The organism is Embleya sp. NBC_00888 (assembly GCF_045207655.1).
Lineage (GTDB): Bacteria > Actinomycetota > Actinomycetes > Streptomycetales > Streptomycetaceae > Embleya.
In genome coordinates this window covers 4,835,964-4,951,306 of sequence record NZ_CP108785.1, presented here as the reverse complement: position 1 = coordinate 4,951,306, position 115,343 = coordinate 4,835,964, and the positions used below count along the sequence as shown (strand labels likewise).

The window sequence follows — 115,343 nt, the reverse complement described above, 5'->3', positions numbered from 1 at the left end:
GCAGGGCGGCGAGCCACACTCTGGCGTTCATCACACTTAGTACCCCGTAAGAGTTGCGTTTCCTTTGCTCCGTGGGCCGTATGGGTAATGCCTCTGCGAGGGCGGATCTCGCCCAGTTGTCGGGCTTGCATGGGCAGTCGTCGCGCGAGTCGCGGTGGTTTGGTCCCTGCTCGTCGGGCAATCGAAGTAGCCGTACATGGGGAGGACCTGGCATGAGCATGTTTCAGACCGGCGTACTGGACCTGGACTCCAAGAGCCCGCTGGCGGAGATCGGCGGTGACACGTCGACCTTCACGCGTGTCACCTTCCCGACACCCTTCCCCGCGGGCACGACGGTCATCGTGATCCCCGCAGTGCAGACCTTCAACGGACCGCAGACGCCCGGCCTCAGGATCGCCAACGTGACCAAGGACGGCTTCCTGATCCGCCTCAACGAGGTATACGCCACCGCCACCGCCAAGTCCGACGGCTTGCACACGACGGAGACCGTCGGCTGGATCGCCACCACCGTCTGACGGACGTCCACACCAGGCCACGATGACGAACACAGGGCGGACACCGAGACGGACGGCCGTGGCCGGCGACATTCGCCGGGCACGGCCGGTAGCGGTGTTTGAAGGGGTACGAGGCGTTGGGCCCGAAGGCCCCGGAGGGCTTTTTCGACGGCGCGGCTTCCGCTTTCGCGTTCCGACCTCGGGCAAGACCCGTATGTCCGAGGTACAGCGGAGCCAAGGCCGGTAGCCCGGACCCGCGACCTCCAGCGACGTCAATCTGTGGCACACCAACTACGACGGCAACACCCGGACACCCGACGCCTACTTCCCCGCCCACATGAGCCTGGACGGCCCGGGCATGGCCGTGTTCGAGAACAAGCTGTACTGCATCCACCGCAGCCACGGCGGCGGCGACGACAACCTGTTCTGGACCCGCTTCGACGGCGGCACCTGGACCCCCGACGCCGTGTTCCCCAGCCACCGCAGCGGCGCCGGACCCGCCGCCGTCGCCTACCGCGACAGGAACGGCACCAAGGACCAACTCCTGGTCATCCACCGCGGCTACGGCAACCGCGCCGCCGGCACCGCCGGCATCGATGCCGAAGCCCGCATCGCCGCCGACGAAATCACCGCCGCCACACCGGACATCCCGTAGTCGGTGTACCACACACTCGCCGCAGCCGACGAAGCCGCACCCGACGCGCCACCGTCACCCGTCCGAAGTTCGGAGGACACCGGAGAGAACGCTCCCCGGAGGCCGGGCAATGGGAAAGGTAGGGCCCACGATGACCGATTCCGTGAATGACGGCGCGCCGGCGCCGACAACCCTGTCGATCGCCGTGAAGAACCTCTCGGACATCGGCCTGGAACCGCAGTTGCGGTCCTGGATCAGCCCGGAGCCCAACGAGCCCGTAACGGCCGAACAGCTCACCCGGGCCATCGGGCAGGACCAACTCGCCCGAGCCGCCGCATCCCTCGACCGCGAGCCCGACGACCTCGCCGCGGAACTCGCCGCCGCCCTCCCCGGCCTCGTCGACACGGCCTCCCCCGACGGCCGCCTCGAATTGACCCACACCCGGGACGAAGCCGGCGCCATCCGACCCCGCCATACTTCGGACTCCGTCGGCGCCTACGTCGAAGCGGACCCCCGGCCGGTCTTCAACGGGTCGAACACCATCGCGCTGACCTACACCTTCAACGGTGTGACGCTGACCGGAACCGGTCAGGAGGTCGTGGGCGACACGGAGTCCAACGCCGGAATGCGGGCCGACCTGGTAATCACCGCCACCAAACCGACCGCGACCCAAACCGGGCTCTACACGGCCACCCCGGTGGTGATCTTCGACGCCATCCCTCGGTAGACGGAAACCGGAACCACACACCACGGCCTTCTCGGTGCCGGCCGGGCACGACATCCTCCCGGCCGGCTCCCGGTCGATGGCTCCCGGGGCGCGCGGTGGCCTCGTCCCGCCGGGCGCTCGCCGAAGACGACCAAGCCGCAGCCTCGGCGCCCGAACCCGTCGAACACGCCCACGCCGACTACGCAGACCGAACCACGGGCGACTCCCCCGAGGAACCCGACCTGCGCCGACGCCCGATCACGCCACGCCCCGGGAACGGTCGTGCGCCCACCACTTGGTCCCGTTCTCAGTCGACCGGGTACCAGATGCCCACGATGAAGCCGATGTCCCGGGGCACCGGACCGTCCGCGGTGACGACGGTGAAGTGCACGTGGAACTCGAACCGTGCCTGGTAGCCCGTGCCCTCGGGGACACCGATGCTGTGAAGGGCCCCGATCGACACCTGAATGCCCGGGATATCCGGGTACACCTGGACGATCGGGGCCACGGCCGGGTCGAAGATCGGCACCATGAACCCGATCGAGTACCGGCCCACCTCGTCCAGCGGGGCGACCCAGCCGGGCGGCATCTGCGCGTCCGTCGGCCCGTTCGTCGTGAACACCGCCTGGCCGGGCTGTCCCATCCGAACCCTCACACGCGCGCGGAAAGCTGCCATGCCCCACCCCTTGCCTCGTGGAGAAGATCTCCAGCCGTCACGCTAGGGCCTGTATGAAAGTGGATCTTGCTCTGGGATGATCTTGGGGTGAGTCGGGGAGATCTGACGGAACGTCAATGGGCGTTGCTGGAACCGTTGTTGCCGATACCGCGAAGGCCGGGTCGGCCCACGCCGTGGACACGGCGGCACCTGATCGACGGGATCCGGTGGCGAGTTCGGACCGGGGCGCCGTGGCGGGACGTGCCCGAGCGGTACGGCCCCTGGTCGAGTGTGTACAGCCTGTTCCGACGGTGGCAGCGGGACGGCACGTGGAAACACGTCCTCGAACGGCTCCAGGCCCGCGCGGACGCCGACGGATTGATCACCTGGGAGGTCGACGTGGACTCCGCGATCTGCCGCGCGCACCAGCACGCCGCCGGTGCCCGTAAAAGGGGGATCTGCAACGGGAACCGCCCGGCGGCTTCGTCGTCGAGCCGCGCGATCACGCCCTCGGGCGCTCGCGCGGCGGGCTGACGACGAAGATCCACCTGGCGTGCGAGCAGGGACAGAAGCCGCTGTCGATCGTGGTCACCGCCGGGCAACGCGGCGACTCACCGCAGTTCGCGGCGGTCCTCGCGGCGATCCGGGTGCCCCGGACCGGGCCCGGCCGGCCGCGCACCCGACCCGACCGGGTACGCGGTGACAAGGCCTACAGCTCCCGGGCCAACCGCGCGCTGCTGCGACGCCGCAGGATCGCGTGCACCATCCCGGAGAAGGACGACCAGGTCCGCAACCGCCTCAAGCGAGGACGAAGGGGCGGTCGACCACCGGCCTTCGACCCGGAGGACTACAAGGCCCGCCACGCGGTCGAATGCGGCATCAATCGCCTCAAGAGGAACCGGGCTGTCGGTGAGGTCGACTCAGGGCGCCCTGCTGGTGTTTCCACCAGAGGGTTTCCCCGAGCCGCCTCCCGAACCCGGCGTGCCCGTCTCCGGGCACCGGGCTCTCCACAAATCCCGTTTCGGGGTGTTCAGTTCCTCATGCCGTAGTGGACCACGGGGCCGGAATGAGTGTTCCCCGGTATCGGTATCTGGTCGTGCTTACCTTTGCCGGGTTAAACAGTTCCGCTTCCTCCGTGGCAGGCCACCAGCCACCGCCGTAATAGCGTCGGCGGAGCTGCTTCCAAGTGATCCCGGGATGCTTGCGTCGGATCCATCGTGTCACCCTCATCCACGTATAGTGACTGAGGTAACAGAAAGCGACGTTCGACACTCCGGGGCGGAAGTACGCGCACCATCCTCGCAACACCGAATTCAGCCGGTGGAGTAAGGACTCCAGCGACAAGCCGACGTTCTGCCGTCCGGTCAATTCTTTCACCTTGCCCGTCGCGGAACGCACTGATCTCCGTGCGGGATAGGTGTAGATGTACTGCCGGTCAGTGCCCAGCTTACGGTGACGCTGGATGCGCCATCCGAGAAAATCCAGGCCCTCGTCAATGTGCGTGATCCTTGTCTTTTCCACCGACAGGCGAAGGCCCATTGGCTTCAACGCCTCCGCGACCTCATCGCGTAATTCCTCGGCATGCTCACGGCGCCCGAAGACGAGCATGAGGAAGTCATCCGCATACCGGACCAGCCGGTAGTTGGACAATCCCCGACGCCGTCTCCTGCGCCGATCCTCGGAGGTGCTGTCAGGTCCTCCGGGGGCCTGGGCGATGTGCTCGTCCAGGACCGAGAGCGCGATGTTGGCCAGCAGCGGCGACAGGACTCCTCCCACGCAGTAGGTAACTTCGACTTCGATGCCGTTCTGACGTTCCGTCGGCTGGAACAGTCCCGCCGGAAGGGGGACGGCTGACATGTTCGGCGCTACGTTCGTAGTACGGCTGCTCGCCGGGGTGCCGGACGTGCCCGTTCCGCTCAGCGACGCCGGGTGGGGTGTGGGCGGGTGCGGTGATGACCGAGCGCAGGGCCGAGGCCGAGTATCTCTTCGATCGTCTCGGCGCGGCCGAGTTGGCCGGCGCCTACCTGTGCCTGGTTCCCGAACGGCGGGGACGGATCCCGGCGCCCAGCGGTGCGGAAGGTGACAGTCATGACCAGTGCGGCACTGTATGCCCGGGTCTCCTCGGCGAAGCAGAAGGAACAGGAGACGATCGGCTCCCAGCTCGCCGGGCTGCGCGCGCACGCCGAACGGCTCGGGCTCGACGTGCCCGAGGAATGGGTCTTCGCCGACGACGGCTTCTCGGGGGCGACGCTGGTACGACCCCAGTTGGAGAGGCTGCGCGACCTGATCGCGCAGGTGCCGGTTGACGTGGTGCTGTGCCACTCGGCGGACCGTCTGGCCCGCAAGTACGCCCACCAGGCCCTGCTGATCGAGGAGTTGGCCCGGGTCGGCACCGAGGTTCGCTTCGTCAAGGCCCCCAGCACCCACAACCCCGAGGACGTGCTGCTGGTGCAGTTCCAAGGCATGATCGCGGAATACGAGCGGGCCCAGATCGCCGAGCGCACCCGCCGCGGCAAGGCCCACCGCGCCCGCACCGGCACCGTCAACGTGCTCTCCGGCGCCCCCTACGGCTACCGCTACATCCGCCGCGGCGAACACGCCGACGCCCTCTACGAGATCGTCGAGCACGAGGCCGCCACGGTCGCCGAGGTCTTCCGCCGCTACGCGTACGAAGGCAGCACGCTGGCCGACCTGACCCGCCGGCTCACCGAGGACACCACCACACTCACCCGCACCGGCAAACAGCGCTGGGACCGCTCGACGGTCTGGGCCATGCTCCGCAACCCGGCCTACGCGGGGCGCGCGGCCTTCGCCAAGACCATGCGCGTCGAGGCCACCGCGGTCCTCAACCGCGCCGCCCGCCTGCAGGGCCGCACCACCCCCAACAGCCCCACCGTGGTGCGCGAGCGTCCCCGCGAGGAGTGGATCGAGATCCCGGTCCCGCCGCTGGTCACCGAGGAGGTCTTCGCCCTGGCCCAACGGCGCCTGGCCGACAACGCCCGGTTCGCCCCTCGCAACAGCAAGACCCCCTATCTGCTGCAGAGCCTGGTGTCCTGCGCAACCTGCGGCTATGCCTACTACCGCACCTCGACGCGCACCACCAACAAGCGGATCAGCTACTACCGATGCCTGGGTTCGGACGCCTGGCGCTATGAGCACGGCAAGGTCTGCACCAACACCCCCGTGCGCGCCGACCGCCTCGAAGACCTGGTCTGGAACCAGGTGATCGCCCTCGTCTCCACACCCGCACTGATTCAGGCGGAGCTCGACCGGCGCCTGGCCCGGATGCGGGCCGGCGACCCCGGCACCGCCCAGCGAGCCCGCCTGGAACGGGCCCTGGCCAAGACCACCATCGCCATCACCCGGCTGATCGAGGCATACCAGGAACAACTCCTGTCCCTGGCCGAACTCCGCTCCCGCGTCCCTGCCCTGCGCGCCCGGGAAACCGCCCAACGCACCCAACTGGAGGCCCTCGCCGCCCAGTCGGTCGACCGCCAGAGCTTACTCAAGCTCGCCGAGAGCCTCCAGAGCTTCCTCGCCCGCCTGCGCGAGAAGGCCACCACCGCCGACATCCTCGAACGCCGGAAAGTGGTCCGACTCTTGGTCCGCGAGGTCCTCATCGGCCCCGAGAAGGTCACCATCAGACACTCGATCCCAGCCGGCAGCCCCGACCCCACCCCGGGTTACCTATTGCGCGGGAGGAGTCAGGATCCCGCCCTGCGGGGTTCCAGTGCGTGTGTCCGTGAAGGCTCCGTCCCGGGACAAGATCCCAGACTTCAAGAACGCCTTCACCAAAGACAGCACCCGCTTGTCCCCGATTCGATTCCCCACCCGTTCCATGAGAGCCGGGTGCGAGATCTCGTCGAAGCACGCCGTGATGTCGCCCTCCACCACCCACTCATATCCGTGGCTGGCGAGATAGCGAGTCTCGGCGATCGCGTCATGAGCCCGGCGGTTCGGGCGGAACCCATAGGAACACGGGAGGAAATCCGCTTCGAACACCGGCTCCAGCACCAGTTTCAAGGACGCCTGGACCACCCGGTCCGCCACGGTCGGAATCCCAAGACGACGAAGCTTGCCGTTCGCCTTGGGAATCATCCGCTCACGGACGGGAACCGGTCGGAAGCTGCGATCTCTCATCTGAGTGCGCAGCCTGCCGAGAAACATCTCGACTCCCTGCCCGGCCTCGATGGAGCGTGCGGTCTTCCCGTCCACTCCGGCCGTGCGGGCACCCTTGTTTCCCCGGACTCGGTCCCACGCCACCAACAGGAAGGCGGGGTCGGCCAACACCGGTAGGCCGCCGGCGAGGTGCCGTGTCACCACGGTCCTGCTCCGGCGGCCCCCGGTCCGAACCACGCGGGCACCTTTCGGTGCACGTAGCTCTCCAGCGACTACTCCGTGAATTACGCGGTTGGTTGCCCCTCATGGATGGCCTCATGACAGCGGGTGCAGACCACGAGGGTCTTTCTTCGCTTCTTGGCCATGTGTTGCGCCCACGGGTGCTGTGGTCGTCCGGGCTCGGTGAGGTCGGTGAGTTTTCGGACCTGGTGCACTTCCACCTGATCTTTCCGCTCACATAGTTCACACTTGCCGATGCGGAGCCGTGTGATCAGCTCTTTGCGGGCAACGGGCCGGACTACCGGGCGGTCTTGTAGCACCGCCTTCTTCTGCCGCTTCAGCGGGGTTTCGCCGAACCTTCCGACCAGTGGTTTCCTGCCTGCCCGTTGGACGCTGGCCTCGTAGCATGTCCGTGGTCCATCCGGTGTCGAGATCTTGGCCTTGTATTTGCGAGCCATCGCCGACACCGTCGAACGATGCTTGGCGGCAAGTGTCTTGAGCATCGAGGTCTGTGCGACCCATTTGAACCGGCTCAGTCTCCAGACGTCACCGGCCAGCAGGTAGTACTGGACGAGCCCCCTGTATTCCGCCCCGTATGTGCTGACGATCGTGAGGTCGTCACGATTGAACAACTCGGAGCGGCGCTCGGGTTTTCCGTGCTTCAGGTAGGGGACGCACTTGGCCTTGATCACTTGCCGTGGGACACGCAGTGCGACGCTGCCGTTGACAGACGGGCGGGTCGCGCTGTGCTGGACAGTGATCTCGTAGCCGAGGAAAGACGCTGCTCGGGTTCGGGCTTGCGTGACCAGCGTCTTGTCCGGGTTCAGTTCCAACTTGAGGTCGTCTCGAAGGAACTGCGCCAGACGCTGTTTGATCTCTTCGGCTTCGGCCTTCGGTCCGGCGAATCCGAGGAGGGTGTCGTCGGCGTACCGGCAGTAGCGGAGTCGCCTGTAGCCCGGATCCTGAGGATCCCTGCTGGGCGTTCCCCGCAACTGCTCACGCAACTCGCGTGCCGCGGTCGTATGGCCGCGTCTTCGAGCGCGCACCGCCGCCATTCGCACCCTTGCATAGGCAGGATTGAGTGCCCTGCTCGCTCCTCGGGTGTACTGCGGAATCAAAACTGTTTCGACGAACTTGTCCAACCGATCCAAGTAAATATTGGAGAGGATCGGCGAAACGACACCGCCCTGTGGAGCCCCGCTGAGCGTTGCGTTCCATACCCAATCCTCCAGATATCCGGCTTGCAGCATCTGTTTGATCAGCCGGAGGAGCCGGTTGTCGTGGATTCTCTCCGCCAGCGTCGAGAGCATGACCTCGTGGTCAAGGCTCCCGAAACAGTCTGAGATATCACCCTCGATGAACCATGCCGTGCCGGTCCAAAGGTCTGCCACTTCGCTGAGCGCAGTGTGACAACCCCTGCCGGGACGGAAACCGTGTGAGTGGTCGGAAAACCGTGGCTCATAATATGCCTCCAGTAAGAGGCGGATTACTTCACCGACGAGCTTATCCGACCACGGAGGAAGGCCGAGCGGCCTCTGCTTCCCATTCTTTTTCGGGATGTAGATGCGTTTTGCCGGCTTGAACCGGAAGCGCTCGTGACGCAGAGCATCGATGATGCCTTCGATCTTCGCCAGCGACATGCCATCTGCGGTTTCTCCATCGACCCCGGGCGTCATGGCTCCATGGTTGGAGTACAGGCGCCCGTAGGCCATCAAATACATCTGCGGGTTGAACAGTTGACGGAACATTTCATTGCACGGCAGGCCACGCCTACCGCGATCACGGAGGATACCCAGTACTGTTTCGGCGCTCTGCATTTCGCATGCCTCCCAGTCTTCGAATATCCGATCACCTGGCCCCCTTGGCCCTGCGGACGGCCTTCCCGTCCCCCTTGGTAGGGCGTTACTCCTACGACTACTACGGGGCCTCTGTCACCTTAGGACTCGCGTCCCTTAGGCGATCCCACGTTCGTCCCTGTCATACGTAATAGTGCGACTTAGGATCCTCATTCATCTCCTTGAATGCCCTCGTTGGGCATCGCTCCACATCCCGGAGGATGCATCGGCCACCTCGTAATGCCGATGCAGGTTGTGGCGCCGGTATCAGGCGCGATTTCCGGCGGGCGTGTTCTTGCACCATCTGGAGATTGAGGTCTAGGCAATCAAGCTTTATCCATATCGCGCGGGTCCCGCAACGCCTCGTTTCATGCGCCTGAACACGAGCGTTACTTTTCTGGCATGCTATTGTTCCCTGCACCTTTCGGATTCAGGTTAGCCATCGGACCCAGGAACCTTCCTCCGAGTTCCTCCCGGCTAAACCGGGGATATGACAGGGCGCTTTCGTGGCGCAGCGAGGTTGAACAGGTCGTCGAACCTGCGATGAGAATCATCAGCAGCCCAACGGTGCAGCTTGGTCTGGATCTCCAGTACCCGGCGTTCGGCCTTCATCAAGGCCCATTCCAGCTCGTCGGTATTCACCGGCGACAACCTCCTGGCATTCCAGTGTCCTTACTGCTGACTTGCTGGCTCCCTTCCCCATGTGGCCGGCTCTCCCGGCCTCGGAGTACTACGGAACCTCCGTCCTGCCCGACGGCCATGAGCCGGCGATGAGCCTGCCCCCGATCGGACTGGATGCCCGACGCAAGGGCGACCGCGGACAGTTCCCACGTTCACCACGAAATCGATCGACGGGTGAGATGCCCAGCTCTACCCCGGCAGCATCGCCACGCTTACGCCGCAGGCTTTCGGCGTGGCCTCCCCACCGATAAGTCGAGTCGGCTTCGGAGTCGACCACCGACGAGCGCTGGTGGTCGTGCACTGCGTCCGGCCCAGATCCGCCAGGTTCGAGCCGGTGTCGTAATTACGGGGCGTCAAGCACTGATTTCTCGCGTGCACCTTCCCGTCTCGCTAGCCTGACCCGGGCTGTCTGGCAGTGCCAGCCCGTCCCGACGTTGTCGGGGCTGCTTACCGCTCGGCTCAGCATCCCCTGGGCCGAACTGCCCCCAGCTTCAGCCGGATTGCTGCGACAACCCGGCGGTGAAGGTCTCTCACCTCACTCGATTCCATGGCGCCTCGTGGCGCACCAACCCGGTACGACAAGCTCGCAGTCCGATATGAGGCCACCGTCCACATCGCGGCCATCAACGAATGGATGTGACTTTCATACAGGCCCTAGTGGCGACCCTGTGACCAGGGCGGGACTCGGGAAACAATGGCCGGAACCGGCCCCGCCCCATGTCCTGGCCCTTCGGCGAAGCGCACGGACAGGCGGAAGAACCTCATCCCGAAGCTTCCGCATGGACGCGTTCGCACACCCGTACACCAACGCCGGCGTGATTCGGCTGGAACCGTCTCCCGACTTCGTGCCCAAGTCCGTCCGGAACTTGTCGACCTCGCCGAGGGCGGCGGGTCGTACACCGACCCCGGGGCGACGAGACCCAGGCCGTGGCGGACGAGCTCCAGGACCTGGGCGGCACTCCCCGCACCCACGAGGTGACCACAGTGGCGACGGACGCCCGCCGGCTGGCATCGCGCGGCAAGCGGCGGCCCGGCCGGCCCCCTTCGGGTCCGCTTTCGAATTCGGTTCGATCATGCCGGAGCAATAGTGGATCCTGCACCACGACCGGTTCGACCGGGCCGGCGTGACCGCTCACTACGTCTGCGGCCCCGGCCGGCCCCCCGCTGGGCGCCGTCACCGTTGACGGACGCACCGGGCCGCAGGTGGAATTCGAGGGAACCCGGCTGGTCGGCATGCCGGTTCAGGCCGTGGACGCGACGCTGATCCGGCACCTGGAGGAAAGTGGGACGGGCGTGGCCTTCGGATGCGGAGGAGATCCCGGCCCGACCGGCCTCAACATGTACGTACGAGCCACCCGAACCGGAGACACCATGGTCAGCGGGGCCCGGTTCTGCCAAGCGGAGTGGGAGGACCACGGCTGACACCCACCATCCCACGCTCTCGAAGGCCGCGGCGCTTCCCGTCGGCCGCCGTCAGGTGGTCCCGGCACCCCCACCGGGTCGAAGTCGGTGCGGCCGAGCACGTAGCCACGTATCCGACCGAGCACACCGGGGTGTACGCCGACACGCGATCGTCCCCGTCGCGGCATCGCTCCCCGATGGGCTACCCGGGACGGCTGTCGACCCGCTCGGCCGATTCCGTCGTCCGGGTGGCGGCGACGTATCCGCCCACGAGCGCGAGGGCGTTCTGCGCGCGCCGCGAAAGCGAAGCCGGTCTTCTGCGGAACCTCCGGAGGCCGTGGGCATCGACGACTCGGTCCGAGGAGGAGAAATGTCTCTTGGGGCCTGCGACTGATCGGATCATGGTGTGGTGATGAATCCTGAAGCGGAACCGGTCGAGCACGAGGACCGATGGGTCCTGGGTCTTCGAGGCCTGAGCGTTGTCGGGATCCGCATCGACCTTCGGCCGACCCTCGTCCTGGACGCGGGGTGGGAAGTCGTGCCGGCAGCACCGACTCGGCTCTCGACAGGGTCACTCCGCACCGATCCCGGCCTGCCTTTGACACCGGAGTCCCAGGACGTGGCCGCGGCTCTCCCCCTGTTCGGAGCGAAGGTCCTGTCCGCGGTCGCGTTCAAGTCCGGCGCCTTGCGGATGGTGTTCGACAGCGGCACGCATCTGACCTGTCCGTCCCACGCATCGTTCGCAGCGTGGCAGATCACAGGACCGGGAGGATGGCGCTTCGTCTCGTTGCCCGGCGGAGACCTCGCCGTCCGGTCCGGCTCCGGAACGGGTGAGAGTCCGCAGTATCGGATTGCGAAGCACTGAGAACTGAGAATCCGACATCCACAACGCGACGGGACAGTGTTCGGCCGAGTAACAACCCGCGCGCCGACGACCCCGATGACAACAATCGTGCCGATGTGACAACCAGCGTGCCTCGGCACACGCGAACGACACCGCGAGGTACGGGAGACCCGGCATCAGACGTGAGGACAACCGGACAGGAAGCCGAAAGGCGGGGGCCGGCTGTCCACTACCCGGGCGCGGCGGCGAGACCTGGGCGGCAGACCGGATACGGCCGATTCGCGTCGTGCGCCGGCTACGGTCTTCGACGCCGTGATGTCCCGCCAGGGCCGTCGGATCGTGGCGAGGAAGGCTGTCGATGGCCGAGGGACACCACCGTGGTCCGCGGCGTGCACGTCGAGTTGCCGAACACCCTCGCCGTGATCCGCGCCGCCCTGCCCGAGGAACGACGCGCCGCGTTCGACGAGGCGATGGCGCACACACCGTTGGACCCGATCGAACGGCGGGCGCTGCCGGACCGGGCGTTGCCGCTCGAGGCGGACACCTTGGACGAGGAGGTCTCCGCCCGGGTACGCGCGGGTGACTTCACGGGGTTCCACGCCGACGGCAGGCCCGTCGAACTGGGGACGAGAGGTGAGTTATCGGGTGCGGTACCGCAACGCGGTCGAGGACGGCCCGGCCAAGCCGAGCGCTGCCCGGCAGACGGAGGTGCGCTCCGCCGCCACCCGCACCACCGGCCACGACCCCTACGAACACGGATCCTCCTCCGTCCACGGCGACCGCGACCGCCGCGACGTCTCCCTCGCCCGCGTCATCACGCACCACGAAGCCGACCCCGGCGTCCTCGTCGTCATCATCGTCCGCGCCGTTGCCCCCTTCGGCCGAACCCCGGCACTCCACTCCACGCCACGGGCCCGGCATCCGGGCGTGTTCGCCTCGTTCGAGTGAACCGCCCGCGCCGGAATGCGAGTTGCCGGCAGGGTCGGCGGGGCCTCACGAGGTCCACAAACCCCCATTGCAGCGTGTCGTGCCGGCCGTGTCCCGCGACAGGCGACGCGGAACCGCCCCGACGTCGTTGATTCTCCCGGGTGAGGTCAAAGGTGGTGACGCCGTGAAGACTTGCCGCGCGGCGTTCGCGGTGCAAGTCACGGGCGGCGGGCGAACCCACCACGCGGATAGTGGTGGAGACGCGTCGGACGGCCCGGGTGGTCGTGGACAGCACGGTGAGCACTTGACGGCCTCAAGGGCTCGTTCGAGTGTTCCGGGTGACGTTTGCGCCTCGGTTCAGGCGAATTCGGACCACCCGAAACCCCCATCCATACGGGTGGTTGTTTCGAGTGAACGGAGCAACCACACGCGCGTCCACGGCGGAGCGGGAAGTGAAGGTGCGGGGCAGCGGCATCCGAGGGCCCCTCTGCACGGAAGGAAGCAGGACGTGAGCTCGAAAATCGACCCGCACTCGGCGACCATCGAGAAATTCGTCGAGAACGTCAGAAAGCTGTACAACGACGGAACCGGCGACTTCAAGGCCAAGTTCGATGCGGCGATCAAGGGCGTGCAGCCGCGCCCGCAAGGCACGGAGGACAAGGTCTGGAAAGACTGGCAAGGCGCGAGTATCGACACCCTGTGCAACTTCTTCGAGGAGTGGTACGCATGGGGGCTGAAGCAGGGCGTCCACGATGGGCTGGACTACATCGAGAAGTTCAGTTGGATCAATTACGAGAACGACGCCGGAATGGATTTCGTGACCACCGGGGCCGGGCGCGACGTGCTGGCCGACTTCACGAATCTGCAGGGCCTACAGATGGACGACCCGGAGTCGGGGAAATCTCTCGTCGACAGCTGGATCAAGGAACTCGGGCCGAAGAAGATGGCCGACTTCCGGAAAGGAGACTGGTCGACCTTCAACAAGTTCTTCATCAGGGAACTGGCGCCCGGTGCGCGGCCGATCGACGGCAGGCTCGACCCCGGAGTGGTGGTCGCCCCGACCGACTGTGTCATCAACATGATCGTCGACGAGCTGACGGACGCGACGCGGATCCCGGTCAAGACCGTGACCATGAACGTCGATCAACTGCTCAACGGCTCCAGGTACGCGAAACACTTCACCCACGACCGGGAGGGGAAACCGGGCGGCGGTACGGCCGTGTCGTGCATCCTGATGCCCGACACCTACCACCGCTACCACGCCCCGGTCGGCGGCCAGGTGGTGGAGGCCCACGACAACATCGGCGGCGTCTACTACGGAATGCGGGACTTCCCCGGACTGGTCAACAAGGGGAACGTGGGCTACGGCTACGACTACGGCATGTTCGCCGATTTCCGTCGTGGGTACGTCGTCATCAGGACACCGTATGTGGACCACGAGGGAAAGCCGGACGGCGACGGCTACGTCGCCCTGGTACCCGTCGGCCTCAATTCGATCGGTTCCGTGCAATTCCTCGAAAAGTTCAGGAACATCACAAAGAATTCGGCTCCGGTCGAGATCGAAAAGGGCGAGGAGATCGGCTGCTTCCAGTACGGCGGGTCGTTGAACATCCTCCTGTTCGAGAAGGGGCGGTTCCCCGCACTGCAACTGCTCATGGGGCAACGCATCGGGGTCCTGGAGGAACCGAAGCGCGCCAAGCGCCTGTTCGAGAACTTCCGTCGCCCCGAGCCGCGGCGCGTTCCGCCGACGTCCTGACCTCGACCCCGAACGGAAAGTGGACCATGTCTCGCAGCCCCGTGTACGGGATCCCGGCCGGCACCCTCGGCACACAAAGGATCGACTTCTACCCCGACCCCGCGAAACACGAGGAAGGCGAAGTTCCCAAGAAGGTCCGCTCGTACGCCGGATACGCGGACGTCGACGGCCCCGGCTCAGCGAAGAGCCACCTGTTCTACTGGTTCTTCGAAAGCCAGACCTGTGACCCCAACCTCGACGCCACCGATCAGCAGCAACTGATCGACGACACGCCGTTGCTGATCTGGCTCAACGGGGGGCCCGGCGCCTCGTCCCTGGCGGGACTGTTCATCGAGAACGGGCCGCTGCGCATCGGCGACGACGGTGTCGGGACCGTGTCGGTGAGCCCCGACACCTGGAACCAGGAAGCGCATGTCGTCTACTGGGACCAGCCCATCGGCACCGGATACAGCTACTGCGACACCCCGGACACGTACGTCGAGGACGAGGAAACCCTTGCCGGGATGTTCTGGCAGGCCCTCCAGCAGTTCCTCACCACGTACCCGGAGTACGCGAAGTGCCCCCTGTACGTCTGCGGTGAGAGCTACGCGGGCAAGTACGTCCCGGCGATCGCCCTGAAGATCGACGAGAACAATGCCAAGAACGCCGGAAAGCACATCGAACTGAAGGGGATCGCCGTAGGGAACGGCTGGATCAAGCCGGAACTGTCGGTCCGCGTCATGATCGACTACTCCTACGCGTCCGGGTTCATCGGCGTCGGCCAGAAGAACACCCTGTACCGCCACTACGCCACGTTCAAGGACGTCCTCGAGGACGGGGAGAAGACCAAGGACCCCAAGAAGATGAAGCAGGCCACCGACCTCGGCAACGGCCTGATCAACGCGATCCTGGCCTATGGCGGCAACTTCGACGTCTACGACGTACGACGCTGGGACGACCTGTCCATGGGGGCGCTGCGCTCCTACCTCGACAGCGCGGACGTCAAGAAGGCCCTGCACGTCGAGCGGGACTGGCAGTGCGCGGACAACGCGGGCCCGGTGGCCGCGGCGCTGAAAAGCGACAACATGGCGGATGCCTCCCCCTGGTACGCCGAGCTCGTCGAGAAGGGCTACAAGACCCTGCTCTACACCGGGAACTTCGACACCGCCTGCGGGTATCAGAGCACCGAGGAGATCCTGGACGGACTCCTGACGCCGCCCGACGACTGGCGCGGGGCCGAGCGGCTGATCTGGAAACAGGCGCAGGGGAACCCCAAGGGGTTCGTCCGCACCCTCAAGAACGTCACGCAGGTCGCCGTACCCGGCTCCGGTCACGAAGTACCGGCCTACCAGCCGCAGATCTGCCGGGAGATGCTCTACAACTGGCTCTTCGACCGGCCCTTCGTCGGCCAGAACCCCGAGAGCGTGGCCCGGAACATCCTGGACAAGGCCCGGAAGGACGCCGACAACGAGACGTGACGGGCACGCCCGCGCACGGCCGGTCGGGTTCGTGAAGGACGGTCCCGGGCTGCCTTGCGTCGGCGGGGTGCGCGTTCATCGACGGCGATGTGGCGCCCGGTCACGGGATCGGGCGACCGCCGCTGCCGTCGCAGCCGGATGGCCCGGCCGTGGTGCCGGTGCCGCTCGGGCGCTCGCCCGCACGGCACCGGCACCATTCGCGGGCCGTCGACCGCTCCTCGCGGTTCGTGCCTGCCGCGAGGGAGACCTCCTTGACGGTCGCCCGTGTGGTCAGGAGTCGCCCTCGCGAGCCGGGCGGTGGTAGCTGTCCAGGTAGGCCGGGAGGGCGATGTCGGGGGTGCGTGTCACGGGGTGGCCGTATGCCTGGCCGATGGGTAGATCCCCGGCCCAGTGCGGGGGTTCCGGGGTCTCCTGGTAGGACACGCCGTCCTTGCGAATGCTCGCGGACATGCCGACGACCTTGGCGGAGACCTCGTTCAACGACAGGCTCAGCACTCCCACACCTTTCAGGTCGGTGGGTTGTGGCTGCACCGTGTCATCCCAGCGGCCGGGGACGACATGGTTGACCATGGTCGCCAGCTCGTCGAGTTCACTACCGTTCGTCACCGCGATCGCGTTGCCGAACGCCATAACCGAGCGGTAGTAGGCGTGGCTGTGGGCCGCGACGCTCTCGAGGGCCAGGCCGTCGACCAGGGTGACCGTCAGGCACACCGGCACACCGTCCTCCCCGTGCCCGAGGGCCGTCTGGTACAGGCGTGCGTTGGGTGAGCCGTGCAGGTACACCCTCTCCTGGAGGGCGTCGAACCCGTACAGCGTCGGGACGGCGATCGGGTAGGGGTCGCCGTGCCCGGATCCCGGGTTGTAGTCGAACGCGACGTGGCACACGAATCCTTCTCGGAGGATCGAGTGAACCGTCGAGCGTCGGTGCGTGACCATGTCGCCGTGGATACGCCCGGTCATCCGCTCCGTGAGGGCGCCGGAGAGTGGGTAGTTGTCGGGGTAGGGAAAAGTCTGCTCCATCACGCCTCCGATTGATCGCCTTCGGCGATTCCTTCTTGGTCGCACGGTTCGCACTGACCCGGCCTGCGGGCTCCGTGTGTCCCTCGGCGGTGCGCATTCGAACGCACTGCTCTCGATGGCGACCTGTGCGCGTAGGGCAGACGCGCACGCGTCTCGTCAGCCGATGTGCTCGATCGGGTAGGTGGGTTGCGGTTCGGCGGCGTGTGGCGTCGAACGCCGCTCGGTAGGTACGGCCCCCTGGTGAGCCGCTTGCCGAGTGCCGGACGCGAATGGCCGGGGGCGCTGCACGGGTGGATGGGGACGGCTCACATGTTCCACATGGTGGTGGCGGGCTTGGGGGTGGGGTCGTATTGCGTGGGGGGTGTCCAGTCCCCGGTGGTGAAGAAGCGTTCGATGGTGGGCATCCAGGGTTTGTAGTCGATCTGTTTGTCGGCCAGCCAGGCGTCGTTGTAGTACTCGTTCACGTACCGTTCGCCGGAGTCGCACATCACGGTGGCGACCGCCCCGGTCTGGCCGTTCGCGTGCATGCCCAGGAGGATCCGCAGCGCGCCGAACAGGCCCGTTCCGGTCGACGGTCCGGCGACGACGTCCCAGTTCGCGGCGGCGGCGAACCGCATGGTCGCGACGGACGCGCCGTCGTGGACCTGGATCATGCGGTTGACCAACGGGGGCAGGAACGAGGGTTCGACCCGCGGCCGGCCGATGCCCTCGATGTGCGAACCCTTGTCCGTCGCCGCGGGATTCCTGTCCCGCCAGCCGCGGAAGAACGCGGAGTGGTCCGGGTCGGTGACGCACACGCGCAGGGTCCTGCCGGTGTAGCGGGCGTAGCGGGCGACCGAGGTGGCCGTGCCGCCGGTGCCGGCGCCCATGACGAACCAGGCCAGGTCGGGGACCGCCCGGATCAACTCGGGCGCGAGGCCGTGCTCGCCCCGCCAGTCGTAGGCGCGCTCCGCGTAGGTGAACTGATCCATGAAATGGCCGTCGAGTGTGGCCGCGAGCTTCTTCGCCTCCTCGACGATGTCGCCGTCGACCGGATGCACCTGCCCGCCGTATTGCGTGATCAGGGCCAGCTTCTCCGGGGCGGTGCCCCTGGGTACCACCGCGTGGAAATCGATGCCGAGTTGTTCGCAGTACCACGCCTCGGAGATGGCCGTCGAGCCGCTGGAAGCCTCGATCACGGGGCGTCCGGGGGTCAGACATCCGCTTGCGAGGGCGTTGGTGAGCAGCGCCGCGGCGAGGCGGTGCTTGTGGCTGCCGGAGGGTTGCTCGGACTCCCTCTTGAGGTACAGCCGCAGCCCGGCGAGTTTCGGTGGCAGCGGGATCTGCCGCAGCGAGGTCCCCAGCGGCGCGAGTTCGCCTCGGATGCGCTGAACGCACTCGTTCACCCACGCCCGGTCGTCGGGGTAGACGTCCGACACGTCCTCGTCCACGCCGTGTTCGACTTCCGTCCGGGTCGTCGTGGTCATCAGCGGCCTCCGTCGCGTTCGTATGGTCGTCGCCGGCGGATGGCGGGCGACCTTCGACGATGATGGATCGCGCGACTCCCGACACGAGGTAACCCGATGGTTGGGATGTGTGTGGTTCACCTGCGTGGCCCAACGCGGCGCCGCCTGACGGCAGTCGACGGACCCGGCGCGGCTCGAGGCTTCGATGCGCGACGGATGCCGCCCGCCGTCGGTCCGCGCCGCCTTTTGCCCTGCCGCCCCCTGCCCGACTCGAGCGCCGTCATCGATACCGACCGACCGCGCGCAGCCACCCCGGCAGCCAGGGCGCGCCGTGCGTGAGTCGGCACTGGCCGGGCGTGCCGGAGCACGGAAACCGCCCTGGACGGCCCGACGAGCGGCCTGGCGGCGGGCGGACGCGGCGCCGGCGATGGCGGGGAGTGTTCGAGGATCCGGGTCCGGTGTCGGCGTTCCCGGTGGTGCAGGGGCGGTAGCGAGGACCCGGGGTGTGGTGGTCACCGACGACGGGGCGGCGTGTGTCCTCGGGGTCGCACGCGATGCGCACCTGGTTGAGACGACCCCCTTCTTCGGCAGTTGCCCAGGGCGTTTCGGCAAGTTCCGCGGCTGCCGTGTGGTCCGGACGCGCGGTCCGGACGCGCGTGTTGTCCGCACGGCCGGACCGCCCTTCCGTGTCCGGTCCGGTGGTCAGACGGCGGGACTGCGGAGGCCGGTGAGGGTTCCGACCCCGTCGGCGGTCAACGTGTCCGGCAATTCGTCCGGTCCGCCGGCGGCGAATGACGGCGTGACGCCGAACACCGCGGACAGCACGGCTTCCGCACCGGATGCGCCCGCGATGCTGTCGCGGTTCGAGACACCGCGCTCGGCGACCCGAGCGCGCGGCCGCCCATCGGCTCCGGTGACGATTTCCATGGCTTGGCCCCACACCCCGCCCGAGGCGGCGGACGTCAGGTCGCGCAGCAGCGCGATCGCCCGGTCGCGGTAGCCCAGGCGGGCCAGGCCGTACGCGGTGACGCCGGGCCAGGCGCAGAACGCGCCCGCCGCGCCGTGGTCGGGACGGTCGGAAGCGGCGGCGGCCGGGTCGTCGGGGCTCAGGGCCCGCATCCAGCCGCCCACCAGCAGGCGTTCGGTGACGAAGTCCGCCATTTCGCGCCGCATTTCGTCGCTCAGATCGCGGTACAGGGCTGCCGAGGTCAGGCCGAAGTCGAGGCAGTGCCCGATCGTGTCCGTCCCGTCGGGGCGGCGTATCCGCCAGCGGCCCGCACCCGCGTACAGTTCCAACACCGCCGCGGCCAAAACGCCGGCCTCCGCGTCGGCTCGCGCCGCGTCCTCCCGGCGGCCCCGCTGCCGGTACAGGCCCGCCATCGAACGGGTCATCCCGACGTAGGCGCCGTTGAAGCCCGCGACGACTCCGGTGTACGTGGGCACGCACTCCAGCAGGCTCCACGCGTCGTCGCCGAAGTCGGCGAGCACCCCTCCGGTGTCCGCCCTGCGCTTGTCGCGCCAGCCGAAGCCGAGTCGCTCCAGGTGCTCGAAGACCGTGGCCCCACCGGTGGATTCGTCGAGGAAGGCGATGTCACCGGTGGTGCAGACGTAGTGCTCGATGAGCCGGAACAGGGCGTAGTCGTTGGCGCTGTACGCGTTGCCCAGCGGATCGCCGGTGCGGGCTTCGATCCCGAAGGAGTCCCGGTAGGGGCCGGAGAGGACGCGCAGCAGCCACGAGCGCAGTCCGGCGGGCTCCAGGAGGGCGTACATCCGGCTCCACTCGCAATGGTCCCAGAAGTATGTCGTCGTCGGCCCGAGTCGGGGGCCGCCGGTGAGGAACACCGGTTCGCCGGGGCGAATCCGGATGTTGCGCATGTACAGCACCTGCAGGGCGCCGAGGTAATACGTGTCCGCGAGCCCGGCGTCGGTGGTGGTGAGGACCGGAAGGTGCCCGGAGAAGTCCGGGTTTCCCGGGGTGAACATGTTGGCCCAGTGCCGCCGCCAGCCTTCCTCGCCCGCGCGCATCGTCGCGTCGAAGGACTCGGCCGAGGCCCGAGCCTCGGCGGCGACGTAGTGCGCATCTGTTCCGTACGCGCAGGTGATGCCGATGGTCATGCTCTGGCCGGGCTCGATCCGGCGGGTCCAGGTGGCGCGGCCGCCGGGGCCTTCGGTCCGCAGGTCGGCCGGCGCGTCGGTGAAGGCGTAGGCGGCGCGTGCCGCCGACCGGGTGTCCGCGATGGCGACCATGCCGTCTTCCGGTGCGGACGTCCAGCGGCGCGACCGGGTCCAGTGTTCGGTCCGCGTGATCTCCTCGTCGTCGAGGCGGAGCACGACGCGGTCGGCTTCGATGTGCGCGCTGACGCGGTGCCACTCGCCGGCCGGGGCGGCGACGTTCGTGAACACGCGTTCCCCGGCGATACCGAGCCACGGACAACCGTTGTCGACGCCGATCTGCAGCGAGTCCGGGTGGTTGCCGTGGGTCAGGACGGTTCCGGACTGGCTCTTGGTGTCGAGGCGAAGCTCGAAGGCGATCGTCATTCCGGGGGTCAGGGCGAAGGCGTCGAAGGTCGCCTCGTCGTTCGGCGTGAGCCGGATCGCCTCGTCGGCGCGCACGGCCACGCTGCCGTCGGCGCTTTCGACCGTCAGACCGCGAACCGTCGCCGCCACGCCGACACGCGGTTCCGGTTCCTTGTCGTGGCTGACGTGCGCCGGGAGCGCGTCGTCCAGGAGCATCGGGCCGTGGTCTTCGTCGCGCTGGATCCCCGGGATGCGGGGCTTGCCGAGCCGGAGTCGGCGCGACGCCGGGGAGAGCAGGTAGGACTCGCCGCGTCCGCCGGTGGTGGCGCGGATGCGCTCGAGCGCCATGAAGTCGTGGTGGTTGCCGTGGTTCCACGGCACGTCGTACAGCCAGCCGAAGCCGACCTCGGTATGCGCGACCATCGCGAACAGGTCCTGGGACAGTTCGACGGTCCTGGCCTCGGAGCTCTCATTGGTGACCGTGAGGCGCCACAGCAGCAGGTCCCGCGACAGCGCCATCCGGGTGTCGGTGCTCAGCAGCAGGCCGTCGCCGCGGTGTTCGCGCGTCACGCCCCAGGGCTTCCACAGGAACCGTTGGGCAGCCAAGGCCCGCCCGTCCACCCGGAGTTCGCCCGTGTGATATCCGAAGGTGAAGGGGGCGGCGACCAGCCAGGACAGCGAGGACAGGTCGTAGTCGACGTGGCCTTGGCCCAGTTGGTTGCGCAGCGACGGCAGGTGTGCGATCTCGTCGAGGTCGACCCAGTGCCCGGCGAGGTGGTCCAGGTCGGGGACGCCGGCCCGGGAGACGGCGTCCTTGGGGTCGGCGGCGGCGATGGTGGTCACTTGCTGGCTCCCGAGGTGAGTCCGGCGATGAACTGCTTCTGCAGGAAGAGGTATCCGGCGACGGGGATGACCGCGGCCAGGAGCATCACGCCGAACAGTTGTGCGTAGTTGGTGGAGAACTGGCCGAGCGACTGGTACACACCGGTGGTGATGGTCTGTCCGTGCAGCGGGCCGAGAATGAACTGCGGATTCATGAAGTCGTTCCAGATCCACAGCGACAGGAAGATCGCGACGGTAGCGGTGGCCGGGCGCAACAGCGGCATGACGATCCTCCACCAGATCCGCAGCATGCCGGCGCCGTCCACGGTCGCGGCCTCGATGATCTCGCCCGGGATGGACCGCAGGAATCCGGAGTAGACGAAGACCGCGAACGCCAGGTATCCGCCGCCGACGTTGGACAGGACCAGCCCTGCGTACGTGTGGTCCAGGTGCAGCAAGGTCAGGATCCGGATGGTGGGCAGGAGGATCACCGAGGGCGGGATCATCAGGCCGGCGCCGAAAACGGCCAGGACGATCCGTTGGAGGAGTGCCGAGCGGCGGGACAGCCAGAAGCTGGACGCCGCGCCGATCAGGATGATCGGGATCACCGACGCGACCACCGTGACCAGAGAGTTGGCGAGGCCGATCTGGATGATGCGGTCGGGGCGGGACAGCGCGTCCGTCAGGTTCTGGGTCGTCGGCGGTGCCGGCAGGGCGGCGGGATCCGAGACGATCTGGTCCTGCGGTTTGAAGGCGTTGACGACGGTGAGGTAGATGGGGCTGACGAAGGCCAAAGTCACCAGTGCGGCCGCGAGCAGGTGGCCCTTCGTCGCCCACGTGCGGAGCTTCGCTCGCGGTGTGGAGGCGGCGCGGCCGGTGGATGGGCTCGGCGCGAGGCTCCGCGATGCGGCCGGCCGGTGCGAGGTCGATACGGTCACAGGTCCACCTCCCGGCGGCGCAGCAGGCCGGTCACGGACAGCGCGATGACCGCGGAGAGGGCCAGGAACAGCATGGCCACCGCCGAGGCGTAGCCGAAGCGGTTGTCGGTGAAGGCGCACTTGATGATGTAGAGGGCGGTGGACTGTGTGGAGTCCGCGGGGCCGCCCGAGGTGAGCACCGCGATGATGTCGTACAGCTTCAGCATCGTGATCATCGAGATCGTGACGCTGATGGTCGTGCCCGGGGCCATCATCGGGAAGGTGATGTGCCGAAACTGCTGCCGGCGGCCGGCGCCGTCCACCTTCGCGGCCTGGTAGAGCTCGACCGGGATCGACTGCAGCGCCGCCAGGTGCACGACGGTGGTGAAGCCGGTCAGGACCCAGGCGGCGACCAGGCCGACCGAGAACATCGCCAGGTGCGGCGTGCCCAGCCAGGTGATCGGCTTGTCGGTGATCCCCGTGGAGGTCAGGACGTCGTTGAGGATGCCGTCCTGGGCCAGGATGTAGCGCCACACGAAGGCGACGATGACGCCGGACAGCACCTGCGGCAGGAAGGCGACGGCCCGCATCATCCGGTAGCTCAGCGACGTCTTGTTGAGGAGCATCGCGAACCCGATGCCCGCGGCGTTGGCGACGATCGTCACCGCTGCGGTCAGCAGGAGGGTGAAGGTGAGACTGTCCGACAGTGCGCTGTCGTGCATCATCTCGGTGTAGTTGTCGAAGCCCACGAAGTGGGTCTGCGGCTTGAGCGGGTTCTCGTCCGTCAGGCTCTTCCAGGCGCTCATGATCACCGGAACGACGATGAACAGGGCGTACAGGCCGAGCGCGAGAACGGCGATGGTACCGAGGGCCGGGTCGCCGCGGCGTGGGTGGGCTCGGGTGGTCATGGCGGGTCCCTTGTCGAAGTTCTACGGACGTCCCACCCGGCGCCGGTGCGGACGAACCGGCGCCGGTTCAGGGGCTACTTGGCGGCCTTGTCCCAGGCGGCGTCGAGCTTGGCGAGCTGTCCGTGGATGTCGTCGGAGGTGAACAGCGCCTGGCTGGCCGAGTAGAAGGCGTCGTTAAGTCCGGAGGGCATGGCGTCGTCGTTGGTCACCCAGCCGAAGGCCGGGACCTTCGTGTTCTGGTCGGTGACGTAGGTGTAGGAGTCCTTGTAGACTTGGCTGACGTTGACGTTGTAGTCGGCCAGGGTCTTGTTCTTGAGCAGGGGCAACGCGCCGTCGCCCTCGATGAGGGTCTTGAGGTTCGCCGGGTTCGTCGACCAGGCCTGGGCAAAGGCTGTCGCCTTTGCCGGGTCGGCCGTCTTGGCGCTGATCGCCATGGACCCACCCACCGAGAACGGCACGACGAGCGAGCCGTCGTCGGTCGGGGTGAGGAAGGCGCCGAAGTCGTCGGCGTGATCCTTCGGCACCGAGCCGAGGAACCAGCTGCCCATCATGTACATCGCGGTCTTGCCGGAGGTGAAGTTCGTGATCGAGTCCGCGTACTTGACGCCCAGCGCGCCGTCCTCGAAGTAGCCTTCCTTGACCATCGTCCGGTATTTGGCCACAGCGGCCTCGACGTTGGCGTCGGTGAACTTGGTCTTGCCCGCGTAGCGGTCCTGCAGCCAGTGCGGGTTCTTGCCCAGGACGTCCGCGGACAGGATGCCGACCAGCGGCATCGATGCCGAGAACGGGTCGCCGCCGCCCAGCTCGATCGGGGTGATGCCGGCCGCCTTGAGCTTGGCGCACACCGCCATGAACTCCGACCACGTCTTGGGCGGCGCGGTGATTCCCGCCTGCGCGAACAGCTTCTTGTTGTAGAAGACCTCGGGGATGATCTGGGAGTTCGTGGGCGGGACGTAGACCTCGCCCTTGTAGGCGTTGCCCATCGGCATCAGGAAGTTGGCGTTCACCCAGTTCTTGTCGTAGGGCTTGAGCAGCCCGTTCTGCGCGAACGTCGACGGGGTGATCGACTGCAGCAGGTCCGGGAACTGGCCGGAGGCAAGCAGCTGCTTCGCGTACGCGTCCCGGTCCGTGCCCGGGGCGACGATCTTCTTCACCGACGCGCCGGGGGCCTGCTTCTCGGCCTCGGAGATCGAGGTGTCCCAGAACTGCGCGTTCAGGTTCGGGGTCTCGAAGGTCATGTAGGTCAGATCGCCGCCGCCCTTTCCACCATCGTTGGTTGCGGCGGAACATCCGGTGAGCAGGGTCAGGCCCGCAGCAACGCATGCCGCGATCAGACGGGTGGGCCGCATGGAAGTCTCCTGGTGGGGGTGATGTGCCCCGAGGATGGAGCGGATCGGAGGGGATCGACGCCTGCACATCTTCGGGATAACGTTATCGCGAGGATAATCCTGCGTTACGGGAATGTGTCAAGAGTCGATCGGATAACGTTCGGCTGCTACAGCGAGGAGTCACACGGGATGAGCCGACCAGTGGGTGGGAACGGGGGCCGATCCAAGCGGCCGACCATGGTGGACGTCGCCCGCGAGGCCGGCGTGGCGCTGCGCACGGTCTCCCGGGTGGTCAACAACGACCCTACGGTCGGTCCGGAGTATGTGGCCAGGATCGAGGCCGCGATCGCGGCGCTGAACTACCGCCCGGACGAACGGGCCCGGCAACTGCGCACGGGCGTCACCGGCACGATCGGCGCGGCTGTTCGACGAATCGCCGAGGTCAACCCGGCCCTGGCCGCCATCGAGCACGCGGCGCGTACGTCGGGGCAGACCCTCCTGGCGGCCTCCACGGACTTCGACGAGGCCAGGGAACGCGAGATTCTCGTCTCCATGTGCCGGCAGCGTCTCGACGGCATCATCGTCGAGCCGATCGGCGAGAATCACGCCTACCTGGAGCCGGAGCTCGAGGCGGGCATGCCCTTGGTCTCCATGGACCGGCCGATGGCCGGGATCTCGGCGGACTGCGTCATGTCGGACAACGCCGCGGGCATCGGCATGGCCTTCCACCACCTGTACCGGCACGGGCACCGCCGGATCGCCTACATCGGCGACAGCGAGCGTGTCTTCTCCGGCCGCGAGCGCGCCGCGGCCTTCCGGGCCGCGCTGGGTGCCCACGGCCGGCCTGCCGAGGGTCTGGTGCACCCCGGTGAGATCACCCCCGAACGCGTCGCCGCCGCACTGGAGGCCACGCTGCACGGTCCGGAGCCGGCGACCGCGCTGGTCACCGGCAACATGGACACCACGCTGGCGGTGCTGCGGCACCTCGGCCCGCAGGCGGCCTCCCGGCTGGGCATCGTCGGTTTCGACGAGGTGCCGCTCGCCGACCTCATCCGGCCCGCGCTCACCGTGGTCGCCCAGGAGACCTCCACCATCGGCCGCACGGCCGTGGAACTGCTGCGCGCGCGCATCGCCGATCCGGCCCGCCCGGCGCAGAGCGTGATCGTCCCGGTCACCCTGACGACCCGCGGCTCCGGCGAGGTGCCGGCCTGACCCTTCGACCGGTCGGGATTCCGTAACGACGTCTTGACAGACGGCCGAGGCAGCGACCATCGTTCGCGATAACGTTATTTCAGCGCGGCCGTGATCCTCTCGGACGTCGGCGGTCGGCAGCTCACGAGCCGCCGACCGCCGACCGCGTCATCACCGCCCGGATGTGCGCCGACGCACACCGGGACACCCGACCTCCGCGCTGACGGCCCGGCCGACGGGTCCCTCGTGCATGCCCGCCGGTCGATGCCGGTTCCGGTGCCGCAACCTGCGGCAGGCACGAAGCCACAACGTCCATCTGCGCGCAGTCACCTCTTCCGTCAAGCCCGCCCAGACACCTCCTTCCTGATTCCCAGCCGAGGCACGGTATTGCGCTTCGCCTGATCGCGGACCGAGCGGGAGGTCCCGACCTCGACAGCGGCCCTCCCGACTCTCGTGCTCCGCACCCAGCTTCACGCATCTCAAAGGAGAGACGATGACCGACCACATCGCAGGCTCATTGGCTCCGGCCCGAAGAACAGTTCTCGCGGGCGCCCTCGCGGCAGCCGGCAGCGCGGCTCTGACGGCGGGTCCCGCCGCGGCGCTGTCCGGGCCGGTCGACGAGCAGAACGGCGGTACGACAGCACTCCCGACCACGGAGGAGCGCTGGTCGAAGCTTCAGGCGAAGCTGTCCGCAATCACCGGCCAGTGGACGGACCAGACGTACAGCGGCTCGATCTCGACGACGATGCCCAATACGGCGCTCCTGGGCAACGGCGATGTCGGCGTGACCTCCGGTGGCAGCGTCGGGGTGAAGGCGTTCTACATTTCCAAGGGCGACTTCTGGAACGGAAACGGCAGCATCCAGCCGCTCCCGATCGGCGGCATCACGCTGAAGTCGACGGCGGGGAGCGACAACCTCGCACTCGGGGCAACAGCGACCGGTAGCAGTGTCAACGCACCCTTCACACCGGAGCGTGCGGTCAACGGCCAGTGGGCCCCGGGCTACGAAGGCTGGGTCTCCGCCGTCGGCAAGCCCCAGTGGATCACCCTCGACCTGGGCTCCGAGCAGTCCATCGCACGGTACGTCATCCGCAACGACGAAGCCGCCCGCCCCGGCACCCAGGCCTTCAACTCCAAAGACCTCGCCGTGCAGATCAGCCGGGACGGCAACACCTGGACCGACGTCGACACCGTCACCGGCAACACCGCCGCGGTGATCGACCGGAACGTCGCCGCGTTCACCACACGCTACCTGCGGCTGTACATCACCGAACCCACCCAGGGCACCACCGACGACTCGATCCGCAACCCCCGTGCGCGCATAGGCCAGTTGGAGCTGTACGCGCTGCCGAAGACCGCGCCGGATCCGGGCGCACCGAGCCCCGATGCCTTCCACGAGGTGCAGCGGATCCTGGACGCCCACATCACCACGTCCGTCGTGATCGGCGGCGCCACACTGGAGCTGGACACCTGGCTCGCGGCCGAGGACAACATCCTCGTCGTCACCGTGACCTCGAAGGGGACTTCACCGGTGGAGCTGGTGGCCCAGACCTGGGCCCACGCGAACTCCCCCTCGTACCCGGCGGTCGCCGGGGTCGACGGAGACGCCGCCTGGGCGCAGCGGTCAACCGCCTCCGGCACCAACTGGGTGTCGACCGCCGCTTTGGCCACTCGGGTCCTGGGAGCCGACTCCGCGAAGGCGCCGTCGGTGAAGGGCGCAATCGCGAGCACGGTGTTCACCCTGCGGCCCGGCCGGACCGCGACGATCGTGACGACCGTCAGCGGCGGCGGCAAGAACCCCAGTGGGGTGCACGCGGACGTAATCCAGGCAGCGGGCGCGCAGAGTGTACGCACGCTTTCCACACTCGCGAAGAAGCACGCCCAGTGGTGGAAGCGGTACTGGCTGGCGTCCGGCATCGACATCGGCAACCCGGTACTGGAGAAGTACTACTACGCGGCCCAGTACTTCATCGGCTCCGCCGGCCGCCCGGGAAAGATCGCCCCCGGCCTCTACGGCGTCTGGACCACCACGGACCAGCCCGGCTGGCACGGCGACATCCACCTGAACTACAACGCCCAAGCGCCGTTCTACGGCGTCTACTCCAGCAACCGCCCCGAACTCGCCCTGCCCTTCCACGACGTGATCCTCGACTACGTACCGGAGGCGCAACGCCGGGCACAACACGACTTGGCCCGGGTGAAGCCGGACTACGTCGCGCAGCGCTTCCCGAGCGGTGGCATCCCGACGGGGGTGCTCTTCCCGGTGGGCATCGGACCGTTCGGGTCGACGACGGACGACGGTTATTGGCAGCAGGTCGCCAACTGCCTCTTCGCGGCAACCCAGTTCTGTGTGTACTACGAATACACCCGGGACACCACCTTCCTGCGGGACAAGGCGTATCCGTACCTCAAGCTGGTCGCGGCCTTCTTCGCGCACTGGCTGGAGTGGAACGCGAGCGCGGGGCAGTACGTGCTGTGGAGCGGGCCCCACGAGGGTTCGTGGGGGAAGAACTCCACCGCCGACGTCGGCATGCTCAAGCAGACATTGACCACGCTGATCGAGGCGAGCCACGAACTGGGCACCGACAAGGACGCGCGGCGGGACTGGCAGAACATGCTCGACCACCTGCCGGCCCAGCCGACCAGCGTCTACCGGGGCGTCACCGTGTACTCCCTGGTGGAGCCCGGCTCCATGCAGGGCGGGGACACCCGGGACATCCGGCCGGGAGACAACACGGTGAACCTCGAATTCATCCACCCGGCCGAGGTCCTGGGGATCACCTCACCCCCTGCGGAGCGGAAGATCGCCATCGACACGGTCGACGTGATGAACTCGTGGGGCCAGAACAACAGTTTCCCGAAGGTGTTCACCCAGGCCGCCCGCGTGGGTTACCCCGCCGCGTCGCTCATCGCGCACTTCGAGCAGACCATCCAGCAGCAGCTCGCGGCCAACCTGAGGATCAACGACGGGTACCACGGCATCGAGAAATCCGGGGCCACCGAGGCGATCAACAGCATGCTGGTGCAGAGCTTCCAGGGAACCGTGGTGCTCTTCCCGGTGTGGCCGGCCGACCGGGATGCGAGCTTCCACAGGCTGCTCCAGCCCGGAGCCTTCGAGGTGTCGGCCGCGCTGCTGAACAAAACCGTGACCTACGCCGAGATCACCAGCCGAGTCGGGGGCACTCTGCGCCTGAACAACCCCTGGCCGGACACCCGGCGTCCCACCGTGACCGACGACCGCGGGCACCATGTCCCCTTCACCCTGAAGGACGGAATCATCACGGTGAAGACCCGGGCCGGCGGCAGGTACCTCCTCCGCGCGGCACGCCCCACTCCGGCGTCGGGCGGCTGACACGCCCCGCCTGCCTCATCCGGCCGGATACCCGATCAGCGTGCAGTGCGTCGGGGACCGTGCGGCAGACAGGGGGTGGTTCCGTACCGGTTCGACGGAACCACCCCCGCACACTCGTGGCTGTCAGGCGAGCCTGGGCCGAGATCCGCGCAAGATCGCCCGGGCGCGGGATCGTCCTGGATTCGGCTCTGTTCCGTAGTCGATGGTGGCGCTGAGTCTGCGCTGGTGATCACGAGGCATGAATAGCGTCAACTCTCTTGTAGGTGTGGTGTCTTCCGGGTTGTCGACCCTGGTCGTCGAGGATGTGGCGGATGGCGGCGAGATGGTCCGGGTCACTGCTCGGACCCGGGATGTTGCGTGCCCTGCCCGGTGTACGGGGTGCACGAGTTCCGGGTGCCGGTGGTGATCCGGGGCGCGCCACGAACTGTGCGGTGCGCCCGAACCCGCTGATCGGGACACCGAGAAGGTCGTGAAAACCCGGAACGGCACGGTGTCGGCGACATCCCGCACGAGTTCCTCGTGCCCCTGCCGGACGACGGTGTCGATCGGCGTCGGCGCGTAGGCGCGGGTGGCATCCCGCGACCTGGGCAGGCCGTTCCACGCCGGGCCCGAGTCCGTCGCCGCCCTCGGCGCGCGTGGCGCTCGCCGTCCGCGCACGAGCCCGCGTTCTCGCTCGCGAGGCGCCGACACCGGAAGACGTCGTTGTCCCACCCCACCGGATCGACCTTGAGGAACCCGATGACAGACGACGCCAAGTACCCTCCCCCGCAACCGGCCGCACCGAGGCTTGCGGGCCTGGTGGTGGGTGACCCCGCCTGGCTCGCCGCCGAGCAGGCCAGGCTGTTGGGCTTCGCCCGCGGTGCGCGGGTGCCCGACGGTTTCGGCTGGCTCGACGACCGTGGTGCCGTGCGGGACGACGGGTGCGTGCACACGTGGATCACCTGCCGCATGACCCACGTCTTCGCGCTCGCCCGCCTCTGCGGCGACCGCGACGCGGCGGATCTGGTGGATCACGGGCTCGCCGCCCTGTCGGGACCGCTGTACGACCGCGAACACGGCGGCTGGTACACCGGGGTGGACGGCGACGGCCGGCCGCTCTCCGCCGAGAAGTCCGCCTACACGCACGCGTTCGTGGTCCTGGCGGCGGCCGGAGCCACGGCCGCCGGCCGGCCGGGGGCCCGAGACCTGCTGACCCGATCGCTCGACACCATCGAACGGCATTTCTGGAGCGAGGCGGAGGGCCGGCTCGTCGAGAGCTGGGACCTGCCCTGGCAACTGTGCGAGAACTACCGCGGCGCGAACGCCAACATGCACGCCGTCGAGGCGTTCCTGGCCGCGGGAGACGTCACCGGCGAACCCGTCTGGCACGCGCGAGCCCTGCGCATCGCCCGGCACGTGGTCCACGAACACGCCCGAGCCGCCCGATGGCGCCTCGTCGAGCACTTCGACGCCCACTGGACGCCACAATACGAATACAACAGGAACCGGCCCGACGACCCGTTCCGGCCGTTCGGATCCACCATCGGGCACTGGTTCGAATGGGCCCGACTCCTGCTCGGCCTCCACGCCGGCATGCCGACCCCACCCGACTGGCTGCTCCACGACGCCGAGGCGCTCTTCGCCGCAGGCGTCCGCGAGGGCTGGAACGTCGACGGCGAACCGGGATTCGTCTACACCGTGGACCGGGCCGGCGAGCCGGTCGTCAGGGCCCGCATGCACTGGGTCCTCACCGAGGCGATCGCGGCAGCCGCCGTCCTCCACCGCGTCACCGGCAACGCCGACTACCAGTACTGGTACCGCACCTGGTGGACACACGCGGACGAGGTCTTCATCGACCACACCCACGGCAGCTGGCACCACGAACTCACGCCCCGAAACACCCCCGCCGCGAGCGTGTGGCCCGGCAAACCGGATATCTACCACGCACTCCAGGCCACACTCATTCCCCGACTCCCGCCGGCTCCCGCGATCGCCGAGGCACTGCGCCGGAGACTCTCGTGAACACCCGCGGGTCCCGCTCATGTGCAGGCGCCGGGCCCGATCAGCAGGGCAGGCCCACCTCACACGATGTGCACAGCCCAAACAGCAGCAGAGACCCGGGAGTAGGCCGAGCATGATCCTTGTCGTCGGAGAAGCCGTCGTGGACATTGTGAAGTCCGGCCAAGGGGACACCGCCGCCTACCCCGGCGGCAGCCCTGCCAACGTGGCGGTCGGCCTGGGCCGACTGGGCAACCCGGTCTCACTGCTCACCCGGTACGGCCGCGACCCCTACGGAGAAATGCTCGCAGCCCACTTCGCCGACAACTCGGTCACGCTGCTCGGGGACACCACCGCCGGCGGCCTTCCCACCGGCACGGCGATCGCACGGACGGACACCGCGGGTGCCGCCACGTACGAGTTCGCCTTCTCCTGGGACCTGGCGCCGATACCGGAACCGGACGAGCTTCCGGCCGGGATGGCTTGCCTGCACACCGGCTCGATCGCGGTCACCCTGGAACCGGGCGCGACCACCGTACGACGGCTCCTGGCACAGGCCCGCGGGCGCTGCACCGTCTCGTACGACCCCAACTGTCGTCCGACGCTGATGGGAGAGCCCGCACAGGCACGGACGCTGATCGAGCATCGGGCGGCACTCGCCGACGTGGTCAAGGTCAGCGACGACGACCTCGACTGGCTCTACCCCGGGCGGGACATCACCGAGATCGCCCGGGAATGGCTCGAACGCGGACCGGCCCTGGTCGTGGTCACCCGAGGAGCCGCCGGCTCCTACGGCGTCTGCGGGTCGGGCGACGTCCACTGCCCGGCGCCCACCGTCGAGGTCGCCGACACCGTCGGCGCGGGCGACGCCTTCACCGCGGGGCTGCTCGACGCGCTGCGCCGACTCGACCTCCTCGGCGCGGACAACGCATCCCGCCTGCGCCGTCTCGGCCCGGAAACCCTCATGGAACTGCTCAGCGAGGCATCCCTGGTCTCCGCACTCACCTGCGTGCGCCCGGGCGCCGACCCGCCGACCGCACAGGAAGTCGAGCGCCATCGGCACAACATCCGGAACGCCGGCACCGATCGTGCCCGCGTCTCCGGCGCGGCGCAGCCCGCATGGTCGAGCGGGACAAGAACCACCCGTCGGTGGTGATCTGGTCACTCGGCAACGAATCCGGCACCGGCCGCGGCCTGACCGCGATGGCCGATTGGATCCGCTCCCGCGACAACTCGCGACTGCTGCACTACGAAGGCGACTTCGGGTTGGACGCCGCCCGCCACCGCACCGACCTCGTGCCCGGCGACACCGTGTGGGTCAACCTCGACCACGGGCAGCACGGCATCGGCTCACAGTCCTGCGGCCCGGGTCCCCTGCCGCATCAGCAACTGCACGCCCGGCCTGCCGAGTTCTCGTTCGTATTCACCCCGGCCGACTGACCCGGGACGGGTCCGCACGACGGCGGCAGGGCACGGTGGCGGTGCAGACAGCGGAGCAAGCTCACCAACGACACAGCCCGACTCTTCGCCATGAACGTCAGCACACACCGCGCCCCGAACCCCGAACACGGGAACGGGAACGGGCAACTCCATGACAGAACAACCCGCTTGTGTCAAGCACCCGACGTCAGTCGACGGTCACCTCCGCGATAGTCGAAACGACCCCACACGTCCACACCCCGACCAGCACGGAAACACCCACACGACACATCAACCCCACTGACGACCGACCACCGCCACCCGGACACACACTCAGACTTCGCCGCGCAGGCGCTGTGCGGCGCGTTGGCGCCGGTAGTCGCGCATGGCGTCCTTGCGCCAGGCGGCGAAGGTGGGATCGCACAGTTGGTCACGGAACCGGCCGATTCCCATCCATCGCAGCACGGCCCCGGACCGGTTCAGGGGAAAGTAGGTCTCTCCGGGCCCGGTGCCGCCCGCGTCCGGCTCACCGAACGGCTCGGGCGTCCATCCCAGGGCGGTGACCGTGTCCATGGAACGAAGGCTCCCGAATACGCCTGGCATCCGACGGGCCTGCCGTCCCAGGTCCAGGTATTCCACCTGCAACGGCCCGGTGTCGTCGCTCGCGTCCAGGGACGTGGACAGATCCCCGCCCGTCTGCCCGGCGCGTCCCAGCACGATCTTCTCCTGCGTCAACACCTTGCCGGTGCCGCGCAGCCGGAGGTGCGTGCCACGGTGGCTGGCGATCTCGTCCGAGACCACGAACGGCATGCCCGCCCAGGTCAGGACGCCTTCGTCGCCCACGTCGGCGTCAATGGTCCAGGACGACGGAGCTGCGCCTTCGTAGGCGACGGTGCCGGTCGCCTCCACGACGTCGAGCCAGGCTCCGGGTGCGACGTCCACCTCGATGCGGACGTCGTCACCGGACAGCAGCAGCGCCTGGGTGGCGATCAGGCCCACTCTGGCTCCGTCGGCGTCCTGGTCCATGGTCCGAACCGTCAGGTGCCCGGTCACGTGGTGGACGCGGCTGCGGCTCTGCCCGGGCGTGACGCTCAGGCGTGTCGAGCCGGTCACGCGCCCTGCCCGGATTCCGCCGGAGCGTGGTCGTGCGAGTGGGTGGTGCCGTGCGTGTGGCTGTGCGGGTGAACGTCCTCGCCGTCCTGGCCGGCGTGGAAGTGCGGGGCCATCGGGCCGGGGTCGACGGGGGTGTGGTCGCCGGTGCGGTAGTGCGCGAGAGTTGCGCGGACCCAGCCGGTCAGCATCCGGATGGATGCCTCGTCGTGTCGGGACAGCGCGACCACCGGGCCGCCGGCGCGGGCCTCGCGGCCCTCGCGTGCCATGCGCTCGACGTCCACGCGCACGTACTTGCCCAGGTCGGTCTTGTTGATCACGAGCAGGTCGGCGCGGGCGATGCCGGGACCGCCCTTGCGTACGACGTCACCGCCGCCGGCGACGTCCAGGACGAACATCTGGGCGTCCACCAAAGCCGGGGAGAAGGTCGCGGTGAGGTTGTCGCCGCCGGACTCGATGATGACCAGGTCCAGAGGGCCGAAGTCGGCCTCCAGGTCCTCGGCCGCCAGCAGGTTGGCGGTCACGTCGTCGCGGATCGCCGTGTGTGGGCACGCGCCCGTCTCCACCGGGCGGATCCGCTCGGGGTCCAGCACCCCGGCGCTCTTGAGGAAGCGCGCGTCCTCATCGGTGTAGATGTCGTTCGTGATGACACCCAGGCGCAGTTCCCCGGACAGGGCCTGGCACAGCGTCGCGATCAGCGAGCTCTTGCCGGTGCCGACGGGACCGGCTACGCCCAGGCGCATGGCTCGGGTGGGGGCGGTGGAGTTCTCAGGCACTGAAGAGTCTTTCTGTGGTGGTGTCGTGAGTCTCGGCCCAGCGCTCGATGAGAGGGGCGCCGTGGGCAGGGATCTGTTCGGGGGTGCGCAGGTGGGCGACCTGACCGGCCAACTCGTCGATGTCCGGCAGCAGGTCGTTCACCCACGCGGTGATGAGCAGCGGGTCTTGCGGTTCGAGTTTGAGCAGGGCTGCCGTCACGGTCTGGGCGTCGTCGTAGCCGACCAGGCGGGCCAGGTCGGCGGAGTCCATCCCGGCGCGGTGGGCGAGCAGGCCGAGCACGATCGGGCGCGACCAGGTGCGCGCGCGAGCGTCGAGGGGGCCGGGCCAGAGCGTCTGCAGGACGCGCAGGTATCCGCGCCCCAGGCGTCGCCCGTTGGTCCTCAGCGCCCGGCTGGGGGTTCGGGCGGCCCAGGCGGCCTCGACCTCGGCGAGGTCGCCGCCGTCGGCCGCCACCGCACGCGCGACGACTGCGGTTCCAGCCTCCACACGAATGACCGTGCGCAGGCGGGTGCGCAGGTAGGCGGGAACGTCGGCCGATGTCGTGCCGGCCCGCAAGGCGGGCTCCAGGCCGGCGGACTGCGTGTGTCCACCTGACGGGAGCCGGGCGTCGCCCAGCAGGGCGAGCAGGAGTGCAGAGGTGCTCACGGGCCGCCTCAGAAGAGCAGATAGCGCTGGGTGAGCGGCAGGTTCTGCGGTGGGTTCGGCTGGTCGAGGTACCAGAAGCCCGGAAGATTCGGGTGCTCTGTGAGGCTGTGCCCCTGCGCCGGATCGACCCCCGGGATCTTCACCGCGATCTTGAACCGAGTGGGGTCGATGTCGATGTCGAAGCACTTGTCGTTGAAGATCATGTCCTTCTTCATGACGTCCTTGACCGGCTTGGCGCCCTTGAGTTCACGCCGCAGACCGAGGGTGTCCTTCAGGGAGTCCTTGAACACGCCCTTGCCCTTCACCGTGCTGTACGGGTCGGTGCCGGAGGGCGGGTTCAGGGCCTTGTCCGAGACGAACGAATAGGACACCTGGGAGGCGATCGCGTGGGCCATCGCCGGGCGCAGGAAGGTGGGTTGCGGGGTGGACACCGAACCGTTCGGGTCTCCCAGGTTGCCGACCACCATGGCGCCGCCCTTGATGACCACCTCGGGCCGTACGGCGAAGAACCGCGGGTCCCACAGCACGAGGTCGGCCAGCTTCTCCACCTTCACCGAGCCGACGTGCGTGTCGATGCCGTGGGCGATGGCGGGGTTGATCGTGTACTTGGCCACGTAGCGCAGAGCACGGGCGTTGTCGCCCTCCCCCTGTTCGGCCTGGTAGAAGAAGTTCGCGTCGCCGAAGGTCTTGTGACTCCACTCCTTCATGACGTGTGCGACCTGCCAGGTACGGGTCACGACTTCGCCGACGCGGCCCATGGCCTGGGCGTCGGAGGAGGTGATGGACACCGCGCCCATGTCGTGCAGTACGTCCTCGGCGAACATGGTCGTGGAGCGGATACGGGAGTCGGCGAACGCCTGATCGTTCGGGTTGGCCAGGTCCAGGTGGTGGACGGAGGCCAGCATGTCGATGTGCTCGGCCACGGTGTTCACCGTGTACGGCAGCGTGGGATTCGTCGAGGCGGGCAGTACGTTTTCCTGGGCGGCCACCTTCAGGATGTCGGGGGCGTGCCCGCCGCCGGCACCCTCGGCGTGGAAGACGTGGATGCCGCGTCCGGCGATGGCGTCGAGGGTGGTTTCGCTGAAGCCGGCCTCGTTGAGGGAGTCGGCGTGCAGGGCGACCTGCAGGCCCCACCTCTCTCCGGCGTTCAGAGCGGCGTCCAGTGCCGCCGGGGTGGCTCCCCAGTCCTCGTGGATCTTGTAACCGCCGGCACCCGCCAGGGCCTGCTCGTCCAGGCCGTCCTTGCTGACGGTGTTGCCCTTGCACAGCAGCATGACGTTGACCGGCAGGTCGTCGAAGCTGCGGTGCAGGTTCACCAGGTGTTGTGGGCCGGGGGTCACGGTGGTCGCCTTGGATCCCTCGGAGGGGCCCACGCCGCCGCCGACCAGGGTGGTGGTCCCGGTGGCCAGGGCCTCCATGACTTGTGAGGGGGAGATGTAGTGCACATGGGTGTCGATGGCCCCGGCGGTGAGGATCTTGCCCTCGCCGGAGATCACGTCCGTGGAAGGCCCGATCTCCAGCCCGGGGGTGACCCCGGTCATGACGTCGCTGTTGCCGGCCTTGCCGATCGCGACGATCTTGCCTTCCTTGATACCGACGTCGGCACGCACAATGGCGTTCTTGCCGGCGCTCTCGCCCGGGACGAGGTTTGCCAGGTCCTGTGCGGGGGCGACGTCCAGGATGATCACGTTGGTGATCACGGTGTCGGGGGCGCCCTCCGTACTGGTGGTGGTGCCTTGCAGCATGGACTCGCGGATGGTCTTGCCGCCGCCGAAGACCGCCTCGTCGCCGCCGAACGTCAGGTCGTGGGTGACCTCGATCCAGAGGTTGGTGTCGCCCAGGCGGATCTGGTCGCCTACGGTCGGGCCGTAGGACTTGGCATAGTTCCTGCGGGTGATGGTCGTCATTGCTTCCTCCGGCTGGGTGTACGAGGGGCCCGGTCAGTCGAGGTCGACGTCACCGGCGGGCTTGTCCTTGCGCAGGCCCGGAACGCGCCGGTCCCCGCCCATCTCCACGACCTCGATCTTGTCGCTGGGAGCGTTCTCGGGGCTGAACCGCTTCGAATCCCCCGGAGCCACGTCGAGACGGAATCCCCAGGGGGCCCTCCCCGGCGTCTTCGACCGGTCGTGCGCGAACCGGCGGGCCGCGGCGATCTGCTCGGGCCGCGAGAGCTCTGGGTCCGTCAGAGCCTTCTCGGCCTGGGCGGCGGCGTCCTCGTCGGTGAAGAACAGCAGGTCCTCGTTGACGTCGGCCAGATGGATGTGCGAGCCGATCTGGATATCGCGGTCACCGACGTTGAGCACGTAGAGAACGGCCTTGGCGCCCTGGGAGTTGAGCTCGTGGTTCGCGTCCGGATCCCTGACCCACACTCCTCCCACCTCGTACTCGGAAAAGTCGTAGGCCGTGCCCGGATCCAGGGCGGAGGGCTTGGGCAAGGGCTCTTCGAGCCTCAGGCCGGGGCCGGGCGGCGTGGGGACAGGCTGGCTGACCGCGTACGAGGGCGGCTCAGGCTTGGTGGACAGCGGCTGGAAGTAGGGCATGGTTTCGTCCTCAGCTGCTCGGAACGGGCTTCGTGACGGGCTTCGGGTCGCGGATCGGGTTGTGGAGCGTGACCAGCTTGCGGCCGTCGGGGAACGTCGCCTCGACCTGGAGGATGTCGAGCATCTCGGGCACGCCCTCCATCACGTCGGCACGCGTGAGGACGCTCTCTCCCTCGCCCCGGGTGTCGCCCTGGCGGTCCTCCAAGGGAATGCGGGCATCGCTCATCATCTGGTCGACGGTGTAGTTGCCCGCCCGGGCCTCCTCGATGACCCAGCAGCTGATGTAGGCCACGGCCTCGGGATAGTTCAGCTTGATGCCGCGCTCCTTGCGGTAGCCGGCGAGCATCCCGGCCACGCTCAGCAGCAGCTTTTCCTGCTCTGAGGGAATCAGGTGCATCGGTGCTCCTCGATGGTGGTGATGGCGCCCTGACCCCAGGCGGGTCAGGGTGCTCGCAAGGCCCCGGTGCCGAGGCAGGCGCCAAGACGGCTCCCTCGCCCCGGGGCCGGGCAAGTACGTAGGGCTTGTCGGCGGAACTCCTGCGGGCTTGCGGTGCCGTGCGTCCGCCGGACCAGCCGGACGGCGCCCGCACATCTCCTGATCGACGCCCCTCAACAGGCACCCTGCGGTGGCGTGGCGGGCGATGAGGTGACCTCGCCCGGCAGGACAACGCGTGGCCGCACCGCCAGGACTGAGGCCGGGCAGGCCCGCCACAGCCGAGAACCGGAGCGCCGAGGGACACGACGCGCACCGGGCCGGGTCGGACATCCGGGGCGCTGCCGGTCGGGACAAGCCACGCACGGCGAGTGAGCCATACATTCGCGCCTCGCCGCCGAGTCCCGAGCTGCCGTGGCGGTGGGTCGTACCGGCCTGAAGCACTCGTGGCTGTCTGCGCGGCCGCGGAGTACCGCGGCAGCGCCGGCATCCCGGCCGATCGCGCTCTCGGGAGATGGGTTCGCCGGCACCGGCTCGAGCCACGTGCGGACGTCATGCGAAGATCTCTCGCCGCAGTTCAAGAGGCTGCGGCGGGGGCTTGGTCGGTCCGGGGTCCGCGCGGGCCACACGGGTCGACGACCACAGCCATGGTCGACCGTCCGGGCGTCCGACCCGACCCGACATCACCGGAACGGGGCCGGTGTCCGGCGTCGGGGTCTACGCCTTCGGCGTGTACCAGCCGAATTCGAGGATGGCGTCGTTGTAGTCGCTGTCGTCGCCGTTCTCCGCGACGATCACGAGCAGGTTGTAGGAGCCGATCGCGTACGGGCCGCCGCTGTTGAGGCTGCTCGGCTTGGCCGCGCCGCCGTCGCCGTACTGGAAGAGGGCCGTGACCTTGGTCTGCCCGGTGAGGGTCGTCTGCCCGATGACGGTGTTGGTCTCCCCGGATCCGCCGAACGTCAGATCCGTGCCGGCGTCGCCGGTGACCTTCACGGTCTGGGTCGAGCGCGAGTTGGTCTTCGCCTTGACGGTGACCGACACACCGGCGGGAAGGGTGATCTCGGCCTTGTTGCCGCTGACGAGGACATACGCGTCGGACATGGAGTGCTCCTTCGTTTCGGGTCGTGATCCGGAGACGACAAGAGTGGGCTTCGAGCACCGTACGGCCATCCGGTGATCTGAACTCACCGTAACCACAAGGGAGTTCCAGACGGATCGAAATCGTGGAACCCGGGACGGGGCACGGTCTGCCGGTGTAAGGCGGCCGCGGACAGCACATCACCCCCGGGCCGCCCATCGCCGCCTGCCCACGGCGAGCGTCCCGCCTCCGCCGCAGCGTTCCCGGTGTTGGTCACCCTCCACCGCCACACCACACGGCCCCCTCCTCCGAGAACCCACCCGACGTCCACCTCACCTTGACCGACGCCGCCGAGACCTACAGCCTCGGCGCGGCCATCCGATGGGCCTGGACCGGCACCACCCCCGCCGCCACCCGCATGGCCGCCCCCACGTCACGCCCGCCGACGTCCGCCCGTGGGCGGAACCCGAGTTGGAAGCCCTCCTCGACACGGCGATGTCCCTCGACCCCACCGAACGCGCCACCGACGGCGTACTCGCCGAACTCCGCGCGTCGACGCGGACGTGACCAGCGGACGAAGCCGCCCATCACAAGTGTGAGACCCGGCCGAGAAAAGCGCCCTGGCCGTGGAACGGTGCGCCGTGTGGGCCTGGCTCGGCGGCCAACGACCGGCCCGCGCGGCCGGCTCGATCACCCCGGACCGGATCGCCCCCCGAGCGGCTGGGCATGGTGTGGAACACCGACGCCACCGCCTCGTGGCCGAAGCAACCGGCGCCGAGACGGCGACGGCCCCGATACCCGACCGGCATCGGGGCCACCGCCGCACGCATTCCGCCGGGATGGGCCGCTCAACACTCCGAGGCGTTGCTCGCCTCCGCTTCGGTGCCCCAGAAGATCAGGCGGCTGCCGCCGCCCTCGATGTCGATGCACGCGGGCGGGGGGCCGTAGGTCAGCGTCACCGACGCGGTGATGTCGAAATCGCACGCGTTGTCGATGGTGGCCCAGCCGGGCCCCTGGGGACCGAGCACCGCACAGTCGGCGGTGACCGTCGTCGGGGTGACGAGCGTGTGGGTCACGGCGGATGCGCCCGGGGTTCCCGAGCACAGGAACAGGGCTGACAATCCGGCGCCCATGGCTGCACGGACGGTGGCACGCATGCGGATCTCCTCTGAACGACTACCAGAAGTGATCATTCAAGCGCGAAACGTGGCCGACGGTGGGACGGCGCGCACAGCCGAGCCGGTCTGCCCCGATGCCATCGACCTTCCAACCGGTGCGCCCCTTGCGGGGGAACGACCGTTCTCCTATAGTGGCATCAGAGAACGAGCGTTCTCATCGCGAGGCGGCCACCCGGCCGACCCCGCTGCCGCCGCGGCGACCGGACTCACGAACGCCCCGCCGTGGGGACACGACAGACCCGAACGGACACGACATGACAGACGAACTGCGCCCCCCGCTCCCGCCGTTCACCCGGGAGAGCGCCACCGAGAAGGTCCGCCTGGCGGAAGACGGTTGGAACTCCCGCGACCCGGAGAAGGTCTCGCTGGCCTACACCCCGGACTCGCATTGGCGGAACCGCGCCGAGTTCTCCGAAGGCCGCGACGAGATCGTCGCCCTCCTCACCCGCAAGTGGAAGCGGGAACTGGAGTACCGGCTCATCAAGGAACTGTGGGCCTTCGACGGCAACCGCATCGCCGTGCGCTTCGCCTACGAATGGCACGACGACTCGGGCAACTGGTTCCGCTCCTACGGCAACGAGAACTGGGAATTCGACGACAACGGACTGATGCACCACCGATACGCGTGCATCAACGACCTGCCCATCCAGGAGTCGGAACGCAAGTACCACTGGCCGCTCGGACGCCGCCCCGACGACCACCCCGGCCTGAGCGACCTCGGTCTGTGACGGCTCGCCGCCGCGGCCCGCGGCCTCCCCCGACCGTCGGCGGGCACCCGTCCGCCCACCAGGCGCGCGAGCGCCCGCCGACCACCCCGAGGATTCGTGCCGCCGACGGCACCACGGCCGCCGCCCGGGCGGCGGCCGTGGTGCCTCCCTCGACGGTTACCGTCGTTGCCGGATCCCGCACCCAGCATGGCGAACTCCCCGCGGAGTGTCGGCCGGAGCTCTCTTCCTGCGGCCATGCGCTCGTCAGCCCCCCGCACGCCGACGCCGGGGAAGCCGCACCTGCCGGATCTGACCCTGTCGACAGGCTGTGACGCCGGCCGGTCTTGCACGGGGATTGCACTGCTCCGACAAGGCCATGCACTCATCCGAGTGCAGGCCGGACGGCCGAATTCTTACCATCCTTGCGACACCTCGGCGTCCGGCAAGACGCCCCAGGAATCCGGATGAGGTTTGAGGCTTCCCCTCGCGCATGGACGCCTCGAGACTTGAATCGTGAGGTTTGGGAGGGAAAGTACAGGTGGGACGCGCGTCGAAATACGCGGATGAGTTCAGACGTGACCCGGTCGCGTCGCATCGCGCCTGGGTCGGGTGTCGCTCGAACGCTTCGGTGGCGACCGAGCTTTTGAGTCATACCGCATGGTTGGGCGCATCAGGCGGAAGCGGGCGCCGGGGGCGCACCGACCGGTTGAGCAAGGCCGACCGGAGGGAACTCGTCCGCGTGGTGGCCTGGGAGGCGTCCGCCCGCGCGGACGCCGACCCGGTCCTGACGGTGCCGAAGTGTCCTGCCGGCCGCGATGGCGCGCCCGAAACCCTGGCCCACCACGCGAACCACACTGGCGGTACACGTCGAATCGAACTCACGTCCCGCCTGTCGGGCGAATGCGGGGAGCGGTGCGACGCCGAACAGGCGACGGCCGATCGGACGATCATCAAACCTCAAAACACCCGCCCCGACCAGCCGATCAAACACCTCACCACGCAACGGGGGAAGCTCAGGACCATGAATTGCAGCAGATCGGGATCCGCCCCTTCCCGAACGAGATACCTCTGGAGTTCACCGTGACTCTCCCTCCCAACAGGCGCGACATCGAAGAGGAAATGCATCGCGCGGGTCCGGACGATTTGACCTATGCGCAGTATCTCCGGCTCGATGTCCTGCTCAGCGCCCAGCGCACACGCAGCAAGCCGGAACACCACGACGAACTGCTCTTCATCATCCAGCACCACACGTCGGAACTGTGGTTGAAGCTGCTCGTCCACGAGCTGCGCCAGGCCATCGGCAGCCTCTCCGAGGACGACCTGCGTACCGCCCTCAAATGCCTGGCCCGCGTGAAACACATCCAACGCCAACTCTTCGAGCAGTGGGCCGTGTTGGAGACACTCACGCCGGGTGAATTCGCTGCCTTTCGCAACAGCCTGGCCAAGTCGTCCGGATTCCAGTCGGGACAGTACCGCCTCGTCGAGTTTCTGCTCGGCAACAAGAACGCCGACATGCTCGAAATGTTCGAGGAAGACCCTGCAACACAGGAAACCCTGAGGGAAACGCTGCACCGTCCGGGGCTGTACGACGAGTTCCTGCGCTATCTGTCGCGCCAGGGATACAAGATTCCGCCCGAGTTGGTCGAGCGCGACTTCTCCCAGCCCTACACGGAGAATCCCAAGCTGTTGCCGGTCCTGAAGGAGATCTACGAGTACCCCGAGGACAACTGGCGGGCCTGGGAGACATGCGAGGAACTCATCGACATCGAGGAGCACTTCCAGTTGTGGCGCTTCCGTCACATGAAGGCGGTCGAGCGCATCATCGGATTCAAACGCGGAACCGGCGGCTCCAGCGGTGTCGCCTTTCTCCGGGCCGCCCTGGAGTTGACCTTCTTCCCCGAACTTCTCACCGTCCGGACCGAGATCGGTCGATGAACGCGTGGGTGATCGACGCGGATGCCGGCTGGTTCGGCGCCGACCGACTGGAGCGCCGCGCGCGCGTGCTGGTGAACCGCAACGGTGTGCGCCGGCTTCCGCGGGATGCGTCGATTCCTCGGTCGGCCAGACGGGTGCGGGTGGAAGGCGTTCTGGTCCCCGGTCTGGTCGATCACCACGTCCACACCGACCAAATAGATGTGCGTGCCCTTTTGCGTTCCGGCATCGCAGCGGTCCGTGATCTCGGGGCGCAGCCCCGGTACGTCTTCGATCTCGCCCGGCGCGCGCGGCATGATCCCGGGTTGCCCCGGGTGATCCCGGCGGGGCCGTTCCTGACGGCACCGGGCGGGTATCCCACCGACCGGCCCTGGGCACAGGAGGGTTCCTGCCGCATCATCCGGGACCCGGACGATGCCGCGGCAGCCGTTCGCGATCTCGCAGCCCAGGGCGCCCGCCTGATCAAGGTGGCGATGAACGCCGACGCCGGGCCCGTGTTGGGCGATGCGGAGCTGAAGACCGTGGTCCACGCCGCGGAATCCGCCGGACTTCGTGTCATCTCCCACGCACAGGGCGCCGGTCAGGTGGAGAGCGCCCTACGGGCCGGGTGCCACGAACTGGCACACACGCCGTTCACTCACCGGCTGTCCGATGCAACCGTCGAGGCGCTCGCCGCACGCATGGCCTGGACGTCCACGGTGGACATCCACGGCTGGGGCAAGGACACCGAAGAACGCCGCACAGCCCTGGACAACCTGCGCCGTTTCCATCAGGCGGGCGGACTGGTGCGCTACGGCACCGACCTGGGCAACGGTCCTCTCCCGGCCGCGGTGAACATCCGGGAACTGAAGGCATTGACCGAGGCAGGGCTGTCCCCGGCCCAACTCCTCCGGTCCATCGCCACCTCCCGCTCCGAGTTGGCCGTGCTCCCCGGAAACCCGCTGGCGGACCCACTCGTGATCAGCCGCGTCACCGCCCTCGTGCGAGCCGGCCGTTATGTAGAGAGGACATCGACGTGACGACGTCTTCCCTTCCCTCGCTGAGGGAGGCCGAGGATCTCGACCGCAGTGACGAGCTCGCGCTGTTCCGAGAGCGCTTCCTTCCCATCGAGGACGCCGATGTCGTGGCCTACCTGGACGGCAATTCACTGGGCCGGCCGCTTCGAAGGACCCTGGAACTGCTGCGGGACCTGGTCACCGAGCAGTGGGCGACCCGACTCATCCGCGGCTGGCAGGACGGCTGGCTCGAGCAGCCCGAAAGGCTGGGCGACGCGCTGGGGGCGGTGGCCCTGGGCGCGGCCAAGGGGCAGGTCGTCCTGGCTGACTCCACCACCGTCTGTCTGTACAAGGCGCTCAGTGCGGCCGCTGCTCTGCGACCCGACCGAACCGAGTTGGTGACCGATACGGACAACTTTCCGACCGACCGGTACGTCGTCGAGGCAATGGCGCAGGACCTGGGACTGACCGTCCGCTGGATCGCGTCCGACCCCGTCGCAGGCGTCACGGCGGAGCAGGTCGCCGCCGAGGTGGGCACCGAAACGGCAGTGGTCACCCTCTCGCATGTCGCCTACCGGTCCGCCTTCATCGCCGACATGGCACGCATCAACAGCCTCGTCCACGAGGCGGGCGGGCTCACCGTCTGGGACCTGTGCCACAGCGCCGGATCGATCCCTGTCCGGCTGGATGCCGACGGCACCGACTTCGCCGTCGGATGTACGTACAAATTCCTCAATGCCGGTCCCGGCGCCCCGGCGTTCCTGTTCGCCAGGACGGAGCACCATGAACGGCTTCGTCAACCGATCCCCGGCTGGATGAGCGCAGGCGACCGATTCGCCATGGCCCCTGCCTTCACCCCCGCCCCCGGGATCCGTCGGATGCTCTCCGGCACTCCGGCGATCACAGGACTCGCGGGAGTGGCCGCCGGAGTGGAACTCCTGGAAGAAGCGGGGATCGAGCGAGTGCGGGCCAAGTCCCTCGCGCTCACCCGCATGGCCATCACCCTGTGTGATGCATGGCTCGTCCCCCTGGGATTCGGCGTGTCCTCACCGCGCGAGGACGAACGCCGGGCAGGCCACGTCACCCTGTCACACCCGCGGGCCGAGGAACTCGCGGAACTGTTGATCAGCAAGGGCGTCATCATCGACTTCCGCGCTCCGGATGGCATCCGCCTCGGGCTTTCGCCCCTCTCCACGAGCTTTTCCGAGCTGTGGTCCGCCCTGGACCGAACGCGGACGCTGACAAGGGAAGCCTTGTCATGAGCACCCGATGGACGCTCACCGCGAACCCCCGTCCGCGAACCTCTGCCGGTTCACGCTCCAACGCGTCGAACCGGATCACCGTATGCCCGGTGCGAGGGCGCGGCCCGCCGGAGTAGGGAAGGCCGGATCGTCATGGGACAGTTCGGCAGGGTATGCCTCGCCTCGGATACCGCGTACGCCGGCAGCCGTCCGCACGCCGGCCCGCGGCGCCCGGTCGGCCTCCAAGCCGTCGATGAGCAGCACGTCAGAGCCCCGGAAGACCTGAGCGCCGACCTATCCTCCAACTCGCCGGACAGTCTGACCGGTTGCAGGTGCAACACACTCGTCAGGTCCGGTTCACCCACCGCGGCGTAGGCGAGGTCGGTGCGGCCGGCCCCGGACCGAGGAGAGCCCCATGCGTACCCACCACCCGATCGACATCGGCATCGACCTTGCCCGGCACACCCTGCTGCGCTCGCGGGATCCGGACGAAATCGTGCAGGCAGTGACCTCTGTCCTGCGGCCACACCGACTGAGGCCGACCAGCCGCACGGAGCCTGCCTGCGTTCTCCAACACGCCGGCATCGGAGGGGTCTCCTTCACGCGGTTGCGGTATGGCCAAAGCGTCGTGATCGACTCGGAACCGCTGCAGACCTGCTATCTCGTCAGTCTGCCGCTCGCAGGGTCGGCCGACTACCTCCACGGTTCCCAGCAGGCGCGGGCAACCCCGAGTGCCGCCACCGTCATCAGTCCGCACGAGCCGTTCCGCATCACCATGGACGCCGGCTACGACCAGCTCATCATCCGGATCGACCGCCGCCTGATCGAACGCGCCCGGGACACCGAAGCATGCGGGGGCGACCGTCGGCCCATCGGGTTCAAACTCGGCTTCGACACCGCGTCGCCTCAATGGGCGATCTGGGCCCCTGCCGCCCAAGCGCTCCTGGGCAGCGACCCGTTCTTCGACCGGGTGCAACGCTCTCCGCGCCTGGGGGTGCACATGGAGTGGCTCCTGGCCTCCGCCCTGCTCGAGGCCCAGCCCAACACGGCGCCCTGCGCCCGGACTTCATCCGACAGTGCCGCACCCGGATATGTGCGCCAGGCGGAGGAATACATGCGCGCCCACCTCGCCGAGCCGCTCACGGTCACCGGGATCGCGGCCCACGCCGGCGTGAGCACCCGCAGTCTGTACGCGGGCTTCAAGGAACACCGCGGCGTCTCACCCATGTCCCTGCTCCGGCGCCTGCGTCTGGAACGCGTGCGCCAAGAGCTCCTCACGGCACCGCCCGGCGCGGTGACGGTCACCGAGATCGCCATCCGCTGGGGCTTCGGCCACCTCGGAGAATTCTCCGCGGCCTACCGCCGCCGGTTCGGGGAGACCCCCTCCAGCTCCCTGGCTCGCACCCACTGAGCCCTCGGCCGAGGGCGGGCCCGCGTTCAGCCGATCATGTGCAGCACTGTTCCGATAGAAGGGAGCAACCCGCTTTCCTACATTGGCGATATGTCAACCTCCCTTCCGCGGAAGCGGTCCTGCGCTCACGACGCACCCCGCCCGCCCCTGGATGCCAGGCGCAGCCACCCGACGGCCGATGCCCGGCGGGCGTCGCCTCCCGTCTGCACGGCCACCGCGCCCGCACGCCACGCACACCGCGCCGCCGGCAGGGGTCGACGAGGAGGACGGCAGTGCTAGACCTTCGAAACCTGCCGCGGTTCACGGCCGCTGCCGTACAGGCCGCACCCGTTTTCCTGGACACCGACGCCACCGTCGACAAGGCCGTCGTGCTGATCGCCGAGGCCGCCCGCAACGGCGCCTCCCTGGTCGTGTTCCCCGAGGTGTTCGTCCCCGGCTACCCGTACTGGAACTGGACGATGAACCCCGTCCAGGGATCCCCCTGGTTCGAACGCCTCTACCGCACCGCCGTGGACGTTCCCGGCCCGCACATCGACACGCTGCGCGAGGCCGCCCGCCGGCACGAAGTCGTCCTGGTCATCGGAGTCAACGAGCGCTCCGCACACAGCCTGGGCGTTCTGTACAACTCGCTGGTGACCATCGGCCCCGACGGTGACGTGCTGGGAGTGCATCGCAAACTTGTTCCCACCTGGGCCGAGAAACTGACCTGGACCGGCGGCGACGGCAGCAGCCTGCGCGTCCACCAGACCCCGCTGGGCCCGCTCGGCACCCTCGCCTGTGGCGAGAACACCAACACATTGGCCAGGTTCACCCTGCTTGCGCAGGGAGAACTCATCCACGTAGCCGGCTACATCGCCTTGCCGGTGGCCCCGGCCGACTACGACATGTCCGAAGCCATCGCGGTACGCACCGCGGCCCACAGCTTCGAGGGCAAGGTCTTCTCCGTCGTCGCCTGCTCCTCGCTCACCGCGGAGATCGCCGACACCGTCGCAGGCGACGACCAGGAGATCCGGGCCCTGTTCGACCGGCCCCGCAGCGCACTCTCCGGCATCTTCGGCCCCGACGGGCGCCCTGTCACCGAACCCCTCGTCGACGATGAAGGCATCGTCTACGGCGAGATCGACCTGGCCCGCTGCATCCAACCCAGGCAGATGCACGACATCACCGGCCACTACAACCGGTTCGACATCTTCCGGCTCCACGTGGACAACAGGCCACAAGCCCCCGTCACCTTCACCCGGCAAACCGCGGCCTCACAGGGCGAACCGTTGCTCGCCCGGTCCGAGAAGGAGGAAGCATGACCACCGCCTACGACGACAGCCGGATCGGCCGAGCCCGGGTGGCCGACACCCCCGAACTCGAGGCCTACTACGACGAACTCGCCGAACTGGACGCGGGCGCCCTGTGGACGGTCGCGAACGCCATCGAGCCGTGGTACCCCCAGCCCAGGTCCGTCCCCACGCACTGGTCCTACGACAAACTGCGCCCCCTGGTCCGCAAGGCCCTCCCGCTGGTCAAGGCGGACGACGCCGGCCGACGCGTGGTCATGCTGACCAACCCCGGCCGCCGCGACGTCAGCGCAGCCGTCGGACTGCTGTACACCGGCCTGCAGATCATGGGCCCGGGCGAGGCCATGACCGCACACCGCCACCAGGCCGCCGCGCTGCGCTTCGTCATCGAGGGGACCGGAGCCTGGACGATCGTCGACGGCCAAAAGCTCAAGGTCGGGCCGCGGGACTTCGCCATCACTCCCAACGGCACCTGGCACGAGCACGGCAACGAATCGTTCGACACCCCCTGCATCTGGCAGGACGGCCTCGACATTCCCCTCGTCAACGCCTTGGACGCACCGTTCTACGAAGTCCACCCAGACCTGCACCAGACGGCCGGCGATGTCGTCGACTCCTCGCTGCTCACCTACTCCGGCACCCTGCTTCCCTACGGCGCCCGGGAGTGGAGCAAGCCATACTCGCCCCTGTTCGCCTACCTCTGGGAACCCACCTACCAGGCGTTGCTGAACCTCGCCCGGACGAGCGAGGACTCCCCCTACGACGGCGTGATCATGGAGTACACCCACCCGCTCACCGGTGGCTCGGTGATGCCCACCATGAGCGCGCACATCCAACTGCTACGGCCCGGCCGGCGCACCCGAGCCCACCGCCACACCGGCTCCGTCATCTACACCGCGGCCAAGGGCCAAGGCTCCTCCGTCATCGCCGGCAAGCGCTTCGACTGGAAGGAAGGCGACATCTTCTGCGTCCCGTCCTGGGCGTGGCACGAGCACGCCAACACCGGCGCCTCCGACGATGCGGTGCTGTTCTCCTTCAACGACTTCCCCGTCATGCGCTCGCTCGCGTTCTGGCGCGAGGAGGCCTACCCCGACAACGACGGCCACCAGCCCCTCGCCTGACGGCAGGCCGGCACTGCGCCGTCTTCCGATCCCGAGGCGTGCCCCGGTCCCCCGTCGTCCTCACCCATCCTCGTCCACGTCCCAGTTCTGGAGTACCCATGCGACTCGTCACGTTCTCGGTCCACGACGGGCCCCCTCGATTCGGAGCCGAAGTCGACGGACACATCGTCGACTTCGCTGTGCTGTCCATCGACACGGGAATCACCCTGCCCACCGACCTCATGTCCCTCATCCAGGCCGGCCCGTTCGGCCTGGACTCGGTGCGGATGGTGCTCCGGGAACGCACGCTCGAGTCGCTGCATCCCTACATCCACCACCGCGACGACGTGGCCCTGCACACCCCCTTCCGGCCGGGCAAGATCATCGGAGTGGGCCTCAACTACGTTGAGCACGTCGCCGAAGCGAGCCGCACCCTGGACACCGACAAGGACCTGCCCTCACGCCCTGTGCTGTTCAGCAAGCCCGCCACAGCCGTTGTCGGCCCCGGGCAGCCGATCCGACACGACGGGCACCTCACCGCCCAGCTCGACTGGGAGTGCGAACTCGCGGTCGTCATCGGCCGCACCGCTCGGCGCGTCAGCGAAGAAGACGCCTGGGACCACGTCTTCGGCTACAGCATCCTCAACGACATCAGCGCCCGCGACCAGCGCCGCTCGGGCCAGTGGTTCTTCTCCAAGGGCCAAGACAGCTACGCACCGTTCGGACCGGTGGTCGTCACCCGGGACGAGCTCCCACAACCACCCGATCTGGACATGTCCCTGCGCGTCAATGGCGAGGTGAAGCAGAAGTCCAACACCCGGCACATGCTGTTCACGATCCCCCGGCTCATCGCGGACATCTCCTCGGGCGTCACCCTGGAGCCCGGCGACGTCATCGCCACCGGCTCTCCCTCCGGAGTCGGTGCGGGGCTCACGCCCCCGCAGTTCCTTCTCCCCGGCGACCTGGTGGAGGCCACGATCGCCTCCATCGGCACGCTGACCAACCCGGTGGTGGACGTCCGTTGACACGTTCCTCGACATACCGCATCGGCCAGATCGTCCCCAGTTCCAACATCACCATGGAAACGGAGATACCCGCGATCCTGCGGGCGCGCCACGCCATCGCACCCGAGCGCTTCACCTTCCACTCGAGCCGCATGAGGATGACCCACGTCACTCCGGAGCAACTCAGGACCATGGACGCCGACTCGGACCGATGCGCCTTGGAACTCTCCGACGCCCACGTCGACGTCCTGGGCTACGCCTGCCTCGTGGCCATCATGAGCATGGGCCCGGGATACCACCGTGTGTCGGAGGAACGCCTCCACCACAGGACCGTCCGGAACAACGCTCCCGCGCCGGTCGTCACCAGCGCAGGAGCACTGGTCCAGGGGCTGCATATTCTCAAGGCCAAGAGGGTGGCTCTCATCGCGCCCTACATGCTGCCGTTGACCCGGACCGTGGTCGGGTATCTCGAGCTCGAAGGCATCGAGATCGTCGACTACGAGGCACTCGAGATCGCCGACAACCTTGAGGTCGCCGCCCATGACCCCTTCAAGCTGCCCGGTATCGCACGCCGCATGGACTATGCCGGCGTGGATGCCGTCGTGCTCTCCGCCTGTGTCCAGATGCCGTCCTTGGGCGCCATCGAACAAGCCGAACAGACGCTGGGGGTCCCGGTGGTCTCCGCTGCCGTATGCACCGCCCACCAGATGCTGCGCGCCATGAAACTCGATGCTGTCGCGCCTGGAGCCGGGCACCTCTTGTCGGGGGCCTTCGCGCGCAGCTGACTCCCCACCACCCGCGGCGTTCGCCGCGGCCCGACCCCTGCCCCGGGGTCGCCACGGGGCAGGGGCCCGATTGCCAACCGATCGGGCCCCGGACAGGTTCCCGGCCGCACCGGCACAGGTAGCGCCAGGTGGGCGGCGATCCGTCCGCCGGCGCCCTGACGCGCCTGACGCGGTACCGGCTGGTCCACGGGACCGTGGCTGCTCCGAGCCGCCGCCCTGCCCCATCGCCGTCGGGGAATCCGGGCGTCCGCCGTGGCCGCGAAGTCGGCTGCACGGCAGGGGATACGGCGGTCGCGGTTCGGCGGGATCGGCCGGAGGAAACGTCTGCGTTCGACGTGGATCCGTGGCGGCGGAGATCTTGTGCCGGGTTCCGGTGCGGCGGATCTCGCCGTCGGCCCGATCACCCGGTCCGACGCCGCGTCGGGATCGCGTTCCTCACCGACGGGGCGCACCTGGATCACGGAGCCCTGTGCGGTCGGTGCTCGCGTCGCGGACACGTCGTGGGAACTCGACCCGCCGAGCGTGGCGGTCTGCCGCGCGGACCGGGCCGATATGCACTTCGTCGAGAACGAGGAGGTCGTGACAGACCACCCCCGTCGCCGCCGCCGGGCAGCCGGTGGGCCGCGGTGTTCAGGCGGGACGGGCGGCGCTGTACGTGGCGTCGAGGAGGAGGCGGGCGGCGTCGCGGGCCTGGTGTGCGGGTTCGGGGCTGGCGATGATCGCCGCGGTTGTCATGGCGCCTTCGGCGAGCAGGGCCAGGTGGTCGGCCAGCGGGGTCGGCGCGTCGGCGGCCGTCGTCAGGTCGGCGAGGTAGCGGAAGAAGTGCTCCTTGTGTGCCCGGGCGGCCTCGGCGACCGCGGCTTCGCCGGCGCCGAGTTCCCCGAAGGAGTTGACGAAGGCGCAGCCCCGGAAATCGGGCTCGGCGAACCAGTCGTGGAGCCAGTCGAAGACCGCCAGGATCCGCTCGCGCGGGTCGGTCCGGGCCTGGACGTACGCGGCCAGGCTCCGGCGCCACCGGAGGTCGCGTCGCCGCAGGTACGCCTCCACCAGGTCCGCCTTGGACGGGTGGAGCCGGTAGAGCCGCTTGAGGGAGACGCCGGACGCGGTGCGGATCTCGTCCATGCCCACGGCCTGGATGCCCCGGGCGTAGAACAGGGACTCGGCCGCGTCCAGGACCCGCAGCTCCGCGGTCTCGGAGTCGATCATGACACTCGCCCTCTCCCCCTTGCATTGAGCCCTCTTGCATTGAGAACCATCGTTCTCCTACAATAGCAGCAAGTTTTGAGAACGGTCGTTCTCCTCGGGGGTCGGGACCGACAAGATCGCGAGCCTCGCCATGTTCGTGCCACCGAACGCAACACCGCCGGCCCAGACCGGAGGGCTTCGCCGCCGGACACGGGCAACGTCGCCACCCGACACTCCCCGATGCGCCGCCACCGCCCTGCCGGCCCAGGAGTGCCGGGTCTCCGACGCCCGCCGATTCGCCCGCGCCCTCCTGGCCTCCTGGGGCGTGACCGGAGACGACCTGGACTCCGCCGTCCTGATCGTCGGCGAACTGGCCGCCAACGCCGCCCGGCACGGCCGCGCCGACATGACCCTCGTCCTGACCCTGACCGACCGCGTCCTGAACGTCGAGGTCATCGACTCCGGCGAACCGGACGAGCACCCCCACCCCCCATGCACCGACGACGAACACGGCCGCGGCCTGGCCATCGTGGAACACCTCGCCGAAAGCATCGACATCCGAGAGGAACCACGCCGCCACACCACACACGCCACCCTGCGCCTCACGTGATTCCGACACGCGCCGAGCCGACCCCACCCGACGCGCGGGAACGGGCGCCGTGCGGCCGGTGGTGATGACGAGTCGGGCGGCCATGTCGCGCAGGCTCGGTGACTTGGCTGCGGATCGATCCCAGACAGCATCGGGCGCTCAACGCTGCGCACGGCCCGCGGCGCAGGATCAATTCCGGGGAAGTGTTTCAAGGCCGAATGATTGGCGACCACTATGCCTCTCATGTCGGCCCGATGGCTCACGCGGAGATGTGTTCTTCGGTGATGGGTGTGGAACTTCGCATCCATGGGGTCTACGCGCACCCGCGCGGCGAAGAGCGTGCCCCCAGGGCAGGGCCTCCTCACGGGTTGTCCGTAGCCAACAGTGGTGCGCGTTGTCGATGAGGGCGCGGACTCGATCTGCGGTCGCGGGATGTGTCCGTGCCAGGTCGGCCGCGTCGATGTAGAGCCCGATCGCTGTCACGACGTCGCCCGCGCGGAGCGACGTACCGTCGCCACCGTTTGCGGCCGGGCGGAGGCGAGTGGGGCCGACCTCGGTAGCGGAGCCGTCGGGAGGCACGATGAACGGCCTCACCGGGCAGTCGAGTTCGGTGGCCTCGACGCGCACCGGGCGGCCGATCTCGTGACCGTCCTGGCCGCCACCCCGAGGTGGCCGTCAACACCAAGGTCGGCTTCCCGGGCCGGTCCGCCCCCGACACGATCCGCGCTCGGCGTCCTGGGCCGCGCCCGCACCACCCACGGCCACACCGTGTGGCTGTGCCTGCTCGCCGCCCCCTTCGAGCGCGCCCCCGGCCACGGCCCCTTGGACGGGATCCGTGGCCGGTTCCGGAGGGCCGTGCGTCACGCGCACCAGGCTCGTCGTGCACGTCGACCCCCGACGGATCGATGACCCGGCCCACGGTCCCCGCAGGTGCGGCGGCCCGGCCGCGTTCCGCAGTGGAGTCGCGAGGGCGGAGACGATCCCGTGTTCGGTGTGCGGTACGCGCATGATGGCTTCCTTCACCCCTCGGTCGCCTCGCTGTACCGTGCGCTCACCGTTCGCCTCGCTGTACCAGGTACTCGCCGAAGCCGAGCCGATGGCAAGACCGGCGGACATCGTCGCCCTCGTCGCACCCGATCGACGCACCGGCGTCGAACGCCCCGTGGGTCAAGCCCTCGTATGGCTGTCGGCGCCTACGAGAGCACTCACACCTGCGCGGATCCACCGTCGGCGAAGAACTCGGCACCGTTGACGTAACTCGACGCGTCCGAGGCGAGGAACGTCGTCACGGCGGCGATCTCCTCGGGCTCGGCGAGCCGGCCGAGGGGGACGCCGCCTCCGGCCTCGGCCTGCTCGAACATCTCGGGCCCGAGCAGGTCGAACAGTCCAGGGGTGCGCGCACCTCCCGGGGATACGACGTTGACCCGAAAGCCATGTTCGCGCGAGCTGTGGGCCCAGCCGCGGGCGAGGTTGCGGACCGCGGCTTTCGACGCTCCGTAGATCTCGAGCCCCGGGTTGGGCCGTGTCCCGGCGGTCGAACCCGTCAGGATCACCGAAGCGTTCGTGCTGAGCAGCGGGAGCGCTTGCTGGAAAGTGAAGATCGTTCCCTTGACGTTGGTGGCGAACACCGCGTCGATCAGTTCCTCCGTCACCTCGCCGAACGGAGCCGCGGTGGCGATGCCGGCGTTGGCGACCAGCACGTCGATGCGTCCGGCCCGATCGCGCACGATCCTGTAGAACGCGTCGAGCTCTGAGGGCACCGAGACATCGCAGACCACGCCGGTCACGCCGGGTCCGAGCTCATCGACCGCGGCGTCGAGCGCTTCCTTGCGGCGACCGGTGATGAACACCTTGGCACCCTCGTCGCGGAACGCGCGTGCGGTCGCGAACCCGATGCCCGTGCTGCCCCCGGTGACCACGGCGACCTTGTCTTCCAAGACGGCCATGCCGCCCTCCTTCAAGTTATGGACCATGACGTCCACAACCCTGCCTGATATGGACCGGGCGGTCAAGATTGCTTCGGCGCCGAGGGCTCTCGGGGCGGCCGACCCCGCCGCCGAGCCGAGCACACCGCAGCGCGGATACCCCGCAGGCGCGACCTCGGAGCCGCCGGACGGACACCTTCGTGACCGCCCCACCGACAGCGCCGACCATCGCGCGAGCATCGACCCGCCGGGTCGCGCAATCCGAACCCGCCTGCGATCGGCCACCGTGCCAGAGCGCGGTCGGCGGGCCGCGGCCTCCGACAAGAGCCGCAGCACCCGACCGAGGGCGCCCCCATCCAGGACTCGCGGCCGATTGCAGGCCGCGGCGGCACAGGTCGGCCGGTGAGTTGTTGCTACTGCGCCGGAGTGGGCAGCAACCGCGCCAGGGCGGACTGGGCCACCGTGGTGAGCACGTCGACGTCCGTGCCGGTGCGCCCAAGCGCAATGAGGCCGAGCTGGGCAACAAGGGCCGCGCGGGCGGTCTCGGCGGGGTCGAGGTCGGGGTCGAGGTCTCCTTCGCGCTGGGCGCGCTCCAGTGCCGCGGTGAGAATGGTGGTGATCGCGTCGTAGCTGCGGCGGGCCTCAACGGCCACGTCCGGAGTGCTGGAGGCAAGCTCGGCATTGCTGTTGGCCAGCAGGCAACCCCGACGCGCAACTGCCCCGGTCGGGTCGTCGGTCGGGCCCAGCACGAACTCGCGCACCACGCCGATCCCCCGCGCCGCGGACTCCAGAGACTTGCGCAGCATCAGCAGGTTCGCGTCATCGTAGTCGCGCAGCACCCGCAGGAACAGACTGCGCTTGTCCCCGAACGCCCCGTAGAGGCTGCCCTTGCCGAGCCGGCTCACGCGCAGCAGGTCGTCCATCGACGTCGCGGCGTAGCCCTTGTCCCAGAACTCGTCGCGGATGGCGAGAATCACACGATCTTCGTCGAACTCACGAGGCCGGGGCATACGCCCATCCTACTGGTTCTGGACCGTATGGGCCATAATGAGCCCGGGCCGCCACATGCACGGTCGCAGCGACGACACGCTGATGGCCGAGCCCCCGGGAGGCGGGGGCCGCGACCTTCCCAGGCGAAGACGGCTCCGCGTACGCCGCGCGGGGCAGCAAGCGTCAGCAGACCGGGCAGGGTGGCCAAACTGCCACCTCGTGAGCGCATCCTCGACGCTGCGGAAGAACTCTTCCAGAGCGAGGGGATCCGGCGGGTGGGGGTCCAGGCGATCGCCGAGCGGGCCGAGACCTCCAAGATGGCGATCTACCGGCACTTCGAAACCAAGGACGTGCTGGTCGCGGAGTGGCTGCGGATCGTCGCCGCCGACTATCAGGCGGCCTTCGACAGGGTCGAGGCCCAGCACCCCGGCTGCCCCGAGAACCGGATCCTCGGCTTGGCCCGCTTCATCGCCGAGGGATTGCCGGCGATCTCACACCGGGGCTGCCCGTTCATCAACTCCATCGCCGAGTCGCCCGACCGCTCCCACCCGGCACGGCTGTGGTGCCCGGCCCGGGTGCCGGACGGGTGGGTCAGCCGAGGTCGAGGTGCCGGGATCGCGCCCCTGGATGCACGCCGAACGGGCCAACCTCCTCGCCTGCATCGACCACACCACCCACCAACCCCCACGCGTCATCGCCCTCACCGCCACCATGGCTGCCTTCTGACGCGCCGGGCATGGCCCCGCACCCGAGGGCAACCACATCGCGGAGCCCGGGCACCACCAGAAGCCCGGATATCGCCCCGATATCCGTGCCAAGCTCGAAGCACGGGGAACATCGCGCGCCTGCCGACCGGCAAGACGTGGTCGGTGGCCACGGCCGCCGACGCGTTCGTCGACGCCCTCGACAACCCGAACACCGTGCGCGGCTATGGCACCGCGCTCAACGCGATCGTCGACCGTGTCGGCGGGGACCGCCCGCTCGCCCTGGTCGCCGACGACGAAATCGGCGAAGCCCTCGAACTCGCCTGGGGCGCCGCCGCGGGCAACACCTCGAACACACGTCGGACGGCGGTGTCGTCGTGGCTGACGTGGTGTGTCGAGCGAGGTCACGACGCTCCGTCCGTACCCGACGGGTGTCGGCGCTTGCCGACGCCGGACAGCGAGACCCCGGTGCGCTCGCGCGCCGCGATCGACCGACTGATCGCCCGGCGCGACGTCGACGTCGGAGAGAAGACCCTCTACCGGATGCTCTATTCTCTGAACTTTGCGAACTGGGTCTCTTTCGTGGCGTGTTGGGCACTTCAGTGGGCGCCGGTGCCGTCGAGGCGGACGACGGTGGGGATGCCGAGATCGACTGGGGTGTGGGCGGTGGGACGTCGGTCGAGTTGAGCGAGCTTTTCTTCGGCCCCGGCCAGGCTGATCTGTAGTCCTTCGACTTCGCCGAGCCAGCCTTCGCGTTCGGCCTCGGCGATGCGAGCCTGGAGGTTGTCGCGGATCTCGACGAGTCGCTCCCGTTGGGCAGGGTCGGGCCAGAGCATCGGGCAGCGGACGCAGGCGTGTTCGTGGATGCAGGGGGTGCCGAATGCCCGGCCGCAGGCGCCGACGGAGACTTTGCGTCGTTCGAAGTGGCCGAGGAACTCGCTCCACTCATCGTCGGTGGGGACGCGGTATTCCTCGCTGGGCCGCAGCGATCGACGCCGTTCGAGGAACGCCCGATGAGCCAGGATCGCCTCTTCGGGATAGATCGCCTTGTAACCGAGGGTCACGTTGACGTCCCGGTGACCTGCGATGACCTGGGCAATGTGCGGTGGCAACCCGCTCATGATCGCGTCGGTGATGAACATCCTTCGAAAGTCGTGCGGGGTGTAGTGCAGGGGTCCGCCGGTCTCCGGGTCGATCAAACCGGTTTCCGTGAGGGCCCGAGCGAGCCACGCGCGGATGGTTTCGTCGCCGATCCGGCGGTTCTCGGTGCGCACTGGGCGCTGGAACAGCAGCGGGGCCGACTCCAGCCATCGGTTTTCGCGCCGGTCGTAGGCCCGGATGAGGGGGATCGCCCCGGACGCGTCCCGGACGCGGCAGATGATCGTGCTGAGGACGTCGGCGAGTTCGGGGCTGACGAGCAGGAGCCGTTCGGTGTCGGTCTTGGAAGGGGCGATCTGCAGCAGGGGAACGAGTTCGCCCGTGGTGGGAAGCCGGTATTGCACCAAGCTGTGGTGGCTGAGCTCCAACAGTTCTTCGATGCGTACTCCGGTGGCCCGCAGGACTTCGACCGCGGCCCAGGTCCAGAAGGCGCGTTCTTCCTCCAGCCCGAGATCGTGCCGCTTGCCGACGCCGGGGGCTGATGCCCAGGTCTTGTCCGCCGTTCCCGTGGGAACCACGGTGCGCACGAGTCTGCGGCCGGCGGCGGTGAAGATCTCGCCCGGCCGGGCCCGGCGGGCGATCTCCAGGATGTCGGCGGTGTCCTTGCGGTGCCGGTCGACCGTGCGGACGAGGATGGGAAGGACGGGCAGTAGTTCGCGGGTGCGAGCGTCGATGCGGGCCTTGCGTCGCCGCGCGAACTTGTTCCGGGACACTTCCGCCTCACGGATCGGGCAGGGAGCAACCCACGGACCCCAGCGCCCCGGATCTTCCAAAGCCCACTGGGCCAAGTCCAGGTAGAAGGCCCGAACGGCGGTGAGACACTCGCGGTAACTGATCCGCTCCACGACGATGTCGGCCCTTTGGCCGTCCGGCCCCGTCACGACCTTGGTCTTCGTCCGCAGTCTCGCCTTCCACGCGTCGGCGACCTCCGGGGTCAGACGCAGGCTGTCCAGCCCGGGATGGTGATGCTCGATGTTCCGCCAGAAGCACTTGCCGAGGTGGTAGGAGAGCATCTTCAACGAGGTGTAGTCCATGGCCGGCTGGCGCTCTCGCAGGTAGTCCACCAGCAGGTCCCGGACCGGGCCGACGACCAACCCGTAGCGGTCGACCAGTTCCTCGGGCTGCCGCTGCTGTTGCAGACGGACCTCGCGCAGACTTTCCGGGGCGCCGGCCCCGAGCGCGCCGAGCCGACGCAGCAATTGGTAGAAGGCCGTGGTGCCCGAAGGCATCCGGGTGTGAACCGCAGCCTGGGCGTCGAACAGCTCCAGTACGTCTCCCACGGTGATGTCGGTCAACGGGCCGCCCTTGGCCGCGAGAATGATCGCGGCGCGGGACAAGGCCAACCGGGCATCGGCGAGACACAGGTTCTCGGCGGCTTCAGTCTGTTCTCGCAACTGCGCGAAGCCGCGGGGATCGCGGCAGCGAGCCATGCTGTGACCCAGCACGCCTCTGCCGTTCACCGATACGGCCGTGAGCCAACGCACCGACGGACGCAGGATATCGGCGCCGATCACCGTCCCCAGCGCGGGCCCGAGCGCGCGGACGCGCCATACCGAGCCCAAGCCGCGCTTCCCCAGCCATTGTCCGAGCAGCGGCCGCCAGGCGGCCCCGGCCTGCTCGATGCCGCTGCCCAGCCAACGCTGCTGCCACGTGCTTCCCGGCTGATCCTCCAGCCAGTCCAACAACATGGCCATACCCAACCGGTACTTCGCCTCCTGGGTGTTTCCCGGCAGGAACGGCGGGCGGGACAACGCCCGGTTCACCTCTTCTCGAGACCACTCGGCGGCGGCCCAACTCGCAGGGACAGGACGAGCCGGAAACCGCAGCCGGGCCGCCTCCCGCTGCGACGGTGGTGCGGGAACCGTCGCCGCAACGGCCCGGGGGTTCGCCGCTGGCAGGGCGATGCCGGCCGTCACCGGGCACCGGTCCCGAACAGGATCTCCAGGCTCTCCGCCCGATATCCGGTCGCCGGAACGGGGGCGGTGCGGGCTGCGGCCAGGCGGGTCTGCTCCGCATGGTGCGCCAGCAACCGACGAATCACCTCTTCCTTCCGGGGCGTGAGATAGATCTGAGTCGTGGTCAACAACCGGTGCCCCAGGACGAGTTGGACATCGGTAAGCGGAAGGTTCGGGTCCTCGGCCATGCGGTAGGCGGCGGTGTGCCGAAGCGCGTGCAGCGTCGCTGACGTCCCCGCCTTCGTGTTGGCCCGTTCGAACATCCGATGGGCCGCGTGGTAGGTGAGGGGCTTCGAAGGCGCCCGCAGTGTCCACCACAGCGGAGTCTTGCGGCCCCGCGGGATGTCCTCTCCCATCTCCAACTGGTAGAGCCGCAGCCAGACGAACGCGTCGGTCGACGCGGGAAGTTCCTGGACCTCGCCGGTGCCCTTGCGGACCACGGTGATCAGCTGCCGTCCCGGGTCGGCGCCGCCCTGCGTGGACGTCAGCAGTTCGCTGGCGCGGGCACCGGTGGAGACGTAGAAGGCGACCAGAGCCCGGTCCCGGTGCGAGGGCAGTCGAGCGAAGATTTCGTTGAACTCCGTGTCCGGGACGCTGCGAGGCACTCGTTGGGGCACCGTCGGGCGGTAGAGCCCGGCGCGTTCATTACGGGGCGCCTCCATCGGGTTGCGGTGTTCATGCGCCCGTCGGCCCCGGCGCGAACGGTCGAGCGGAAACGGGTTGAGGATTGGCCCGCTGCCGACGTCTCGGTGGAAATCGTAGAAACTGCGGAGGACCGTCTCACTGTGCGCGCGGACCGATGCCGCGTACGGCTTCCCGCCCGGCCGCCACCACTCGACGTCGACTTGGCGGCGCCAGTGCAGACGCGTGGGTTGACCCGCGACCTGCAGCCACCGAGAGAAGTCCCGCGCCTCGATCCGGGTCGCCCGGTCCCACGGCACGTCAACGGCCCACAGGAAGCGGACCCAACGCAGGAGGTCCATCCCGTACGAGCGGACCGTCGTGGCCGGCCGACCGTACGCCTGTAGGTCCCGCAGATAGGCGGTGACCGCATCGACCGGCTCACCGAACGGGTCGATGAGCCGGTAGGGCTCCCACGGATCTTCCGTGGCGACCAGCTGTCCGACCAACGGCACGGACATCGACGCCAAGTCTCTCGATGACTCCATGGCCGGATCAACGACGAGGCCACCATTGGGTCACTGAACTGCAAGAACATCTCAACTAGTTCAGTCAACAGGTACGAGACCTGCGCGAGAGCAGAGGAGGTCCTCGACCTCAACATCGAGGACCTCGACCTCGCGGGCCGCCGGGCCCCGGTCAGGGCGAAGGGAGCGGCCCGACGCAGGCGACGCGGCATCGAACGCGAGGACATCGCCCTGGAGACGGTGTACCGGGACGCGGGCACTGCCCGCCCGCTGCCACGCCTGCTCAAGGGCCGCACCCGCGGACCGGTGTTCGTCACCCGTCGCCGCCCGGGCCCGAACAAGGTCGTCGGGCCGCGCGACGTGTGCCCGACACCGTCCTCGCACGACTGTCGTACGGCCAGGCCCGCGCCCTGCTCGACCGGCACACCGCCGCGAACGGGCCCGGCTCCGTGGGACCTGCACGAATTTCGACACTCCGGCCTCACCCACCTCGGCCAGGCCGGCGAGAGCCTGCTCATGCCCATGCCCAAGTCCCGCCACCGCAAAGCCGAGAACCTCCAGCGGTACTTCCACCTCACGCCCGAGGCCATCGCCGAACTCACCGGTCTCCTCGCCCCCGGCGACCACCGTCGATGACGCCGACAGTCGTATCACCGCAGGTCGGCAAACTTCGGTGGTTTCTCGGCGAGTACTACTGAGAGGCCCTCATGGCCGGATTACGGTTCACGCTGCGGCACCGGCCGGCGGGATGCCGGTCCGACTCCGCGATCCGCTCGATCGTGACCGGTTCGATCCCGGAATGATTCGAACTGCCTCCCGGTGAGAGGCGTAAAGCCTGCGGCGGCGGTGATTCGTCCGGCTGCCACGGGAGTCGATATCTCAGGTGAGGTGGGTCGAGTCGACAACAGGTGGGCGCGCGCCAGTTCCCAAGCGTGGTGCTCCGCAATGCGCGGGCCGGGTTGGATCACGGCCTTGTCGAGGCGGAACACTATGTGTTTGTTGGCACGGCGGGCATGGCGAGCGTTCATGTGTACGTCGCCGACGGCCTCCGGAGTCAGCTCGAGAAGCTCCTTTCGGATCCGCCCGTCGGTACTGGAGATGGCGTGCCCGAGCCCGGCCTTGGTGGCGTAACCACCCAGCTCTTTGGCGACGTCGCTCGTCCGGGGTCGCTCACCGCCTCGCCCCTGGGCGATCACCCTCCCCACTCCTTCCTGGAGCGTATACGGGAACTCGGGCATCGTGTCCGCCTGTTTCCAGCCCGAGACGGCCAGACCCAGTTCCACGAAATGGCCGTACTCGTGGACCGCCGTGCCCATGGGAGTCGCGGTGCCGCCGGGCAAACGATGCGAACCCTCCACGTCGCGGGCCAATCGTGCGAGGTACGCGGATCTGGTTCCGACAGCGAGAGTCGACGACGCGAAGACCAGTACGCCGGTGTCGACCAGACTCTCGGCGTAGTCCGACGGATCGCAGTCTCCGGCCACGACCATGTCGATGGGCGCACCGGGATAGCGTAGAGACATGTCGTACAGCCCTTGGGCCTTCTCCCGGACCGTTTCCCTGTCGCTGTGTTCACCGCCCAGGGCGACGTGCACCTGATGGCCCAACCGTGTACTCAACTCCTCGCGTAGCACGTCTTCGATCTGCTCGACCGAGGACGCGGAGCGGAGCCCCGGGTGAGTGATCTCGAAGGGGTCGCGAGGTTCCCCCGTAACATCCGCCACGGGTGGTGTCGCATCCCCACCGGTCGTGTGCCTCATGGCGCGCCGAGTTCCTCGTAGTGCGTTCGTATCGGCTCGAACCGGGCAGGTGGCGGCGGGCCGCCTCGCCTCGCCGCGCCCCGGGACGCCGTCCCTTGGAAACGCCCCGTTCCAATGCCCGGTTCGACGTCGCCCGCGAGCGGCAGCACGCCCGACCGACTCGCGGTACAACGTCGCAAAACTGCCCTCCTCCGGCGTCCTTGGCCACGGATGTCGGAAGGATGAAGAACAACGTGTCCCGCCACCCGGCGACCAGGCATCACCGGTATCCACCGTGTTCTTCGAATCGGAGTCGACCGGCACGCGGGCGGACCGGCGGTGGGCCAGGGCGCTGACAACGGGACCAGGGCAAGGGGTTCTCCCAGGGGCTGGTGATCAAGCCGGACACGGACTCCGGGCAATATAGCTACCGATCGATCGGAAGTTAAAGTGGTCGGGATTGGCTATCATGCACTCCATGAGCCCTCGAAACTCCGCCCTGGAGGCGCGCCGTACCCGACAGCGCATCCTGGATCACAGCGTGATGGTCGCCTCCGCGGAAGGACTCGAGGGTCTGACCATCGGCCGGCTCGCGTCCGATCTGGACATGAGCAAGGCCGGGATCCTCGGCCACTTCGGCGCGAAGGAGGGTCTCCAACTCGCCGTCGTCGAGGCCGCGGCGGAACTGTTCGCCCGCGAAGTGCCCCAGCGGGTACCGAAGACGCCCCCGGGACTGCAGCGCCTGCGCGCGGTGTGCGAGGCGTGGGTGTCGTACCTGGAGCGGGACGTACTGCCCGGCGGTTGCTTCTTCACGGCTGCGGCAACGGAGTTCGACGGGCGGGACGGACCCGTGCGCGACGCCGTCGCGGGCGTGCACGCACAATGGCAGCACGACCTGCGTCGACACATCCAGACGGCGGTCGAGGCCGCGGACCTGCCCGCGGACACCGACCCCGACCAACTGGTCTACGAACTCGTCGGAATCATGCTGGCCCTCAACCAACTCCGACAACTTCAGCGCGACCCACTCGCCGCGACCCGCGCACGCCGCGCCCTGAACCGCCTCCTGGACACCTGAGCGGGGCGATCCACCTGCCGACCACCGCCGACCGAACCCCACATTCCCGAGCACGATCCCTGATGTGAGGCGTTCGGAGCGAGTTGCCAGAAGACCCGCGCCACACGGTGTGTGGCCGCGCGCCACCGGCATACCACCCGAGTGTGCAGCTACCGACCGGTGGCCGCGGCGTAGTGCGCGCCCGGGACCGCATTCCCACGGCGCGGCCGGGCACGCACCCCGCCGCGCCGGCAAAGCGACGAAAACGCCGGAGTAACGTCCTCGCGGCGAGGCGCTGCCATGGCATGCCGGCGCGGTCGAGTTCGACCACACGCGCGCCGCACTCGCCTCCTCGCGTGATGGGGCGTCAAGGCGGCAGACGGCGTCTGCGGTGAACCGCCGGCGCCGGAGGTACTCGGCGGACGAAGCCTCCCATCACAAGTGTGAGCACCCGGCCGAGAAGAGAGCGCCGGTCGTGGAGAGATGTGCCGTGGGGGCCTGGGTCGGCGACCAACGACCGGCCCGCGCAGCCGGCTCGATCACCCCAGACCGGATCAAGCCGCTCGAACAGCTGGGGATGGTGGTGTGGAACACCGACGACACCGCGTTCGAAAGCGGTATCGCGGAGCTCACGTCGGCGCCGTACTTCTCGACGCCGAGTTCCTCCTTGAAGTCGTCCGGATCGCGCGCCGGCGCGACTGCCGGGTCTCGGTCCGGCTCGCCACGCACCGCCGCTCGGCCGCGGCCAGGCATCCAGCGGCCCGGCCTTCGGCTTCTTCGCCGAAACCGCCCCACCCTCCGGCGGAGGCGGGTGGGAACGACGGCGCGGACGGGTGGCCGGGGAGCCCGCGAAGGCCTCGGGCCGCCCGACGGCGGTCCGGCCGACGGGTGCGCCGCACAGTCGCATGCCCCGAGGTCGAGGGCGCACCGGAACCTACGCCGGGCCGGGCGCACGTCGCTCGACGGCGGTGCGCATGCGGTGCAGGATTTCTTCGAGGACTCCTCGGGAGGTGGCGAAATTGAGGCGGGTGAATCCGTCTCCGCCGGGTCCGAAGTCCGGGCCGGGGCTGAGCCGGACCCCGGTGTGGTCGAGAAAGAACGCGGTCGGATCGGTGTCGAGTCCCAGCGCGCGGCAGTCCAGCCAAGCCAGGTAGGTCGCCTCGGGAAGGTAATGGCGAATCCCGGCGGGCAACGACTCGGCGACCATGCGGCGGTTGCGGGTGAGGGTCGCCCGGGCCTCGGCCAGCCACGCGTCGCCCTCCTGCCACGCCGCCAGGGTGGCCAGCACACTGAGCGAACTCACCTCACCGAACAGCAGGGGCGGCTGACTCTCCAGGGCCCGCCGGACGCGGCCGTCCCCGACGTGCGCGACCGAGCAGCGAAGACCTGCCAGGTTGAATGCCTTGCCGGCCGAGGTCAGGGTGACCGTGCGAGCGGCGGTGTCCGGGCTCAGGGAGGCGATCGGGATGTGCCGGTTCGGCTCGTGGGTGAGGTCGGCGTGGATCTCGTCCGAGACGACCAGGAGGTCGTGGCGGGCGGCGATCTCCGCCAGCGCGGAGAGCTCCCGATGGTTCATCACCCGCCCGGTGGGGTTGTGCGGGTTGACCAGCAGGAGTACCCGGCATCCGTGACGGGCCACGTCCTCGGCCAGTCGCTCCGTGTCGAAGGACCAGCCGTCGCCGTCGTCGACCATCGGGATCGGGAGCAGTCGACGATTCATGTCGGTCAGGGTCTGCAGGAACGGCGGATAGGCCGGCACGTGCATCGCGACGGTGTCCCCGGGACGGGTCGCGACATGGAGCACGACCTGGAGCGCCTGAATCAGTTCCGTGAACAGACGCACGTGTCCGGGGTCGAGCACGAAGTCGTGGCGGCTTGCCATCCGTTCGGCGAAGGCCCGGTTGAGCGGATTCGCTTCGGGGTGGTCGTCCCACGCCGGGTAGCCGAGGTCGGCGTCGAGATTGCGCAGGAGCGCGTCTCGAACCGGAGCGGCGACGGGGAAGTCCTGATCCGCGATCCACGCCGGCAGGACACCGGGCTCGACCGCGCCCCACTTGACGCCTGGCCGCCGCCGCAGGGACTCGAGGGTGACAGCGTCGAACACAGGGGGCTCCGATCCATTGCAGGTGGCTGCGGGCCAAGGCGTCGACGGCTCACCCGCCGGTGCTTCGACGACATCCGCGGGACATCGTGGCGGTGGCTGCGCGATGCCCGTACCCGGGCGCGGAATGCGCTCGTGTCGATGATCGTAGGACGGACCGCGGTCCATGCGATTGACGATTTTCCCGGCTTCGTGCAACTTTATTGCGTGCCCCCGCTCCCCTTTCTCGACGAGATCGATCACCTGCTGCTCGACCTCGTGCAGACCGACGCGGCCCAGCCCCTGCACGAACTGGGTGACAAGGTGGGACTGTCCCCCAGCGCCGTACAGCGCAGGATGAGCCGACTGCGCCGCACGGGCGTGATCCGGGCCGAAGTCGCCGTCGTCGATCCACAAACGGTGGGACTGGGCCTGACGACGGTGGCGCTCGTGGAACTGGTGGAGAACGACGACGCGCAGCACACGGCCTTCTGCGCACGGCTACGAGCCGAGCCGACGGCACAGCAGTGCTACTCCGTCCTCGGCCAATGGGACTACGTCGTCGTGTTGGTCACCGCCGACCTCACGGCGTACCGCGAGGTCTCCCGAAGGCTCTTCATCGAGGACAAGACGGTGCGCAGGTACGAAAGCCTCCTGACCCACGAACAGGTCAAGCCGGGACTCAGGCTTCCGCTCCCCACCCCCGGACATCGGGATACCCCGGGCCATCCGTGACGTCTCCCGAAAATCGGGCAGGAAGACCAGCCGGAACTCCCGGGCCCGCAGCCCGACAACCCCACCCGAACACAACGCCGGGCCCGTCGCGCCGCAGCAACCTGTCGATGCCTCGGCCTCGCGTCGCCGCACCGCGAGACGACTCGGCTTGCGCCATGGAAACCGCGCTCGCCGTCCGTCGGTACCCGCCGCGTAGCCGGTCGCGCCGGGCGTGGCGCGGTCGTGGTGTGGGCGATCGGCCAACGCTTCCCTGCGGCCGATTGCCGGCTTCGCGAACAAATTGGCGAGATGGTTATAATCTCCCGCACTTGTCACCCATTCGGGTGACCTCGGCCGGGTTGACACCCGATGAAGCCCGGCGTCCGACAGCGGAAGGGGTGCATCATGGCCCGGCACAGACGGCCCCAAGACAGCCAGCCACCCCGAACCGCCCGCCCATGGCGACAGCACGGGCGGCATCGCCAACCGTCGGGCGTCGCCGTCGCACCGATCCTCGCGGTGGTCGCCGTAGTCGGCGTCGTCGCGGGCACCACCGCGCTCGGCCGGACCGACGGGAGCGGCGACGCACACGTGGCCGAGGCCCCCCAGGTGCCCACGCCACCGGCCGTCGTCGATTCGCCCCCGTTGCCGAGCGGCCTCTCCGATACATCCCCGCCGAAGGCAGACCCCGGGTCGCGTTCTCCCTCACCGAGCACCGTCGCCGCTGCGACCCCGACGCCGGCCGGCAGGTCGTCCGGTGCGCCGGGTGGAGAACAGCGCACCCTCCCCTCCCAGGCGAGTGTTCGACTCCCCACGAGCACGAAACCGCCCAAGGTTCCCACCACGGTCGACAACAGGTGGGGCAGGCCGTCGCCCTCGACCGATGCCCGTGACACGCCCTGGTCGCCCCCGCCGACGCAACCCCCCGCCGGCCCGGGGTCGGCACCGCCCGCGGCCCCTGCCGCGGAGGCGACACCGACGCGGCCCGCCTACCGGACACCATCCGCGCCTCCGTCGACACGCCCGCCGCTGCCGCACCCGTCCGTCTCCACGCCGGCGCCCACGACCGGTTCGAAGCCGCCCCCGACAGGCGACTCCACGGCGTTGGAGGAGCGCGTGCTGACTCTCGTCAACGTGGAACGGGGCAAGGCCGGTTGCGCCCCCGTGCGCAACGACGGTCCCCTGCGTGACCTCGCCGCCGCGCACAGCAAGGACATGGCGGAACGCGGCTACTTCGCGCATGACACCCCGGACGGCAAGAGTCCGTGGGACCGGGCGGCCGCCGCCGGCATCACGAACCTCGCCGCGGAGAACACAGCTCGCGGGCAGGCAACCCCCGAGGCCGTGATGAAGTCCTGGATGAACAGTGCGGGGCACCGCGCGAACATCGTCGACTGCCGTACCACCTCCCTCGGCGTCGGCGTGCACATCGGCTCCGGCGGACCATGGTGGACGCAGGACTTCGGGCGATGATCGAGGGCCCCGAACCGCCGAGTCCGGCCGGCCGCGCCGACGCGAGCGCTACGGCTCGAGCGGGAACCCCTTCGCACCGGCGAACCGCACACGAGCGACTTCCCGGACCACACCACAGGAACCGAGCCGCAGTGATGAGAATCCCCGGATTCGGCCGAGGCGCGCATTTCGGGACGGTCACGCGCGACATCACGGCCGGTCCACGGAAGCCTCGAACGTACTCGGGCAGGCGATCGGGATCGCCGTCGGCGGTCGGTCGGGTGCCGGATTCGCCGCGCATCGAACCCGGACAACAAACCACCGCGTGAACCCCGCCGAAACACCCCACTCGCCCGTCCAGTGGCGAACCGAAAGTTCGCGGTCGGGTGTCCCGTACCAGGGACGCTGTTCCATCCGGCCGCCGTCGCGGTCCAAGGCGACGGTGCGTCCGAAGCGGTCGGGGTCCGGTCTCCCGGCGTCGTCCCAGCGGTGGTAGGCCGCCTGGATCTCGCTCCACAGGTCCCGGGGGCCGGCCTGAACCGCCTGGGGGTGTGGCCGTCTGCGAACGCGGCCACGGCGATGGACTCGCCGTGGCCGGCGTCCGCGCCGGACAACCACAGGTTCACCCCGTCCGCATCGTCGACGCGCGCGGGGATGCAGTCGGGAACATGGAGTCCGATGACGAACTCGACGGGCTCGTACAGAGCCCCGGTGATGTCGGCGATGTCGATGTCGGGGACGGACGGGCGCGCGTCGTCCATCCAGTCGTCCGGGAAGGTCGTTCCCGACCAACGGCGGCGCTGGTCGCGGAGTTTCATGAACGCCCGGGGTCGGTGAAGGGCCGCTCGCGTGGCGGTGGTCATGCACGGTCAGGACGGTGGTCCGGTCGGAGGCGCCGTAGTGGGTGCCTCAGGGCATCCACCCCTTTCCCAGCGGGTTTCCCAGCAAAGGATTCACTGTGCCCAGCATCGCCATCATCGGAGCCGGCGCCGGTATGGGCCTGGCCATCGCTCGCACCTTCGGCTCCCGCGGCTTCGACGTCGCTCTCATCGCCCGCAACCGCGACAAGCTCGACGACCTGGTCGGCCGGCTCGACGCCGAAGGCATCACCGCCGCCGCGTTCCCCGCGGACGTACTCGACCATGACGCGCTCACCCAGGCGCTCAAGGGCGCCGCCACCCGCTTCGGCGGAATCGACGTCCTGGAGTACTCCCCGGCCGGGAACGTCGAATCCACGACGCTCACCGTTCCGTCCGAGACCAATGCGTCCGATGTGCACTGGGCGATGGACTTCCTGCTCTGCGGGCCATCGCCGCCACCCGGGCCGTGCTGCCCGTAATGCGCGAGGCCGGCGCGGGCACCCTGCTCTACACCGACGGCGCCGGCTCGGTCGACCCCACTCCCATGCTCGGCAACCTCAACGCCGCCCGGGCCGCGCTGCGCAACCGGGTACTCAGCCTGCACAAGGAACTGGCCGACACCGGCATCCAGGCCGCGCACGTCGCCATCGGCGTGTGGATCGGCACGGACGGCCCGCCCGGAATACCGGCGGCCTCGGCCGAGGAGGTCGCCCCCCTCTACCGGGACCCGCACACGCAGCGCGACGAAGTCGAGCGCGTCTTCACCGCGTCACGCCGTCCCGCCCCCGTCCCGCCATCCCTGATCCCTGATCCCTGATCGCGGGGGCGGATCCCCGGCCGGCGCGGCCGCCGCTCGGTGCCACGATGGAGTGGAGGGACCTTTTCGCCCGGCGATTGGGGAAGGCGATCATGAGCCGCGAGTACCACTTTCATTGCGAGCACGCCGGCTGCTCGGTCACCGTGGGCCTGCGAATGGGCCGGACGCGGGAGCTGGAGCTCCTCGTGGACGGGAAGGAGGTCGCCGCCGCCCGCGTCCACGGTCACCGCGCCCGGACGCGAGTGATGACCGCGATCCTGCCCACCGACCCGCCCCGCGGCATCGAGGTCGAAGTGACGCTCCCGGGCGCTCTCCGCGGCGATCCGGTGAGCGTCCTGCTCGCGGACGGCGCACGCAGGCCCATGCCCGCCCGGGAGGTACCCCGACGGTCGCGGCCCACGGAGGCGTCCTGGTACTCCTGACCGCGTCGGGGCGCCGGACGAGGCGTGTCGGTGACGGCCTCGCGCCGCCCGGAACGCTCAGGAGAGTCAGCAGTCGACGTCCGAGGACATCGCTTTGATCCGGCGGCCGTCGACGCGCGAGAGCAGTCCCGAGATCGCCGGCCCGGCGTACGACTTCACCACCGCGGGTGACGACCACCGCGAGGTCACCCTCGCGAACACGTTCGTGAACTGCGAGGCCGGCCCCACCGTCAACGTAGTCACCGTCACGCGGGTCACCGCACCCTTCGGCCGGCCGACCCGTGACGTCGAACGCGCCGTCCGCCGGTGCGTCCGGCTCGCCCCAGGACTCCGGTTTGGCGAACCGGAACTCCTTGCCGTGCTTGGGTGGAGGCCCGCCCTGGGGCGGTGGGATCCACGGACGCGGAACGGGCCTGCGCATCACCCGATCCGACCGCGGCCGGCCCAGGATCTCCACCGGCAGGACGCCCGGCAGGTGAGCCGGGCGCGGGGCGTCGAACCCGGCGTCGAAGACGACCGGGACGTCCGGGTCTCCCTGGCGCCACCGCCCGGCGGCGACCAGGTCCCCGATCACACGGCGGTCCTGCACCGCGGTGGCCTCGGCGACGTCGTCCTCGGGTCCGAGCCGGACCGCGTCCGCCGACTGGCGCCAGGAGGTGCGGCCCGTCTCGAGTGCGGCGACGAAGGAGTACGGCCGGCCGGGGATCATCAGGTGCCGGTCTCGGCCGCGCCCGTAGGTATGGCAGAACAACCTCTCCGCGCTGCACTTCGTGTCCGGCCGCAGCCGGTTGCTCACGTGCACGGCGAGCACGAGCCGGCCGTCGCCGGCCCTGGGCTGGGGCAGAACGGCCGGCGTGCGGCGCGGCCGCACCGCGTCGATCCGACCGTGATCGAGCGCGTCGTACAGCGCGCCGTGTCCACGCCGATGTTCGACCACCGGTGTCGGGTCGACCGGCGACGTCACCGACCCATCCGCGCACAACAGCGCGTCGGTCGGCTCGAACAGCACGTCTCGCCGACCGGTCGGACCTGCGGAGCAGTCGCCCCGGAAGGGTGACGCTTCCGCGAACGCTTCCCACTGGGCGTCGTGTTGCAGCGGACCCATCCTGACGGCCTTCGAGCCGGTCGGGTGCGTCCTTGGTCGGAGCACCGGATCAGCCGAAGGCCGCCTTCATGCCCGGCGAATACCCATCCGGGTGATCACCTTCGGGCCCGCGTTCGAGGTCGGACCATAGAGCACAAGCTCAGACGCCGACCCCGACCTCGCGGGCCGGGGCGTTCGTCGCCGAGTCGGCCGACTCGGCGCGGCCGCGCGGGATCAGTGCGGCGGTGACCGAGCCGACGCCGGCGAGGGCGACGCCGATCCACAGCGCCGGGACGAGGCCGTCGACGAAGCTCTGGGGCGAGGCGAATCCGCCGTTGGCCGAGAAGACCGAGGCGAGCACCGCGACGCCGAGGACGCCGCCGAGTTCACGCATCGCGTTGTTGGCACCGGAAGCGACGCCCTGCTGGTCCGCACGGACCACGGACATCAGCAGACCGGCGGTCGGGATGAAGTACAGCGACATACCCAGCCCGCTCAGGACCAGGGCCGGAATCTGCTCCGCGTAGGTGACGTCGGTCGACGCGGTGAGCGCGAACCAGGCCAGACCCGCCGCGCTCAGGGCAAGACCCGAGACGACCAGCGGGCGGCCGCCGATCCGGGCGGCCAGCGGGCCGGCGAGCGGCGCGATGAGCACGGGCATCATCGTCCACGGCAGGATCCGCAGACCCGCACCGAGCGGGGAGTAGCCCTGGACGCCCTGGAAGTACTGGGTGAGCAGGAAGATCGAGCCGAAGACGCCGGCGAACATGAGCAGCCCGGAGAAGGTGAGGGCGGTGAAGGCACGGTTGCGGAACATCGCCATGGGCAGCATGGGCTGCGCGGCGCGGCGCTCGTAGCCGACGAAGGCGGCGATCAGGACGGCACCGACGGCGATCGGGGTGACGACGCCGAGGCTGGTCCAGCCGTGGCCCTCACCGCGGACCAACCCGAAGACGAGGCCGAGCATGCCGAGGCTGACGAGGACGGTGCCGACCAGGTCGAGGCGGCTGTTGGGGCCGTGGCTCTCCTCCACCCTGCGCAGCGTGAGCGGGACCAGGACCAGGCCGAGCGGGACGTTCAGCCAGAAGATCCACTGCCAGGAGCCGCCCTCGACGACGGCGCCGCCGACCAACGGGCCTAGGGCCACGGCGAGTCCGTTGATGCCGCCCCACAGGCCCAGGGCCATCGGGCGCTTGTCGGGTGCGACCGCGCGGGTCAGGATGGTGAGGCTGATGGGGAGAATCGCGGCGGCCCCGGCACCCTGCAGGGCGCGGGCGACGATCAGCGTCTCGGAGTTCGGGGCGATCGCGGCGATCGCGGAGGCGACCGTGAAGATCCCGATGCCGGTCGCGAAGACCCGGCGGCGGCCGAACCGGTCGCCCAGTGCGGCGCCCAGCATGAGCAGCACCGCGAAGCTGAGGGTGTAGGCGTTCACCGTCCATTCGAGTTCGGATATCCCGGCGTCGAGGTCGTCGCGGATGGACGGCAGCGCGGTGGTGACGACGAGGTTGTCGAGCGAGGCCATGAAGAGGGCGAAGCTCGAGGCGAGGAAGGTCCACAGGACCGTGCGCGATCCGGTCGCGGGTCGCGCCTGCTGCTGGCTCATGACGTCCCTTGGGGTCGAGTGCGAATGAAGTGATCGATGACTAACTTTTGCCGACGAACTTAGTTATTGATGACTAACTTTTCCGGACGGAGTTCTGCCCGGACGGTGGTTCGGGGTACGTGCGGAAGGGCCGGCCCGTGGGCCGGGCGCGGTTCAGTCGGACGGCGCGGAGGTGGGCGGCTCGCCGATCTTCTCGGGGTTCTCGCACAGTTCGCAGTGGAGCAGCTTGCCGCCCGGGGTGAGCGTGTCTTCGAAGTACCGCTCGCGGGGCAGGTCGAGCGAGGCGATGACGTTGCAGAGCATGCCGCGCGCGAAGAAGTTGGTGAGATCCTCGCCGTCGACTCCGGTGACCTCGCGCACGAACGTATCCATTCGTCCCCAGATCCCACGGATCTCGGACCGCAACTCGGGGTCCCCGGCCGCGGCATAGGCCTGGAGTTGGATCCGGAGCAGATCGTTGTCGGTGTCGAGGAAGTCGTGGTAGGCGTGCGCCATCGCGTGCATCGCCGGGTAGCCGGTGAGGCCTTCGGTGGCGCGGCGGAAGCGCTCCACGACACGGTCGAAGCCGTATGCCACGGCGGCGAGGAACAGCGACTTCTTGTCGTCGAACAGGCGGAACAGGTACGGCTGCGAGACGCCGACCCGCTTGGCGATCGCCGCGGTGGAGGTGCCGTTCAGGCCGCCCTTGGCGAACTCGACGACAGCGGCGCGGACGACTGCGACGCGACGCTCGTCGGCGCTCATCCGCACGCTGCCGGCTGCGTGGTTCCTGGGGGCTGCCATGCGAAGTAAGTTATTACTCAATAACCAGACGGTCAAGCCCGAGTGCCGGTTTCTCCCCGCGCGGGACACCGGCTGGGGCGCGCCGCCTGCCCGGCGGGTCAGGTGGCGGGGCGCAGGGAGTCCGGCCGGTCGATCAGCAGGCGGTCGACCTCGTCGGAGCGTTCCTGCGGGAGCCGGTGGCCGCAGCCGTCGACGATGTGCGACGAGGCCAGGCGGGGGCGTCGTCGGGTAGGCGTCGATCGGCGTCGACATCCAGGTGGTGGAGGCGTCCGTTGGTCGTCACCCTGCAGCCATCGACAGCCGTTTCTCGGGCTCGCTCGAAGGCCCTTCGGGCGAGCCCGACATACCTGCGTGGAATGCCGACCCGACACCTGACTACGCCACTCGGTCACGGGGCCCCAGGTACGGGGCGGCAGTCACGTTGAACTCCCTGCGCAGGGCGGCCCGGGCGGCGAAGTACCCGCACATACCGTGCACGCCAGGGCCCGGAGGCGTGGACGCCGAGCACAGGTACACACCGGGCAGGGGCGTGCGGTACGGATTCCAGGCGGCTACCGGTCGGAATACGGACTGGGTGAGCGTGACGGCTCCCGCGCCGATGTCGCCGCCGGGATAGTTCGGGTTGTACGTCTCGTATGCGGCCGCCGACACACCGCGCGAGGCGATGATCGTGTCGGTGAAGCCGGGGGCGTACCGTTCGATGCGGCGGGTGATCAGCGGCACCGGATCCCGGGTGTCGCCGTTGGGGACGTGGGCGTAGGCCCACACCGGGCGGCGGCCGCCGACGGCGCGGTCGGGGTCGGTCACGGCGGGGTCGACCAGGAGTACGAAGGGTTCTTCGCCGGCCTCGCCCCGGACCGCCGCGTTCTCCGTCGCGAGTGTTGCCAGGCGGGTACCTCCCAGGTGCACGGTCCCTGCCCGCCCCACCTTGGGGTCGGCCCACGGGACGGGGCCACTGACCAGGAAATCGGTCTTCGCCGCCCCCGGACCGTAGTGGTAGCGGTCCAACGCCCGGCGGTAGCGCGGCGGCAGCCGGTCGCCGGCCAGCGCGACCAGGCCGCGCGGCGTGGTGTCCAGCATGATCACCCGGGCGTCGAGTTCCGCGAGGTCGGTGATCCGGCGGTCGGTGTGCACCGTACCGCCGTGCGCCCGCAGGTCGTCGGCCAAGGCATCGGCGATGCGAACACTGCCGCCTTGCGGCAGCGGCCAGCCGGTCGCGTGTGCCAGGTGCCCGAGCAACAGTGCGATGGCGCCGCCGGGCAGGCTGGGCAACCGGCCCATCGCGTGCGCCGCGACCCCGGTGAGCAGTGCTCGGCCGGCCTCGGTACGCAGCCCGTTGGTCCGCAGGAGGTGTCCGAGCACGCGCGGGCCCAGCAGCAGCGGAGCGGCGAAGTCCGGCGGCAGGGACCGCTGGTCGGCCAACAGGAAGTCGGTCACGCCCGTACTGTGCCGCATCAGCGGCGCCATCAGCCGCCGCCAGCGGCGGCCGTCCGAACCGAGCCCGTCGCAGGTCTTGGTGAGGTCGTGGTGGGCCAACGCGGCGGCACCGCCGTCCAGGGGATGCGCGTAGGCGATCGGCGGCTGCAACAGCGCCACGCCGCGCGCCGCGAGGTCGAACTCTCGGAAGAACGCCGACGCGGCTGCCATGGGGTGCACCGCCGCGCAGACGTCGTGCCGGACCTCGGAGTCGAAGAGCGCCTGGGCGCGGAGGCCGCCGCCGATGGTGGTGGCCTGTTCGTGGACGTGCACGGTCAGCCCGGCACGCGCCATGGTGACCGCGGCGGCCAGGCCGTTCGGGCCGCTGCCGACGACGGCGACGTCGACGCGCGTCATGCCGGCGCTTCCTCGGTGGCGAACTGCCCGCCGGCAAGCCGCCGGTACACCTCGTCCGACTCGATGAGTTCCCGGTGGGTGCCGACCGCTCGCACGCGTCCCTCCTCCATGACGAGGATGCGGTCGGCCTGCACGATGGTGGACAGCCGGTGGGCGATGGCCAGCACGGCGCACTCGCGAGCGGCCTCCGCCATCGTGTCGCGCAGCGCGACCTCGGTGTCGCTGTCCAGGTGCGCGGTGACCTCGTCCAACAGGATCACCGCCGGCCGCTGCAACAGCGTACGGGCGATGGCGAGCCGCTGCCGCTGGCCACCGGACAGGCCGGCGCCGCGCTCGCCGAGCTCCGTGTCGAGCCCGTCGGGCAGATCGGCGATGAAGTCCTCCAGGCTGGCGAGCCGCAGCGCTCGGGCGATGTCGACCGGTTCGGCGCCGGGGTTCGCATACGTCAAATTCTCCCGGATCGTACCGCGCAGCAGCGGCGTGTCCTGCTCGACATAGCCGACCAACGACCGCAGTTCGGCGAGCCTGAGGCCGGCCGTGTCGTGGCCCGCGACCCGGATCGTGCCGGAATCCGGCCGGTAGAAACGTTCGATGAGTTGAAACATCGTCGTCTTCCCGGCGCCGGAAGCACCGACGATCGCGGTCAGGCCGCGACACGGCAGGGTGAAGGAGACGCCCCGCAACACCGGGGCATGCTCGTGATAGGCGAAGCCGACACTCTCGAAGCGGATCGCGGACGTCCACTCCGCGAAGGGCTCGCACTCCTGCGACTCCCCGACTTCCGCGTTCACTTCCTCCTCCTGCGGAATCGCCGCCAGCTCCGTCACGCGCTGGACCGCGGCGCGGCCCTGCTGGATCTGGCCGATCGACATGAACAGCAGCACCAGCGGCGTCACCAGGTAGAACAGGTACATCACGAACGACGTGAGATCGGCGGCCGACAGCGACCCCGTGGCGACGCGGGCCATGCCCCAGCAGACGACGGCGGCGAGCGTGAGTTGAGTGCCGACATTGATCGCCGGAGTCAGGAGCGAACCGAACCCGGTGACCCGGATTCCGCTGCGCCGCGCCCGCGCCGCCAAAAGTGTCAGTTCCTCGGTCTCACGCTCCTCCGCGCGCGAGGCCTTGACCGTGGTGAGCGCGCCGAGCACCCGCTGCAGACCCGAACCGAACGCGCCGATGTTCTCCCGGTTCCGCAGGGCGGCGATGCGCACCTGGCGGGCCAGCAGCAGCGCGCAGCCGCCGGCCAGGCCGAGGCAGCCGACCGTGACAAGCAGCAGTCTCCAGTCGAGCCGAGCCATCAGCACGATTCCGCCGGCCACCATGAAGACGGAGGTGACCAACTGCGCCATCGCCTGAGCGATCGTCAGGCAGGCGATGGAGGTGTCGGACACGGTCCGCGCGAAGACGTCTCCGTGCTCCAGACGCGAGAAGTGCGGGATCCGGCTGCGGAGCAGGCGGGCGCCGAGGACGCGCCGGGCTTCGAAGACGATGTTCTCGCCGGCCCGGCCGATCGCGTAGGCGTGTCCGGCGCTCAGCCCCGCGTCCACGAGGAAGAACAGCGCGATGAACGCGATGGGCCGGGCGATCGACTCGTCCAGGGCGACGGCCTCGATCAGCCGACCCAGCATCCACGGCTGGGCGAGCTTGGCCGCCGCACCGGCCAGGCCCATGACCAGACCGGAGATCAGCAGGATCCGGTGGCGGCGGACCATCTCTCGCAAATTCATGCCGGCTTGATGTAGGACGCGACGAACAAGCCTGCCTCGGGCGCGTAATCGGTCCGCTGCCAGTTGCTGTAGTGGCCCTCGGGCCGCAGCCCGGAGTCCCGGGCGTAGACGTCGACCTCGTCGGGCGTGAGCAGGCGCGCGGTCTCGGTGCCGATGCGGTGCGTGCCGTCGGTCTCGAACAACATGGTGGACACCTGCCAGATCCGGTTGTGTGCCAGGAGTGTGGCGTGCAACTGGAGGCCGGTGTCCCGCTCCGGGTACGGCACGAACATGGTGGTGCGGGCCAGACCCTGGTGCAGGTTCACGATGCCGGGGCGGTTGTGCGTCTCGACCAGCAATCTGCCACCGGGCCGCAGATGTTCGGCCGCGCGGGCGATGGCGTCCCGCTGTCCCTCGGGGTCGAGGATCAGCGAGAGCGTGGAGCAGACGCAGTAGACGAGGCCGTACTGTCGGTCGCCGCGGTAGGTCCGGATGTCGCCGAGTTCGGCGGTCACCTCGCCCTCGCCGGCCTTCTTTTCGAGAGCTGCCAGCATCTCCTGCGAGGAGTCCACGCCGACGACCGGGCCGACACGGTGAGACAGCGGCAGCGCGATCCGGCCGGTCCCGACCCCGAACTCCAGCGTGCCCCAGGCCGGGTCCGGGTGGAATCGGGCCACGGCGTCGACGGCGGCCCGCGTGGCGGCGCCGCTCGGGAAGATGCGGTCGTACCAGCCGCGGAACTGCCCGCCGTAGCCGATGTCCTCGATCGTCATGAGTTCTCCGTTTCCGTGGAAGGGGCTCGGCAAGGGACGCCGCCGTGCCGGCATAAATCCGCAGCCGACGCGTCCGGGGGCTCAGGGGGCGGGGACAAGGGAGGGAGCGAGCCGGGTCGGGTCACTCGATTCGCGGCGGCGCTGGGACAGCACGTAGTGGATCGCCGGATGCGTGGCGCCGAACGCGAGAACGAACCGGTTGAGTCCCATGAACTCGCCGATGCCGACGTGGAACACCAACATCGTGGCGAGGTAGGCGCGGGCGGCGGGTTTGGGGAGCGCGTAGATGAGGGGGAAGCCGCACTCGATGGCGATCGTGCCCCAGGACAATGCCGTGGAGATGGCCGGGTAGCGGGTGATCAGGCGATGCGCGCGCGGGTCCCCGTAACTCTTCGTCCGCATCACCCCGGCAACGGCGTCACCCCTGAGCCAGACCGGGGAAACGGCCTTCACCACCCCGGAGGCGACGTAGGAGAGCGAGGTCTCCAGCGCCAGCGTCCGCATCGCCAGATCGTCGGCCTGTTCCAGGTCTTGGATCAGCCCGGTGGACGCCATCGTGACGTTGATGACCTGCTGCAACTGGTCGGCGCCGTCCCGGCCGAACGGAATGCAGGCGGACTGCGCGCTCTGTAGGGCGGCCAGCGTCACGCCGCCGGCGATCCGCAGTGGCCGGTTCCCGGGCCACAGGAAGGTGGCCGCCGACACGGCGGCCTGCGTACCGTACAGCGCGTAGGGGAATGCCCTGGACGCCAGCGCGCGGTTCACGCGGGGGAATCTCTTCGCGAGTCTCGGATGGAAGCTCTCGACCTGGCTTCCCAGCAGGTCGCCCCGCACGAATCGTTTGTGTTGGCTGAGTGTCTCCAACGCCGCCACGAACGTGCCCGCGGAGGCGAGGCGGCGTACCGCGATGGGCGGGTGCGGCGGGGCGAGGGACGAGGCCACCCGGGTCAGGCGACGGAACACGGAGTCTCCTTCCGGTGAGGTTGGGTGCCGGGGACAGGAGGAGTCCCGTCCCCGGCTGTGACGGTGTCGGGCGGCGCGGGGTGGTTCGCCGTACGCCCGAACATCGCGTGGCGCGTGCCGAGCAGCGCGCCGCGCGGGTGCGTCGGGATCGTCGGCGTTCCGGCGCCTGCGAAACGCAGCCGATACGGTCACCGGCCGCCGGTTGTCCCGGCCGGGTCCCCGTCCGCGACACCGGGTTTGGCGCCGACCGTCAGTGGGCGTTGCGGTTGACGTAGTTGGCGATGTTCTGCGCCAGCATGTCCGTTGCGATGGCGAAGACCGCCGCGATGAGCGGGGTGGCCATCACGGGGTCGGCGGGGCTGTCCAGACGGGCGGCGTCGATCCCCGAGAGCATCCCCGGGGAGACATCGGTCAGGGATGCGTTGGCGAACTGGGCTACTGGAGACATCTGGTCCCTTTCATAGTGATCCTTCGGCGGATCTCCGATGGCGCGGTGACTGCTCCCCAGCGGGGCGTGAACGCCCGTCTCGGCTGGGGGTCCCGCTCTCACGTGCGGGTGTGCGTGCTTTGGCGTGAGGGCGAGACTCCCGGCCGATGCGGTCTACCGCGCGGCCGCCGCTGCCGGCGACTCGGGCCGCAGCGGGATGTGCCGAGAGGCGAACAAAGGTTCCACCGCGTACGGTTGCCCGCGCTCGGGGTGGCCCCGCAGCAGCATGAACTGGGTGTGGTCGGCGCTCGGGTCGTGCGGGATCCGTGTGGTCAGGTAGCCCTGAAGGATCAGGTAGCCGGGGCTGGAGGCGATCCGGACCATGTCCGCGCACGAATCGTTGGACACCTTGATGATGACCTGGAGTGTGTCGAGGAGGACCTTGGGGGCGCGGTTGCCCGCGTTCCAGGCCAGGGCGTACCAGGGCCGGTCCGGGGTCACCTCGATCTCCTTCCAGGGAGTCGCCGTGCTTCCGGTGATGTCCCGGTAGAGCAGATGCGCGTCCGAGACGCCGGGATTGGGGCCGAAGAACCTCCAGTTGGGTGCCGGGAGGAGGCGAAGGGGGCCCCTCGCCAGCAGACGGTCGAACCGCTGGTCGGGGAGTTGGCCGGCGACGGTGCCGATCAGCCACGCCGCGAGCCCGGTGGATACCGCCGTGTATACGGCGCGATGCCCGTTCATGCCGTGCCCCCGGAGACGATCAGTTCGGCGATGGTCTTCGCGTGGGTCTCCTCCGCGACAACCCCCATGTGGTCGGCGTCCTCCCGCACGTGATGCGAGGAGAGATCCGACAGCTCCAGCATCCGTTCCTGCGACGCGCGGTGTGCGACACCGCGCGTGCCCTTCAACGCTGTCACCACGTGCAGCGGAACGGCCACCTTCCCGACGGGCGGGTAGGTGCGCGCCGCCATGTACTCGCGATACGCGGTGGCCCACACCCGCGGCCGGGCGTGATACGCGGTGAAACTCTCCTTGACTTCCTCGGCGTAGAGCTCGCGAACCGGTGTCATCGGACGTAGGACGTTGAGCCCGGAGGCGGCCCACAGACATTCCATCAGCAGCCGTTGCCGCGTCCACCCGTCGGGCAGCAGGCCGAGACTGGCCTGCAGGTCGGCGATGATCGTGGGATCGACCATCACCACATGGGACAACTCCGCGTCCCTTCGCGAGGCGGCGTACGCGGCGGCCAGATAGCCGCCGATCGAGTGTCCCGCCAGTACCAGCGGCAGGCCGTCGAGGTAGTGCCCGCGCAGCTCGTCGACGATCCGGAACTGTTCTTCCAATCCGATGTTCGGCAGCGGGCTGCTGAGCCCGTGGCCGGGCCGGTTGTAGCCCACGCAGGCCGCGTTCTCGGGCAGGTGCTCGCGTACCCAGGCCCACTGTTCATGCGGAAGGCCGAGCCCGTTGAAGAAGATCACGCCGAATTCGGCACCCGGCGGGCGCCGGTGGTCGACCTCGACCACGCGGCCGTCGGCGCGAGCCATCGTGGAGAACGCCGCCCTCCGCCGCCTGGTACCGAGAAGCCGCGTGCGCGCACCGGCCACCCAGCTGCCGACACACAACGCCGCCACCCCGACGGCCACTTTCCGCTCCATGGACATCATTCCCACTGTCGGCGCGCCCATCTTCTCTCCTCTCCGTGTGTTCCCGGAGCCGGTCCTCGTCCCGGCCGGACGGGCCCTGGAAGGCGCATCGTCCCTGCCTCGGTGCGCCCTTCGAACCTGAGCCGCCGGGTGCCGAGCGGGCAAGTGATATCACCGTCCGGGACATGTTCGGGACGGTCCGGGACGCCTCTCGAACAAGCCCGGCGCGCGATGGCCGCCCACGACAACACCGTTGAAATACTGGGCTTGCCGAAGTCCCGCACGGGCACGTCGAGTCGGTCGTGGTGTTCGACGGATGGCCCGAGGACGTGCGCTCGGGGTGTGGATCACCACCACCAGGAGCCGACGGGCGAAACTCCCGGCCGAACGCATCGCCGCGCTGGACACGCTCGGGAAGCGGTGGACATGAGGCGGATGTGGGATCCGGTGTGGGGTTCGGCGTGGTGTGCTCGTTCGGCCGACGCGGACCCCGAACGGAGGAACACCGCGTCCCTGGTCGGATACGGGTTCGGGGCCTCACGTTCGTTCGAGTGCGCGCTACTCCTCCATCGCTCCGGGTCCGCGAATGTTCGCGCCGGTGCGTTGTCGTCGGGCCGGGGGCGAGTGATCCGCCGTACCAGGGCACGCACGGGCACGCCCTGGTACGGGTGGCAGAAGCCTCTGAAACACCGTCAGACAACATGCGGCGGCGCGCGACCGCGAAGAGCCGCCGACAGTCCCCGAGGTCGGCGATTGCGGGGGAACGCCCGGGCACCCGATGTGTGGAAACGGGCCGGGGCGGGAAAGCCACGTTCGTCGTCCACCCCCCGGACTCGGTCGGCACCCCGTCGACCGTTTCGCCGCTGAGATCAGCCGACTCAACGCCTTCTCACCGGTGGCCGGTTGCTGCCCCACCCGCGGGTCCTGCGCACGAAGCTCCCCCTTGTTCGCGCACCACCTTCCCGATCCTGACACCGCTGCGGTTGGCCCATCAGCACACCGGGGAGCATGAACTCGACCACGGACGACGGCGAACCGCGAAACCGGAGTGGTTCGGCCACCTCACTCGACGGCGGGGAGAGTCGCCATGCGGACCGGCATCGTCACGACAGCAGGGCCGGGTGTGGAACACCTGGCCGCCCGCGCGGAGGAGCTCGGCTTCGACAGTTTCTGGGTGTACGACACGCCGATGATCCACGGCGATCCGTTCGTGAGTCTCGCACTCTGCGCCAAGTCCACCCACCGGATCAGGCTCGGCATCGGTGTCACCTCACCGGCACTGCGTTCCGCGCCCGCCGCGGCGGCGGCCGTCGGCAGCCTCAACGCCCTCGCCCCCGGCCGCATCGTCTGCGGGGTCGGCACCGGCAACACGGCGCGCCGTACGCTCGGCATGCGGCCTACGAAGATCGCGGAGCTGGAGTCGTTCACGGCCGCCCTCCAGGATCTCACCGCGGGCCGCGAGTCGGACTACCGCGAGGGGACCCGGTCCAGCAGGGTGCGATTCCTGCACGTCGGGCCGTACGTCGACACGCAGGCTCCCGTGGAGTTCGTCGTGGCCGCGTTCGGCCCGAAGGCCGCCGCGGTCGCCGGCCGGCTCGGCGTGGGAGTGATCTCCTTCGGGATGCACGACCCCGCGGCCTGGTCCGCCCTCGGCCGGGCCCGGCGGGCGGCGGCGCGGGAGGCGGGCCGCGCCGAGAGGATCCGTTCCTATCTCATGTCCTCCCTGCATGTCCTCGCCGACGGCGAGGAGCGCTACGGCGATCCGGTCAAGGACTCGATGGGGCACATCGCACTGAGCGCGCTGATCCTCGGCGCGGAGAACCCCGCCATCCGCGCGGCCCTGCCTCCGGAAGAGGCCGCGGCCGTCGACCGTCTGCTCGAGTTGCGCGGCACATCCTCCACCGATCCCAAGTTCCACCAGGCGCTCTACCGCAACTACCTGGGTCGGCTGTCCCCCGAGGACCGCGAGCTCATCGTGCCCTCCCTGGTGGACAAATTCGGCCTGGTCGGAACCAGGGCCGAGATCACCGAGCGGATCAACGTGCTGGAGAAGTCGGGGGTCGACGAACTGGTGATCCAGCCCGTCGTGGACCCGGAGACCGAAATGGCCGAGCTCGCACGGCTGATGGCCTGACACTCGGCGAAGGACGGCCGCCGGACCGTCTGGCGGGCCGTTCGGGCTGCTCGGGCCGTTCGGGCCGTTCGGGCTCCTCGGGCTCCTCGGCGTGGTGGCGGGCAGGCTGCCTGTGCGTGCCCGCCCCCGACCGTCGGGGAACGATCTTTGCCGAACCGGGGGGATGATCTTCGAAGGGCTTCGTAGCCCCACGTCACCCACACTCGTGAACCCCCCGGCCCGGGGCTCGTGACCCCCTCAGCCCGGGAGGGGACACGCTGTACAGGAACGCAAGTCCCGGGAGAACGATCGACGATGCAGGCGCCGAGCCGCAGGGCAGGTGGCGGTCCGACGACCACAGGGGCGCGTCCGACCCAGGGGCGCGGCCCGATTCGGATTCGGGGTCGACCGGTGGTCCGCTCTGTCGGATGGGCGCGTTCGTCGCGTTCGCGTGAAGTGCCCACGCCGGCGGCCGGGTTGGTGTGACGGTGGGCGGGTGCCCTTCGCGGAGTCGACACATCTCGCCTCGTGGCGTGTCGTGCCGGCTGTGCCTCGCGACGAACACGAGGGAACGGCTCCGGCCGCGGCAACGCGCGGCCGGAACCGTCCCGCGAGTTCGGGCGGGCGGGGTCAGTGGTGGAGGAGCCACCACACGAGCCATCCCCCGACGGTGCTCCCCGCGCCGGAGGCGATCCCGCGGACCGCGTGGGCGGCGGTCGTACGGGCGGCACGGACGATCCAGGCGTGGACACGCCCGCGGGCCGCGAGGATGGGGGTGAGGGTGGTGTCGGTCATGTGTCGTCTCCCGAGTCCGGCCGGGCGCCCTCGGTGTCGGGCCACCCGGTGTCAGGAGCCCATGAGGCCCGGACAGCGGTGTGTTCGGCGATCGGGCGGTGGCCGGTCCGAACGATCCCTACGCTGGTGCCCCCGGGAATCCGCAGGTCCCCGGGAAGGGATTCGGTCCGTATTCGGACCGAAGACAGGGGCCGGGGGGCGTGAGTGGGAACGGACGAGCGAAGCACCGGTGACGACAGCCGTGATCGGAGCCACGCGGGCGAGTCCGCGGCGGAGTGTTTCGCGCGATGCCTGCGCGAACTCCACCAGGCGGCCGGGAGCCCCGCACACGCCGAACTGATCCGGCGGGGCCTGGCCCACAAACCACCGATCCGCCTCAAGGCCGCCTCGCTCAGCGACTGGTTCACCGGCCGTTCCACCCCCACCGCACGCTCCACCCAACTCGCCTTCCTCCTCGGGTATCTGGAGAAGGCCGCCGACAACCGCGCACCCGGACGGCAGTCCACCCCACCCGAGCGATGGCGGCAACTCCGCGGACTGGCCGAGGACGAACGCCGTACGGCTCGGCAATCGCCTCCCGGGAACACCGAACCCGACAGGACCGGCCACGTACCGGCGGCCGTCGACGACGAGCCCGATGCCCGCGCCGACAGCCGGGCCGCCGGGGTGGGATACGCGGGCGACCACATCGACTCCGGCCACGCCACCTTCACCGGCCCCGAACTCCACCGCACGATCGGCGCACCCGAAGCCACGGGCCGGCCGGTGCGCGAGTTCACGAACCCGTTCGCGTTGGAGGTCCACCGAGCGATCGACGCACCCGAACACAGGCGGTCCACGCTGCCCGTGCTGCCGGTCTACGTACCCCGCGCCCACGACCGGATCCTGCGTGCGGCGGTGGAACGCGCGGCGGGCGGGGAGAGCACGATGGTCACGCTGGTGGCCGGGTCCTCCACCGGCAAGACCCGCGCCTGCTGGGAAGCGCTCCAACACGTGCCGGACGGCTGGCGGTTGTGGCATCCCCTGCACCCGAGCCCGGCCGAGGCGGCGGCCGATCTGTCGCGGGTGGGGCGGCGTACCGTGATCTGGCTCAACGAGGCGCAGACCTACCTGGAACCCGCCGGTCTCGGACAGCAAATCGCCACCGGCCTGCGCGAACTCCTGCACGACCCCGAGCGGGGTCCGGTCCTCGTGCTGGCGACGCTGTGGCTCGACCCGTACTGGCACAACCTCACCACCATTCCCGCCCCCGGCTCGCCGGATCCGCACGAGCAGGCGCGGAAGTTGCTCGTCGGTACCGAAGTGACCGTGCCCGAGGCGTTCACCGGCGCCGACCTGGACGCAGCACGCAAGCGCGCCGACAACGATCCGCGCTTGGCCCAAGCCCTGTCGAGCGGAGGCGACGGGCGCATCACCCAGTTCCTGGCGGGCGCGCCCGCCCTTCTCGCGCGCTACGCCCACGCGCCGGCCCACGCACGAGCGGTGATCGAGGCCGCCATGGACGTCCGCCGCCTGGGCCACGGACCCGTCCTGCGCCAAGCGTTCCTCGAGGACGCAGCCGAGGCGTATCTCACCGACCACGAATCCGACACCCTCACCGACGATTGGTTCGAAAAGGCCCTCGAGTACGCCGCCGCCCGTGTCCACGGCACGGTTGCGCCCCTGACCCGCATTCGCCCACGACGACGCGACCACGGCGGTCCCGACGAGGGCGTGACCTATCGGCTCGCCGACTACCTCGAGCAACACGCCCGCCTTACCCGCCGCACGCATTGCCCGGGCGCCTCGTTTTGGAACGCCGCGCACGACCACGCCCAGGCCCCCGATGACCTGCTCAACCTCGCCGAAGCCGCGCACCGCAGACTGCGACTGCGCCATGCCGAGCACCTTTACAGCAAAGTGGCGGTCGCCCAGGACCCGCGCGGCCTGGGGCCGTTGACCGGTTTGCGGGAACGGGCGGGTGACCACGAGGGTGCCGAACGCCTCGCCCGCCAAGCCGCCGACGCCGGAGACGCCGACCCACTGAAGCATCTGGCCGACCTACGGAGACGAGCGGGCGACCAGGAGGGTGCCGAACGCCTGGCCGGACAAGCCGCCGACGCCGAAAACACCAAATCGCCGAAGCAGTCGGCCGGCCCGGGGGCGCAGGCGGGAAACCTCAACGACGCCGAACGCTCGGCCCTCAAGCGGGCCGCCACCAAAATCTTGGTGCGGTTGATCGCATGGAGAGAACGGGCGGGTGACCACAAGGGTGCCGAACGCATGGCCCACCGAGCCGCCGATGCCGGAAACGTACTTCCGCTGGCACTGCTGATTACGCTCCGAGAGCGGGCGGGTGACCACGAGGGTGCCGAGCGCCTGGCCCGCCAAGCCGCCGACGCCGGAGACACCGACCTGCTGAAACTGCTGATCGCGCTACTGGAGGGAGTGGGCGACCACGACGGTGCCGAACGCTTGGTCCACGAAGCCGCCGACGCGGGAAACACCGACCCCCTGATCCTGCTGATCACGCTCCGGGAGCAGGCCGGGAACCACGACGGTGCCGAACGCCTCACCCGCCAAGCACTCGGCGCGGGAAAACACGACCCACTGACCCTGCTGATCACGCTCCGGCGGCAGGCGGGCGACCACGAGGGTGCCGAGCGCCTGGCCCGCCAAGCCGCCGACGCCGGAGACACCGACCTCCTGACACTGCTGATCACGCTACTGGAGGGGCCGGGCGGCCATGACAGCGCCGAACGCCTCGCCCGCGAAGCCGCCGACGCCGGAGACACCAACCCACTGACCCTGCTGATCACGCTCCGGGAGCGGGCCGGGAACCACGACGGTGCCGAACGCCTCGCCCGCGAAGCCGCCGACGCCGGAGACACCGACCTACCGAAACTGCTGATCACACTCCGGGAGCAGGCGGGCGACCACGACGGTGCCGAGCGCCTGGCCCGCCAAGCCGCCGACACCGGAGACACCGACCTCCTGACACTGCTGATCACACTCCGGGAGCGGGCGGGCGACCACGACGGTATGGAGCGCCTGGTCCGGGCAGCCGCCGAGGGCGGAAACAGGCTGATCCGGGGGCAGTTGGACGTGCTGCGAGGGCAGGTGCGCGACCGCGAGGGCGCCGAACGCCTGGCCCATCGAGCCGCCGACGCCGGAGACACACTGACATTGACGTTGCTGGCCATGCTGCGAAACGACGTGGGAGATCACGAGGGGGCCGAACGTTTGCGCGCGTGGTTGCACCGGGGTTTCGACACCGATGGCGCGTCGCCCGTCGGGAATTGAAGCCGCCGGCAAGACCACGGCGAGCGACGCAGCACACCGTCGATCGTCGAAGGCCGGGCCGGTGTGCATCCCCGCGACAACCGGCAAACCCGCCGGCCGGCCCGACACGGCCCCCGGCCCGACACGGAATCACCACAACCCGCAACAGCGCCGACCACCCCACACACTCACAGTCGTGCCCGCGTCCCCGAGCCCGAGCAACGGACGAAGGGGGGTGCGCGGCGTGCGCGTGCTTCCGAGCGGTTTCGCAGACGTCGAATTCGCACGGGCGAGTCGGTCAACGACTCGCGTTTCGTCGCTGTCGGTGAATGAGATCGGCGACAGCCGTGGGCCGGCTCAGATATGGCGAGTGGCTGGTCTCCCATGTCTCCGAGGCCGAGCAACGGGCCGCGAAGCGGCTGATCAGTGGAGCTGCGATGGCACGGTCGTCGCGGGCGGCGACATAGACGGTGGGGGTGTCGCGCCAGCTCACCTGGCTCGGTATGGCCCCGAAGATCGAGGGCGGTTCCGGACGCAGCAGCTCGATCGCGCGGGTGGCCGCCGGTTCGTCGACGTCGCCGTAGAGGTTCTTTCGAGCATCCGCGGGATCCAGTCGAAGCCGCCCGACTTCGTCGAGGGCAGCGAGCAACCCCTCGGCGGGGGCACCGGTTTCCTTCGCGACTTCCTCGAGGAGCTGTGCGGGTGATTCACCGACATCGAGAAGCCAACCGGCCAGCAGGATCAGTCCTGCCGCGCCACGAACCGTTCCGGCGGTCACCCCTCCGAAAGAGTGCCCCAGCACCAGCGGAGGCTGCTCGGAGGCGGTGACGATGTCCTCGACCAGGGCGGTGCTGTCGGCCAGTGACAGCTCGTACAGGTCGGGCACTTCCACACTCAGATCTCGGGAGCGCAGCAGCCCGACCAAGTCATCGTAGTGAGCCGGTTGATGCCAGGCACCGTGCAGGATGATCACGTCGGTCATGCCCGCAGGCTACTCCAGGCCGATCGGCACCGTTGGCCTCCGTGCCACCCGGCCCCGGTTTCGTCCGTCGTCGAATTGGTCCAATCCGCAGGGTGGTTCACACGAATCGACGCAGCGGCGACCAGCGTCGACACCGACGCGAACACCGAATCGCATACCGGCACGCGTGCCGACACCGACATCGACACGCACGGACGCGGCGACCGCGAACAGCCGCCGCGCCCAAGCCCGTCCGCCTCACCTCACGCGGTCGGGCACGTACCTCCCGGCAGCGTCAGCGCCACCCGCGCATGCGACACCACGACGCTCACGCCGGACAACAGTGTGATCCGCAGCGCGTTGACCGTGATCCCTCGACCGCTGGGGTCGACCACCTGCTCGTTCACCCGCACCGTCGCCACCAGCGGGATCGTGATATCCACGTTGACGTTCGGGTTCACCACCGGCACCCCGGCCACCCGCAGGTTCGCCAACGTGACCGAACCGCTCGGCGTCGCCCCGCCGTTCGCGTCACCCTGCACCGTGGCGACCGCTTCGACGACATCCGCCGTGACCAGTCCGCCGAGCAGGTTCACCCCGGCCGTCTCGGCGCGCGCGTTCGCCCGCTGCAGGCCGTTCGCGTCGATCGTGCCCTCCGCGCGGGTGGTGACCACGCCCGCGTTGCCGACGACGCCCAGCGACACCGTCGCGACGTTGTCGGTATCGACCGCCGCGACGTTCGAGCACGTCACGTCGGACGCGGCGATCGGGCCGATATTCGCGAGCGGGGACTTCAGCGCGGCCCCGTACGCGTGCGCGTCGAAGCGCATCGTGTCGAACACGACGCTCGCGCACCCGGGCAGGCCCACCCCGACCACGTTCGTGAAGCCGGCCGCGCAGTTCGTGTACGTCCCGCGCGCCGCCGAGGTCACCTGGACCTGCGCCGTGCAGGATTCCTGACCCGCCGTCAGGTTGCCGGACACGTCGACCGATCCCCCACCCGCCGGCGCGACGACCGAGCCGGCATCGCACGTCGTCGTGGTCACCCCGGTCGCCTTGAGCCCGGCCGGCAGCGCGTCCGAGAACGACCAACCGGGTTTGGCGCCCAGCTCGTTCGTGTTCGTGATCGTGAAGGTCAGGGTCGATGTGCCACCGGTGAGCACCGGTGTCGGCGCGAAGCCGATGTCGACCTGCGGGCTCGCGTCGACGAGCTTGACGTTGTCGAAGGCCACGTCGTTGCCGGTGCCGCTCGGCTGCTCGTTCACCAACCGGATGCCGGCCTGGTTGCCGGCGAACAGCACGGCGCCGTTGCTGGTGAAGGTGCCGACCTTGGCCCCGCCGATCGTCGTCGTGGCATCCACGCACGCCTCGATCGGGCGCGTGAACGCGGGCGTGGCCTGGTCACCGTCGAGCAGGTAGAAGCTGAACCTGGAGTGGTTGGCGAAGCAGTTGACTTCGGCGATGTCGACCGAGAACGCGATGAAGCGCCGCCCCGCGGGCAACGGGATCGGGGCCACCGTCTCCAACTGCACCTTGCCGGCGCCCGGATTGCCCGCGGTGTACGCCGTCACGGCGTGGTTCGTGGTCGAGGAACCGCCCGACCACTGACCGAGGACGCCGGCGAGGTTCTTGACCTGGGCCCAGTCGCCCGGGACGCACCCACTGCCGGCGGGAGGCGTGGTCGACGCGGCCGGCGACGTGACCCAGCCGTTGCACGCGGTCAACCAGGCCGGGTCGGCGGTGTACGTCTCGCCCACCGGCGGACCGCCGGTGTAGTTCGTGAGCACGGTCGGCGTCGCGCCCTGGCCGTTCTCGAAACCCTCGGCGAAGATCGCCGCGGGCGCCTGCGGCACACCCGGTGTCCCGGGCGCGGCCTGCGCGCTGCCGGCGGCGAACGGTGCGGTCAGACCCGCAACGGCCACCGCGATCGATATACCGACGCTGCCGAAGCGTCCGGTGAGCCGTTTTCTCATCGTGGACATGACGAAACCCCTTACGTCGCAAGGTGTCTGACCCCACGACCCGCCCCGCAGGGCAGGCCGAGGACGGCGAGGCCGGACCGACTGATCGCGGGCACCACGACCGCTCCGGCACATCGCCTCGAGCAGCACAGCACCCACAACGCCGGACAACCGCCTCTCGGCGGCCAAACCACACCTACAGGTGACACCGTCGCGCGCCGGTGCGCGCACCGAACCGCCGCGCGCACCCCCACCGCGGGAGCCGCGCCGCACCCTCGGCCCGTGCCCCACCACCCCCACCCCCGCGCGATCGCCCGGCTCGGCCGACCGCGGCGCCCGCCAGGTGACAACCCGAAGTCGTCACCGGGCTCGACACGGCCGGCAACACCGGACGTCCCGCGCTGGGGCGAACCTTGTCCTACGGGTGCCGTCGGCACCGGAGTCGCTGCCGTTGAGATTGCCGACCTTGCGGCGGTAGCGCCCCTGGGCGGCCTGCCCATCGATCGGGGACGGTCGTGGCCACGAGCGCGCCGTCCGGGCGTTCCGGGGTGGCCTGGACCGCGTGCCGGGCGTGTGCCGCGCCCCGGATGTCGTCGGAGGCGATCGCAGGTACGGCGGACAGGTGCAATTCGAGGACGCCGACGCCGGGCAGCGCGCCGATCTGTCCGGCGGTGCCGAGACGGATCCGGTCGGCCTCGACCAGGGCACAGGCCGGGGTGTACCGAAACCGGCCCGGCTGGGCGTGCGCGCGGTCGACGAGCCTGGACGCCATGGCGTTCCCGCGCCCCGCGGCGACCATGGCGCTCTCGGCCGGCACAACGTTCGACGCGTCGCTCACCACGGGCCCGCCGCCGCGATACGCCGAGCCAACTCCGCGTCCAGGTTCGCCTGTTCGGCCTTGCCGGGGTCGTAGCCGCTCCACTCCCGCAACACCCGACGGGCGTGTTCGACGCGTTCCGCGTGCTCCCACGGCGTGAGGAGGGAATCGGCGAGGTGCGCGAGATACGCACGCACCGACATGCCCTCCCCAGCCGCCATCTCGGCGAGCCGATCACCGGTTTCAGCAGGAATACGGACATTCGCATCCGACATCGCGGAACTCAGCGCGAATACTCGACAGCACGACCACGCCCGGGGCCGGCATCGCATCGAAACCGAACGCCATTGCCTCGGTTCGACGTTCCGACAGCGTCACCGACGACGCCGATTCGAGCGTCCGGGCGGCGGCGATTACCCAAGGTTTCCGCAGGTGATTCGTGCGCCCATGTCGGGCGTGGGTATGCTCCCGGCGACGGTGAGGCGGATCGGATACTTCAGGGGCGGCGCGTGACGCTTGCGACGAAGGCTGAACAGGCCGCGTGGATCAGGCACATCGCGGCTTCCCCGTTGGTCTTCGGCCATCCGCAGCTCAGCAAGAAGCGTCATCGCATGCTGTACCAGGTCAAACCCGCAGGGAAGTCCGCGCCCATCCTGCAGATGACCGATCTCTCCGGTGGGAACCGGAAAACCCTGCTCGATGCACGGGAGTTCGATGCTACGGGGCAATCCCGCCTCGAGTCCTGGACGTTGTCTCCGGACGAGCGGTTCGTCGCCTTCCAGATCGCCGATCAGACCGAGGACACCCGGCTGTGGGTACGCGAAGTGGACACCGGCCGCCTCGTCGACGGTCCACTCGGGCCGTGCCGCAGCACCTCGGTGGCGTGGGCTCCGGACAGCGAGAGCTTCTACTACGCGAGGATGGCCGGCCCGCACGACGTCTACCACCAGACGCTCTACCGACATACGCTGGCGACGGTCGACGGGGGCTCCCCGAACCCGGGACCGGACGGTCGGAGCGCATCCCCCGGCCGGGACATCGCGATCGCCCTGCCGGAGCCCTCGATCGCGAACTCGCTTTGGATACACCCGATTTCCCTGGTGGGCGACGGACGCTGGCTGCTCGTCTCCCGCTCGGACGCCTGCCGGTCGCCCACCGAACTCCATGTTGCCGACCTGAAGCGCTCGGGCCCGGATCAGCCGCGGTTCGACACCGTGGTGACCCGATTCCGCACCACGGGTCGCACCCCCATGTTCCTCGACGGTCACTTCTACATCGCGGCCCAGGATCGCAGTGACCGAGGCGCCGTCTATCGGGTCCCGGCCGAACGCCTCACCACCAGGGAGGCGTGGCAGGAGATCGTGCCCGAGCCGGAGAATCCTCGCGCGATCATCGGTGGGGTCAAGAGCGTCCGCTCGGACGGCAAACCCCATCTCCTGGTGGAAGTGCTCGAAGACGCTGCCACCCGCCTCGTCGTACACACGACGAACGGCAGCGCCGTACGCGAGATTCCGCCGCCGACCGGAGTCCGGGAGGGAGTGTCGGCCCAAACCGTGTCGACGCCCGGCGACTCGCTGCTGATCACTTGGGGAGCACCCGGATTCCGGGAGACGATCCGGCACAGCCCGGACACCGGCCGGCCCCTGCAACGATGGCAACCGCCGGGCGTGAAGCCCGCGCCCGCCTCTCGACGGCATCGCGACCTGGTCGTACGCAAGGAGCCGTTCCGGACCGCGGACGGAAGCCTGGGGTGCATGTACGTCTCCCATCGGAAAGGCATCGCCCTTCCTGCGCCGACGATGCTCACGGGTTACGGATTCAACGGGGCCGTCGACGCGCCGGAGGCTCCCTATCTGGCCGCAGCGGCCGACGCGTGGCGCGATGCCGGCGGAGTGGTAGCCCAGGCAACCTTTCCCGGGGGCGGCACGTATGGGGAGGCGTGGGGTCGTTCCCGAGATGGGCATTTGCGGCAACTCTCGCCCGAGGACTGGGCGTTGGCAGCACATCGACTCTTCCGAACGGGGTTCGCCACACCGGAGCGTCTGACCTCGACGGCCTGCTCCTCTCCGGGCGGAGTGGTCGCGGAGGCGCTGCGTCGGTATCCGGAATTCGTGAAGAACGCCACCCTGATCGTGCCCGTCATCAGCCACACCAAGCTTTCTCGCGACGAGAACGATTGCAGCGGGCTCTGGCAGATGGGTGAACTCACCGAACCGGACGGCGTCCTCCCACACGGTACCCACGTCACCATCGCCGTCACCGAACAAGACACCCGGGTCAACCCTCGAAACCACGGCATCCCGTTCGCCCGCGATCTGGAACGTCATGGGCACAGCCACACGCTGCTGCGCTCTCCCACAGGCGGACATCCGGTGATCTTCACCCCGGTCGCCTGGCAGGGAGCCCTGATGGCGGAGACCGCCGCCCGGGTCGAACTGAAGCCTCCCCCGACCCGGCCCAACCACCTGGGCACCTCGATCGTCGCCGCCACGGGACTCCTCCCGACGAGCCGAGTGGTACCAACGATCACCCGGGTGGGCCAAGTCGGCCGCGGCCTCCCCGAGGCGGGACCACTGGCCCACCCCGTCACCAGCACCGTCCACGCGTCCCCGGCCGATCGAAGAACCGAGCAACGGGGGCTGGACTGAGGGACCTCGTGTCTTCCGGACGCGCCGAATGTGGTCTCGCCACCAGGCCGTGCCCCGGGCCGAGGCCGTGTTTCACATCGCGGTGGTCGCGCTGGAGATCGCGGTGGCCGTGCTCGACGCGCCATCGCATCCTCGCGACCCGGACCAACCACCGGCGTGTTCGAGGCCGTCACGACCACCGGCGGGACCCACCGACACCACCCGAGCGAACGGCCGCACTCCGTGGCCCGCGCACGGTCCTGCCGGTTCGGGCATCCCCGGGGCGGCGGTGACTCTGTACTACGAACGGTCGATCGCCCGGCCACGATCGCGATCGGCGCCCGGCGGGGTGGCCGCCGCCCTCACCCGGCCCACCCGGCAGCGCGCAGCCGCGCCGGGCCACGGTCGCCCACCCACGACGCCGCCCCTGTCCGGGTGTTCGGACAGGGGCGGCGCGCCTGGTATGTGGTCACACCGCCAGTCGGTGCACGCTCCCGTACGTCGTCCCCGCGAACAGCCACCGGCCGTCGGCCGACACGGTCAGCGACGACACCGACGGCTCCGGCAGGTTCCTGGTGATCGAGCCCCAGGTCCGGCCGCCGTCGGTGCTGCGCAGCACCCCGAGCGCCGGGGTGAGGTAGTAGTGCGAGCCCGCGAACACCGTCGAGCCGTCCGGAGTGAACGCCAGCGAACTCAAGGAGCCGCTCAGGTCGGCGGCCACCTTCGCCAGGTGCTTGCCGTCGTCGGTGGTCACGTAGAGCGCGTCCTTGGCGGCGATCACCGCGTGGCCCGGGGTGCGCGGGTTCAGCGCGATCGCGCTCACCCAGCCGTCGAGGACCTTGTTCAGGGTGACGCCGCCGTCGGTGGTGCGGAACAGCCCGTCCGGGCCGCCGAGCCAGGCGCTGTCGGGATTGGCCCGGTCGACGGCGACGCTGGTGAAGCCCTTCAGGTCGTCGTGCCCGTTCTGGACGAGGGACTCGCCGCCGTCGTTGCTGGTGTACACGGCCGACGGTGAGTGGGTGGCGATGTACACCCTCTTCGGGTCGGCGGGGCTGACCGTGATGCCGAGTGCCTTGCCCGGCACGGCGGCCTGGACGATGGTCCACCGCAGGCCCGCGTCGGTCGACTTCTCCAGGTAGAAGCAGGGTTGGTCGGAGGTGCAGGTGTTGCGTACCCGGTACACCGTCGAAGGGTTCGACGGATCGGTGGCCAGGCCGTCGATCCGGTTGCCGAAGGTGTGCGGCGCGGTGCCGGAGAAACCCCATTCCTGGTACCCGCGCGGCAGCCGGCTCTTCAGTGGCGCGGACGACTGGTAGCTGCCGGTCATGGTGCCCGCGACAATCGCCGGGCCCGACCTGCCCTGGGCGACGGTCAGCGACAACACTTCGGAGCCGGGCACCCCGATCCGGCGGAAGGACTGGTGGTCGTCGGTGGTGTAGATGCCCGCGCCGGCCGAGATCACGTCCGTGCCGGGCCGTCCGGGGAAGGTGCCGGTGGTCTCGTACAGGTCGATGCGGGCCAGCCCCGCCTCGGCGTGCCAGGTGCGGCCGTTGTCGCGGCTGCCCCATTGCTGCATCTCGCCGGTGGATTGGTTGACCTGGATGTGCAGCCGGCCCGAACCGTCCACGATCGCGGCCAGAACCACCACGTCGGTGCCCCACGGCCCGCGCAGCGCCCGCCAGTGCGCGCCCCGGTCGGTGGAGACCTGCGCGACCTGCAGGTCACCTCTGGTGACCAGGGTGCCACCGGTGCCGGTGAACTGATCGACACCCGCGCCGGTCGAGCCGGGGCGCGGCAGCTTCACCGGGGTCCGCACGCCCCGGCGGAGCACCCAGACGTCGGCGCCGGACGTGAAGTACAGGTCGCCGCCGGTGAACTTCGGATTCCGGGCGTCGGCAGGGGAACCGGGCAGCGGAAGCCAGGTGTTGCCGTGATCGGTGGTGACGTGCACACCGTCGGAGGCCGTGGCGTACAGCCGCGCGCCGGTCGGGTCGAACACGACGCCGCTGACCTTGCCCGGGGTGTCCAGCACTTGGGTGAACGTTTTGCCGGCGTCGGTGCTGCGCAGCACGTACCCGTGCCAGTTGTCCTTTTGCTGGCCGCCGGTGAACACCACGTCGGGCCGGAGTGGGCTGGCCGCGACACCGCCGGCGTCAAAGGCGTTCACGGGCAGTTCGTTGCTCTGCTGCCACGTGGTGCCCCGGTCGTCGGATCGGAAGACGACGTTGCCGATCGGGGTCTGCACGTAGGCCCGTTCGGGCCGGGCGGGGGTGAATGCCAGTTTGCCGCCGTTGCCGTTCGGGCCGACCTGCCGCCATTCGTTGCCCCGGGTGGCCAGGGTCGTCGGCGGGTCGTCGGGGGCCACTGATTGCGCTTCGGCGGGCGCCGCGCCGAACGCGCCGAACACGGTGCCGAAGGCCACCGCGGCGATCAGGAGTAGTCGGCGCCGGGACAGCTTCGCTGAACCCGACCGTGAATGCTGTGCGTTGAACATTCCATCTCCCATGGGGCCGGTGGTGTGCTCTTTGTAGTCGCGGCTCCCGACGGTCGGCCAGGTGTGGCCGGTGTCCGATTGCGGCCGGCGCCGGAATCGGCCATGCTCGCTCGCCATGGAAGATGACGAACTCGTGTTCGGCGCCGTTGGGGTCGCGCCCTTCGACGAGCGGGTCTATCGCACCGTTCTGGCCGGACCGCCGGTCACCGTGCGCGACTTGGCGGAGCGCACCGGCGCGGGCGTCGAGCGGCTGCATTCGGCCCTTGCCCGGCTGCGCGGCCACGGTCTGGTCAGCCGACTCTCGGGCCGCCCCACCCGGTGGGCGGCCGTCAGCCCCACCGCCGCCCTCGCCGCCCTGGTCCGCAACGCCCACGCCGACCTCGGCAGGGTCACCGAGACGGCCGCCGAACTCGAGGCCGTCTACCGCGCGCTCGGCGAGGCCGCCCGCCCCGGCGAGGGCGTCGAATTGCTGACCAGCGCCGACGAACTCGGCCGGTGGTTCGCCCGGCTCCAGCAGGAGGCCACCGAGGAGATCATGAGCCTGGACCGGCCGCCGTACGTCCTCGCCCACGGCAACCCGCTCCAACACACCCTCCTGGGCCGTGGCGTCCGGTACCGCACGATCTACGCTCCCGAGGCGTTCGCGATACCCGGCAACCTCGACGACGTGACCGGCCTGTCGCAGGCCGGCGAAGAGGCCCGGGTCCTCGCCGGCATCCCGCTGAAGATGTCCGTCGCCGATCGCCGGATCGCCCTGCTGCCCCTGCACCTCGACTCGCCCATCACCCGCAGCGTCGTCATCCGGGGCACCACCCTCGTCGACGCCCTGGTCACCCTGTTCGAAGGGCTCTGGACTCAAGCCGTCCCACTCACCGCCGCCGGCCCCGAGGAGTGCGACCCGCTCGACGCGGAGGACCGGCGGATCCTGAACCTGCTGCTGTCCGGACTCAAGGACGAGACGATCGCCCGGCAGTTGGGCACCAGCACCCGGAGCCTGCGGCGGCGAATGCGGGTGCTCCTCGACGAGTTGGGCGCGGAGAACCGGTTCCAGGCCGGGGTGCAGGCAGTGCGACGCGGCTGGGTGTAGGAATGCTCGGACGGACCAGGAGCAGAGCCCCGGGGACGACGCGACCCGGGCCCTGGGGGCGGCGAGGAAGGCCCTGCCGTCGTGCGGCGACTTCGCGGAGACGACCGACAACCCCGCCCCCGAGGAGAGTTCCACCGTCGAATACGCGCCGACCGGCGGTGCCGGCTACGACATCGGTGACGACAGCCTGTCCCTGGAATTCGTCACGGACGAGCCGTACTCGATCGTCATCACCGTGGTCCGGGTGGGGGCCGATACTGATCAAAGGCATGTCCATGGGCATGTTCGGCCCACCGCCGGTGGCGATACCCGAGGCGGTCATGAAGGCGCAGGTCGACAAGGTCGCGGCGATCACGCGCCCCCGCACGGTGACGAGCCACGACCCGCCGGAGACCGCATGGTCGCCGACACGCACCGTCTGTCGCCAGGCGGTACGCCGAGCGCAGATCACCGAACGCCGAACCCGAACGACTCCTCTGGGAGCCGGGAGATGCGCGGGTGGGCGGGGTGTGGGGTGTGGGGTCGATCCGGGATGTTCGTGGTCGGTCGACGCGAGATCCGAAGTGAGTTCCGGTGTCGATGCGGAGCTCCGGTCGGGTGTCGTTCCGGTGAATCTCCGCGCCGGCAGGATGAGGGTCATGGTGAACGACGATGTGGCTTCGACCGCGCTCCTGCGGCGGCTCGACGACGCGGACCACCCGACGGCGCCCCGAGAGTACGACGAGCAGGAGATCTCGGCCATGCTCGACCGGCTGGTGTCCCGGTTGGAGGCCGACTTCGCGACCCGCTGCCCGGCACGGCGCTACCACCGGAACACCGTCGAGTACGCCCGTGTCGTCGTCCCGGGCGAGGCGACGGTGTGTGGCGAGCGGATCGTCGTCTCCGTGAGCAACTTCGGCTCGCCGGCCATGGTGGCGGCGGAGAACCCCGGAGCCTACCTGGGCACGGACGACGCGCGCGAGGAAGGGGCCCTGGACCTCGGGGACCTCGCCACCGTGGAAGGCGCTCTGAACGACACCGGGTACGTGGTGGTAGCCGAAGAACTGCTGCATACCCGATACGACGGCCCCGCGCCGCTGCGTAAGGACGAGCGATGGCCACCCACCTGGTGGGACCGCTACTTCGGCCACGCATAGGCACTCCGCTACGAAGTCGGCCCCGGCCTCCTGGTCCCGAGCCGTTCGGCGCCCGTCACCGCTGGTTGGGATCGTCGCGGTCGGGCCGGTCCAAGAGTTCGTCCGCGCTGGGCGCGCTTGAGGAGGCTGCGGTCGCCGCGAAACCGTGGTGCTGCCGGAGCGCTGACGGGCGACGTCCGGAAAGGTTTTCAAAGAAGTTCGGGTGGCGGTGTCGGATCGGGGTGGTGGTGGTGTTCGTAGCAGGAGTGAGGCCGCCCACGAGCGGTGGCGCCAAGTAGAGGAATCTGGTCGACGAGATGACTCTGATCGTCGTTCCCATCGTTCTCGGCCAAGGCGCGCGATTGTTCCCGCAGTTCGGCCCGGACCTCGCGCTCGACCTGCTCGAGTCGCGAATCGACTCGAAGGGCGTGACGATCCAGGTCTTCCGGCCGGCCGGGCGCCCGCGCCATGCGCCGACTGAAGCACCTGCCCGATAAAGCAAAGTGTCTTGACGCCACAGGAGATGATCTTCGGATGCAGTACCTGATTTCCGTGATCCACGATCAGGCCGGCCTCGCCACCCCGGACGAGGACGCTGCGATCGACGTGTTCAATGACCGGCTCCGGACGGAGGGCCACTGGGTCTTCGCCGGCGGCCTCGCCTTGCCCGACACGGCCACCGTCATCGACAACCGGGGTGGGGAGGCGCTGGTCACCGACGGGCCCTTTCTGGAATCCAAGGAGTACCTCGCCGGCTTCTGGATCATCGAGGCCCCCGACCTCGACGTGGCGCTCAAGCTGGCCGCCGAGGGGTCGAAGGCCTGCAATCGGAAGATCGAGGTGCGGCCGTTCCAGTGAACGGGGTCGACATCCGTGAGGCGGTCACCCGGGCCCACCACGAGGAGTGGGCCCGGGTCGTCGCCGCCCTGACCAGGCGTTTCGGTGACCTCGACATCGCCGAGGAGGCGGCCGCCGAGGCGTTCGCGACCGCCGTCGAGCGGTGGCCGACCGACGGCCTGCCCCCCAACCCCGGCGCCTGGCTGACCACCACCGCCGGCCGCAAGGCCATCGACCGGATCCGGCGCGAGAACAAGCGCGACGACAAGCACAGGGAGGCGCAGATGGTGTACGACGACGACCCGCCCGAACCCCTCGGCGCCATCGACGACGACCGGCTCCGGCTGATCTTCACCTGCTGTCACCCGGCGCTGTCGATGGAGGCCCGGGTGGCGCTGACGCTGCGCATGCTCGGCGGTCTGACCATGCCCGAGATCGCCCGCGCCTTCCTGGTGGCCGAGAGCGCCATGGGGCAGCGGATCACCCGCGCGAAGGCAAAGATCAAGGCGGCTCGCATCCCCTATCGCATGCCGTCCGCCGACGATCTGCCGGCTCGTGTCTCCGGCGTACTGGCCGTCCTCTTCCTCGTCTTCAACGAGGGCTACCTGGCGACCGGCGCCGACACCGATCCCGTACGCCACGACCTGACCGCCGAGGCGATCCGGCTCACCCGACTGATCCGCACCCTCATGCCGCAGGACGGAGAAGTGGCCGGGCTGCTGGCGCTGATGCTGCTCATCGAGGCCCGCCGTACCGCCCGGGTCTCGGCCGGCGGCGAGTTGGTCGCGCTCGACGAGCAGGACCGCGGGGCCTGGGACGCCGCGCTGATCGCCGAAGGTCATCGGCTGGTGCGCGAGCGCCTGGCCGCTGCCGCCGCCGGGGTCGCCCCGGGTCGCTACCAGATCCTCGCCGCGATCAACGCCGTGCACACCTCCGCCCGCGATATCCGCGACACCGACTGGTCGCAGGTCCTCGCCCTCTACGACCGGCTCGTCCGCCTCGACCCCTCGCCGATCGTCGCCCTCAACCGGGCCATCGCCGTGGCCGAGCTCGACGGGCCGGAGGTGGCACTGGCCATCGTCGACCGCCTCGCCGAGGCGTTGGCCGGCTATCACGCCTACCACGCCACCCGCGCCGACCTGCTGCGCCGGCTGGGCCGGAGTCGGCAGTCGCGCGCGGCCTACGACCGGGCCATCGAGCTGGCCGGCAACACCGGCGAGACCGCCTACCTCACCCGCCGCCGGGACCAACTGCGGTAGCGCCCGCGTTCGACGAGCGCACGCCAACCCTTCTCGCCGAGCAACGGCGCAGGATTCGGGGACGCCGGGTCGCGGCGGCCGTAAGGACGCGGCCTGTTGCCGACCGGCCGCGACTCGCGCGGTACTGCTCGGCGGGCCGCCGGCCGGTGCCGCCGGTGCCGGCTTCCTCCGCTGCCACCAAGCCTTCGTTACCGCGACCTACGCGCCGTTCCATGCCGAAGATCCCGGAGAGTCGCACGCCGACGCCGACGCGGGCGCCGTCCCGTCCGACCCATTCCGGTTCGGCGTCGTCCCGTGCACCGCACTCGAACCCGTCCTCGTCTTGCGGTAGGTGTCGTGCGTCGAACCGCCCGGCCGCAACAGACCTTCATCCGGATCGCACTCGCGCTGACCACGCTCTGGCTCGCGCTCCCGCTTGCTCCGAACCGCACGACTACATCGGCCGGGCTCCTGCTCGCAGGTGGTCATGTACCGGCAGCGGCGATCTTCATACCGGGCCCGACGTGGGTGCTCCGGAGAGCGCCCCGACATCGCCGGCCGTCGCACGCGGCTGAGAAGCGTGCGTGGTGCCTCCACACCCCCGTGGTCGGTTCGCCGGCGACACACGCGCCGGAGGATCCGGACGAAATTTCCTTGTGGGCGGTGTCGGATCGGGTCGAGGGCGTTCGTAGTAGGGGTGAGAGGTCGCCCAAGTGGGGCGTCCGAGCTTGGAAGGGAAGGACGTCCTCGTGACCACCTTGACGGAGACGGGCACAGTCACCACCCCCCACTCCAGTCGCCCGATGTGGGCGATCCTGGGGCTCGTGCTGCTTGCCGACGCCCTCGACGTGATCGACGCGACCATCACGAACATCGCCGCCCCCACCATCGCCGGCGAGCTGGGCGGCGGTGAGAGTCTGATCAAGTGGCTGGGACCGGCGTACATGCTCGCCATGGGTGTACTACTCGTGGTCGGCGGACGGCTGGGGGACAAGTTCGGCCAACGCAGGCTTTTCCTGATCGGCATCGGCGGGTTCACACTGGCCTCGGCGGTCGCCGGGTTCTCACCCGACCCGGCCCTGCTCATCGCCGCCCGGGTTGCTCAGGGAGCGTTCGGGGCTCTGCTCATCCCGCAAGGCATGGCGATCATGACGAAGGCCTTCGACCGCGACATGCTCGCCAAGGCGTTCGGGCTGTTCGGCCCCGTTCTCGGTGTCGCCAGTGTCGGCGGCCCGGTGCTGGCCGGATTCCTCATCAGCGCCGACCTGTTCGGTCTGTCCTGGCGCCCGATCTTCCTCGCAAACGTCATCCTTGGCACCATCGGGCTGGTCGTGGCCGCCAAGATCCTGCCGCGTGACGACGACGGCGACCGGTCCACCGTCGTCGACGGTTGGGGCTCCGGCCTGCTCGCGGTAACGATGATCGGGCTGCTGTACGGCCTGATCGAGGGCTCGACCAACGGCTGGAGCGCGGTCCCCGTCGTCTCCATCACCACCGGCGTCCTGTTCCTGGCCGCCTTCGCCTACCGTCAGCGCACCGCAACCCACCCGCTCATCAAGCCCTCGCTCATGAAGAACCGGGGTTTCACTTCCGGATCGCTCGTGTGTCTGGTCGCCGTCGCCGCCGGCGCCGGCCTGCTCTTCGTGCTGTCGCTGTTCCTGCAGGAGGGGCTGCACACCGACCCGCGGGACACCTCGCTCGCTCTGCTGCCGCTCACCCTGGGGCTCATCGTCGCCGGGTTCGCGGCCATGGGCGGCCTGGTCGCCAAGCTCGGTCGCACCCTCGTCTTCATCGGCCTCACCGTCGACCTCGTCGGTTGCGGTTGGGTACTGCTCCTCGTCGATCGCTCCGGGACGAACGTCGGCCTCTGGGCGCTGGCCCCGGCGTTCTTCGTCATCGGTGTCGGTATCGGCCTCGGCTTCGCCACGATCCCCGTCGTCGCTCTCGGCGACGCGAGCCCCGAGGAAGCCGGCAGCGCGAGCGGCTCGTTCAGCTCGATCCAGCAACTCGCATCAGCGATCGGCTCGGCCGCCGTCACCTCGATCTTCTTCCAGGCCGCAACCTCCGGACCGGGCCACGCAATGAAAGTCAGTCTCATCGTCGTTCTGACCGTCACCGCCCTCAGCCTCCCGGTCGTCGCCCTGATGCCACGCGAGGCACCATCGGAACCCCAGTAGTGGGCAACCGGCAAAACGTGGCGAGGATGGCAGGCCGACGGGGTACCTCCCGACCCGTTGGCCGACCATCCTCGCCGCGTGGTTGATGCTCAAACGCCGCTTGTTCGGCCGCGCGGGCTTCCGCCCGTATGCGGGTGCTCAGTCTGGGAGCAGGCGTGCGATGAGGGTGCGGGTCCACTCGGGGGTCAGGGGTAGGTCGGTGAAGACGGCCCGGTAGTAGAGGGGGGCGAGGACGGCGTCGGTGGTGTGTTCGATGGTGGGAGGCTGTCCGCCTCGGGCTTGTTCGCGTTCGAGGATGGCTTCCAGTTGCCTCTGGCGTTCTCCGCGGCATGCGGCGGCGCCCTGTTCCCCGCCTGTGCCGATGGTGGCGCGCACCAGAGCGAGGGTGTCCGGGTCGCCGAGGTCTTTGGCTAGGTCGTACGCGTAGCGTTCCAGGTCACCGCGCAGGCCGCCGGTGTCGGGGACCACGATCTCGCCGGAGAAGCGGCTGGCCATGACGTCGGCGAGCAGTTCCCCGACGGTACCCCAACGGCGGTAGACCGTGGTGGCGTGCACGCCGGCACGGGCGGCGATGACGGGGATCGTGAGTGATTCGTTCGCCTCGTCGGCGACCAGCAGCCGATCACCGTGTACGCCGTTCGTGCCCTGGTGACGCGGGAGGCCATCGACCGCTACGGGGACCGCCTCGACTTCGTGCTCGTCGACCTGGGCAGCCACCACTTCCCGGTGGAGGCCCCCGAAGCCACGGCGAAACTTCTTGCCGCCGTGCGGAGCTGACGAGGCATCGGCGTGGGCCGTGAGCCCGGCCACGGCCCGGGCCGGTGGTCCGGGACCCGGGGACTCCCCCTCCGACGCGGGACGGGGGCCACGTCGGATTCGCGGCAACGGCCCGGAACGCGGCGGTACTTCCGGTCGCCGCGGCCGGCCGGATCGATAGCGTGTCGCCGGCCGGCGAACCGACGGCGAACGGCCCGGTGGATGCCGTGATGGTCGAGCGCCCCCTCCTTCGCGCGACCCGCACTTCCCCCGGCGTGGGCGCCCCGCGGACAAAACGGCCCGGCTCGACCGGTACCAACGCGCGCTGTGCGCCCGGGTCGCGTGTGCTCGAGCAGGGCACTCGCGGGGCACAGGGGCCGTCGGCGGGCGGCTGACGATGTGGCCCAGGACCATCACGTCCGAACGTGATGGTCCTGGCGGAACAGGCCAAGGGAGCGCGAAAGGTTGACGCACATGCCTTCATGGTCGGTACCGGCGAATGCGGACTGCCCGCCGACACGGTCGAGTTCGTCGAGGCTGCGGCGGCCGACAGCCGGCAGCGGCGGGTCGCTAGCGTCGCAGGCCGCGGTCCAGGGCGGCGATGCCGCTGCCTCGGGCGTCGTCGCCGTCCAAAGCCCAGATCATGACGCCGGCCAGGTCGTGCCGGCGGGCGTAGCGGGCCTTCGCGGTGAGGATCTCGGCGTTGTCATAGGTGTAGAAGGTGTTGCCGTCGTATTTCCACGAGGCGCCGTGGTTTCGGTCGACGTAGGTGGTGCCGGGGTGGGCGCCGAGTTCCTTGTAGGTGAGGTCCGGTGCGGTGGCGGTGGCCTTCTGGTAGAGGCCGTTGCGGTCGCCTGCCGGGACGCCGGTCCAGCCGTGGCCGTAGAACGGGACGCCCAGGACGGTCTTTCGGGAGGGCAGGCCGAGTCGGGCGTAATGGTCGACGGCCTTGTCGGCGCTGCGTTGACGGGTGTCGGGGTCGGTGGGGTCGGAGTACAGGTTGGCGTGGTGGTTGGTGGGGCCCTTGGTTTCCCACGCGCCGTGGAGGTCGTAGGTCATGAGGTTGATGAAGTCGACCGAGGCGGAGACCTTGGGGATCTCCAGGCGGTCGGCAACCACGGAACTGGCCGGAAGCGCGGCGGTCAGCAGGTAGTGCCGGGGCTTGGGGTGTTCGCCCCGGGTCTTGGCCTTCTGCGCGGCGTACTCGTCGAGTTGCTTGCGGAACTCGGCCATCAGCAGGGTGAAGTTGCGGCCGTCCTCGGGGCGGTCGACGTTGCCTTCCGCGCCGCCGCCGCCCGGGTACTCCCAGTCGACGTCGATGCCGTCGAAGACGCCTTCGGCGGCGCCGGGGCCGCCCTCCGGAGCGCCGCCGAGCCGCGGCACGTCGCCCTTGATGTAGAGGTCGACACAGGAGGAGACGAACTTCTTGCGCGACTGGTCGGTGGCGGCGGCGTCGGAGAAGTACTTGGACCAGGTCCAGCCGCCGAGCGAGATGACCACCTTGAGCTGCGGGTTCCCGGCCTTCAGTTTGCGCAGTTGGTTGAAGTGGCCCTTGAGTGTCTGGCGGGGGGTGTCGGCCACGCCGTCCACCGACTCGGCGGCGGTGAACGGGCGCTGGTAGTCGTCGTAGGCGTAGCCCTGACCCTCGATGTTGGCCTCGAAGCAGGTGCCCTCCGCGGAGACGTTGCCGAAGGCGTAGTTGATCGTGGTCAGCTTGGCGGCCTGGCCGGTCTTCTGGACGCGTTTGGCGGAGCTGTCGGGGCCCCACTGGGTGAAGTACCCGATCCGCTGGCCTTTCGGCTTCGGACCGTGCGGCCCGTTGCCGGCGGCGGCGGTCGCGGTGGTGGCAGTGGTGGTGGCGAGCAGCACGGCGGCGGTGACGGCCGCGAGCAGACCGGATGGACGAACGGTCACGAGCGCCTACTTTCCGACGGGGCGTCACGGCGCCCTGGGCCAGGCATGGCAAAGGTCTAGTCCATTCCGCCGCACGTGTACAAGGGGTGCGTTCGGATCGGTGCGATATGCAAAACGCCGGTTCGTCGAGGGCGGGTTCGGTGCCGGTGTTCGGCAGATGTCGGCCCCTGGCGGCGTGTTCCGATCACCGTCGGTCCGAGGTTGCCCGGTCTTCTCGCAACCTGCCGCACCGCGAGTCAACCGGCCCCTCCGCCACAGGCCCACCGGCGCGTGTGCCGGACCGTCATGTCCGGATCTGACAACAGACCGTCATTGTCGCCGTCGAGCAACACGGGCCAGGATGGATCCATGTCCAACACCCGCCGTGTCGTCATCGCGGTCTTCCCCGGCGTCGACCTCCTCGACGTCACCGGCCCTGCCGAGGTCTTCGCCCTGACCAACCGGGAGACCGGGGGCGCGGCCGGCTACCGGGTCGAGCTTGCGGGGCAAACCCGCGGCGAGGTGACCACGTCGGCGGGCCTGCGGCTGGTCGCGGACCTGTCCTTCGACGAGGTGGACGGCGTGCTGGACACGCTGTTGGTCCCGGGGGCGGTCGATGCCGGCCCCGGCGGCGATGTCGCCCGTGTGGACGACGACGTGGTGGCGTGGGTCGCCAGGATCACGCCGCCGGCCCGCCGGGTCGTGTCGGTGTGCACGGGCGCGCACCTGCTGGCCGCCGCCGGGCTGCTCGACGGCAAGACGGCGACGACGCACTGGTCGACGGCGGCGCAGTTGGCGGCCGAACATCCCGGGATCACCGTCGACCCCGACCCGATCTTCGTGCGCTGCGGCAACGTGTGGACCAGTGCCGGGATCAGCTCCTGCATGGACTTGGCCCTGGCACTGGTCGCCGAGGACCTGGGCGAGGAAGTCGCCCTGGCAGTGGCCCGGCAACTGGTGATGTACCTCAAGCGCCAGGGCGGCCAGAGCCAGTTCTCGGTCCCGCTGAGCCGGCCGCCCGCGACCCGCCGCGACATCGACGATCTGCGGATGTTCATCGTCGACCACCTGGACGGCAACCTGTCCACCACCGCCCTCTCTGCACGGATGTGCCTGAGCGAGCGCCACTTCGCGCGAGTCTTCCGCCAGGAGACCGGGACCACGCCGGGCGCCTACGTCGAGGCCGCGCGGGTGGAAGCGGCCCGCCGCCTCCTGGAGGGCACCGACCAACCCTTCGACCAGGTCGCCGCCGTGTGCGGGCTCGGCTCGGTGGAGACGCTCCACCGCGCACTGCGCAAGCGAATCGGCACGACGCCCGCGGCCTACCGGCGGCGGTTCCGCATCACCGCCTGACTCTTTCGCCTCGATCCCGAGCAACACACGCGGGACGGCGGTACCACCCCCTGACCGGAAACAACGCACGAGGCAGAACCACCGTGACTGCCGCACGGGCCTCCGCGACGCCGACACGGCGCCGCGGCCCGTGTTCGACCTGAACACGGTCCGCGCCCGGACTACCGGTCGCCTTGCGCTGCCCGGCACCGCCCTGTCCCGATCGACGTGCAGACCACCCACCGGACCGGCCTCATGGCGCCGGCCGGCGCCCCGCCGCCGGTGTTCGCCTCCCGGCCACCACGCGCCCGTCGACACCCGGGTCGCCCACGACGGCGGTGAGGGCACGCCGACGACATCGGCGGGTTGTTTCCCCGCGAACCCTCGGCAGTTCAGCGAAACCCGATCACTCGGAAAGGACGGCCGCCCATGCCTTGGCCAAAATCGTTGAGCACGCTGCGGGAGCGCCCCTATCGACTCCTGTGGACCGCTCGCGGCATCTCCGCCATGGGCAATGCCCTGATACCGGTGACAGTGGTCTTCGCCATCCTGCGCTCGGGTGGCAACGCTCTGGATGTCGGCGCGGTGCTGACCTGCCAGGCAGTCGGCCAGGTGGTGATGTTGCCGGTGGGCGGGGTCTGGGCGGACCGACTGTCCCGCAAGCTCGTGCTGATGGCGGCCGACGCCGTCCAGGCGGTCTGCTACGGCCTGCTCGCCGTGCTGATATTCCTGCATCAGGCATCAGTTTGGCAGTTCGCCGTCACCTACACGATCGCCGGCATGGCCTTCGCCTTCTTCACCCCGGCGTCCAGAGCCGTCCTACCCGAGGTCGTGGGCGCCGAGCATCTGCAACCGGCGAACGCCCTGCTCGGCCTGACCGACAGCACCACCAAAGTGCTCGGCCCGGGCCTCGCCGCGCTGCTGCTGGCGATCTCCAGTCCCGGCACCGCGATCCTCGTCAATGCCGTCAGCTTTCTACTCAGCTTCGTGCTGATCTCCCGAGTGCACCCGCACAGACAGGCTCAGCGGTCCGAGAAACAGCACTTCTTCGCGGACCTGCGCGACGGTTGGTCGGCGGTGGCCCAGCGTCGCTGGTATCTGGCCAACCTGCTCTGCTGGGGCGTGTGGAACTTCGCGATAGCGTTCTTCTTCGTCCTGGGCCCGGTCGTGATGCAGAACGGCCACGGCGGAGCCACCGCCTGGAGCGTGATCATGGTCACCGGTTCGGTGGGCTCCATCGCCGGCGGTCTGGCCGCCCTGCACTACCGGCCGCGCCGCCCACTGGTCGCCACGAACGCGGCCGCGGTGATCGGCATCGCCCCGCTGGCGCTACTGGCTCCCCCCGCCCCGCTCTTCGCCATCGCTCTCGGCGTGGCCGTGGCCTTCGCCATGACCTCGCTGGTCGGCGAGGTTCTGGCGACGACGCAACAACAGCTCTTCCCCGAGGAGTTGCTGGCCCGTGTGAGCTCACTGGACTGGATGATCTCGTTGATCGCCATGCCCGCCGGCTACGCCGCCGCCGCGCCGGTCGCCGAATTCCTCGGGATGCGCACGACCCTGTTGGCCGCGGCAGCCCTCATCGGCACCCCTTGCCTGCTGAACCTGCTGCCCGGCGTGCGCTCGGTCCAGCGCTTCCCCGACGGCACCATCGGCATCACCGGCGCGCGGGATACCGATGCGCCCCTCCCCGAAGCCGCATCCGCTCCCTCGCCGACGGTCTCGACCCGGACACCTGGCCCATCGGGTCCGTGATCCGTCCCGTTGCACCCGGGTACGAGGTTCCGTCGAGACGCCGGGCTTCCACGGTGCGAACCGATTCGTCGGCCTTCCTGTCGACTTCGGCAACCAAGGCCGGCGGTGCCGCGCTTGACGGTGCATGGACGCCCCGGCGTCGACCGCGCCAGGCCGGTCGATCAGGCGAGCGGCGTGCGCGGGCGGCCTCTTCGAGGCCCTCGACCCCCGACTTCGACGGGCCGCACCCGGAACACCGACACCGCCTTCACCCCCGCCACTGCCACTGCCACCGTCCAAGCCTCCTCCGTCGCCGCCTACGACGGCAAACTGCACGTCGTCCACCGCGGAGGCGGACTGGTGCAACCACACCCGACCGGCCGGGCACAGGGCGCCCCCGGAATCACGGCCGGGATCTGCTCCGCAACGCCGTCGGCGCACGTTGCTTCCCCGCAAGGTAGATGGGTTTTCCTCCGACGGATCCTCGCATCCGTGACCATCAACCGGCTCGCGCGCGGCGACGACGCGCGTCCAGTGCCATATGCCGAGCGCTCGTGGCAGTCCGCTCCTCGATGTGCCGCAACGTTCGCCGGCCGGTGCCGGGCGGTGGTTGGCGGTGGTTGGCTTGCGGTGCCGCAGGTACGACCCGAGCACCGGGGTGCTCGTGCTGGTCGAGGGGCGAGCGGCCGATTCCGCGAACCCGGAAGGGGATTCGGCCCTGACCCTGGATGCCCTCAAGCGGCGGGTCGGCAGTCAGGTCGAGTACCTCGTCCACCGGCTCGACGAGCAACTCGGGACACGGTCGGATGCCATACCCTTCCTCGCCCATCGGATAGTCCGGGAAGCGCAGCCGGACGCAGTGCTGTTCCGACAGTTCGACGCCGTGGTCGTCGACGTCGCACAGGAAGTCGCAGCACTCGCCCTCCGCTTGCAGGAATTCCCACAGGACGATCTCGCTGAAGCACGCCCGGACACACCATCGGCCGACGCGACCGATCCGCCCGCACGGATGGCCGGCGCGCCGCCGGAACGCCCTCCCGACACGGATCGTTGCACCCGCGTCGGCCGACGCCCGGTGCGGGGCAGTGGCGGCTACGCCTTCGGCTGTTCCGGGAAGTCGCCGGTGGGCAGGCCCAGGAGGACGCGGATGCGGTACGCGAGATCGGAATCCGGTGGGTTGAATTCCCGGATTGCCCGGGCGAGTTGGTCTTGGGACCTCGCTTCGATGATCTTGAGCCAGGAGGGCCGCATGGACACGTTCTCGCGCGCGAGCGCGTCCGCGAGTGGAGCGACGTCGGCCGGCCACGGGGTCGCGGCGAGCTGCCGGGACTCCTCGTCCTCGGCGGCGAGCCGGTCGACGGCGAGGACGCGCACCTCGGACCACGGGCGGCCGTCCTCGATGGCCCCCTCGAACGCGTTGATCGCCCGGTTTCGGCCCGACACGATCTGCTGGTAGCGCCGCGCGGCCTCGGCACGCGTCAGCGTGGCGCCGGTACGCGGCGGCAGGCTGAAGGGGGTTGCCTCCGGAACGGAGCGAGTGGCCGGGCTTCCGGGCCGAGTCGCCGGCGATCCCGACGAGGTCGCCTTCGGGGTGGCACGGGTGGTCGAGGACGCGGCCGGTTCGGGACGGGTGCCGGACGCGAGGTCGGTCGCGGCCGAACAGCCGATGACGGAGACGGATATCAGGGCCGTGCTCGCGAGAGCGGCAAGCACGGTACGGGGATTGTCGATCACGAGGACGTGAGCATAGGCCTCCCGCACACCGGCACGGCAGGCGGGGTCACGGCTCGTTCGGACGCGCCCCGGGAACGAACCCGCTCGGACGGCCGGACGCCCCCGGCACCCCCGACGACCCGAACTCTGGTCGCCCACCGGGGCCTTGCCACCTCGGACCGCCACGTACCCGCCATGGCCCACCGGAGTCACATCGTCCTCGCCGATGGCGACCACACACTCGCCGAACATCCGACGGTGTCCGCGTTCGACGGCGGCGTCATGGACGACGACCATCCAGGGGTCCGTGGCGGAAGATGCGGATGCGGCCCGGCCGCGTCGGCCACGACGCCGACATCACCGCCCGGTTCGATGCCAAGATCGTGAGACCGTGCCACGGCGGCTGAGACTCCACACGTGTGGAATTTCGCAGTTCGTGTCCTACGCCGACGCCGACGCTGCGACCTGGGGCTTCTCGCGGTGTCTCACGACGTGTCCGGTCCCGGAACCTCACGACCGCGTCCGAACCCTCGAATCGGACGCCGTGTGCGGGCCGCTGTCCTGTCGCCATGGAGTGGGCAGGTGACGAGGCTCCGGCCTGCGGAGCTGACCGCCGCTGTGGGAACCGCGGGCGGTGTCGAGTTGCTCCATCTGCGCTTCGATGGCCGAGATCCGCGATTCCACGGTGTCGCGCCAGTTGTGGGTCGCGGTACGCCCGGCGAACACGGCGGCGATCTCGTCCAGCGACATCAGCCCGGTGTCGCGCCAGATCCGGATCAGCGCGATCCGATACAGATGCTCGGCGTCGTAGTAGCGCCGACCGGCTCGCCGGTGCGGCGTGATCAGCCCGCGGCGCTCCCAGTAGTGCAGCGTCGAGACGGCCAACGCGAAGCGGTCGGCGACGTCACCGACCGGAACCAGGGTCTCGCTCATGCGCCCGGTTGACCTCAACTCGGGTTGAGAAGGCAAGGTCGATGGCGTTCGACCCGGACCGGGTGCGCGGGTGCCTCGGAGGTGGCGGGTCGCTCGATCACGCACGCCTCGGGAGGCTCCATGGGCAACGAAAGCACGACATCGGCCAAAGCCGAACGGGCGACGCGACGCCGCGACCGGCAGGGACGGTGCGGGGTGGTCCCCGCCTCCGGCCCGACCGCGGGCCCCGTCCCCGGCGTCGGCAGCCGCGTCGCCCACGCCGACGCCCTGCCGGTACGGCGTTCGCGAGCTCGTGCTCGAGACGCTCACGCGGTGGAAATCGGGCGGCTCGCCGCCGAGGCCCCTTCTGACGGGCCCCGGCGGCGTGCCGGTGGGCGCGGACGGTCTAGTTGTTGGTGGTGAAGACGACGTCCACCCAGAAGTTGGTGTCGTTGTGGGTGCTGGTCGGGAAGCCGCTGGAGCCGTACTTGTACACGCCGTTGCCGCCGACGCTGCCGGACGCGGGGGCGATGATCGCTCCCCCCGCCGCGTCCGTCAATCCGCCCTCGGTGGAGGAGTACCGGCCCGCGGGGGCGAAGTATGAGGCCACGTAGGTGTAGTTGGGGTAGATCGGGACCGGCTGGTCGAACGTCACCTGCTGCCAGCCGGATTCGGACTCGTTGGTGAACGTGGCGGTGGCCAGTTGATAGCCCGCGCCGAACCAGATGGTTCCGGTGTGCGGGCCGGCGTTGCCGGGGCCCTTGTAGAACCGCAGGCCGGTGGCGAACCCGCGTGTGTTGACGCCGAATTTGACGCCGACTTCGATGCTGGTGGTGTCGTTCTCCGCGAGTACGGCCGGCGTCGCGTTCGAGGGCCAGATGGTGCAGGACGGGTCGCAGACGGGTGGCGGGCTGTCGGCAGTGGTGAAGGTCCACCTCTTGGTGGGCATCGGGGTGCCGTCGAGGGATTTCACACCCATCAGGTCGACGAAGTAGGTGTTGGCGGGCTCCAGGTGGTAGGTGAGATCGAAGGTGGTGATGCGGCTGGTGGCGTTATAGGTCGTGGTGCCGGGGCGGCCGCCGCTCTCGCCTTGCCAGATCACCCAACGGATGGTGGAGGGTTGCACTTCCCGGTCGAAGGTGGCGGTGATGTTGGTGTCTACCGGGACGGAGTTCTCCCCTTGCGTCGGGGAGATGTCGATGACCGCCGGCGCGGGACCGGGGGCGTCCGAGGTGTTGAACACCGGGTCGACCCAGTAATTGGTGTCGTTCCAGGTCGAGTTCGGGAATCCGGTGCCGTAGAGGTACACCCCGTTGCCGCCGGCGGCGTCGCTCGCGGGTGCGGTGAGCGGGCCGCGGACGTGCGCGGTGCTCAGGCCGCCCTGGTCGGCGTTGTATCTGCCGTTGGGCGCGTGGTACGAGGCCACGTAGGTGGTGCCGGCGGTGACCGGGACGGGCTGGGCGAAGTTCACCTGTTGCCAGCCGGAGTCGGACTCGTCGGTGAACGTGGCGGTGGCCAGTCGATCGCCGGACGCCGACCACAGGGTGCCGGTGTGCGTGCCGGTGTTGGTGGTGTCCTTCCAGAAACGTACGCCGGTGATGTAACCGGCCTGGTCCGCTTGGAACTTGACGCCGAGTTCGGTGGCGGCGGTGTCCGGATCGGGACCGGAGGAGGGCTGTTCGGTCGATGCCCACAGGGTGCACGGGCAGGTCACCGACTGAGCCGGGTCGCCGTCGACGCCGATGTCCGTGGAGCCTGCGGCCGCCCGGGCTGTCCCCGGTGCGGCGACGGTTAACGCGAGCAGTAACGCGAGGATTGTCGGAATGGATGCCCTGTGCAGCCTTGGCCAAGCTATGTTCATGGGTGTCCCCCACTCGAACATCACTTCCCGGGGCGGTTGTCCCGGGGCCGAGCTATGGGAGAGTCTGCTGCACGTCCCGGCCCGTTGTCCGGGGTTCGTCCGCTCGTGAAGCGGGTCGTGGGGTTCCGCACGACGGTCCGGGGGACGCCTGAAGGTGGTGATCACCGGCGGCGCGGGTTCGCGCATTCGGTGTGCGTGTTGTGCACATGCCGTCGGCGCAGGGTGATTCGGTGGCTACGCCGGCAGGCGGTGAGGTGACGCTCACGGTTTCGAGGCCGGGATCGGGGCAGGGCCAACGCGTCTGCCCCGCCTGGCGACGGCCTCCCGCCACTCCGCCGACACGCGGGCCCGGCCACGCAAACGCGGCATCACCGGTGGCACCGTACTCGCCAGGACCGTGCGGCAGGGCACGGCGCCCGGCGAAGTCCGTGGCCTACAGCGTGGATTACGGCAGCGCCGTGCAGGCGGCGGCTTCCGCTCGTCGGATGGACCGAACTGACATCGGCTCAGGTTGCGGTTTCGGTTTCGGTTCCGCCAGGGTTTACACCCGGGGCAGCGGTGGGCTTCGGGAAGAGCAGCCTGTGAATGCCGGCCGCCAGGATGCCGCCCACCAACGGGGCGACGATGAAGAGCCACACCTGATCGAGGGCTGTCCCGCCGACGATGAGGGCAGGCCCGAGACTGCGGGCCGGGTTCACCGACGTTCCGGTGATCGGAATCCCGATGAGGTGGCACACGGCGAGCGACAGCCCGATGGTGAGCCCTGCCATCGTGGCATTCGCGGTTCTGCCGGTTACGCCGAGGACGACGAAGACAAAGAGAGTGGTCAGCACCACCTCGATCAGAAAGGCACCACCTCCGTTGATATGGATGGCACTGGCGTCACCCCAGCCATCGGCCCCGAGGCCGGTGGTCGAACGGCTGTAAAGGGGCGAACCGACGAACGTGCCCCATAGGAGCAAAGCCCCGAGGATCCCGCCCACGAACTGCGCGACCCAGAAACCGACCGCCTCCACCAGCGAAATCGCGCCCGCCAAAAGGGCTCCGAGGGTGACGGCCGGATTGACATGACAGCCCGAAATGGGCCCGAGCACGTACGCCAAGGCCAGAAGAGTGAGGCCGAACGCGAGTGCGGTCGCGACCACGCCGGCGGCGTAACTGGTCCCCGTGGTCCCGAAGCCGAACGACAAGGTCGCCACACCGACGGCGACGTATACGAGCAGTCCCGTCCCCAGCAATTCCGCAGCCAGCTTACGTACCATGTCGTTCCCTTCCAGGACGGATACCAGAGGATCACTGCGGTCTGCGAAGTACGTGGATACGAGCCCGAACCCCTGACGCATACAGAGAGTGATTGAAAATTATCACAAAGTAGTCACTCATTGAGTGATATCGGCCTATTTCGTGGCGAAACCTACCGGCCGCAGGACACGTCGACATGTCCTGGACCGATCCACGACAACTCCCTCGTCCCGGCGCAGTGGCGGCTCCACATGACCGCCACACGCCGCCTCCACGAGCCGTTCAAGGGCCGGCGGACGCGCCGTCTCGGCGAGCGGCGGCGCGGCTCGGGACGTCGAAGGGGTGGGTAGGAGTCGCTGTTCGAGGCGGTCGCCGACCTCGGGCGCGGGCTGACCACGGGGGCGTCCGCCAACGCCGAAGCTCGCGGCGACGACGGATCTCCCCGGCCTTCGCTCCGACGCGTCAGAAGCAGGGGCTGCCGTCACCGGAGCGGGTGATGCCGGGCCGGGTGTCCAGTGACCACATGTGCGTGCATCGGGGGCACTGAAGGTTGACGACCGGCCCGTTGTTGGAGATCAGGTAGCGCCAGTGCTCGCCGCAGTTGCGGCGGTCGGCGCAGGTCGTGCAATGGCGGGCGTCGTCGCACACGGGGCAGGGCACCCAGGCGCGTCGGGCGAGGTCCGCCTGTGGATCAATGGGCAGCCGCACGACCCGGCTCCTCCCCCGGCAGGACACCGGCCGCCACCAGCAGGTCGTGGATGCGCCGCTGTTCGGCGTCCAGGCCCGAGTAGAGGAGGGCATACGCCTCGTCCTCGCCTCGCAGGACCGCCACCGGGTCCCAGTCGGGCCCGAGTGCGGCCACGACCTCGGCCCGGCGCCGGGTCTCCTCGAAGGTCAGGTCGATCGTGAAGCGGACGAGATCGTCGGTGTTGTCCTGGTTCATGGCGAGACTCCCGAAGTGCTGGGGAACCCGCCCATCCCTACCAGGCACCCACCGCCGCGGGGAAGAGCGGCCCCCGCCGCCTCGGGACGACCCGGGGCGAGGCTCCACCCCGCCTCATCGACGGGGCATCCTCGGATCGGCCGACACAGGCGGGCCGTTGCCGCCACCAAACCTCGAACGACGGACACGGCCCACCCACAGCACTATGACGTATTTCACGGCGCGCCCCGCAGGGTGCGCCGAGCCGGCCGCAAGGCGCAGCGGCGGCGACGCCGCCGGTCGATGCGGCCGCCCGCCGGCCGCAGGCGTCCCTGCCGCGCAACGTACCCGGGCTTCCTGATGCGCACCGGTTCGGTCTCCGTCTCCGTCCCGAGAGGCTCGAGTCCGGCAGCAACGCGCTGCTCGTTGACCATGTGCAGCACGGTGCTCTCGCACGCTGACTCGGCCGGGAGCGGCATCGGGGCGTCTTCGGCCGGTGGTCCGTCTCCCGAAGCCACGACGAAGGCACCGAGGGTCCGGTCGCGGCCGTGCTCACGTTCCAGGCCGGACACGGGCTACGTCGCATGACCGTGAGCGCGAGCCCGGAAGGCGGCCGGCGTCTCGCCCGTGCGATGGCGGAAGAACTTGGTGAAGACCGAGGCGTCCGGGAAGCCGAGTCGGTCTCCGATGGCGCCGGCGGGCAACTCGGTGTGCAGGAGCAACCGTTTGGCCTCCAGTACGACGCGGTCGTCGATGAAGGCCTTGGCGCCCACTCCGACGGCGGCGGTGGTGGCACGGGTCAGGGTGCGGACGCTGTAACCCAGCAGTGCGGCGTAGCCCTCCACCTGATGACTGCGGGTGAAGCCCTCCTCCACGGCGCGCTGGAAGCGGCGGAACGTCCGGTCCCCCGCCGCCCGATTGCGGTGACCGCCCGGTAGGTGGGCCAGTCGCAGCACGAGGACGGCGAGCAGGTGGCGCACGACGTCGACGTGCACCTCCAAGGGCAGGTCTCCCAGGCGGTGGTACTCGCTCG

89 protein-coding genes and 9 pseudogenes (1 of these 98 only partly in view) are annotated in these 115,343 nt (G+C 69.3%); 45 read left to right on the top strand and 53 right to left on the bottom strand.

What is annotated here, in order from left to right:
* Positions 1-212: 212 nt before the first annotated feature.
* The 3 genes from OG948_RS55935 to OG948_RS55925 all read left to right on the top strand — a co-directional run bounded on the left by OG948_RS55935 (position 213) and on the right by OG948_RS55925 (position 1,855).
* A complete protein-coding gene (locus tag OG948_RS55935; protein ID WP_331772773.1) occupies positions 213-515 on the top strand; it encodes a hypothetical protein in 303 nt (100 codons plus the stop codon).
* Between the two features lie 316 nt (positions 516-831).
* A complete protein-coding gene (locus OG948_RS55930; protein ID WP_406300788.1) occupies positions 832-1,149 on the top strand; it encodes a hypothetical protein in 318 nt (105 codons plus the stop codon).
* A 130-nt stretch (positions 1,150-1,279) separates the two neighbouring features.
* On the top strand, positions 1,280-1,855 hold the full coding sequence (locus OG948_RS55925) for a CS1 type fimbrial major subunit (protein ID WP_406300787.1): 576 nt from the start codon (positions 1,280-1,282) through the stop codon (positions 1,853-1,855).
* Between the two features lie 286 nt (positions 1,856-2,141).
* On the opposite strand, the gene OG948_RS55920 is transcribed toward OG948_RS55925, so the two are convergent.
* Positions 2,142-2,477 (bottom strand): hypothetical protein, encoded by a 336-nt coding sequence (locus tag OG948_RS55920; protein ID WP_331772770.1) that lies wholly within the window; start codon positions 2,475-2,477, stop codon positions 2,142-2,144.
* Between the two features lie 120 nt (positions 2,478-2,597).
* Here OG948_RS55920 and OG948_RS55915 point away from each other — a divergent pair.
* Positions 2,598-3,397, top strand: a pseudogene (locus OG948_RS55915) (IS5 family transposase); the annotation flags it as partial.
* A gap of 130 nt (positions 3,398-3,527) precedes the next feature.
* Here the strand turns inward: OG948_RS55915 and OG948_RS55910 are convergent.
* Positions 3,528-4,346, bottom strand: a complete 819-nt coding sequence (locus OG948_RS55910; protein WP_331772769.1) for a group II intron maturase-specific domain-containing protein — start codon at positions 4,344-4,346, stop codon at positions 3,528-3,530.
* A gap of 231 nt (positions 4,347-4,577) precedes the next feature.
* Between OG948_RS55910 and OG948_RS55905 the strand changes: the two are divergent.
* A pseudogene (locus OG948_RS55905) lies at positions 4,578-5,702 on the top strand (recombinase family protein); the annotation flags it as partial.
* 486 nt (positions 5,703-6,188) lie between these two features.
* Here the strand turns inward: OG948_RS55905 and OG948_RS55900 are convergent.
* The 3 genes and pseudogenes from OG948_RS55900 to OG948_RS55890 form a co-directional block, all read right to left on the bottom strand.
* Positions 6,189-6,779, bottom strand: a pseudogene (locus OG948_RS55900) (reverse transcriptase domain-containing protein); the annotation flags it as partial.
* 113 nt (positions 6,780-6,892) lie between these two features.
* Positions 6,893-8,644 (bottom strand): reverse transcriptase domain-containing protein, encoded by a 1,752-nt coding sequence (locus OG948_RS55895; protein ID WP_331772768.1) that lies wholly within the window; start codon positions 8,642-8,644, stop codon positions 6,893-6,895.
* A 495-nt stretch (positions 8,645-9,139) separates the two neighbouring features.
* Positions 9,140-9,304 carry a hypothetical protein gene (locus tag OG948_RS55890; protein ID WP_331772767.1) on the bottom strand — a complete coding sequence of 55 codons (165 nt, stop codon included), beginning with the start codon at positions 9,302-9,304 and terminating at the stop codon, positions 9,140-9,142.
* Between the two features lie 1,242 nt (positions 9,305-10,546).
* Between OG948_RS55890 and OG948_RS55885 the strand changes: the two genes are divergently transcribed.
* The 5 genes from OG948_RS55885 (at position 10,547) to OG948_RS55865 (ending at position 15,728) form a co-directional block, all read left to right on the top strand.
* Positions 10,547-10,765 (top strand): hypothetical protein, encoded by a 219-nt coding sequence (locus OG948_RS55885; protein ID WP_331772766.1) that lies wholly within the window; start codon positions 10,547-10,549, stop codon positions 10,763-10,765.
* Positions 10,766-11,156: 391 nt separating this feature from the next.
* Positions 11,157-11,609, top strand: coding sequence for a DUF6188 family protein (locus OG948_RS55880; RefSeq protein WP_331772765.1), 453 nt, complete (start codon positions 11,157-11,159; stop codon positions 11,607-11,609).
* A gap of 612 nt (positions 11,610-12,221) precedes the next feature.
* Positions 12,222-12,536, top strand: a complete 315-nt coding sequence (locus OG948_RS55875; protein WP_331772764.1) for a hypothetical protein — start codon at positions 12,222-12,224, stop codon at positions 12,534-12,536.
* Between the two features lie 376 nt (positions 12,537-12,912).
* Positions 12,913-14,271, top strand: a complete 1,359-nt coding sequence (locus OG948_RS55870; protein WP_406300786.1) for a phosphatidylserine decarboxylase — start codon at positions 12,913-12,915, stop codon at positions 14,269-14,271.
* A 26-nt stretch (positions 14,272-14,297) separates the two neighbouring features.
* Positions 14,298-15,728, top strand: coding sequence for a S10 family serine carboxypeptidase-like protein (locus OG948_RS55865; RefSeq protein ID WP_331772762.1), 1,431 nt, complete (start codon positions 14,298-14,300; stop codon positions 15,726-15,728).
* Positions 15,729-15,998: 270 nt separating this feature from the next.
* On the opposite strand, the gene OG948_RS55860 is transcribed toward OG948_RS55865, so the two are convergent.
* From OG948_RS55860 to OG948_RS55835, 6 genes are all read right to left on the bottom strand, one after another.
* Positions 15,999-16,748, bottom strand: coding sequence for a pyridoxamine 5'-phosphate oxidase family protein (locus tag OG948_RS55860; RefSeq protein ID WP_331772761.1), 750 nt, complete (start codon positions 16,746-16,748; stop codon positions 15,999-16,001).
* A 305-nt stretch (positions 16,749-17,053) separates the two neighbouring features.
* Positions 17,054-18,214 (bottom strand): pyridoxal-phosphate dependent enzyme, encoded by a 1,161-nt coding sequence (locus tag OG948_RS55855; protein WP_331772760.1) that lies wholly within the window; start codon positions 18,212-18,214, stop codon positions 17,054-17,056.
* A gap of 681 nt (positions 18,215-18,895) precedes the next feature.
* The gene (locus tag OG948_RS55850; RefSeq protein WP_331772759.1) at positions 18,896-21,553 is read right to left on the bottom strand and encodes a hypothetical protein; all 2,658 of its coding nucleotides are present in this window, start codon (positions 21,551-21,553) and stop codon (positions 18,896-18,898) included.
* Positions 21,550-22,470: a carbohydrate ABC transporter permease gene (locus OG948_RS55845; protein WP_331772758.1), complete on the bottom strand. Its 921-nt coding sequence runs from the start codon at positions 22,468-22,470 to the stop codon at positions 21,550-21,552. Before OG948_RS55845 ends, OG948_RS55850 begins: the two co-directional genes overlap by 4 nt.
* Positions 22,467-23,357: a sugar ABC transporter permease gene (locus tag OG948_RS55840; protein WP_331772757.1), complete on the bottom strand. Its 891-nt coding sequence runs from the start codon at positions 23,355-23,357 to the stop codon at positions 22,467-22,469. The genes OG948_RS55845 and OG948_RS55840 overlap by 4 nt, the downstream gene beginning before the upstream one ends.
* A 74-nt stretch (positions 23,358-23,431) precedes the next feature.
* Positions 23,432-24,706, bottom strand: a complete 1,275-nt coding sequence (locus OG948_RS55835) for an extracellular solute-binding protein (RefSeq protein ID WP_331772756.1) — start codon at positions 24,704-24,706, stop codon at positions 23,432-23,434.
* Positions 24,707-24,874: 168 nt separating this feature from the next.
* On the opposite strand from OG948_RS55835, the gene OG948_RS55830 reads away from it, so the two are divergent.
* The 5 genes and pseudogenes from OG948_RS55830 to OG948_RS55810 form a co-directional block, all read left to right on the top strand.
* Positions 24,875-25,897, top strand: coding sequence for a LacI family DNA-binding transcriptional regulator (locus OG948_RS55830; RefSeq protein WP_331772755.1), 1,023 nt, complete (start codon positions 24,875-24,877; stop codon positions 25,895-25,897).
* A gap of 472 nt (positions 25,898-26,369) precedes the next feature.
* Entirely contained in the window at positions 26,370-29,228 is a 2,859-nt protein-coding gene (locus OG948_RS55825) for a discoidin domain-containing protein (RefSeq protein ID WP_331772754.1), read from the top strand.
* Between the two features lie 738 nt (positions 29,229-29,966).
* Positions 29,967-31,229, top strand: coding sequence for an AGE family epimerase/isomerase (locus tag OG948_RS55820; protein ID WP_331772753.1), 1,263 nt, complete (start codon positions 29,967-29,969; stop codon positions 31,227-31,229).
* Between the two features lie 112 nt (positions 31,230-31,341).
* Positions 31,342-32,361 (top strand): carbohydrate kinase, encoded by a 1,020-nt coding sequence (locus OG948_RS55815; protein ID WP_331772752.1) that lies wholly within the window; start codon positions 31,342-31,344, stop codon positions 32,359-32,361.
* Positions 32,304-32,645, top strand: a pseudogene (locus OG948_RS55810) (glycoside hydrolase family 2 TIM barrel-domain containing protein); the annotation flags it as partial. The gene OG948_RS55815 and the pseudogene OG948_RS55810, both read left to right, overlap by 58 nt.
* 312 nt (positions 32,646-32,957) lie before the next feature.
* Here OG948_RS55810 and OG948_RS55805 read toward each other — a convergent pair.
* The 9 genes from OG948_RS55805 to OG948_RS55765 form a co-directional block, all read right to left on the bottom strand.
* Positions 32,958-33,650, bottom strand: a complete 693-nt coding sequence (locus OG948_RS55805; protein WP_406300785.1) for an urease accessory protein UreD — start codon at positions 33,648-33,650, stop codon at positions 32,958-32,960.
* Between the two features lie 83 nt (positions 33,651-33,733).
* Complete coding sequence (gene ureG / locus OG948_RS55800) at positions 33,734-34,510, bottom strand: urease accessory protein UreG (RefSeq protein WP_331772750.1); 777 nt, start codon at positions 34,508-34,510, stop codon at positions 33,734-33,736.
* A complete protein-coding gene (locus tag OG948_RS55795) occupies positions 34,503-35,156 on the bottom strand; it encodes an urease accessory UreF family protein (protein ID WP_331772749.1) in 654 nt (217 codons plus the stop codon). The genes ureG and OG948_RS55795 overlap by 8 nt, the downstream gene beginning before the upstream one ends.
* A gap of 8 nt (positions 35,157-35,164) precedes the next feature.
* Positions 35,165-37,063: an urease subunit alpha gene (gene ureC, locus OG948_RS55790; protein ID WP_331772748.1), complete on the bottom strand. Its 1,899-nt coding sequence runs from the start codon at positions 37,061-37,063 to the stop codon at positions 35,165-35,167.
* A gap of 33 nt (positions 37,064-37,096) precedes the next feature.
* Complete coding sequence (locus OG948_RS55785; RefSeq protein ID WP_331772747.1) at positions 37,097-37,696, bottom strand: urease subunit beta; 600 nt, start codon at positions 37,694-37,696, stop codon at positions 37,097-37,099.
* Positions 37,697-37,706: 10 nt separating this feature from the next.
* A complete protein-coding gene (ureA, locus tag OG948_RS55780) occupies positions 37,707-38,093 on the bottom strand; it encodes an urease subunit gamma (protein ID WP_331772746.1) in 387 nt (128 codons plus the stop codon).
* A gap of 753 nt (positions 38,094-38,846) precedes the next feature.
* Positions 38,847-39,230 (bottom strand): fucose-binding lectin II, encoded by a 384-nt coding sequence (locus tag OG948_RS55775; protein WP_331772745.1) that lies wholly within the window; start codon positions 39,228-39,230, stop codon positions 38,847-38,849.
* A gap of 334 nt (positions 39,231-39,564) precedes the next feature.
* Entirely contained in the window at positions 39,565-39,795 is a 231-nt protein-coding gene (locus OG948_RS55770) for a hypothetical protein (protein ID WP_406300784.1), read from the bottom strand.
* A 260-nt stretch (positions 39,796-40,055) separates the two neighbouring features.
* Positions 40,056-40,364, bottom strand: a complete 309-nt coding sequence (locus OG948_RS55765) for a hypothetical protein (protein WP_331772743.1) — start codon at positions 40,362-40,364, stop codon at positions 40,056-40,058.
* 275 nt (positions 40,365-40,639) lie between these two features.
* On the opposite strand from OG948_RS55765, the gene OG948_RS55760 reads away from it, so the two are divergent.
* From OG948_RS55760 to OG948_RS55720, 9 genes are all read left to right on the top strand, one after another.
* The gene (locus OG948_RS55760; protein WP_331772742.1) at positions 40,640-41,113 is read left to right on the top strand and encodes a nuclear transport factor 2 family protein; all 474 of its coding nucleotides are present in this window, start codon (positions 40,640-40,642) and stop codon (positions 41,111-41,113) included.
* 1,098 nt (positions 41,114-42,211) lie between these two features.
* On the top strand, positions 42,212-43,027 hold the full coding sequence (locus tag OG948_RS55755; RefSeq protein WP_331773624.1) for a tryptophan 2,3-dioxygenase family protein: 816 nt from the start codon (positions 42,212-42,214) through the stop codon (positions 43,025-43,027).
* The gene (locus OG948_RS55750; RefSeq protein ID WP_331772741.1) at positions 43,024-44,043 is read left to right on the top strand and encodes an amidohydrolase family protein; all 1,020 of its coding nucleotides are present in this window, start codon (positions 43,024-43,026) and stop codon (positions 44,041-44,043) included. Before OG948_RS55755 ends, OG948_RS55750 begins: the two co-directional genes overlap by 4 nt.
* A complete protein-coding gene (kynU, locus tag OG948_RS55745; RefSeq protein ID WP_331772740.1) occupies positions 44,040-45,281 on the top strand; it encodes a kynureninase in 1,242 nt (413 codons plus the stop codon). Before OG948_RS55750 ends, kynU begins: the two co-directional genes overlap by 4 nt.
* Before the next feature lie 394 nt (positions 45,282-45,675).
* Positions 45,676-46,671 (top strand): AraC family transcriptional regulator, encoded by a 996-nt coding sequence (locus OG948_RS55740; protein WP_331772739.1) that lies wholly within the window; start codon positions 45,676-45,678, stop codon positions 46,669-46,671.
* Positions 46,672-46,943: 272 nt separating this feature from the next.
* Complete coding sequence (locus OG948_RS55735) at positions 46,944-47,972, top strand: carbon-nitrogen hydrolase family protein (RefSeq protein WP_331772738.1); 1,029 nt, start codon at positions 46,944-46,946, stop codon at positions 47,970-47,972.
* On the top strand, positions 47,969-49,081 hold the full coding sequence (locus OG948_RS55730) for a cupin domain-containing protein (RefSeq protein WP_331772737.1): 1,113 nt from the start codon (positions 47,969-47,971) through the stop codon (positions 49,079-49,081). Before OG948_RS55735 ends, OG948_RS55730 begins: the two co-directional genes overlap by 4 nt.
* Positions 49,082-49,179: 98 nt before the next feature.
* On the top strand, positions 49,180-50,085 hold the full coding sequence (locus OG948_RS55725; protein ID WP_331772736.1) for a fumarylacetoacetate hydrolase family protein: 906 nt from the start codon (positions 49,180-49,182) through the stop codon (positions 50,083-50,085).
* 53 nt (positions 50,086-50,138) lie between these two features.
* Positions 50,139-50,849 (top strand): Asp/Glu racemase, encoded by a 711-nt coding sequence (locus OG948_RS55720; RefSeq protein ID WP_331773623.1) that lies wholly within the window; start codon positions 50,139-50,141, stop codon positions 50,847-50,849.
* 630 nt (positions 50,850-51,479) lie between these two features.
* Here the strand turns inward: OG948_RS55720 and OG948_RS55715 are convergent.
* A complete protein-coding gene (locus OG948_RS55715) occupies positions 51,480-52,055 on the bottom strand; it encodes a helix-turn-helix domain-containing protein (protein WP_331772735.1) in 576 nt (191 codons plus the stop codon).
* A gap of 130 nt (positions 52,056-52,185) precedes the next feature.
* Between OG948_RS55715 and OG948_RS55710 the strand changes: the two genes are divergently transcribed.
* Entirely contained in the window at positions 52,186-52,644 is a 459-nt protein-coding gene (locus OG948_RS55710; protein ID WP_331772734.1) for an ATP-binding protein, read from the top strand.
* Positions 52,645-53,828: 1,184 nt separating this feature from the next.
* Here the strand turns inward: OG948_RS55710 and OG948_RS55705 are convergent.
* Both OG948_RS55705 and OG948_RS55700 read right to left on the bottom strand, forming a co-directional pair.
* The gene (locus OG948_RS55705) at positions 53,829-54,569 is read right to left on the bottom strand and encodes an SDR family oxidoreductase (protein ID WP_331772733.1); all 741 of its coding nucleotides are present in this window, start codon (positions 54,567-54,569) and stop codon (positions 53,829-53,831) included.
* Positions 54,570-54,961: 392 nt separating this feature from the next.
* On the bottom strand, positions 54,962-55,558 hold the full coding sequence (locus OG948_RS55700; RefSeq protein WP_331772732.1) for a TetR/AcrR family transcriptional regulator: 597 nt from the start codon (positions 55,556-55,558) through the stop codon (positions 54,962-54,964).
* Positions 55,559-55,738: 180 nt separating this feature from the next.
* Here OG948_RS55700 and OG948_RS55695 point away from each other — a divergent pair.
* Positions 55,739-56,095: pseudogene (locus tag OG948_RS55695) on the top strand (TetR/AcrR family transcriptional regulator); the annotation flags it as partial.
* Between the two features lie 746 nt (positions 56,096-56,841).
* Here OG948_RS55695 and OG948_RS55690 read toward each other — a convergent pair.
* Together OG948_RS55690 and OG948_RS55685 are read right to left on the bottom strand one after the other, a co-directional pair.
* Positions 56,842-59,151: a tyrosine-type recombinase/integrase gene (locus OG948_RS55690; RefSeq protein WP_406300783.1), complete on the bottom strand. Its 2,310-nt coding sequence runs from the start codon at positions 59,149-59,151 to the stop codon at positions 56,842-56,844.
* 161 nt (positions 59,152-59,312) lie between these two features.
* A complete protein-coding gene (locus OG948_RS55685; protein WP_406300782.1) occupies positions 59,313-60,497 on the bottom strand; it encodes a tyrosine-type recombinase/integrase in 1,185 nt (394 codons plus the stop codon).
* 99 nt (positions 60,498-60,596) lie between these two features.
* On the opposite strand from OG948_RS55685, the pseudogene OG948_RS55680 reads away from it, so the two are divergent.
* Positions 60,597-61,139 (top strand): annotated as a pseudogene (locus OG948_RS55680) (site-specific integrase); the annotation flags it as partial.
* Between the two features lie 80 nt (positions 61,140-61,219).
* Here the strand turns inward: OG948_RS55680 and OG948_RS55675 are convergent.
* Entirely contained in the window at positions 61,220-62,110 is an 891-nt protein-coding gene (locus tag OG948_RS55675) for a hypothetical protein (RefSeq protein WP_406300781.1), read from the bottom strand.
* A 610-nt stretch (positions 62,111-62,720) separates the two neighbouring features.
* On the opposite strand from OG948_RS55675, the gene OG948_RS55670 reads away from it, so the two are divergent.
* Complete coding sequence (locus tag OG948_RS55670) at positions 62,721-63,320, top strand: TetR/AcrR family transcriptional regulator (RefSeq protein ID WP_331772728.1); 600 nt, start codon at positions 62,721-62,723, stop codon at positions 63,318-63,320.
* A gap of 913 nt (positions 63,321-64,233) precedes the next feature.
* On the opposite strand, the gene OG948_RS55665 is transcribed toward OG948_RS55670, so the two are convergent.
* Positions 64,234-65,403 (bottom strand): aminotransferase class I/II-fold pyridoxal phosphate-dependent enzyme, encoded by a 1,170-nt coding sequence (locus tag OG948_RS55665; protein WP_331772727.1) that lies wholly within the window; start codon positions 65,401-65,403, stop codon positions 64,234-64,236.
* A gap of 204 nt (positions 65,404-65,607) precedes the next feature.
* Here OG948_RS55665 and OG948_RS55660 point away from each other — a divergent pair, with 204 nt between their 5' ends.
* The 4 genes and pseudogenes from OG948_RS55660 to OG948_RS55645 all read left to right on the top strand — a co-directional run bounded on the left by OG948_RS55660 (position 65,608) and on the right by OG948_RS55645 (position 69,644).
* Positions 65,608-66,114, top strand: a complete 507-nt coding sequence (locus OG948_RS55660; RefSeq protein WP_406300780.1) for an Lrp/AsnC family transcriptional regulator — start codon at positions 65,608-65,610, stop codon at positions 66,112-66,114.
* Between the two features lie 1,095 nt (positions 66,115-67,209).
* Positions 67,210-67,566 carry a CAP domain-containing protein gene (locus tag OG948_RS55655; protein ID WP_331772725.1) on the top strand — a complete coding sequence of 119 codons (357 nt, stop codon included), beginning with the start codon at positions 67,210-67,212 and terminating at the stop codon, positions 67,564-67,566.
* 937 nt (positions 67,567-68,503) lie between these two features.
* A pseudogene (locus tag OG948_RS55650) lies at positions 68,504-69,222 on the top strand (SDR family NAD(P)-dependent oxidoreductase).
* Positions 69,223-69,314: 92 nt separating this feature from the next.
* Complete coding sequence (locus tag OG948_RS55645) at positions 69,315-69,644, top strand: hypothetical protein (protein ID WP_331772724.1); 330 nt, start codon at positions 69,315-69,317, stop codon at positions 69,642-69,644.
* A 66-nt stretch (positions 69,645-69,710) separates the two neighbouring features.
* On the opposite strand, the gene OG948_RS55640 is transcribed toward OG948_RS55645, so the two are convergent.
* The 11 genes and pseudogenes from OG948_RS55640 to OG948_RS55590 form a co-directional block, all read right to left on the bottom strand.
* Positions 69,711-69,893 carry a hypothetical protein gene (locus OG948_RS55640; RefSeq protein ID WP_331772723.1) on the bottom strand — a complete coding sequence of 61 codons (183 nt, stop codon included), beginning with the start codon at positions 69,891-69,893 and terminating at the stop codon, positions 69,711-69,713.
* 28 nt (positions 69,894-69,921) lie between these two features.
* Positions 69,922-70,749: pseudogene (locus OG948_RS55635) on the bottom strand (transposase); the annotation flags it as partial.
* Between the two features lie 139 nt (positions 70,750-70,888).
* Positions 70,889-72,334, bottom strand: a complete 1,446-nt coding sequence (locus tag OG948_RS55630; RefSeq protein ID WP_331772722.1) for an MFS transporter — start codon at positions 72,332-72,334, stop codon at positions 70,889-70,891.
* A gap of 153 nt (positions 72,335-72,487) precedes the next feature.
* Positions 72,488-73,117 (bottom strand): TetR/AcrR family transcriptional regulator, encoded by a 630-nt coding sequence (locus OG948_RS55625; RefSeq protein WP_331772721.1) that lies wholly within the window; start codon positions 73,115-73,117, stop codon positions 72,488-72,490.
* A 375-nt stretch (positions 73,118-73,492) separates the two neighbouring features.
* The gene (locus OG948_RS55620) at positions 73,493-74,950 is read right to left on the bottom strand and encodes an NAD(P)/FAD-dependent oxidoreductase (RefSeq protein WP_331772720.1); all 1,458 of its coding nucleotides are present in this window, start codon (positions 74,948-74,950) and stop codon (positions 73,493-73,495) included.
* A complete protein-coding gene (locus OG948_RS55615) occupies positions 74,947-76,680 on the bottom strand; it encodes an ABC transporter ATP-binding protein (protein ID WP_331772719.1) in 1,734 nt (577 codons plus the stop codon). The genes OG948_RS55620 and OG948_RS55615 overlap by 4 nt, the downstream gene beginning before the upstream one ends.
* Positions 76,677-77,432: a class I SAM-dependent methyltransferase gene (locus OG948_RS55610; RefSeq protein WP_331772718.1), complete on the bottom strand. Its 756-nt coding sequence runs from the start codon at positions 77,430-77,432 to the stop codon at positions 76,677-76,679. The genes OG948_RS55615 and OG948_RS55610 overlap by 4 nt, the downstream gene beginning before the upstream one ends.
* A gap of 81 nt (positions 77,433-77,513) precedes the next feature.
* A complete protein-coding gene (locus OG948_RS55605; RefSeq protein WP_331772717.1) occupies positions 77,514-78,395 on the bottom strand; it encodes a hypothetical protein in 882 nt (293 codons plus the stop codon).
* A gap of 250 nt (positions 78,396-78,645) precedes the next feature.
* Positions 78,646-78,843 (bottom strand): linaridin-like RiPP, encoded by a 198-nt coding sequence (locus OG948_RS55600; protein ID WP_331772716.1) that lies wholly within the window; start codon positions 78,841-78,843, stop codon positions 78,646-78,648.
* 153 nt (positions 78,844-78,996) lie between these two features.
* Positions 78,997-79,563: a hypothetical protein gene (locus OG948_RS55595; RefSeq protein WP_331772715.1), complete on the bottom strand. Its 567-nt coding sequence runs from the start codon at positions 79,561-79,563 to the stop codon at positions 78,997-78,999.
* Positions 79,560-80,507 carry an alpha/beta hydrolase gene (locus OG948_RS55590; protein WP_331772714.1) on the bottom strand — a complete coding sequence of 316 codons (948 nt, stop codon included), beginning with the start codon at positions 80,505-80,507 and terminating at the stop codon, positions 79,560-79,562. The genes OG948_RS55595 and OG948_RS55590 overlap by 4 nt, the downstream gene beginning before the upstream one ends.
* A gap of 274 nt (positions 80,508-80,781) precedes the next feature.
* Between OG948_RS55590 and OG948_RS55585 the strand changes: the two genes are divergently transcribed.
* Positions 80,782-80,895: a helicase associated domain-containing protein gene (locus tag OG948_RS55585; protein ID WP_331772713.1), complete on the top strand. Its 114-nt coding sequence runs from the start codon at positions 80,782-80,784 to the stop codon at positions 80,893-80,895.
* A gap of 657 nt (positions 80,896-81,552) precedes the next feature.
* The gene (locus OG948_RS55580; RefSeq protein WP_331772712.1) at positions 81,553-82,599 is read left to right on the top strand and encodes an LLM class flavin-dependent oxidoreductase; all 1,047 of its coding nucleotides are present in this window, start codon (positions 81,553-81,555) and stop codon (positions 82,597-82,599) included.
* A 609-nt stretch (positions 82,600-83,208) separates the two neighbouring features.
* On the opposite strand, the gene OG948_RS55575 is transcribed toward OG948_RS55580, so the two are convergent.
* Complete coding sequence (locus OG948_RS55575; protein WP_331772711.1) at positions 83,209-83,373, bottom strand: hypothetical protein; 165 nt, start codon at positions 83,371-83,373, stop codon at positions 83,209-83,211.
* A gap of 204 nt (positions 83,374-83,577) precedes the next feature.
* Here OG948_RS55575 and OG948_RS55570 point away from each other — a divergent pair, with 204 nt between their 5' ends.
* Positions 83,578-86,655, top strand: coding sequence for a hypothetical protein (locus tag OG948_RS55570; RefSeq protein ID WP_331772710.1), 3,078 nt, complete (start codon positions 83,578-83,580; stop codon positions 86,653-86,655).
* Positions 86,656-86,932: 277 nt separating this feature from the next.
* Here the strand turns inward: OG948_RS55570 and OG948_RS55565 are convergent, their stop codons facing one another.
* From OG948_RS55565 to OG948_RS55550, 4 genes are all read right to left on the bottom strand, one after another.
* On the bottom strand, positions 86,933-87,616 hold the full coding sequence (locus tag OG948_RS55565) for an alpha/beta hydrolase (protein WP_331772709.1): 684 nt from the start codon (positions 87,614-87,616) through the stop codon (positions 86,933-86,935).
* 242 nt (positions 87,617-87,858) lie between these two features.
* Positions 87,859-89,577 (bottom strand): choice-of-anchor P family protein, encoded by a 1,719-nt coding sequence (locus OG948_RS55560; protein ID WP_331772708.1) that lies wholly within the window; start codon positions 89,575-89,577, stop codon positions 87,859-87,861.
* A 397-nt stretch (positions 89,578-89,974) separates the two neighbouring features.
* On the bottom strand, positions 89,975-90,394 hold the full coding sequence (locus tag OG948_RS55555) for a hypothetical protein (RefSeq protein WP_331772707.1): 420 nt from the start codon (positions 90,392-90,394) through the stop codon (positions 89,975-89,977).
* The gene (locus OG948_RS55550; protein WP_406300779.1) at positions 90,391-90,594 is read right to left on the bottom strand and encodes a hypothetical protein; all 204 of its coding nucleotides are present in this window, start codon (positions 90,592-90,594) and stop codon (positions 90,391-90,393) included. Before OG948_RS55550 ends, OG948_RS55555 begins: the two co-directional genes overlap by 4 nt.
* Before the next feature lie 288 nt (positions 90,595-90,882).
* Between OG948_RS55550 and OG948_RS55545 the strand changes: the two genes are divergently transcribed.
* Positions 90,883-93,021, top strand: coding sequence for a prolyl oligopeptidase family serine peptidase (locus tag OG948_RS55545; RefSeq protein WP_331772705.1), 2,139 nt, complete (start codon positions 90,883-90,885; stop codon positions 93,019-93,021).
* A gap of 448 nt (positions 93,022-93,469) precedes the next feature.
* Here the strand turns inward: OG948_RS55545 and OG948_RS55540 are convergent, their stop codons facing one another.
* The gene (locus tag OG948_RS55540; RefSeq protein ID WP_331772704.1) at positions 93,470-95,494 is read right to left on the bottom strand and encodes a hypothetical protein; all 2,025 of its coding nucleotides are present in this window, start codon (positions 95,492-95,494) and stop codon (positions 93,470-93,472) included.
* Positions 95,495-95,609: 115 nt separating this feature from the next.
* On the opposite strand from OG948_RS55540, the gene OG948_RS55535 reads away from it, so the two are divergent.
* The 7 genes and pseudogenes from OG948_RS55535 (at position 95,610) to OG948_RS55505 (ending at position 101,948) form a co-directional block, all read left to right on the top strand.
* On the top strand, positions 95,610-96,581 hold the full coding sequence (locus OG948_RS55535) for a helix-turn-helix domain-containing protein (RefSeq protein ID WP_406300778.1): 972 nt from the start codon (positions 95,610-95,612) through the stop codon (positions 96,579-96,581).
* Positions 96,582-97,219: 638 nt separating this feature from the next.
* Positions 97,220-97,717: a hypothetical protein gene (locus OG948_RS55530; RefSeq protein ID WP_331772702.1), complete on the top strand. Its 498-nt coding sequence runs from the start codon at positions 97,220-97,222 to the stop codon at positions 97,715-97,717.
* Positions 97,718-98,001: 284 nt separating this feature from the next.
* Positions 98,002-98,193: pseudogene (locus tag OG948_RS55525) on the top strand (dihydrofolate reductase); the annotation flags it as partial.
* A 37-nt stretch (positions 98,194-98,230) separates the two neighbouring features.
* Positions 98,231-98,554, top strand: coding sequence for a YciI family protein (locus OG948_RS55520; RefSeq protein WP_331773622.1), 324 nt, complete (start codon positions 98,231-98,233; stop codon positions 98,552-98,554).
* Positions 98,551-99,792, top strand: coding sequence for a DUF6596 domain-containing protein (locus tag OG948_RS55515; RefSeq protein WP_331772701.1), 1,242 nt, complete (start codon positions 98,551-98,553; stop codon positions 99,790-99,792). Before OG948_RS55520 ends, OG948_RS55515 begins: the two co-directional genes overlap by 4 nt.
* Positions 99,793-100,086: 294 nt before the next feature.
* Positions 100,087-100,524, top strand: a complete 438-nt coding sequence (locus OG948_RS55510) for a DUF6069 family protein (protein WP_406300777.1) — start codon at positions 100,087-100,089, stop codon at positions 100,522-100,524.
* A 50-nt stretch (positions 100,525-100,574) separates the two neighbouring features.
* Positions 100,575-101,948, top strand: coding sequence for an MFS transporter (locus tag OG948_RS55505; RefSeq protein WP_331773621.1), 1,374 nt, complete (start codon positions 100,575-100,577; stop codon positions 101,946-101,948).
* Between the two features lie 138 nt (positions 101,949-102,086).
* Here OG948_RS55505 and OG948_RS55500 read toward each other — a convergent pair whose 3' ends face one another.
* Positions 102,087-102,665: a TetR-like C-terminal domain-containing protein gene (locus OG948_RS55500; RefSeq protein WP_331772700.1), complete on the bottom strand. Its 579-nt coding sequence runs from the start codon at positions 102,663-102,665 to the stop codon at positions 102,087-102,089.
* A gap of 609 nt (positions 102,666-103,274) precedes the next feature.
* The gene (locus OG948_RS55495; RefSeq protein WP_331772699.1) at positions 103,275-104,618 is read right to left on the bottom strand and encodes a glycoside hydrolase family 18 protein; all 1,344 of its coding nucleotides are present in this window, start codon (positions 104,616-104,618) and stop codon (positions 103,275-103,277) included.
* A gap of 348 nt (positions 104,619-104,966) precedes the next feature.
* Here OG948_RS55495 and OG948_RS55490 point away from each other — a divergent pair, with 348 nt between their 5' ends.
* Positions 104,967-105,950 carry a DJ-1/PfpI family protein gene (locus OG948_RS55490; protein WP_331772698.1) on the top strand — a complete coding sequence of 328 codons (984 nt, stop codon included), beginning with the start codon at positions 104,967-104,969 and terminating at the stop codon, positions 105,948-105,950.
* 408 nt (positions 105,951-106,358) lie between these two features.
* Positions 106,359-107,681: an MFS transporter gene (locus OG948_RS55485; RefSeq protein ID WP_331772697.1), complete on the top strand. Its 1,323-nt coding sequence runs from the start codon at positions 106,359-106,361 to the stop codon at positions 107,679-107,681.
* Between the two features lie 1,071 nt (positions 107,682-108,752).
* On the opposite strand, the gene OG948_RS55480 is transcribed toward OG948_RS55485, so the two are convergent.
* The 7 genes from OG948_RS55480 to OG948_RS55450 all read right to left on the bottom strand — a co-directional run.
* Positions 108,753-109,394, bottom strand: a complete 642-nt coding sequence (locus OG948_RS55480) for a hypothetical protein (protein WP_331772696.1) — start codon at positions 109,392-109,394, stop codon at positions 108,753-108,755.
* Positions 109,395-109,883: 489 nt separating this feature from the next.
* Positions 109,884-110,306, bottom strand: a complete 423-nt coding sequence (locus OG948_RS55475; protein ID WP_331772695.1) for a MerR family transcriptional regulator — start codon at positions 110,304-110,306, stop codon at positions 109,884-109,886.
* A 385-nt stretch (positions 110,307-110,691) separates the two neighbouring features.
* Positions 110,692-111,999: a DUF4082 domain-containing protein gene (locus OG948_RS55470; protein WP_406300776.1), complete on the bottom strand. Its 1,308-nt coding sequence runs from the start codon at positions 111,997-111,999 to the stop codon at positions 110,692-110,694.
* Between the two features lie 653 nt (positions 112,000-112,652).
* Positions 112,653-113,408, bottom strand: a complete 756-nt coding sequence (locus OG948_RS55465; protein ID WP_331772693.1) for an aquaporin — start codon at positions 113,406-113,408, stop codon at positions 112,653-112,655.
* Between the two features lie 442 nt (positions 113,409-113,850).
* Complete coding sequence (locus OG948_RS55460) at positions 113,851-114,096, bottom strand: hypothetical protein (RefSeq protein WP_331772692.1); 246 nt, start codon at positions 114,094-114,096, stop codon at positions 113,851-113,853.
* Positions 114,080-114,331, bottom strand: a complete 252-nt coding sequence (locus OG948_RS55455) for a DUF6400 family protein (RefSeq protein ID WP_331772691.1) — start codon at positions 114,329-114,331, stop codon at positions 114,080-114,082. Before OG948_RS55455 ends, OG948_RS55460 begins: the two co-directional genes overlap by 17 nt.
* Positions 114,332-114,885: 554 nt before the next feature.
* On the bottom strand, positions 114,886-115,343 hold the 3' portion of the coding sequence (locus tag OG948_RS55450) for an AraC family transcriptional regulator (protein WP_331772690.1). 265 nt of this gene lie beyond the right edge of the window; only the last 458 of its 723 coding nucleotides appear in the window; its start codon lies beyond the right edge, outside the window; the stop codon is at positions 114,886-114,888.

Bases quoted from the DNA above. Each gene is read 5' to 3' on its own strand.
- OG948_RS55935 (WP_331772773.1), top strand. From the start codon at position 213: ATGAGCATGTTTCAGACCGGCGTACTGGACCTGGACTCCAAGAGCCCG.
- OG948_RS55930 (WP_406300788.1), top strand. From the start codon at position 832: ATGAGCCTGGACGGCCCGGGCATGGCCGTGTTCGAGAACAAGCTGTAC.
- OG948_RS55925 (WP_406300787.1), top strand. From the start codon at position 1,280: ATGACCGATTCCGTGAATGACGGCGCGCCGGCGCCGACAACCCTGTCG.
- OG948_RS55920 (WP_331772770.1), bottom strand. From the start codon at position 2,477: ATGGGACAGCCCGGCCAGGCGGTGTTCACGACGAACGGGCCGACGGAC.
- OG948_RS55910 (WP_331772769.1), bottom strand. From the start codon at position 4,346: ATGTCAGCCGTCCCCCTTCCGGCGGGACTGTTCCAGCCGACGGAACGT.
- OG948_RS55895 (WP_331772768.1), bottom strand. From the start codon at position 8,644: ATGCAGAGCGCCGAAACAGTACTGGGTATCCTCCGTGATCGCGGTAGG.
- OG948_RS55880 (WP_331772765.1), top strand. From the start codon at position 11,157: ATGAATCCTGAAGCGGAACCGGTCGAGCACGAGGACCGATGGGTCCTG.
- OG948_RS55865 (WP_331772762.1), top strand. From the start codon at position 14,298: ATGTCTCGCAGCCCCGTGTACGGGATCCCGGCCGGCACCCTCGGCACA.
- OG948_RS55860 (WP_331772761.1), bottom strand. From the start codon at position 16,748: ATGGAGCAGACTTTTCCCTACCCCGACAACTACCCACTCTCCGGCGCC.
- OG948_RS55855 (WP_331772760.1), bottom strand. From the start codon at position 18,214: ATGACCACGACGACCCGGACGGAAGTCGAACACGGCGTGGACGAGGAC.
- OG948_RS55840 (WP_331772757.1), bottom strand. From the start codon at position 23,357: ATGACCACCCGAGCCCACCCACGCCGCGGCGACCCGGCCCTCGGTACC.
- OG948_RS55835 (WP_331772756.1), bottom strand. From the start codon at position 24,706: ATGCGGCCCACCCGTCTGATCGCGGCATGCGTTGCTGCGGGCCTGACC.
- OG948_RS55830 (WP_331772755.1), top strand. From the start codon at position 24,875: ATGAGCCGACCAGTGGGTGGGAACGGGGGCCGATCCAAGCGGCCGACC.
- OG948_RS55825 (WP_331772754.1), top strand. From the start codon at position 26,370: ATGACCGACCACATCGCAGGCTCATTGGCTCCGGCCCGAAGAACAGTT.
- OG948_RS55820 (WP_331772753.1), top strand. From the start codon at position 29,967: ATGACAGACGACGCCAAGTACCCTCCCCCGCAACCGGCCGCACCGAGG.
- OG948_RS55815 (WP_331772752.1), top strand. From the start codon at position 31,342: ATGATCCTTGTCGTCGGAGAAGCCGTCGTGGACATTGTGAAGTCCGGC.
- OG948_RS55805 (WP_406300785.1), bottom strand. From the start codon at position 33,650: ATGGACCAGGACGCCGACGGAGCCAGAGTGGGCCTGATCGCCACCCAG.
- ureC (WP_331772748.1), bottom strand. From the start codon at position 37,063: ATGACGACCATCACCCGCAGGAACTATGCCAAGTCCTACGGCCCGACC.
- OG948_RS55785 (WP_331772747.1), bottom strand. From the start codon at position 37,696: ATGCCCTACTTCCAGCCGCTGTCCACCAAGCCTGAGCCGCCCTCGTAC.
- ureA (WP_331772746.1), bottom strand. From the start codon at position 38,093: ATGCACCTGATTCCCTCAGAGCAGGAAAAGCTGCTGCTGAGCGTGGCC.
- OG948_RS55775 (WP_331772745.1), bottom strand. From the start codon at position 39,230: ATGTCCGACGCGTATGTCCTCGTCAGCGGCAACAAGGCCGAGATCACC.
- OG948_RS55770 (WP_406300784.1), bottom strand. From the start codon at position 39,795: ATGGGCGGCTTCGTCCGCTGGTCACGTCCGCGTCGACGCGCGGAGTTC.
- OG948_RS55765 (WP_331772743.1), bottom strand. From the start codon at position 40,364: ATGCGTGCCACCGTCCGTGCAGCCATGGGCGCCGGATTGTCAGCCCTG.
- OG948_RS55760 (WP_331772742.1), top strand. From the start codon at position 40,640: ATGACAGACGAACTGCGCCCCCCGCTCCCGCCGTTCACCCGGGAGAGC.
- OG948_RS55755 (WP_331773624.1), top strand. From the start codon at position 42,212: ATGCATCGCGCGGGTCCGGACGATTTGACCTATGCGCAGTATCTCCGG.
- OG948_RS55750 (WP_331772741.1), top strand. From the start codon at position 43,024: ATGAACGCGTGGGTGATCGACGCGGATGCCGGCTGGTTCGGCGCCGAC.
- OG948_RS55740 (WP_331772739.1), top strand. From the start codon at position 45,676: ATGCGTACCCACCACCCGATCGACATCGGCATCGACCTTGCCCGGCAC.
- OG948_RS55730 (WP_331772737.1), top strand. From the start codon at position 47,969: ATGACCACCGCCTACGACGACAGCCGGATCGGCCGAGCCCGGGTGGCC.
- OG948_RS55725 (WP_331772736.1), top strand. From the start codon at position 49,180: ATGCGACTCGTCACGTTCTCGGTCCACGACGGGCCCCCTCGATTCGGA.
- OG948_RS55720 (WP_331773623.1), top strand. From the start codon at position 50,139: ATGGAAACGGAGATACCCGCGATCCTGCGGGCGCGCCACGCCATCGCA.
- OG948_RS55715 (WP_331772735.1), bottom strand. From the start codon at position 52,055: ATGATCGACTCCGAGACCGCGGAGCTGCGGGTCCTGGACGCGGCCGAG.
- OG948_RS55710 (WP_331772734.1), top strand. From the start codon at position 52,186: ATGTTCGTGCCACCGAACGCAACACCGCCGGCCCAGACCGGAGGGCTT.
- OG948_RS55705 (WP_331772733.1), bottom strand. From the start codon at position 54,569: ATGGCCGTCTTGGAAGACAAGGTCGCCGTGGTCACCGGGGGCAGCACG.
- OG948_RS55700 (WP_331772732.1), bottom strand. From the start codon at position 55,558: ATGCCCCGGCCTCGTGAGTTCGACGAAGATCGTGTGATTCTCGCCATC.
- OG948_RS55685 (WP_406300782.1), bottom strand. From the start codon at position 60,497: ATGTCCGTGCCGTTGGTCGGACAGCTGGTCGCCACGGAAGATCCGTGG.
- OG948_RS55670 (WP_331772728.1), top strand. From the start codon at position 62,721: ATGAGCCCTCGAAACTCCGCCCTGGAGGCGCGCCGTACCCGACAGCGC.
- OG948_RS55645 (WP_331772724.1), top strand. From the start codon at position 69,315: ATGAGCCGCGAGTACCACTTTCATTGCGAGCACGCCGGCTGCTCGGTC.
- OG948_RS55630 (WP_331772722.1), bottom strand. From the start codon at position 72,334: ATGAGCCAGCAGCAGGCGCGACCCGCGACCGGATCGCGCACGGTCCTG.
- OG948_RS55625 (WP_331772721.1), bottom strand. From the start codon at position 73,117: ATGGCAGCCCCCAGGAACCACGCAGCCGGCAGCGTGCGGATGAGCGCC.
- OG948_RS55620 (WP_331772720.1), bottom strand. From the start codon at position 74,950: ATGACGCGCGTCGACGTCGCCGTCGTCGGCAGCGGCCCGAACGGCCTG.
- OG948_RS55615 (WP_331772719.1), bottom strand. From the start codon at position 76,680: ATGAATTTGCGAGAGATGGTCCGCCGCCACCGGATCCTGCTGATCTCC.
- OG948_RS55610 (WP_331772718.1), bottom strand. From the start codon at position 77,432: ATGACGATCGAGGACATCGGCTACGGCGGGCAGTTCCGCGGCTGGTAC.
- OG948_RS55600 (WP_331772716.1), bottom strand. From the start codon at position 78,843: ATGTCTCCAGTAGCCCAGTTCGCCAACGCATCCCTGACCGATGTCTCC.
- OG948_RS55595 (WP_331772715.1), bottom strand. From the start codon at position 79,563: ATGAACGGGCATCGCGCCGTATACACGGCGGTATCCACCGGGCTCGCG.
- OG948_RS55590 (WP_331772714.1), bottom strand. From the start codon at position 80,507: ATGGGCGCGCCGACAGTGGGAATGATGTCCATGGAGCGGAAAGTGGCC.
- OG948_RS55585 (WP_331772713.1), top strand. From the start codon at position 80,782: ATGGCCCGAGGACGTGCGCTCGGGGTGTGGATCACCACCACCAGGAGC.
- OG948_RS55580 (WP_331772712.1), top strand. From the start codon at position 81,553: ATGCGGACCGGCATCGTCACGACAGCAGGGCCGGGTGTGGAACACCTG.
- OG948_RS55575 (WP_331772711.1), bottom strand. From the start codon at position 83,373: ATGACCGACACCACCCTCACCCCCATCCTCGCGGCCCGCGGGCGTGTC.
- OG948_RS55565 (WP_331772709.1), bottom strand. From the start codon at position 87,616: ATGACCGACGTGATCATCCTGCACGGTGCCTGGCATCAACCGGCTCAC.
- OG948_RS55560 (WP_331772708.1), bottom strand. From the start codon at position 89,577: ATGTCCACGATGAGAAAACGGCTCACCGGACGCTTCGGCAGCGTCGGT.
- OG948_RS55550 (WP_406300779.1), bottom strand. From the start codon at position 90,594: ATGGCGGCTGGGGAGGGCATGTCGGTGCGTGCGTATCTCGCGCACCTC.
- OG948_RS55540 (WP_331772704.1), bottom strand. From the start codon at position 95,494: ATGTTCAACGCACAGCATTCACGGTCGGGTTCAGCGAAGCTGTCCCGG.
- OG948_RS55535 (WP_406300778.1), top strand. From the start codon at position 95,610: ATGGAAGATGACGAACTCGTGTTCGGCGCCGTTGGGGTCGCGCCCTTC.
- OG948_RS55530 (WP_331772702.1), top strand. From the start codon at position 97,220: ATGGTGAACGACGATGTGGCTTCGACCGCGCTCCTGCGGCGGCTCGAC.
- OG948_RS55520 (WP_331773622.1), top strand. From the start codon at position 98,231: ATGCAGTACCTGATTTCCGTGATCCACGATCAGGCCGGCCTCGCCACC.
- OG948_RS55505 (WP_331773621.1), top strand. From the start codon at position 100,575: ATGTGGGCGATCCTGGGGCTCGTGCTGCTTGCCGACGCCCTCGACGTG.
- OG948_RS55490 (WP_331772698.1), top strand. From the start codon at position 104,967: ATGTCCAACACCCGCCGTGTCGTCATCGCGGTCTTCCCCGGCGTCGAC.
- OG948_RS55485 (WP_331772697.1), top strand. From the start codon at position 106,359: ATGCCTTGGCCAAAATCGTTGAGCACGCTGCGGGAGCGCCCCTATCGA.
- OG948_RS55475 (WP_331772695.1), bottom strand. From the start codon at position 110,306: ATGAGCGAGACCCTGGTTCCGGTCGGTGACGTCGCCGACCGCTTCGCG.
- OG948_RS55465 (WP_331772693.1), bottom strand. From the start codon at position 113,408: ATGGTACGTAAGCTGGCTGCGGAATTGCTGGGGACGGGACTGCTCGTA.
- OG948_RS55455 (WP_331772691.1), bottom strand. From the start codon at position 114,331: ATGAACCAGGACAACACCGACGATCTCGTCCGCTTCACGATCGACCTG.